Annotated in this window: 103 protein-coding genes, 2 tRNA genes and 1 pseudogene (1 of these 106 only partly in view); 63 read left to right on the top strand and 43 right to left on the bottom strand. The window is 65.7% G+C overall.

The features are described from left to right. Positions 1-430: the beginning of a helicase-related protein gene (locus VGN62_RS02850; protein WP_327450971.1), read on the bottom strand. 2,345 nt of this gene lie to the left of the window's left edge; only the first 430 of its 2,775 coding nucleotides appear in the window; its start codon is at positions 428-430; the stop codon falls past the left edge of the window. 274 nt (positions 431-704) lie between these two features. On the opposite strand from VGN62_RS02850, the gene VGN62_RS02845 reads away from it, so the two are divergent. The 4 genes from VGN62_RS02845 to VGN62_RS02830 all read left to right on the top strand — a co-directional run bounded on the left by VGN62_RS02845 (position 705) and on the right by VGN62_RS02830 (position 6,117). Continuing rightward, positions 705-2,249: a M23 family metallopeptidase gene (locus tag VGN62_RS02845; RefSeq protein WP_414713242.1), complete on the top strand. Its 1,545-nt coding sequence runs from the start codon at positions 705-707 to the stop codon at positions 2,247-2,249. 61 nt (positions 2,250-2,310) lie between these two features. Then, a complete protein-coding gene (gene hemB / locus VGN62_RS02840) occupies positions 2,311-3,309 on the top strand; it encodes a porphobilinogen synthase (RefSeq protein WP_327450967.1) in 999 nt (332 codons plus the stop codon). After that, the gene (locus tag VGN62_RS02835; RefSeq protein WP_327450965.1) at positions 3,275-5,566 is read left to right on the top strand and encodes a fused MFS/spermidine synthase; all 2,292 of its coding nucleotides are present in this window, start codon (positions 3,275-3,277) and stop codon (positions 5,564-5,566) included. Before hemB ends, VGN62_RS02835 begins: the two co-directional genes overlap by 35 nt. After that, positions 5,563-6,117 (top strand): gamma carbonic anhydrase family protein, encoded by a 555-nt coding sequence (locus tag VGN62_RS02830; RefSeq protein ID WP_327450963.1) that lies wholly within the window; start codon positions 5,563-5,565, stop codon positions 6,115-6,117. The genes VGN62_RS02835 and VGN62_RS02830 overlap by 4 nt, the downstream gene beginning before the upstream one ends. Positions 6,118-6,173: 56 nt before the next feature. Here VGN62_RS02830 and VGN62_RS02825 read toward each other — a convergent pair whose 3' ends face one another. The 6 genes from VGN62_RS02825 to VGN62_RS02800 all read right to left on the bottom strand — a co-directional run bounded on the left by VGN62_RS02825 (position 6,174) and on the right by VGN62_RS02800 (position 12,146). After that, positions 6,174-6,746 (bottom strand): urate hydroxylase PuuD, encoded by a 573-nt coding sequence (locus tag VGN62_RS02825; RefSeq protein ID WP_327450961.1) that lies wholly within the window; start codon positions 6,744-6,746, stop codon positions 6,174-6,176. 81 nt (positions 6,747-6,827) lie between these two features. Next, positions 6,828-7,499 carry an inner membrane-spanning protein YciB gene (locus VGN62_RS02820; RefSeq protein ID WP_327450959.1) on the bottom strand — a complete coding sequence of 224 codons (672 nt, stop codon included), beginning with the start codon at positions 7,497-7,499 and terminating at the stop codon, positions 6,828-6,830. Beyond that, positions 7,496-8,422 (bottom strand): signal recognition particle-docking protein FtsY, encoded by a 927-nt coding sequence (gene ftsY / locus VGN62_RS02815; RefSeq protein WP_327450957.1) that lies wholly within the window; start codon positions 8,420-8,422, stop codon positions 7,496-7,498. The genes VGN62_RS02820 and ftsY overlap by 4 nt, the downstream gene beginning before the upstream one ends. Continuing rightward, positions 8,419-9,660, bottom strand: a complete 1,242-nt coding sequence (locus VGN62_RS02810) for a MiaB/RimO family radical SAM methylthiotransferase (protein WP_327450955.1) — start codon at positions 9,658-9,660, stop codon at positions 8,419-8,421. The genes ftsY and VGN62_RS02810 overlap by 4 nt, the downstream gene beginning before the upstream one ends. Further along, entirely contained in the window at positions 9,657-10,463 is an 807-nt protein-coding gene (dapF, locus tag VGN62_RS02805; protein WP_327450953.1) for a diaminopimelate epimerase, read from the bottom strand. Before dapF ends, VGN62_RS02810 begins: the two co-directional genes overlap by 4 nt. A 51-nt stretch (positions 10,464-10,514) precedes the next feature. Beyond that, positions 10,515-12,146: a putative bifunctional diguanylate cyclase/phosphodiesterase gene (locus VGN62_RS02800; RefSeq protein ID WP_327450951.1), complete on the bottom strand. Its 1,632-nt coding sequence runs from the start codon at positions 12,144-12,146 to the stop codon at positions 10,515-10,517. A 277-nt stretch (positions 12,147-12,423) separates the two neighbouring features. Here VGN62_RS02800 and ffh point away from each other — a divergent pair, with 277 nt between their 5' ends. The 4 genes and pseudogenes from ffh to VGN62_RS02780 all read left to right on the top strand — a co-directional run bounded on the left by ffh (position 12,424) and on the right by VGN62_RS02780 (position 16,646). After that, a complete protein-coding gene (gene ffh / locus VGN62_RS02795; protein WP_327450949.1) occupies positions 12,424-13,863 on the top strand; it encodes a signal recognition particle protein in 1,440 nt (479 codons plus the stop codon). Between the two features lie 40 nt (positions 13,864-13,903). Next, positions 13,904-14,380, top strand: a pseudogene (rpsP, locus tag VGN62_RS02790) (30S ribosomal protein S16); the annotation flags it as partial. 147 nt (positions 14,381-14,527) lie between these two features. Further along, complete coding sequence (rimM, locus tag VGN62_RS02785; protein WP_327450947.1) at positions 14,528-15,022, top strand: ribosome maturation factor RimM; 495 nt, start codon at positions 14,528-14,530, stop codon at positions 15,020-15,022. Between the two features lie 175 nt (positions 15,023-15,197). Further along, positions 15,198-16,646 carry a serine hydrolase domain-containing protein gene (locus VGN62_RS02780; RefSeq protein ID WP_327450945.1) on the top strand — a complete coding sequence of 483 codons (1,449 nt, stop codon included), beginning with the start codon at positions 15,198-15,200 and terminating at the stop codon, positions 16,644-16,646. Between the two features lie 73 nt (positions 16,647-16,719). On the opposite strand, the gene VGN62_RS02775 is transcribed toward VGN62_RS02780, so the two are convergent. Then, entirely contained in the window at positions 16,720-16,872 is a 153-nt protein-coding gene (locus VGN62_RS02775; protein ID WP_327450943.1) for a hypothetical protein, read from the bottom strand. Between the two features lie 101 nt (positions 16,873-16,973). On the opposite strand from VGN62_RS02775, the gene VGN62_RS02770 reads away from it, so the two are divergent. The 10 genes from VGN62_RS02770 (at position 16,974) to VGN62_RS02725 (ending at position 23,408) form a co-directional block, all read left to right on the top strand. After that, positions 16,974-17,897, top strand: coding sequence for a LysR substrate-binding domain-containing protein (locus VGN62_RS02770; protein WP_327450942.1), 924 nt, complete (start codon positions 16,974-16,976; stop codon positions 17,895-17,897). 36 nt (positions 17,898-17,933) lie between these two features. Further along, positions 17,934-18,245, top strand: coding sequence for a hypothetical protein (locus VGN62_RS02765; protein ID WP_327450940.1), 312 nt, complete (start codon positions 17,934-17,936; stop codon positions 18,243-18,245). Positions 18,246-18,263: 18 nt separating this feature from the next. Continuing rightward, entirely contained in the window at positions 18,264-19,001 is a 738-nt protein-coding gene (gene trmD / locus VGN62_RS02760; RefSeq protein ID WP_327450938.1) for a tRNA (guanosine(37)-N1)-methyltransferase TrmD, read from the top strand. A gap of 5 nt (positions 19,002-19,006) precedes the next feature. After that, positions 19,007-19,384: a 50S ribosomal protein L19 gene (gene rplS / locus VGN62_RS02755; RefSeq protein ID WP_062185076.1), complete on the top strand. Its 378-nt coding sequence runs from the start codon at positions 19,007-19,009 to the stop codon at positions 19,382-19,384. A 98-nt stretch (positions 19,385-19,482) separates the two neighbouring features. Next, positions 19,483-20,094, top strand: a complete 612-nt coding sequence (locus VGN62_RS02750) for a DUF1287 domain-containing protein (protein ID WP_327450932.1) — start codon at positions 19,483-19,485, stop codon at positions 20,092-20,094. A gap of 47 nt (positions 20,095-20,141) precedes the next feature. Next, positions 20,142-21,167: an aspartate-semialdehyde dehydrogenase gene (locus tag VGN62_RS02745; RefSeq protein WP_327450930.1), complete on the top strand. Its 1,026-nt coding sequence runs from the start codon at positions 20,142-20,144 to the stop codon at positions 21,165-21,167. Between the two features lie 60 nt (positions 21,168-21,227). Beyond that, positions 21,228-22,007, top strand: coding sequence for a dimethylarginine dimethylaminohydrolase family protein (locus VGN62_RS02740; protein ID WP_327450928.1), 780 nt, complete (start codon positions 21,228-21,230; stop codon positions 22,005-22,007). Next, positions 22,004-22,621, top strand: coding sequence for a DUF2238 domain-containing protein (locus VGN62_RS02735; protein ID WP_327450926.1), 618 nt, complete (start codon positions 22,004-22,006; stop codon positions 22,619-22,621). The genes VGN62_RS02740 and VGN62_RS02735 overlap by 4 nt, the downstream gene beginning before the upstream one ends. A gap of 2 nt (positions 22,622-22,623) precedes the next feature. Then, on the top strand, positions 22,624-23,229 hold the full coding sequence (locus VGN62_RS02730; RefSeq protein WP_327450925.1) for a hypothetical protein: 606 nt from the start codon (positions 22,624-22,626) through the stop codon (positions 23,227-23,229). Positions 23,230-23,240: 11 nt separating this feature from the next. Next, complete coding sequence (locus VGN62_RS02725; protein ID WP_327450923.1) at positions 23,241-23,408, top strand: hypothetical protein; 168 nt, start codon at positions 23,241-23,243, stop codon at positions 23,406-23,408. 13 nt (positions 23,409-23,421) lie between these two features. Here the strand turns inward: VGN62_RS02725 and VGN62_RS02720 are convergent, their stop codons facing one another. From VGN62_RS02720 to VGN62_RS02710, 3 genes are read right to left on the bottom strand one after another with little or no spacing between them, the layout of a single operon-like run. Then, entirely contained in the window at positions 23,422-25,014 is a 1,593-nt protein-coding gene (locus VGN62_RS02720; RefSeq protein ID WP_327450921.1) for an MDR family MFS transporter, read from the bottom strand. A 5-nt stretch (positions 25,015-25,019) separates the two neighbouring features. Continuing rightward, on the bottom strand, positions 25,020-26,114 hold the full coding sequence (locus VGN62_RS02715; protein ID WP_327450919.1) for an HlyD family secretion protein: 1,095 nt from the start codon (positions 26,112-26,114) through the stop codon (positions 25,020-25,022). Then, on the bottom strand, positions 26,114-26,560 hold the full coding sequence (locus VGN62_RS02710; protein WP_327450917.1) for a MarR family transcriptional regulator: 447 nt from the start codon (positions 26,558-26,560) through the stop codon (positions 26,114-26,116). The genes VGN62_RS02715 and VGN62_RS02710 overlap by 1 nt, the downstream gene beginning before the upstream one ends. Positions 26,561-26,686: 126 nt before the next feature. Here VGN62_RS02710 and VGN62_RS02705 point away from each other — a divergent pair, with 126 nt between their 5' ends. The 4 genes from VGN62_RS02705 (at position 26,687) to VGN62_RS02690 (ending at position 30,851) form a co-directional block, all read left to right on the top strand. Continuing rightward, the gene (locus VGN62_RS02705; RefSeq protein WP_327450915.1) at positions 26,687-27,334 is read left to right on the top strand and encodes a 2-hydroxychromene-2-carboxylate isomerase; all 648 of its coding nucleotides are present in this window, start codon (positions 26,687-26,689) and stop codon (positions 27,332-27,334) included. A gap of 43 nt (positions 27,335-27,377) precedes the next feature. Then, positions 27,378-28,130, top strand: coding sequence for an alpha/beta fold hydrolase (locus tag VGN62_RS02700; protein WP_414713239.1), 753 nt, complete (start codon positions 27,378-27,380; stop codon positions 28,128-28,130). 73 nt (positions 28,131-28,203) lie between these two features. Continuing rightward, positions 28,204-30,018 carry a M2 family metallopeptidase gene (locus VGN62_RS02695; protein WP_327450911.1) on the top strand — a complete coding sequence of 605 codons (1,815 nt, stop codon included), beginning with the start codon at positions 28,204-28,206 and terminating at the stop codon, positions 30,016-30,018. A gap of 5 nt (positions 30,019-30,023) precedes the next feature. Then, a complete protein-coding gene (locus VGN62_RS02690) occupies positions 30,024-30,851 on the top strand; it encodes a hypothetical protein (protein WP_327450909.1) in 828 nt (275 codons plus the stop codon). 1 nt (position 30,852) lies between these two features. Here the strand turns inward: VGN62_RS02690 and VGN62_RS02685 are convergent, their stop codons facing one another. Continuing rightward, a complete protein-coding gene (locus VGN62_RS02685; protein ID WP_327450907.1) occupies positions 30,853-31,179 on the bottom strand; it encodes an ArsR/SmtB family transcription factor in 327 nt (108 codons plus the stop codon). 50 nt (positions 31,180-31,229) lie between these two features. On the opposite strand from VGN62_RS02685, the gene VGN62_RS02680 reads away from it, so the two are divergent. Beyond that, positions 31,230-31,712, top strand: coding sequence for an SRPBCC family protein (locus VGN62_RS02680; RefSeq protein ID WP_327450905.1), 483 nt, complete (start codon positions 31,230-31,232; stop codon positions 31,710-31,712). Positions 31,713-31,719: 7 nt separating this feature from the next. On the opposite strand, the gene VGN62_RS02675 is transcribed toward VGN62_RS02680, so the two are convergent. Beyond that, a complete protein-coding gene (locus tag VGN62_RS02675; protein WP_327450903.1) occupies positions 31,720-32,157 on the bottom strand; it encodes a helix-turn-helix domain-containing protein in 438 nt (145 codons plus the stop codon). A 72-nt stretch (positions 32,158-32,229) separates the two neighbouring features. On the opposite strand from VGN62_RS02675, the gene VGN62_RS02670 reads away from it, so the two are divergent. Then, a complete protein-coding gene (locus tag VGN62_RS02670) occupies positions 32,230-33,033 on the top strand; it encodes an SDR family NAD(P)-dependent oxidoreductase (protein ID WP_327450901.1) in 804 nt (267 codons plus the stop codon). Positions 33,034-33,057: 24 nt separating this feature from the next. Here VGN62_RS02670 and VGN62_RS02665 read toward each other — a convergent pair whose 3' ends face one another. The 4 genes from VGN62_RS02665 to VGN62_RS02650 all read right to left on the bottom strand — a co-directional run bounded on the left by VGN62_RS02665 (position 33,058) and on the right by VGN62_RS02650 (position 38,912). Next, a complete protein-coding gene (locus tag VGN62_RS02665; RefSeq protein ID WP_327451347.1) occupies positions 33,058-33,822 on the bottom strand; it encodes an SDR family NAD(P)-dependent oxidoreductase in 765 nt (254 codons plus the stop codon). 5 nt (positions 33,823-33,827) lie between these two features. Then, positions 33,828-35,309 carry an AMP nucleosidase gene (locus tag VGN62_RS02660; RefSeq protein ID WP_327450899.1) on the bottom strand — a complete coding sequence of 494 codons (1,482 nt, stop codon included), beginning with the start codon at positions 35,307-35,309 and terminating at the stop codon, positions 33,828-33,830. A 93-nt stretch (positions 35,310-35,402) separates the two neighbouring features. Continuing rightward, complete coding sequence (locus VGN62_RS02655) at positions 35,403-38,255, bottom strand: TonB-dependent receptor domain-containing protein (protein WP_327450897.1); 2,853 nt, start codon at positions 38,253-38,255, stop codon at positions 35,403-35,405. A 174-nt stretch (positions 38,256-38,429) separates the two neighbouring features. Continuing rightward, positions 38,430-38,912 carry a peroxiredoxin gene (locus VGN62_RS02650; protein WP_327450895.1) on the bottom strand — a complete coding sequence of 161 codons (483 nt, stop codon included), beginning with the start codon at positions 38,910-38,912 and terminating at the stop codon, positions 38,430-38,432. A 160-nt stretch (positions 38,913-39,072) separates the two neighbouring features. Here VGN62_RS02650 and VGN62_RS02645 point away from each other — a divergent pair, with 160 nt between their 5' ends. Beyond that, positions 39,073-39,879 carry a hypothetical protein gene (locus tag VGN62_RS02645; RefSeq protein WP_327450893.1) on the top strand — a complete coding sequence of 269 codons (807 nt, stop codon included), beginning with the start codon at positions 39,073-39,075 and terminating at the stop codon, positions 39,877-39,879. Positions 39,880-39,935: 56 nt separating this feature from the next. Next, entirely contained in the window at positions 39,936-40,499 is a 564-nt protein-coding gene (locus VGN62_RS02640; protein WP_327450891.1) for a YqgE/AlgH family protein, read from the top strand. Here the strand turns inward: VGN62_RS02640 and VGN62_RS02635 are convergent. Further along, positions 40,496-40,894, bottom strand: coding sequence for a hypothetical protein (locus VGN62_RS02635; RefSeq protein WP_327450889.1), 399 nt, complete (start codon positions 40,892-40,894; stop codon positions 40,496-40,498). The genes VGN62_RS02640 and VGN62_RS02635 overlap by 4 nt on opposite strands. Positions 40,895-41,288: 394 nt before the next feature. Here VGN62_RS02635 and ahcY point away from each other — a divergent pair, with 394 nt between their 5' ends. Beyond that, a complete protein-coding gene (ahcY, locus tag VGN62_RS02630) occupies positions 41,289-42,704 on the top strand; it encodes an adenosylhomocysteinase (RefSeq protein WP_327450887.1) in 1,416 nt (471 codons plus the stop codon). Between the two features lie 60 nt (positions 42,705-42,764). Here the strand turns inward: ahcY and VGN62_RS02625 are convergent, their stop codons facing one another. Next, positions 42,765-44,465, bottom strand: a complete 1,701-nt coding sequence (locus tag VGN62_RS02625; protein ID WP_327450885.1) for a tetratricopeptide repeat-containing sulfotransferase family protein — start codon at positions 44,463-44,465, stop codon at positions 42,765-42,767. Between the two features lie 89 nt (positions 44,466-44,554). Beyond that, the gene (locus tag VGN62_RS02620) at positions 44,555-47,704 is read right to left on the bottom strand and encodes a TonB-dependent receptor domain-containing protein (protein ID WP_327450883.1); all 3,150 of its coding nucleotides are present in this window, start codon (positions 47,702-47,704) and stop codon (positions 44,555-44,557) included. A 316-nt stretch (positions 47,705-48,020) separates the two neighbouring features. Between VGN62_RS02620 and VGN62_RS02615 the strand changes: the two genes are divergently transcribed. Genes VGN62_RS02615 through VGN62_RS02580 form a run of 8 tightly spaced genes read left to right on the top strand, consistent with a single transcriptional unit; the run spans position 48,021 to position 59,783 of the window. After that, positions 48,021-50,378, top strand: coding sequence for a PAS domain-containing sensor histidine kinase (locus tag VGN62_RS02615; protein ID WP_414713238.1), 2,358 nt, complete (start codon positions 48,021-48,023; stop codon positions 50,376-50,378). An 11-nt stretch (positions 50,379-50,389) separates the two neighbouring features. Then, entirely contained in the window at positions 50,390-50,827 is a 438-nt protein-coding gene (tsaE, locus tag VGN62_RS02610; protein ID WP_414713241.1) for a tRNA (adenosine(37)-N6)-threonylcarbamoyltransferase complex ATPase subunit type 1 TsaE, read from the top strand. After that, the gene (locus VGN62_RS02605; protein ID WP_327451345.1) at positions 50,824-51,795 is read left to right on the top strand and encodes an aminoglycoside phosphotransferase family protein; all 972 of its coding nucleotides are present in this window, start codon (positions 50,824-50,826) and stop codon (positions 51,793-51,795) included. Before tsaE ends, VGN62_RS02605 begins: the two co-directional genes overlap by 4 nt. Continuing rightward, on the top strand, positions 51,792-52,511 hold the full coding sequence (locus VGN62_RS02600) for a nucleotidyltransferase family protein (protein WP_327450876.1): 720 nt from the start codon (positions 51,792-51,794) through the stop codon (positions 52,509-52,511). The genes VGN62_RS02605 and VGN62_RS02600 overlap by 4 nt, the downstream gene beginning before the upstream one ends. Next, positions 52,504-55,476: a double-strand break repair protein AddB gene (addB, locus tag VGN62_RS02595; protein ID WP_327450874.1), complete on the top strand. Its 2,973-nt coding sequence runs from the start codon at positions 52,504-52,506 to the stop codon at positions 55,474-55,476. Before VGN62_RS02600 ends, addB begins: the two co-directional genes overlap by 8 nt. After that, positions 55,473-58,943, top strand: a complete 3,471-nt coding sequence (gene addA, locus VGN62_RS02590; RefSeq protein ID WP_327450872.1) for a double-strand break repair helicase AddA — start codon at positions 55,473-55,475, stop codon at positions 58,941-58,943. The genes addB and addA overlap by 4 nt, the downstream gene beginning before the upstream one ends. A gap of 33 nt (positions 58,944-58,976) precedes the next feature. Further along, on the top strand, positions 58,977-59,297 hold the full coding sequence (gene trxA / locus VGN62_RS02585; protein ID WP_327450870.1) for a thioredoxin TrxA: 321 nt from the start codon (positions 58,977-58,979) through the stop codon (positions 59,295-59,297). Positions 59,298-59,303: 6 nt separating this feature from the next. Then, complete coding sequence (locus VGN62_RS02580) at positions 59,304-59,783, top strand: hypothetical protein (RefSeq protein ID WP_327450868.1); 480 nt, start codon at positions 59,304-59,306, stop codon at positions 59,781-59,783. On the opposite strand, the gene argJ is transcribed toward VGN62_RS02580, so the two are convergent. The 5 genes from argJ to VGN62_RS02555 all read right to left on the bottom strand — a co-directional run bounded on the left by argJ (position 59,780) and on the right by VGN62_RS02555 (position 66,019). After that, positions 59,780-61,006 (bottom strand): bifunctional glutamate N-acetyltransferase/amino-acid acetyltransferase ArgJ, encoded by a 1,227-nt coding sequence (argJ, locus tag VGN62_RS02575; protein WP_327450866.1) that lies wholly within the window; start codon positions 61,004-61,006, stop codon positions 59,780-59,782. The two genes, VGN62_RS02580 and argJ, sit on opposite strands and share 4 nt — an antisense overlap. Positions 61,007-61,057: 51 nt before the next feature. Further along, positions 61,058-62,491 (bottom strand): aldehyde dehydrogenase family protein, encoded by a 1,434-nt coding sequence (locus VGN62_RS02570; RefSeq protein WP_327450864.1) that lies wholly within the window; start codon positions 62,489-62,491, stop codon positions 61,058-61,060. A gap of 95 nt (positions 62,492-62,586) precedes the next feature. Then, complete coding sequence (locus VGN62_RS02565) at positions 62,587-63,897, bottom strand: M20/M25/M40 family metallo-hydrolase (RefSeq protein WP_327450862.1); 1,311 nt, start codon at positions 63,895-63,897, stop codon at positions 62,587-62,589. A 57-nt stretch (positions 63,898-63,954) separates the two neighbouring features. After that, on the bottom strand, positions 63,955-65,406 hold the full coding sequence (locus VGN62_RS02560) for a PQQ-dependent sugar dehydrogenase (RefSeq protein WP_327450860.1): 1,452 nt from the start codon (positions 65,404-65,406) through the stop codon (positions 63,955-63,957). Between the two features lie 94 nt (positions 65,407-65,500). After that, positions 65,501-66,019 (bottom strand): hypothetical protein, encoded by a 519-nt coding sequence (locus tag VGN62_RS02555; protein WP_327450858.1) that lies wholly within the window; start codon positions 66,017-66,019, stop codon positions 65,501-65,503. A 148-nt stretch (positions 66,020-66,167) separates the two neighbouring features. Here VGN62_RS02555 and VGN62_RS02550 point away from each other — a divergent pair, with 148 nt between their 5' ends. Both VGN62_RS02550 and VGN62_RS02545 read left to right on the top strand, forming a co-directional pair. Further along, positions 66,168-66,380: a helix-turn-helix transcriptional regulator gene (locus VGN62_RS02550; protein WP_327450856.1), complete on the top strand. Its 213-nt coding sequence runs from the start codon at positions 66,168-66,170 to the stop codon at positions 66,378-66,380. Positions 66,381-66,385: 5 nt separating this feature from the next. Next, positions 66,386-67,036: a hypothetical protein gene (locus VGN62_RS02545; protein ID WP_327450854.1), complete on the top strand. Its 651-nt coding sequence runs from the start codon at positions 66,386-66,388 to the stop codon at positions 67,034-67,036. A 67-nt stretch (positions 67,037-67,103) separates the two neighbouring features. On the opposite strand, the gene glnA is transcribed toward VGN62_RS02545, so the two are convergent. From glnA to VGN62_RS02510, 7 genes are all read right to left on the bottom strand, one after another. Then, positions 67,104-68,516 carry a type I glutamate--ammonia ligase gene (gene glnA / locus VGN62_RS02540; protein ID WP_062176552.1) on the bottom strand — a complete coding sequence of 471 codons (1,413 nt, stop codon included), beginning with the start codon at positions 68,514-68,516 and terminating at the stop codon, positions 67,104-67,106. Between the two features lie 71 nt (positions 68,517-68,587). Beyond that, the gene (locus VGN62_RS02535; RefSeq protein WP_037518110.1) at positions 68,588-68,926 is read right to left on the bottom strand and encodes a P-II family nitrogen regulator; all 339 of its coding nucleotides are present in this window, start codon (positions 68,924-68,926) and stop codon (positions 68,588-68,590) included. A gap of 227 nt (positions 68,927-69,153) precedes the next feature. Continuing rightward, a complete protein-coding gene (locus tag VGN62_RS02530) occupies positions 69,154-71,340 on the bottom strand; it encodes a PQQ-dependent dehydrogenase, methanol/ethanol family (protein ID WP_327450847.1) in 2,187 nt (728 codons plus the stop codon). A gap of 93 nt (positions 71,341-71,433) precedes the next feature. Beyond that, positions 71,434-72,273: a type I methionyl aminopeptidase gene (gene map / locus VGN62_RS02525; protein ID WP_327450845.1), complete on the bottom strand. Its 840-nt coding sequence runs from the start codon at positions 72,271-72,273 to the stop codon at positions 71,434-71,436. Positions 72,274-72,337: 64 nt separating this feature from the next. Beyond that, positions 72,338-74,674: an ATP-dependent Clp protease ATP-binding subunit ClpA gene (gene clpA / locus VGN62_RS02520; RefSeq protein ID WP_327451343.1), complete on the bottom strand. Its 2,337-nt coding sequence runs from the start codon at positions 74,672-74,674 to the stop codon at positions 72,338-72,340. 160 nt (positions 74,675-74,834) lie between these two features. Next, a complete protein-coding gene (locus tag VGN62_RS02515) occupies positions 74,835-75,347 on the bottom strand; it encodes a hypothetical protein (protein ID WP_327450843.1) in 513 nt (170 codons plus the stop codon). Between the two features lie 95 nt (positions 75,348-75,442). Continuing rightward, positions 75,443-75,703 (bottom strand): hypothetical protein, encoded by a 261-nt coding sequence (locus VGN62_RS02510; protein ID WP_327450841.1) that lies wholly within the window; start codon positions 75,701-75,703, stop codon positions 75,443-75,445. Positions 75,704-75,813: 110 nt separating this feature from the next. Between VGN62_RS02510 and VGN62_RS02505 the strand changes: the two genes are divergently transcribed. Next, positions 75,814-77,286 (top strand): ATP-binding protein, encoded by a 1,473-nt coding sequence (locus VGN62_RS02505; RefSeq protein ID WP_327450839.1) that lies wholly within the window; start codon positions 75,814-75,816, stop codon positions 77,284-77,286. A gap of 186 nt (positions 77,287-77,472) precedes the next feature. Further along, a complete protein-coding gene (locus VGN62_RS02500) occupies positions 77,473-78,957 on the top strand; it encodes a heme peroxidase family protein (RefSeq protein ID WP_327450837.1) in 1,485 nt (494 codons plus the stop codon). Positions 78,958-79,024: 67 nt separating this feature from the next. Here the strand turns inward: VGN62_RS02500 and VGN62_RS02495 are convergent, their stop codons facing one another. Next, entirely contained in the window at positions 79,025-79,222 is a 198-nt protein-coding gene (locus VGN62_RS02495) for a DUF1192 domain-containing protein (protein ID WP_327450835.1), read from the bottom strand. 145 nt (positions 79,223-79,367) lie between these two features. Between VGN62_RS02495 and VGN62_RS02490 the strand changes: the two genes are divergently transcribed. From VGN62_RS02490 to VGN62_RS02465, 6 genes are all read left to right on the top strand, one after another. Further along, complete coding sequence (locus VGN62_RS02490; RefSeq protein ID WP_327451341.1) at positions 79,368-80,348, top strand: NAD(P)H-quinone oxidoreductase; 981 nt, start codon at positions 79,368-79,370, stop codon at positions 80,346-80,348. Between the two features lie 83 nt (positions 80,349-80,431). Continuing rightward, entirely contained in the window at positions 80,432-80,899 is a 468-nt protein-coding gene (locus tag VGN62_RS02485; RefSeq protein ID WP_327450833.1) for a MaoC family dehydratase, read from the top strand. 177 nt (positions 80,900-81,076) lie between these two features. After that, positions 81,077-81,748: a hypothetical protein gene (locus VGN62_RS02480; RefSeq protein WP_327450831.1), complete on the top strand. Its 672-nt coding sequence runs from the start codon at positions 81,077-81,079 to the stop codon at positions 81,746-81,748. A gap of 171 nt (positions 81,749-81,919) precedes the next feature. Further along, the gene (locus VGN62_RS02475) at positions 81,920-82,555 is read left to right on the top strand and encodes a cell cycle transcriptional regulator TrcR (protein WP_184646486.1); all 636 of its coding nucleotides are present in this window, start codon (positions 81,920-81,922) and stop codon (positions 82,553-82,555) included. Position 82,556: 1 nt separating this feature from the next. Next, positions 82,557-83,681: an MBL fold metallo-hydrolase gene (locus tag VGN62_RS02470; RefSeq protein ID WP_327450829.1), complete on the top strand. Its 1,125-nt coding sequence runs from the start codon at positions 82,557-82,559 to the stop codon at positions 83,679-83,681. Further along, on the top strand, positions 83,681-84,616 hold the full coding sequence (locus VGN62_RS02465; RefSeq protein WP_327450827.1) for a TraB/GumN family protein: 936 nt from the start codon (positions 83,681-83,683) through the stop codon (positions 84,614-84,616). The genes VGN62_RS02470 and VGN62_RS02465 overlap by 1 nt, the downstream gene beginning before the upstream one ends. Positions 84,617-84,624: 8 nt before the next feature. Here VGN62_RS02465 and VGN62_RS02460 read toward each other — a convergent pair whose 3' ends face one another. Further along, complete coding sequence (locus tag VGN62_RS02460) at positions 84,625-84,900, bottom strand: hypothetical protein (protein ID WP_327450825.1); 276 nt, start codon at positions 84,898-84,900, stop codon at positions 84,625-84,627. 132 nt (positions 84,901-85,032) lie between these two features. Here VGN62_RS02460 and VGN62_RS02455 point away from each other — a divergent pair, with 132 nt between their 5' ends. After that, a complete protein-coding gene (locus VGN62_RS02455; protein WP_327450823.1) occupies positions 85,033-86,214 on the top strand; it encodes a DUF481 domain-containing protein in 1,182 nt (393 codons plus the stop codon). A 13-nt stretch (positions 86,215-86,227) separates the two neighbouring features. Here VGN62_RS02455 and VGN62_RS02450 read toward each other — a convergent pair whose 3' ends face one another. The 7 genes from VGN62_RS02450 to VGN62_RS02420 form a co-directional block, all read right to left on the bottom strand. Next, positions 86,228-86,689 carry a VOC family protein gene (locus VGN62_RS02450; protein WP_327450821.1) on the bottom strand — a complete coding sequence of 154 codons (462 nt, stop codon included), beginning with the start codon at positions 86,687-86,689 and terminating at the stop codon, positions 86,228-86,230. Positions 86,690-86,699: 10 nt separating this feature from the next. Further along, entirely contained in the window at positions 86,700-88,235 is a 1,536-nt protein-coding gene (locus VGN62_RS02445) for a M20/M25/M40 family metallo-hydrolase (RefSeq protein ID WP_327450819.1), read from the bottom strand. An 81-nt stretch (positions 88,236-88,316) separates the two neighbouring features. After that, a complete protein-coding gene (locus VGN62_RS02440; protein WP_327450817.1) occupies positions 88,317-88,808 on the bottom strand; it encodes a hypothetical protein in 492 nt (163 codons plus the stop codon). A gap of 12 nt (positions 88,809-88,820) precedes the next feature. Then, positions 88,821-90,344, bottom strand: a complete 1,524-nt coding sequence (locus VGN62_RS02435) for a fumarate hydratase (RefSeq protein WP_327450815.1) — start codon at positions 90,342-90,344, stop codon at positions 88,821-88,823. Positions 90,345-90,413: 69 nt separating this feature from the next. Next, positions 90,414-91,250 carry a hypothetical protein gene (locus tag VGN62_RS02430; RefSeq protein ID WP_327450813.1) on the bottom strand — a complete coding sequence of 279 codons (837 nt, stop codon included), beginning with the start codon at positions 91,248-91,250 and terminating at the stop codon, positions 90,414-90,416. A 34-nt stretch (positions 91,251-91,284) separates the two neighbouring features. After that, positions 91,285-91,749: a Fur family transcriptional regulator gene (locus VGN62_RS02425; protein ID WP_327450811.1), complete on the bottom strand. Its 465-nt coding sequence runs from the start codon at positions 91,747-91,749 to the stop codon at positions 91,285-91,287. Positions 91,750-91,849: 100 nt separating this feature from the next. Continuing rightward, complete coding sequence (locus VGN62_RS02420; protein WP_327450809.1) at positions 91,850-92,284, bottom strand: MerC domain-containing protein; 435 nt, start codon at positions 92,282-92,284, stop codon at positions 91,850-91,852. A gap of 141 nt (positions 92,285-92,425) precedes the next feature. Here VGN62_RS02420 and VGN62_RS02415 point away from each other — a divergent pair, with 141 nt between their 5' ends. Continuing rightward, positions 92,426-93,709, top strand: a complete 1,284-nt coding sequence (locus VGN62_RS02415; RefSeq protein ID WP_327450807.1) for an NADH:flavin oxidoreductase/NADH oxidase family protein — start codon at positions 92,426-92,428, stop codon at positions 93,707-93,709. Here VGN62_RS02415 and VGN62_RS02410 read toward each other — a convergent pair. Further along, positions 93,706-95,376, bottom strand: coding sequence for a long-chain fatty acid--CoA ligase (locus VGN62_RS02410; RefSeq protein WP_327450805.1), 1,671 nt, complete (start codon positions 95,374-95,376; stop codon positions 93,706-93,708). The genes VGN62_RS02415 and VGN62_RS02410 overlap by 4 nt on opposite strands. 136 nt (positions 95,377-95,512) lie before the next feature. Between VGN62_RS02410 and VGN62_RS02405 the strand changes: the two genes are divergently transcribed. The 6 genes from VGN62_RS02405 to VGN62_RS02380 all read left to right on the top strand — a co-directional run bounded on the left by VGN62_RS02405 (position 95,513) and on the right by VGN62_RS02380 (position 101,915). Next, positions 95,513-96,049 carry a hypothetical protein gene (locus VGN62_RS02405; protein WP_327450803.1) on the top strand — a complete coding sequence of 179 codons (537 nt, stop codon included), beginning with the start codon at positions 95,513-95,515 and terminating at the stop codon, positions 96,047-96,049. A 35-nt stretch (positions 96,050-96,084) separates the two neighbouring features. Beyond that, a complete protein-coding gene (gene pabB, locus VGN62_RS02400; RefSeq protein ID WP_327450801.1) occupies positions 96,085-97,917 on the top strand; it encodes an aminodeoxychorismate synthase component I in 1,833 nt (610 codons plus the stop codon). A 129-nt stretch (positions 97,918-98,046) separates the two neighbouring features. Beyond that, positions 98,047-99,258, top strand: coding sequence for a pyridoxal phosphate-dependent aminotransferase (locus tag VGN62_RS02395; protein ID WP_327450799.1), 1,212 nt, complete (start codon positions 98,047-98,049; stop codon positions 99,256-99,258). 378 nt (positions 99,259-99,636) lie between these two features. Next, the gene (gene msrA, locus VGN62_RS02390; RefSeq protein WP_414713240.1) at positions 99,637-100,278 is read left to right on the top strand and encodes a peptide-methionine (S)-S-oxide reductase MsrA; all 642 of its coding nucleotides are present in this window, start codon (positions 99,637-99,639) and stop codon (positions 100,276-100,278) included. Positions 100,279-100,448: 170 nt separating this feature from the next. After that, positions 100,449-101,597 (top strand): serine hydrolase, encoded by a 1,149-nt coding sequence (locus VGN62_RS02385; RefSeq protein ID WP_327450797.1) that lies wholly within the window; start codon positions 100,449-100,451, stop codon positions 101,595-101,597. Between the two features lie 6 nt (positions 101,598-101,603). Next, positions 101,604-101,915 carry a hypothetical protein gene (locus tag VGN62_RS02380; RefSeq protein WP_327450795.1) on the top strand — a complete coding sequence of 104 codons (312 nt, stop codon included), beginning with the start codon at positions 101,604-101,606 and terminating at the stop codon, positions 101,913-101,915. Between the two features lie 3 nt (positions 101,916-101,918). Here the strand turns inward: VGN62_RS02380 and VGN62_RS02375 are convergent, their stop codons facing one another. Next, positions 101,919-103,049 carry a M23 family metallopeptidase gene (locus VGN62_RS02375; RefSeq protein WP_327450793.1) on the bottom strand — a complete coding sequence of 377 codons (1,131 nt, stop codon included), beginning with the start codon at positions 103,047-103,049 and terminating at the stop codon, positions 101,919-101,921. Between the two features lie 205 nt (positions 103,050-103,254). Here VGN62_RS02375 and sucC point away from each other — a divergent pair, with 205 nt between their 5' ends. From sucC to VGN62_RS02325, 10 genes are all read left to right on the top strand, one after another. Then, entirely contained in the window at positions 103,255-104,463 is a 1,209-nt protein-coding gene (gene sucC / locus VGN62_RS02370) for an ADP-forming succinate--CoA ligase subunit beta (protein ID WP_327450791.1), read from the top strand. 113 nt (positions 104,464-104,576) lie between these two features. Then, positions 104,577-105,326 carry an electron transfer flavoprotein subunit beta/FixA family protein gene (locus tag VGN62_RS02365; RefSeq protein WP_327450789.1) on the top strand — a complete coding sequence of 250 codons (750 nt, stop codon included), beginning with the start codon at positions 104,577-104,579 and terminating at the stop codon, positions 105,324-105,326. Next, positions 105,323-106,252 (top strand): electron transfer flavoprotein subunit alpha/FixB family protein, encoded by a 930-nt coding sequence (locus tag VGN62_RS02360; protein ID WP_327450788.1) that lies wholly within the window; start codon positions 105,323-105,325, stop codon positions 106,250-106,252. Before VGN62_RS02365 ends, VGN62_RS02360 begins: the two co-directional genes overlap by 4 nt. Before the next feature lie 12 nt (positions 106,253-106,264). Continuing rightward, positions 106,265-107,605, top strand: a complete 1,341-nt coding sequence (locus VGN62_RS02355) for a DUF389 domain-containing protein (protein ID WP_327450786.1) — start codon at positions 106,265-106,267, stop codon at positions 107,603-107,605. A 94-nt stretch (positions 107,606-107,699) separates the two neighbouring features. Then, positions 107,700-108,980: a serine hydrolase domain-containing protein gene (locus VGN62_RS02350; RefSeq protein ID WP_327450784.1), complete on the top strand. Its 1,281-nt coding sequence runs from the start codon at positions 107,700-107,702 to the stop codon at positions 108,978-108,980. A gap of 53 nt (positions 108,981-109,033) precedes the next feature. Further along, the gene (locus tag VGN62_RS02345; RefSeq protein WP_327450782.1) at positions 109,034-110,026 is read left to right on the top strand and encodes a cupin-like domain-containing protein; all 993 of its coding nucleotides are present in this window, start codon (positions 109,034-109,036) and stop codon (positions 110,024-110,026) included. 193 nt (positions 110,027-110,219) lie between these two features. After that, positions 110,220-110,294 (top strand) — tRNA-OTHER (locus tag VGN62_RS02340). Between the two features lie 2 nt (positions 110,295-110,296). Then, a tRNA-Thr gene (locus VGN62_RS02335) sits at positions 110,297-110,361 on the top strand. Between the two features lie 362 nt (positions 110,362-110,723). Beyond that, on the top strand, positions 110,724-111,869 hold the full coding sequence (locus tag VGN62_RS02330; RefSeq protein WP_327450780.1) for a slipin family protein: 1,146 nt from the start codon (positions 110,724-110,726) through the stop codon (positions 111,867-111,869). A gap of 94 nt (positions 111,870-111,963) precedes the next feature. Then, positions 111,964-112,875, top strand: a complete 912-nt coding sequence (locus VGN62_RS02325) for a TonB family protein (protein ID WP_327450778.1) — start codon at positions 111,964-111,966, stop codon at positions 112,873-112,875. The last annotated feature ends 330 nt before the right edge of the window (positions 112,876-113,205 follow it).

The following is a 113,205-nucleotide window of genomic DNA, read 5'->3' as shown; positions in this document are numbered from 1 at the left end:
TCTCGGCATCGGGCACGAGCCCCTTGACCAGACCCTTGATGCTCGCCGAGCCCAGGATCATCGTTTCCTCGCGTCCGCGCGCGCGCAGCAGCCGGTCGGTAAAGACATGGCCGCGTTCGGGATCGGCGCCGAGCTGCGCCTCGTCGATGCCGACAAAGGCGACGTCGCGCTCGACCGGCAGCGCTTCCATCGTGCCGAGCAGGTAGCGCGCGTCGGGCGGGATGATTCGCTCTTCGCCGGTGACGAGGCCGACTTGCGCCGCGCCTTTGATCGCGACGACGCGGTCGTACACTTCGCGCGCGAGGAGGCGCAGCGGAAAGCCGATCATGCCGCTCGAACGGGCGGTCAGGCGCTCGACCGCCAAATGGGTTTTGCCGGTGTTGGTGGGGCCAAGGACAGCCTTGACCGGCTGGGAGGAGGTTGACGTCATTTTCTTGGCTGCCAAGCTGGCATGGGTGCGGGCGCGGCGCAACAGGCGATCGCCCGATGGCAGTATCGAGGCCGATTTTTCATCGAGGCTTGCATATTATCCCAACCCCCACACGCCTTGCCGCAAGGCGCATCGGCAAAAGGGGCATTAAATTGACTTTAACGACCTTTCTTTACAGACAACGCCTCGAAAACATCATTCGGCGGCCGGGTATAGGGAAGGCCTGCCGAGCGGGGGTTGCAATTTGTTCCAGCGTCACGAACCCATCGCGGGGATGTCCGGCAACGCGGCCGCCCTCACGATGTCGCAAGCGATCCCGCTGCGACGCAGCGACTCCGACGCCGAACCGCATCTCGGCTGGCGCGACCGGCTCGCGCAGCTCGACCTCGTCCCCGACCTTGGCGACCATATCGGTTCGGCCGAATGGTGGCGCGGGCTCGCCACATTAACCCTGCTGTGCGGGACCGCGATCGCGACCTTCCCCGGCATCCAGCCGCTCGAGGTCGGCGGCACCCCCGCGCTCGACGCCGCCGATTTCAACGAAGCGCGCGCGCAGATGATCGTGCCGCTCGCGTTCGGCGGCGACACCGGACGGCATATGGCGGCGACCGATGCGGTGCGACCGCTGACCCAGACCCCCGAACGGCCGCAGATCGAACTCACCGCCACACTCGGCAGCGGCGACAGCTTCGCGCGCCTGCTCGAACGTTCGGGCGTCGGCAGCAGCGAGGCACAGGCGCTCGCAAACCAGGTTTCGGGTGCGGTACCGCTCGCCGATATCGCGCCGGGCACGCGCATCGACCTGATCCTCGGCCGCCGTGCGGCGCGCACCATGCCGCGCCCGGTGGAGGCGCTCGCGATGCGCGCGCGCTTCGATCTTCGCATCGAGATGGAGCGGCAGGGCGGCCAGCTTGTCATGCGGCGTATCCCGATTGCGGTCGACGCGACGCCGCTGCGCATCCGCGGACGCGTCGGCGACAGCCTGTACCGCTCGGCGCGCGCCGCCGGTGCGCCGCCGCAGGCGATCCAGTCGTACCTGCGCGTCATCGGCCAGCAGATTTCGGTCGGCAGTGGTATCCGTTCGAACGACGAATTCGACATCATCGTCGATTATCGCCGCGCCGAAACGGGCGAGAGCGAGACGGGCAAATTGCTCTATGCGGGGCTGATCCGCGGCGGCAAGCCAAAGCTGTCGATGCTCGAATGGAATACGGGCGGCCGCGCCCAATGGTATGAGGCGTCGGGCGTCGGCCAGCAGCGCGGCGGCATGGCGCGTCCCACCAACGGGCGCGTCACCTCGACCTTCGGGATGCGCCGCCACCCGATCCTCGGCTACAAAAGGATGCACAGCGGCATGGACTTCGGCGGGGGTTATGGCGCGCCGATCTATGCCGTCACCGATGGCGTCGTGACGATTGCCGGGCGTCACGGCGGTTTCGGCAATTATGTGAAGCTCAACCACGGCAACGGACTTGGCACCGGCTATGGGCATATGAGCCGTATCGCGGTACGCCCCGGCCAAAGGGTCAATCGCGGGCAGGTGATCGGCTATATCGGCTCGACCGGCCTCTCGACCGGCCCGCATCTCCATTATGAGCTCTATCGTAACGGGCGCGCGGTGAACCCGTCCTCGGTGACCTTCGTCACCCGCGCGCTGCTCGAGGGCAAGGATCTCGCCGATTTCCGCGCGCGTATCCGCGCGCTGACGTCGATCGCGCCGGGCGCCGCGCTGGCCCCGGTGGCGGCGAAGCAAATTGAGGGGCCGAAGCTCGGCAGCCTCGCCGACATGGCATCGAAGCGGGCCGGCGACGGCATCTGACCCCGCATAAAAAGCGGCAATATCCATTTGCCCCGCAGCCAAGCGCCGCTATGCACCCCGCATGACCCAAGCCGCTTTCCCCGACCTGCGCCTCCGCCGCACTCGCCGCACCGGCTGGAGCCGCGCGATGGTGCGCGAAACGCACCTGTCGCCCGCCAACCTCATCTGGCCGCTGTTCGTCTGCGACGGATCGGGCACCGAGGAACCCATCGCGAGCCTGCCCGGCGTGTCGCGCTGGTCGGTCGACCTGCTCGTCGAGCGTGCGAAGGACGCGGTCGCCGCGGGCATCCCGTGCCTCGCGCTTTTCCCTTATACGCAAGTCGACCGGCGCAGCGAGGATGGCGGCGAAGCGCTCAATCCCGATAACCTCATGTGCCGCGCGACCGCCGCGATCAAGCAGGCGCTCGGTGACGACATCGGCGTGCTCACCGACGTCGCGCTCGATCCTTACACCAGCCATGGGCAGGACGGGCTGATCGACGGCGCCGGCTATGTCCTCAACGACGAAACGGTCGCGGTGCTGGTCGGGCAGGCGCTCAATCAGGCGCGCGCGGGCGCCGACGTCATCGCGCCCAGCGACATGATGGACGGCCGCATCGGCGCGATCCGCGCGGCGCTTGAGGCCGAAGGCTTCGGCCATGTCCAGATCATGAGCTATGCCGCGAAATACGCGTCGGCTTTCTACGGCCCGTTCCGCGACGCGGTCGGCTCGCGCGGGCTGCTGAAGGGCGACAAGAAGACGTACCAGATGGACCCCGCAAACAGCGAGGAAGCCTTGCGCGAGGTTGCACAGGATCTTGCGGAGGGTGCCGACAGCGTGATGGTGAAGCCTGGGCTGCCCTATCTCGACATCGTGCGCGCGGTGAAGGACAATTTCGCGGTGCCGGTCTACGCGTACCAGGTGTCGGGCGAATATGCGATGATCGAGGCGGCGGCTGCGGCAGGCGCGGGCGACCGCGATGCGCTCGCCCTCGAAACGCTGCTCGCCTTCCGCCGGGCGGGGGCGTCGGGGGTGCTCAGCTATCATGCGCTCCACGCGGCACGGCTGCTCGGCGCCTGATCGCGTGACCGGTTCCGTCTCGCCGCGCCGCTGGCTGTTCGTGCTGACGATCCTCGTCGGCAGTTTCCTGCTGTTCCTCGTCCAGCCGATGGTCGCGCGGATGGTGCTGCCGAAGCTCGGCGGCGCCCCCGCGGTGTGGAACAGCGCGATGCTCGTCTATCAGGCGCTGCTGCTCGGCGGCTATGCCTATGCGCATTGGCTCGGCCGCTTCACCGTGCGGCGTCAGGCGATCATCCACCTCGCGCTGTTCCTTGTCGCGGCACTGTGGCTCCCGATCGGCATCGCCGAGATCGCGCCGCCCGGCCCGGGGCAGGAGGCGCTGTGGGTTCCCTTGCTCCTGCTCGCCTCGATCGGCCCCGTCTTCTTCGTCGTCTCGGCGCAGGCGCCGTTGATGCAGCGCTGGTTCGCCGCCGACGCGCGCGCGGGCGATCCCTATTATCTTTATGCCGCGTCGAACCTCGGCAGCTTCGCCGGCCTCATCAGCTATCCGGCGCTCGTCGAACCGACGATGCCGCTCGCGGCGCAAAGCTGGGGCTGGACCGTGGGCTACGCCGCGCTCGTCCTGCTCGTCGCCGGGGCGGCTGCCGCGCGCTGGCACGGCGCCGCGGAAAGCCATGTCGCCGCCACAGCCGAACCGCGCCCGACGCTACGGCGCCAGCTTCACTGGCTGCTGATCGCGGCAGTGCCGTCGGGGCTGATGCTGTCGACGACGACGCACCTCACCACCGATATCGTCGCGATGCCTTTGCTCTGGGTGCTTCCGCTCGGGCTCTACCTGCTCAGCTTCGTCATCGCCTTTTCGACGATGGAGCGGCCGACACAGGTCATCACGCTGCTCGCGCCGGTCGTGTTGCTCTCGGTGGGCGGACTCGGCCTGCTCAGCTCGGGCGGCGGGTCGATGATGGTCGCGCTCGCCAGCCTTGCGATGCTGTTCATCGTCGCGACCGCGCTGCACGGCTATCTCTATCATCTCCGTCCTGCGCCGCAGCATCTGACGCTCTTCTACCTGATCATGTCGGCGGGCGGGGTGCTCGGCGGCCTGTTCGCGGCGCTGTTCGCACCGCTCCTCTTCGACTGGGTGTACGAGCATCCGTTGCTGATCCTCGTCGCGGCGATGCTGTTGCCGCTGCCCGCGCTCTTCCCGTGGGACAAGTGGCTGGGACTCGAGGTAAAAACGACGCGTGTCGTTGCGGTCCTGCTCGTCGTGATCGCGGCTTTTGCGAGTTGGCATATGGTTGCGAACTGGACGGGCCGGTTCGACGGCACGGTGGCGGGTTGGGGCATCGCGATCTTCGTCGTCGGAATGCTCGTTATCGGCTGGCGCTGGGCCTTTGTGCCTGTGCTCGCGCTGCTGATGATCGGGGTCGGCGGCTGGGACACGATCCAGGAAAGCTTCACCGGCGCGCGCGTTCGCAGCTATTTCGGCGTCTATACGGTCACCGACTATCCTGCATCGAACCAGCGCCGCCTCGCGCACGGGACGACGCTCCACGGTCTCCAGCGCACCGACGCGGCGCATCGGCGCGACCCGACCACCTATTACGGGCATCAGTCGGGGGTCGGGTTGACGCTCGACAAAGCCGAAGCGCTGGCGGGTCCGAACGCGTCGGTCGGGATCGTTGGGCTGGGGGCGGGCACGCTCGCCTGCTACCGCAAGCCGGGGCAGAACTGGACGATCTTCGAAATCGACCCGGTGATGGTCGACATCGCGCGCGACCCTGCGAAATTTACCTTCCTGTCCGATTGCGCCGGCGACACGCCGATCGTTATCGGCGACGCACGGCTCCAGCTCGCGAACCAGCCGGCGGGACGTTTCGACATCATCGTCATCGACGCTTTCTCGTCCGACGCGATCCCGCTGCACCTGCTGACCCGCGAAGCGATCGGCATCTATGCGCGCGCAATGAAGCCCGACGGCATATTGCTCATCCATATCTCGAACCGTTTCTTCGGACTCGAACCCGTCCTGGCGGCAGAGGCGAAGGCGCGCGGCTGGACGAGCGCGATCCGCATGGACCCGGGCCCGATCGGCGACGAATATGGCGACCTGACCGGGTCGAACTGGGTCGCGCTGACCGCGACGCCGCAGCGGATGCAGCAATTGACCGGCGGGATCAGACCGCGCAAGGATTCGCGCGATCTCGATACATGGGTGCCGCTCGAGGCGCGGCCGAATTTCGAACGCTGGACCGACGATTATGCCTCGACGCTGCCGGTCCTGCTCTGGAAGAATATCATCGGAGGGCGCGACGAATGACCCGCAACGACGTCAGCATCATCACCGTCAATGGCAAGACGCCGCAAATCGACCCCAGCGCCTTCATCGCGCCGGGTTGCCGCATCATCGGCGACGTCACGATCGGTCCCGACGTCAGCATCTGGTATAATTGCGTGCTGCGCGCCGATGTCAGCCGCATCGTCGTCGGCGCGCGCTCGAACATCCAGGACGGCAGCATCCTTCATTGCGACGGCCCGATGCCGCACCGCCCCGAAGGTTTCCCGACGATCATCGGCGAAGACGTGCTGATCGGCCATCTCGCGATGGTGCATGGCTGCACGCTCGCCGACCGGGCGTTCGTGGGGCTGAAGGCGACGGTGATGAACGGCTGCCGCATCGGCAGCGATGCGATGCTCGCGGCGGGTGCGCTGCTCACCGAGAATAAGGAAATCCCGAGCCGCGAACTATGGGCGGGATCGCCCGCGCGCCGCGTGCGCGAAATCGACGATGCGCAGGCGGCGGGGATGCAGCTCGGCGTCGCGCATTATGTGATGAACGGGCGGATGCACAAAGCGGCGATCGAGGGCTGAAACGAAAAGGGCGCCCCGGTCTCCCGGAGCGCCCCTTTGCAATCTTGCCAGCCGGCTTAGCTGAAGTTCACCATCGCATAGAGCATCGGGATCGACAGCAGGGTGTTGGTCCGCGAAAAGATCATCGCGGTCTTGGCGGCTTTCGCCTTGGTCGCATCGTCGGCTTCGACGATACCCAGCGCCTTTTTCTGGTTCGGCCAGATCACGAACCAGACGTTGAACGCCATGATCAGGCCCAGCCACATGCCGACGCCGATCAGCTTGTACGGGTCCTGCAGGCCAAGCGCGGGCGCGAGATATTTGGCGTGGCCGGCGATCGCAACGCCCAGCAGCACGGTGATCAGCGCCGCCCAGCGGAACCAGAAGAGCGCGGCGGGCGCGATATGCTTGCCGACGGCAGGCTTCAGTTCGGCCGGAATCTTCGGCATCGTCGGGATCTGGACGAAGTTGAAATAATAGAGCAGGCCGATCCACAGCACGCCGAAGAAGGTGTGCAGCCAGCGCATGATCGCATTGCCCGCAGCGACCCCGTCCTCGAAATTCTGGCCGTTGAGGCACAGCATCAGGATGATCGCGAGCACGAGCCCCGCGCCGAGCACGGCGTGCAGGTTTCCGAAAAATTTGTCCATGGCAGTTCCCCCTTGTTATCGCGGCGCCGCGTGCGACCCGGAGCCGGTGACGCAGCTATGCCAGCGCGGCGGGGAAATGCATCAACTTTTGTCGGCAGCCGCCTCTTCGGGGACGGCGAGCCCGTTCTTCAGCATCACCGGAACCTGGCTGAAGGTGAAGAGGAAGGAGAGGGCGGTGACTCCCCACACCTTGATCGTCAGCCACAGGTCGAAGCTCATCTGCTTTGCCTGGATCATCTCGTACATCACATGATTGGCGATGCCGAGCGCGGCGAAGAACAGCCCCCAGTTGCGCGACAGGAGCAGCCAGCCGCGGTCGGTGAGCCCCTCGAGCGCCGATTGCAGCAGATATTTGAGCATCGGCTTCCTGAACCAGTATCCGCCGAGCAGCAGCGCCGCGAAGGCTCCGTAGATGATCGTCGGCTTCATCACGATGAAGCGCTCGTCGTGGAACCAGATCGTCAGCGCGCCGAAGCCGAGGACGAGGATGCTCGACATCCACAGCATCGGCGAAATCTTGCCGAGCTTCCATTTCGACACGACCATCGCGATGACGATCGCGACCATGAAGGCGACGGTGCCCTTGATCGCCGCCGTGGTCGCGGCGAAGGCGCCTTCACCGCCCGACGAGAATTTATAGGCAAGGAAGAAGACGAGCAAAGGCCCGAAATCGATCACGAAATTCAGCCAGCCATGCTTCGCCGGCGGCGGTGCGGGGACCGCTTCGGGGCCAGTGGGAAGCACGTCGCTCATCGGATGTTTCCTGCAATAATGCCCGCGATCTCGTCGGCATCGAACGGGCGAAGGTCGTCGATGGTTTCGCCGATGCCGATCGCGTGGATGGGAAGCCCGTGGCGCTCGGCGGCGGACACCAGCACGCCGCCGCGTGCGGTTCCATCGAGCTTGGTCATGACGAGCCCGGTCACGCCCGCGACTTCGCGGAACACGTCGATCTGAGACAGCGCATTCTGCCCCGTCGTCGCGTCGAGCACGAGCACGACATCATGCGGCGCCGCGGGATTGAGGCGGCCGAGCACGCGCTTGATCTTGGCGAGCTCGTCCATCAACTCGCGCTTGTTCTGGAGGCGTCCGGCGGTGTCGACGATCAACACATCGATCCCCGTCGCGGTCGCCTGCTTCACCGCGTCGAACACGATGCCCGCGCTGTCGCCGCCTTCGGGCCCCGCCATGATCGGCACGCCGAGCCGTTCGGCCCAGACCTTCAATTGCCCGATCGCGGCGGCGCGGAAGGTGTCGCCGGCGACGAGCATCACGCCATAATCCTGTTCCTGAAACAGGTGCGCAAGCTTGGCGATGGTGGTGGTCTTGCCCGATCCGTTGACCCCAATCACGAGGATGACCTGCGGGCGCGGGAAGGCGTCGATGTCGAGCGGTTCGGCGACGGGGCGCAGCACCGCGGCGATTTCCTCGGCGACGACCTTGCGCAGTTCCTCGGTGCCGTTCGCGGCGATATCGCGCCGTTCGGCGAGGCGGCCGCGGATACGATCGGCCATCGCGGGGCCAAGGTCGGCGGTGATCAGCGCCTCCTCGATCCGGTCGAGATCCTCCTCGTCGAGCCGCGCCTTGCCGGTCAGCCCCGCGAGATTTTCGCCGAGCCGTTCGGACGTGCGGCGGAATCCGCCGAGCAGCCTTTCGCTCCAGCTTTTGCCGGTCATGCGGCGATATCCTTTGCTTGCGTGGGGGTGGCGACCATTCGGTCGCCGTCGCGCGCCGTCAGGCGCACGGGGATGATGGTGCCGGGCGCCGCGGGTGCGGTGAGCGCCACGGCGGCGAAATTTTCGGTATGGCCGGTCATACCGTCGCGCTCGACGAGCATCGATGCGGTGCGGCCGACCTGCTTGTCGAGCCAGTCCTGCCGACGCCGCGCATTGGCTTCGCGCAACACCGCCGCGCGTTCGCGGGCAATGGCGCGGCCGACCTGCGGCATCCGTGCGGCGGGGGTGCCGGCGCGGGGGCTATAGGGAAAGATATGCCCGAATACGATGTCGCAATCGTCGATCAGCGCCAGCGAGTTCGCGAACATCGCGTCGTCCTCGGTCGGGAAACCCGCGATCAGGTCGGCGCCGATCGCGATCTCTTCGCGCGCGGACTTGAGGCGTTCGATCAGGCGCACGGCGTCGGTACGGCGATGGCGGCGCTTCATCCGCGTCAGCACCATGTCGTCGCCCGCCTGCAGCGACAAATGGACGTGCGGCATGACGCGCTTTTCCTGCGTCAGCAGGGCGAAGAGCGCGTCGTCGATCCGGTCGGGGTCGAGCGACGAAAGGCGCAGGCGCTCGACCGGCAGCGCGAGCAACGCTTCGACCAGCGTAGCAAGGCTGGTGCCGCTGTCGTCGCCGTAGCTCGCAAGGTCGACGCCGGTCAGGATGATCTCACGCTGCCCGCGGCCGAGCGCGGTTTGTGCGGACGCGACCACCGCATCGACGTCTGCCGATCGCGCCGTCCCGCGTGCCAGCACCGTCGCGCAAAAGGTGCAGCTATGCGAGCAACCGGTCTGGACGCCAAGGAAGGCGCGCGCATGATCGGCGCCGGAGAGGGCGGGGGCATAGGCTGTCGAACGGGCCGACACCGCGGACAAGGCGTCGTAGCTTTCGGCGTGTCCCTTCGCATCATTGGATATGACTCGTGCACCCATTGCAGCGAAGGCATCGCGCTCCAGCTCCGCCGCGCATCCCGTTACCACGACGTCGGTGCCCGGCCGCTCGCGCAAGGCGCGGCGCACGGCCTGCCGTGCCTGCCGAACCGCCTCGTCGGTTACCGCGCAGCTGTTGAAGATGATCGTATCGCGCAGGCCCGCCGCGCGCGCGGCGGCACGAACCCCTTCGCCCTCGGCGATGTTCAGCCGGCAACCGAAATTGACGACCTCTTGCCGGTCGGCGAGGGACATGCTCATCCGAACTGCGCCCAGTCGGTCTCGCCCTCATACACGCGCGTTGCGGCGCCGCTCATCACAATCGGCTCGCCCGGCGCCCAGCGGATGATCAGGTCGCCGCCGGGCAGCGACACCGTGACCGGCGACTGGACCAGTCCGGCACGGATCGCGGCGACGGCAGTCGCGCACGCGCCGGTGCCGCATGCCTGCGTCAGGCCGACGCCGCGTTCCCAGACGCGCAGCTGGAGCTGGTTCTCGCCGTCGAGGCTTGCGACATTGACGTTGACGCGCTCGGGGAACAGCGGGTCGGTCTCGATCCGCGGCCCCAGTTCGGCGAGCGCGACGGCATCGGCCTCGGGCACGAAGAAGATGATATGCGGATTGCCGACATTCACCGCCGCGCCATGTTCCAGCTCGTCCCACGCAACGGGCATGTCGCGCGTGTCCATCGGCATCGCGAGCGGGATATGCTCCCAGTCGAACACGGGTTCACCCAGCGTCACCTCGGCACCGCCGTCGGCTGGGGTGACGCGCAGCATCCCGCCCAGGGTCTCGATCACCGCGGGCTTGCCGATCAGCGTCGCGACGCAGCGCGTCGCATTGCCGCATGCCTCGACCTCGCCGCCGTCGGCGTTGAAGATACGCATCTTCACGTCGGCGCTCGCCGACGGTTCGAGCAGGATCAGCTGGTCGCACCCGATGCCGTGGCGGCGGTCGGCGATCGCATGCGCGCGCGCCGGCGTCATCTCGACGCTATGCTCGCGCGCGTCGATCACAACAAAGTCGTTGCCGAGGCCGTGCATCTTGGTGAAGCGATCTGCCATAGTCCGCGCATGTAAGGGCGCGCGGGCGCGAAGTCTAGCGATGCGGCGGGATTACGCCGTCTTGCGCAGGGGTTCCTGTTCGCTCGTATCGGGACCGGCGGGTGGCACCGCCGGGGCACGCAGCAGACCGCGGTCGGCGAGCAGGCGTTCGGTATCGGCGGCGGAGGCCGCGCGGCCGAAATACCAGCCCTGGCCCTTGGCGCAGCCGAGCCGCGTCAGTTCGATCGCGGTCGCTTCGTCCTCGACGCCTTCGGCGGTGATCGGCATCGCGAGGCTTTCGCCGAGCCGGACGATCGCGACGACGATCGCCTGCGCATCGGGGCTGCCGCGCATCGCGGCAACAAAGCTGCGGTCGATCTTGATGCGGTCGAACGGCAGCGCGCGCAGGTGCGACAGCGAGCTGTAACCGGTGCCGAAATCATCGAGGCTGAGCGAGACGCCCTGATTTTTGAGGCTGGTGACGATCGAGCGCACGAGCGGCAGATTCTCGAACAGTGAGCTTTCGGTAATCTCGACTTCGAGCTGGCTGGCCGGGAAACCGACCTCGACGAGCAGCTTGGTCAGCTTCTGGCTGAACCATGGGTCCTTGAGCTGCTGCGGCGAGATATTGACCGCGAGCAGGATCGAGGGGTCCCAGCGTTTCGCCATTTCCATCGCGTCGCGGATGACGAGCAACGACAATTCGCCGATCAGGCCGCTTTCTTCGGCGACCGGGATGAAGCGTTCGGGCGGGATCATCCCATATTCGGGCGATTCCCAGCGCATTAGCATCTCGAAACCGATCAGGCGGCCGCTCGCGATGTCGACCTGCGGTTCGAAGTGCGGCACGAACTCGCCGCGCGGCATACCCTCGCGGATCCCGGTTTCGATCTGGTTGCGGACCTGCACCGCCATTTCCATCCCGGGTTCGAACCAGATGTGGCGGTTTCGCCCCTCGTCCTTGCCGTGATACATCGCGATGTCGGCCTGGCGGACCATCGTTTCCATCGTCATGCTCGCGTCGTCGGCCAGCGAGATGCCCAGCGATGCGCCGATGCGGATCTGCTGCGCGTCGTGCGCCACATTATTGTCGAGCGCCATGACGAGTTCGGCCGCCAGCGCGTCGATATCGGCGCGCGCGGCGGGTTCGAAAACGAGCATCGCGACAAATTCGTCGCCGCCGAGCCGCGCTTTGGTCGCATTGGGCGGCAGGACCGCCGAGATGCGCTCGGCCGCGACCTGGAGCACGCGGTCGCCCGCGGCGTGGCCGTGAATGTCATTGACCGTCTTGAAATGGTCGAGGTCGAGCAGGAAGAGCGCCACCTGGCGCTTTTCGGCGATGGCGCCCGCGATTAGTTGCTGCCCCGTCGCGAGCAGCGCGCGGCGGTTGAGGAACCCGGTCAGCGGGTCGGTGTCGGCGAGGTAGCGGGCGCGCTGTTCGGCCTCGGTGCGCTCGCGGATTTCGCGGTTCAGGTCTTCGTAGCGGCGCCAGCCAAAGAGGATCAGCGCGACGTTGAGCACAAGCGCTGCGGCGAGCGCCCGGTCGGGGCCGCCGCCAAGGCCGATCAGTGCGCGCACCGCCGCCTGCATCACATTGCTGCCCGTGCCGACGAACAGCAGGATTGCGGCGACGACGATGCCCCCGGCTATGATGTCGCGTTTGGCGCCCTCGCTGCGGTCGAATTGCTTCGGCGTCGATGTCATATGAATTTTCCCCACCAATGCGTGCTTTATGGCGTCGAAGCGGTGAAATTTGGGTTAAGTGTGCCGGTCCCGGCGTTACGAAGCGTCGGCCTGCTCTCGCGCGCGCTTGCTTTTGACGGTGCTTTTGCATAAAGGCCGCCACGTCCGCGCGCATCTTGCGCACGGGCATATCGATGTCCGCGACGGAAAGTCTGTCCACGGATAGTCGCTGGTTGGCGAGGTTTCGCTCACCGGCGTCTTTTGCGTTGCGGGCCTCGAAACGAAGGATTTGAGGCGCATGTTCGACAGTCTGAGCAATCGGCTTGGCGATGTTTTCGGGAAGCTCCGCGGCCGCGGCGCGCTGACCGAGGCCGACGTGCGCGCGGCGATGCGCGAAGTGCGAATCGCCCTGCTCGAGGCCGACGTGGCACTGCCCGTCGTGCGCAGCTTCGTCGATCAGGTCACCGAACTCGCGATCGGGCAGAATGTCCTGCGCTCGGTCACTCCGGGGCAGCAGGTCGTCAAGATCGTCAGCGACGCGCTGACCGAGATGCTCGGTTCGGAAACCGCCGAGCTCGAACTCGCCGTCACGCCGCCCGCCGTGATCATGATGGTCGGCCTTCAGGGCTCGGGTAAGACGACGACGACCGCGAAGATCGCGAAGCGGCTGAAGGACAAGGAGCGCAAGAAGGTGCTGATGGCGTCGCTCGACGTCAATCGCCCCGCCGCGCAGGAACAGCTTGCCGTGCTCGGCCAGCAGATCGACGTCGCGACCCTGCCGATCGTCGCCGGGCAGCAGCCGGTCGAGATCGCGCAGCGCGCCATGCAGGCCGCGAAGCTGCAGGGCTATGACGTCCTGATGCTCGACACGGCGGGCCGCCTTCACGTCGACCAGCAGCTGATGGACGAGATGCAGGCGGTGTCGCGCACGGCGAACCCGGCCGAAACCCTGCTCGTCGTCGACAGCCTGACGGGTCAGGACGCGGTGCAGGTTGCACAGCGCTTCACCGATCAGGTGCCGCTCACCGGCGTCGTGCTCACCCGCATGGACGGCGACGCGCGCGGCGGTGCCGCGCTGTCGATGCGCGCCGTCACCGGCAAGCCGATCAAGTTCGCCGGTACAGGCGAAAAGCTCGACGGACTCGAGCTCTTCCAGCCGTCGCGCATCGCGGGCCGGATCCTCGGCATGGGCGACGTCGTCAGCCTCGTCGAGCGCGCCGCCGAAACGATCCAGGCCGAAGAGGCCGAGGCGATGGCGGCGAAGATGGCCAAGGGCCAGTTCGACCTCAACGACCTTCGCACCCAATTGAACCAGATGCGCCGCATGGGCGGCCTCGGCGCGCTCGCCGGCATGATTCCGGGGATCAAGAAGGCGCAGGCGCAGATGGCTGCGGGCGGCGCCGACGACAAGATGCTCGTCCATTTCGACGCGATCATGGGATCGATGACCCCCAAGGAGCGCGCGAAGCCCGAAATCCTGACCGCGAAGCGCAAGATCCGCATCGCCAACGGGTCGGGTACGACGGTGCAGCAGGTCAACAAGGTGCTGAAGATGCACCAGGAAATGTCCAGCGCGATGAAAAAGATCCGCAAGATGGGCGGATTGAAGGGCCTCGGCGCGCTGTTCGGCAAGGGCGGCGGCATTCCCGGAATGGGCGGCGGCGGAGGCCTCCCCGGCCTCGGCGGCGGCGGCGCGATCCCGCCCGAACTCGCCAATTTGATGAATAAAAAGAAATAATCGACCCGACTTTAAACGTTAAACTCTGAAGGAAAAGATCATGGCAACCTCCATTCGCCTCGCACGCGGCGGTTCGAAAAAGCGTCCCTACTACAAGATCGTCGTCGCCGACTCGCGCAGCCCGCGCGACGGCCGCTTCATCGAGCGTATCGGCAGCTACAACCCGCTGCTCGCCAAGGATAATCCCGAGCGCATCAAGCTCGACGCCGACCGTGCGAAGCACTGGGTTTCGGTTGGCGCGCAGCCGACCGACCGCGTCGCCCGCTTCCTTGACGCCGCTGGCGTCCTCGAGCGCGCTGCCCGCAACAACCCGAACAAGGGTGTCCCCGGCGAAAAGGCCAAGGAACGCGCCGAAGAAAAGGCGCAGAAGCTGGCTGACGCCGAAGAAGCCGCAGCCGCTGCTGCCGCCGCTCCGGCCCCGGAACCCGAAGCGCCCGCCGCTGAAGAGGCTGCTGCTCCCGAAGCCGCTGAATCGGATGCGACCGGTTCGGTGAAGAGCGAAGAAACCGCCGAAGCGGTTGCCGAAGCCGTCGCCGACGAAGTTCCGGCCGACGCGACCGCCGAAGACGCGACCGCGATCGCCGAAGAAGTCGCCGAAGGCGGCCCGGTTGTCGAAGAAGCGCCCGCTGCCGAAGCCGGCGAAGAAAAGGCCGAAGGCTAAGCCTTGGCCCGCGCCGATCGCCCCGTCACCCTCGCCGCCATCGCCGGCGCGCACGGGGTGCGGGGCGAGGTGCGTCTCAAACTGTTCGGCGAAGGCGCGGAGGCTCTCCGCGCCTTTTCCGTTTTTGACGCGGGCGACCGCAAGCTGACCCTCAAATCGTTGCGCCCTGCCAATCAGGGCGCGGTCGCGACTTTTGCCGAGGTCAATGATCGCAGCGCCGCCGAGGCGCTGCGCGGCACGGTGCTGACCGTCCCGCGTTCGGCGCTGCCGCCCTTGGGCGAGGGCGAATATTATCACCATGACCTGCTCGGCCTGCCGTGCGTGTCGACCGACGGCGCCGCCATCGGCCATGTCGCTGCGGTCGAGAATTTCGGCGCGGGCGACATCCTCGAAATCGAGAAGCCCGGCGGCAAGCGCTTCATGGTGCCGATGACCGCGCAGGCGGTGCCAGCGTGGAACGACGACGGCGTGACGATCGACGCGGCGTTCGTCGAATAATGAGGCGCTGAACCGATAATCCGTTCGCCCTGAGCTTGTCGAAGGGCCGCTCTTCCTTTCTATGTTGCGAAGGAAGAACTGTGCTTCAGCACGAACGGAGGTTTTGATGCACGCAAGATTTGGTCTTCTCCTCGCGACAGCACTAACCGTTGCGTCCCCTGTCACGGCACAGGAAGTGGCGCCCCAAACCCTCGATCAGCTCACCCCCGAAATCGACGCGCTCTTCGCCCGATTCCAGACCGATCAGCATGTCCCCGGAGTGGTCTATGGCGTCGTCAAGGACGGCAAGCTGGCCTATGTGAAGGGCCTTGGTGTCCAGAATATCGCAGACAAGCGTCCTGTCACCCCCGACAGCCTGTTCCGCATCGCTTCCATGACCAAGGCCTTCACCGCGCTGTCGATCCTGAAGCTGCGCGACGACGGCAAGCTCCGCCTTGACGATTTGGCCGAGCAATATGTGCCTGAAATGAAGGGCTGGACCTATCCGACGAAAGACAGCCCGCGCATCCGGGTCCGCGACCTGCTCCAGCATGTCGGCGGTTTCGTCACCGATGATCCGTGGGGCGACCGGCAGCAGGTGCTGCCGCAGGACGCGTTCACGAAGATGATCGCCGCGGGCGTCCCGTTCAGCCGTGTGCCGCAGAGCCAACATGAATATTCGAACTTCGGCTATGCGCTGCTCGGCCGGATCGTCGCCAATGCCTCGGGCATGCCATACACCACCTATGTCCAGCAGACGATCCTGACCCCGCTCGGTATGACGAGCAGCGGTTTCGACGCACCGAAAGCGCCGAAGGCGCGCTACGCGCTCGGCTATCGCTGGGAGAATGAGCGCTGGTCGCCCGAGCCCGAGATGGCCGACGGCGCGTTCAACGCGATGGGGGGCTTGCAGGTCAGCGCGAACGACTATGCGAAATGGGTCGCCTTTCTGCTCTCGGCGTGGCCCGCGCGCGATGATCCCGAAACCGGGCCGGTCAGGCGTGCGACGGTGCGCGAAATGGCGCAGGGCCTGAATTTCACTTCGGTCGTCAATCGCACCGGCGCGAGCGGTGCGGCCGCGTGCAAGCTGTCGAGCGCCTATGGCATGGGCTGGCGCGTCGCGCAGGACTGCGAGCTTGGGCTGACGCTCGCGCATGGCGGCGGCTATCCGGGCTATGGCAGCCATGTGATGCTGATGCCCGATTACGGCGTCGGGGTATTCGCGCTGTCGAACCGCACCTATGCCGGCCCGTCGGCGCCGGCGTGGGATACGGCGGTCGCGATGGACAAGGCGGGGCTGCTCGAAGCGCGCGCCGTACCGGTGTCGCCGGCGGTTTCAGCGACGTTCGAAGCTGCAAGGGCGGCTTATGCGGCAGGGCATCTCGGTCCGCTTCAGGGCCGGCTTGCGATGAATTTCCTGCTCGATCGCTCGGCCGAAAACTGGAAGGCCGAATTTGCGAAGCTCAAGGCAGAGGTGGGCGAATGCCCGGCCGCCGAACCGCTCGCGCCGCTGGGCGCGATGTCGACCGCGTTCCGGCTCAATTGCGAGCGGGGGAAGCTCGACGGGCAATTGCTACTTGCGCCGACGACGCCCGCAACGCTCCAGGCGCTGCGTCTTCGCGTCGTGCCGCCGGAGCAGCCCTGATGCGGACGCGGTGAGGCCTTTGCAAGGGACAGCCCCACCGCGTTTCACCCCGATCTTTCGGGGATGAGGTAAGCTAGCGCGCCCGGCTGCGAGCGTGCATCTCGCGGGCGGACCATTCGCCGAGGCGCCGGACGGCGCCCGCGATCCGTTTGAAGCCGCGGGTGATATCGGCGCTGAAATGATCATGACCGTCATTCCAGGCGCGCATGAACTGCTCGTCTTTCATCGTTCATCTCCTTTCGCTTGATGCAGCGGTAATGCCCTGTCGGGCGCGGCGCCGCCAACAAAAGGCGTAGACCATATCATAAGCAGGACTTATAAGGTCGTATGCCCAAACTGCCGCCTCTCGCTGCCATCCGCACCTTCGAAGCGGCCGGGCGCTTGCAGAATTTCTCGCGCGCCGCCGAGGAGCTGGGACTGACGCAGGCGGCGGTGAGTTATCAAATCCGCCAATTGGAAGACCGGCTCGGCCGCGCGCTCTTCGTGCGTGAAAAGGGGCGCGTGCGGCTTTCCGAAACGGGGCAGCGGTTGCTGCCTGCGATCAGCAACGCCTTTGCGACGATGGGCGACGCCTTTGCCGCACTCGGCAGCGACGAGGCCGACGTGCTGACGATAAATGCCGCGACAAGCTTCGGTGGCGCTTGGCTCAGCGCGCGCATCGGCAGCTTCCAGCTTCAATATCCCGAACTTGCGGTGCGGATGGCGATGAGCAACGATCTGGTCGATTTCGACGCATCGAACGTCGACGTTGCAATCCGCATTGGCAAGGGCGTGTGGCCGGGGCTGCGCGCCGATTTCCTGATGCGGCAGTATCTTGCGCCGATCGCGTCGCCCGCCTTCATAGAGGAGCATGACATCCGCGAGCCCGCCGACCTGCTGCGCGTCCAGCGGCTCGCGCCGAACGACAGCTGGTGGGCCGACTGGTTTGCTCTCGCCGGCGTTGCAACGCCGCCCGTTCCGTCGCGGCGCGGGATCGAACTCGACAGTCAGTTGCAGGAGGCGAACGCGGTGCAGGCGGGTTTTGGCGTCGCCATGATGACCCCTCTTTATTGGCAGGGCGAGCTTGCGAGCGGGCGCATGGTCCAGCCCTTCGACACGCTCTATGTGTCGAAATCGTCGGGTATGTGGCTCGTCCATCGCGACAACCGCGTTGGCGTGCGCAAGATAGAGCGTTTTCGCGGATGGCTGCGCGCCGAGATCGGCAAGGATCGCAACCTGCTCCCCGACGCGCTATGGGAGCCGCCGGTTTGAATGCAATCCTGTGTGGAATGATTTTCCAGGTGCCAAATGACCGTTTATGCGATTCCAGCGATATATGCCGTGGTCGTCGCGCTGCTGGTTCTTTGGGCGTATATGCGTCACTGGGCTTGGTTTGGGCGCATAGCACTCGTGGCGGCTGTCGTAATCGGCCCGCCGTTAGTGGGCGTCGTTCTGTTGCTTGGCCTCGATTGGCATGGGTCGGGATGGGGCGTTGCGATGCTGGTCGTCGCTATTGGTGCCGCCGCCATTGTTGGGCTGGCGGTCGGATCTTTCGCCTATGCCTTGACGATGTGGGACCGCCGGATCGGGCCGGATGACGGATCGCCACCCGTACCTTAAGTCGCTATGGGGGCGACCATGACCTTCACCGCCGTTCCCCTGACCCTCTATCCCGACATGTTCCCCGGCCCGCTGGGGCACAGCATGGCGGGGCGCGCGCTCGAAAGCGGGACGTGGAACTGCACGCCGGTGCAGATCCGCGACTTCGCGACCGACAGGCACCGCACCGTTGACGACACGCCCGCGGGCGGCGGCGCGGGCATGGTGCTCAAGGCCGATGTGCTCGGCGCCGCGATCGACCATGCGGTGGCCGCGCATCCCGGCCTGCCAATCCTCGCGATGACGCCGCGTGGCGCCCCGATAACGCAGGCACGCGTGCGGCAGCTTGCGGCGGGTCCGGGTGCGATCATCCTGTGCGGCCGGTTCGAGGGATTCGACGAACGCATCTTCGACGCGCGGCCGATCGAGCAAGTGTCGATGGGCGACATCATATTGTCGGGCGGCGAGATGGGGGCGCTGTTGCTGCTCGACGCTTGCATTCGGCTGCTTCCCGGCGTAATGGGCGCGGCTTCTAGCGGAGACGACGAATCGTTCGAAAACGGTTTGCTCGAATATCCGCACTATACCCGACCCGTTGAATGGGAAGGGCGCACGATCCCCGAAGTGCTGCGATCGGGGGATCATGCGAAGATCGCAGCCTGGCGGAAACAACAGGCGGAAGATCATACACGGTTACGCAGGCCGGACCTTTGGGAGCGTCATATCGATGCTCGGGCCCGACCTGCCTCTGGCGCGCGGCGAAAAGAAAAGGACTAGAGGACATGAACCTCATCCAGACGATCGAAGCCGAAGAAATTGCCAAGGCTGCAAAGACGATTCCGACCTTCCGTCCCGGCGACACGCTGAAAGTCGGCGTGAAGGTGGTCGAAGGCGAACGCACCCGCGTCCAGAATTTCGAAGGCGTGTGCATCGCGCGCTCGAACAAGGGCATGGGCTCCAACTTCACCGTGCGCAAAATGTCGTTCGGCGAAGGTGTCGAGCGCGTGTTCCCGCTCTATTCGCCCAACATCGATTCGATTACCGTCGTCCGCAAGGGCGCTGTCCGTCGTGCGAAGCTTTACTATCTGCGTGGTCGCACTGGTAAATCGGCACGTATTGCGGAGCGCCGCGAATACCGGTCGGAAGCCGGCGAAGGCTAAGGAGAGCTTCTCCTCTACAAAGCCGAAACAGCTTTCAAAAACGACCGGTTCCGCCAACAGGCAGAGCCGGTCGTTTTCTTTTGGGCAAAGCGAATTTGATGCAAGCGTCCGTATTCCCGTTCCAGCCGACACGGCGCGCCTTCATCGGCGCGGTGCTTGCCTTTGGCGTGTCGGGCGAGGCGATGGCGCTCACCAATGCGCAGCGCATCGTCGCGGCGGCGCGGCGGCAGGTCGGCGTCACGCTGACCTATGACCCCGCTTACACGGTGCTTCGTTTCCCGAACGGCGACGTCGACCGGGCGAAGGGCGTCTGCACCGACGTCGTGATCCGCGCCTTTCGCGATGCGTTGGGCCAAGACCTTCAGGCCCTTGTAAACGCCGATATGAAGGCCAATTTCGGGGCCTACCCGAAGAATTGGGGCCTTGGTCGCCCCGACCGAAATATCGACCATCGCCGCGTGCCCAACCTCGCGACCTATTGGCGGCGGCAGGGTGCGTCCTTGCCCGTCACCGACAATCCTGCCGACTGGCGGCCGGGTGACATCTTCACCCAGATGGTCGGCGGGCGCCTGCCACACACCGGCATCGTTTCCGACCGCAAGGATACGACCGGCGTGCCGCTCGTCCTCCACAATATTGGCGGCGGCACGCGCGAGGAAGATGCCTTGTTCAAGCATAAGCTGACCGGTCATTTTCGCTGGAAAGTCTGAGTTTTAGTTACGTTTTCAACCGAGTTCTTGCCTTGAGGAGTGAGTAAATGGGTTATCGTATCGTAGTCGCCGGAGCCACGGGCAATGTCGGGCGCGAAGTGCTCGCCATTCTCGCCGAGCGCGAATTTCCCTACGACGAACTGGCCGCTGTCGCATCGTCGCGCAGCCAGGGCGACGAGATCGAAATCGGCGATACCGGTAAAACCGTGAAGTGCCAGAATATCGAGAATTTTGATTGGGTCGGCTGGGACATGGCGATTTTCGCGATCGGCAGCGACGCGACCGCGATCCACGCGCCCAAGGCGGCCGCGGCGGGCTGCGTCGTGATCGACAACTCGTCGCTCTATCGCATGGACCCCGACGTGCCGCTAATCGTGCCCGAGGTGAACCCCGACGCGATCGACGGCTATACGAAGAAGAATATCATCGCGAATCCCAACTGCTCGACCGCGCAGATGGTCGTCGCGCTGAAGCCGCTCCACGACGCCGCCAAGATCAAGCGCGTCGTCGTCTCGACCTATCAGTCCGTGTCGGGCGCGGGCAAGGCGGGCATGGACGAGCTGTGGAACCAGACACGCCAGATCTTCGTCGGCGACGAAAAGGACGTGCAGAAGTTTACCAAGCAGATCGCCTTCAACGTCATCCCGCACATCGACAAATTCCTCGACGACGGCTCGACGAAGGAAGAGTGGAAGATGGTCGTCGAGACCAAGAAGATCCTCGATCCGAAGATCAAGGTCACCGCGACCTGCGTCCGCGTCCCCGTCTTCGTCGGCCATTCGGAAGCGATCAACATCGAGATGGAGGATGAGCTGTCGGCCGAGGACGCACAGCGCATCCTGCGCGAGGCGCCGGGCGTAGTGCTCCACGACAAGCGCGAGGACGGCGGCTACATCACCCCCGTCGAATGCGTCGGCGATTTCGCGACCTTCGTGTCGCGCGTTCGCGAAGACCCGACGGTCGAAAACGGCCTCAACCTCTGGTGCGTCAGCGACAACCTTCGCAAGGGCGCGGCGCTGAACGCGGTGCAGATCGCCGAACTGCTCGGCCGCCGCCACCTCAAGAAGGGCTGAGCCCGAACCTCTCTCCGTTCGCATCTCGACTTCGGGATGCGAACGGGTAGGGATGGGGGCATGACGAGCCCCTATGCCTTCACCCATGCCCTCTGCCGCGCTCCCGCCCGTTCGGCGGTCAAGGGCATCCGCGCCGACGACGGACCCGATCCCGATTTCTACGGCCTGCTCGCCGAGCATGAGGCCTATGTCGCGACGCTGCGCGACCTTGGCCTCGCAGTCGAAGTCCTCGAACCGCTCGACGATTTCCCCGACGCGCTGTTCACCGAAGATGTCGCGCTGACCTTTCCCAAGGGCGCGATCCTGCTTCGCCCCGGCGCGCCAAGCCGTGCGGGCGAGGTCGCGCATATCCGCGAGCCTCTCGCTGCCCGACACGCCCGCCTCCTCGAAATGACCGGGCCGGGCTACGCCGACGGCGGCGACGTGCTGCGCCTTGCCGATCGTGTGATCGTTGGCCTCTCGGCGCGCACCGACCGCACCGGCGCCGAGGAACTCGCGCGCTTGCTCGGCCAACTCGGTTACCGCGCCGAGATCGCCGAAACGCCGCCGGGCGTGCTCCATTTCAAGACCGGATGCGGGCTGATTGACGACCGCACGATCTTCGCCGTCCCCGCGCTGGCTGATTGTCCGCAGTTCGCTGGGCTGGAGGTCGTCACGACCCCGCCCGGTGAAGAACCAGCGGCGAATATCCTGCGCATCCGCGATACGGTCCTCGTCGGCGACCGCTGGCCCGCAACGCACGCTTTGCTCGGCGCGCGCGGCGTCGCGATCCGTCCGCTGCCGACCGACCAGATCGCGCATATCGACGCGGGGCTCAGCTGCATGTCGCTGCGCTGGTGAGCGCCGCCACCCCGCCCGCGCAGCGCCGCCTGATCGGCGTGCTCCTTGTGCTGTTGCTCGTCGCACAGATTGATCAGCCCTATCCCGAAGTCGCGCTGCTCCAGCACATCCCGACGATGCTGCTGATCGTCGCTGCGCCATGGCTGCTCCGCCGCTGGCCGCTGTCGACCGCGTCGGTTGCGTGCATCGTCGCCTTCATGGCGCTGCACACGCTTGGCGGGCGCTACGCGTACAGCAATGTCCCCTATGACGACTGGGCGCGCGCGCTGACCGGATCGACCCTCTCGGACGCCTTCGGCTGGACGCGCAACCATTATGACCGCCTCGTCCATTTTGCCTTCGGCGCGCTGTCGGTGATCCCCGTCGTCGAAATCGCGCGGCGGTGGGGCCGGCTCGGCCCGCGCGGCGCGGCGTTGACCGTGCTCGGTTGGGTCTTGGCCATATCCTGCCTCTACGAAATCTTCGAATGGCTGCTCACCATCGTTGCGGCGGGCGAAACCGCCGACCGCTATAATGGGCAGCAAGGCGACATCTGGGATGCGCAAAAGGATATGGCGCTTGCGACCCTGGGTGCGATACTGGTGCTGGCAATCCCGCGCCGCGACAGGAGATAGGCATGCGCAAGTTCACGACCCTCGCGATGGTAGCGCTGCTCGCCGCGTGCAAACCCGCCGCCGACAAGGCGCCTGTTGACGCCGACCCGGTTGCGCCGCCGGTGCCCGAGGCGAAGGCCGACGGGCCGAACGCAGCGACCACGGCGGTCAGTCTCGATGGCGAAGGGCTGCGCTTCGTCGACAAGACCACCGGCAAGACCAGCCTGCTCGCCTTCGGCGTTCCGCGCGCGCAGGCCGAAACTGCGCTCGCGAATGTCGCGGGTAAGGAGGACGACCGCAGCACCAACGAGGAATGCGGCGCGGGTCCGATGGAATTCACCCGCTATGACGCGATGACGCTCAACTTCCAGGATGGTAAGTTCGCCGGCTGGTTCCTTGGCAACGAACCCGGCGCCGCGACCTATTCGACGATGAGCGGGATCGGCATCGGCACGACGCGCGCCAAGGCGGAGGAGTCGGTGTCGATCGTCGACCTCGAGGACAGCACGCTCGGCGAAGAGTTCAGCATCGGCACCGGCGACAATGTCATCGGCGGCATGTTCGCCGCGCCGGGCGACGCGGCGAAGATCGACGCGCTGTTCTCGGGCACCAACTGCTTCTTCCGCTAGGTTCGCCAAAAATGAGCGGCCTCGCTGCGATCCTGTTCCTGCCGATTCTGGCCTATGTTGCCGTGCAAACAGGCAGGGATATCCGTGGCAGGGCTTGGACCATGTCGCTTTGGGGCCTCGCTGCAGCCTTCTTCCTCATCTGGGTGATGTTGCGGCTGATGGACGGTCCGCAACATTGAGCCGGCTGCCGGGTCAATGCCCCATATCCGCCGCTGACGCCTTCGGCCCGCCCGGCTTCGGCGGACGGAGCAGCACCACCAGCGGCACCGACAGCAAAGTCACCCACATCATCAACCAGAAATCGTCGATATAGGCGACCATCGCCGCCTGCCGGTTGATCTCGGCATTGACCATCGCCAGCGCCGCGTCGCCCGCGATGCCGAAGCGGTCGGCGGTCGACGGGTCGAGCAGGCTGACCGAACTGTTCGTGACATGCGCAGCAAGGTCCGCGTGGCTCGTCTGGATGTTCGAGCCGAGCAGGGTGGTGACGACCGAGATGCCGACCGACGCGCCAAGGCTGCGAAGGAGGTTGAGCAGGCTCGACCCGTCGGTGCGGTGCTGCGGCGCAATCGTTGCGAACGCCATCGTGTTGAGCGGGATGAAGATGAGGCCCATGCCGATCCCCTGCACCAGCCCGCTGACGATCACCGGCTGCATTCCCATCGCGAGCGACCAGTGGCTCATTTGCCACAGCGAGTAGGCGGCGGTGAGCAGCCCGGTGCCGACCAGCCAGCGGGCGTCGATCTTGCCGAGCAATTGCCCTGCGACCCACATGCTCATCAAAATGCCGACCCCGCGCACCGCGAGCACCCAGCCCGTGTCGATCACCGGCCAGCCGAACAGATTCTGGAGCATCGGGGGCAGGAGTGCCATCGACGCGAACATCACGACGCCGATCACGACCATGAATCCCATCGCGGTGACGAGGTTGCGGTCGGCGAGCATCTTGCGGTTGAACAGCGTGTCGCCGCGCGCAGTGAACAGATGGACGAAGAACATCCACAGGCACGCGATGGCGACGCCGCATTCGATCCAGATTTCCACGCTGTTGAACCAGTCCTCGTGCGCGCCGCGGTCGAGCATCAACTGGAGCGCGGCGAGGCCCAAAGCGAGCATCGAGAAACCGAAAAGGTCGAAGCGCCGGTCGCGCTTTCGTGTTGCAGGCAGCAGCGCCCACATCATCGCGAGGGTGAGCAGGCCGACGGGCAGGTTGACGTAGAAGACCCAGCGCCAGTTGACGCTTTCGGTCAGCCAGCCGCCGAGCACGGGGCCAAGGATCGGGCCGATCATGATCCCCATGCCCCAGATCGACATGGCGCGCGCATGGCGTTCGGGCGGATTGATGTCGAGCATCACCGACTGCGACAGCGGGCCGATAAAGGCGGCGCTGATCCCTTGCAGGAAACGGAAGGCGACCATCTGTTCGAGCGACTGCGCCGCGCCGCACGCCATCGACGCGATGATGAAACCCGCGACCGCGGCGAGGAACAGTTCGCGGCGCCCGATGCGGTCGGCAAGCCAGCCGGTGATCGGCATCGCGATCGCCGAGGCGAGGATATAGCTTGTGAGCACCCAGGTCACCGTCTCGCTCGTCGCGCCGAGCGCCGACTGCATGTGCGGGATGGCGACATTGGCGATCGTCGTGTCGAGGATCTGCATGATCGACGCGCCCATGACCGCGACGGTCAAAAGGCCGCGATGGCGGACGCGCTCGTGCAGCGGGATCGCGTCGTCGGCCGACGCCGCAGCGGCGGCGGGCCGCCGGGGGAGGGCGTTGCTCGCCACGGGGCTTACTTCGTAAACACCCGCACGTCGGCCGACAGCCCCGCGATCATGTCGCGCGCGGGTTTTTCGTCGAAGGCGATGCGGACGGGTACGCGCTGCGTCACCTTGACCCAGTTGCCGGTCGCATTCTGTGCGGGCAGCACCGAAAATTCGCTGCCCGTGCCCGCGCCGATCGTCAGCACATGGCCGCGCACTTTCACCTCCGGATAGGCGTCGAAGCGGATCTCGGCGCGCTGGCCGACGCGCATGTTAGCGAGGTCGGTTTCCTTGAAATTGGCCTCGACCCACGGATGCGCAGTATCGACGAGGGTGACCGCGGGAAGCCCCGCGACCATCATCTGGCCGATCTGCAAGCGGTCGGATTGCGCAACGCGGCCGGCGCTGGGCGCGCGAACCGTCGTGCGGCCGAGATTCACCTGTGCCTGCGAGCGCTGGACGCGCGCCGCCTCGACCTGCGGGTTGACCCCGCTCGACGGGCCCGCCGCCAGTTTCGTGCGCGCCTCGGCGGCGGCGGCTTCGGCCTGGCGGACGCTCTCGCGCGCCTGTTGGAGCGCGTGGCGCGCCGCGTCATAAGCGGCCTTGGTCGTGAAGCCTCTTTCCATCAACGCCGCCTGCCGGTCGAAGGTCACCTGCGCGAATTTGACGTCCTCGCGCGCCGCGGCGATGTCGACGCTCGACGTGTTCGCGCTCGCCGACAGATTGCCGACCTCGACCTCGGCCGCGTCGATCGCGGCTGTTGCCTGCGCGACGTTCAGTGCATAGGGTTCGCCGTCGATCCGGAACAGCAATTGTCCTGCCGCGACCTGCTGCCCATCGCGCACCGCGACCTCGGTGATGCGGCCGCCGACTTCGGCGGCGACCGACACCTTGTCCATCTGGACATAGGCGTTGTCGGTCGACACCGATCCACCGCTGGTCAGCCACCAGCCAGCGCCGCCCGCGATCAGCAGCGCGGGCAGGCCGAACATCAGCAGGCGCGTGCGCCAACTTGCTTTCGGCGCTGCCTCGGCCGTCGGCGAGGGCAAGGGATCGGGCTTCGGCGCCGCCTTGGGCGCCACGGCTTCTTCGGCCTTCGGGCGGGAGGGGGAGAGCTGGTCCATCAGGCGGTCTCTTTTTCTTTTTGGCATATGCGGCGGGAGAGGTTGGCGCGGACACGCTCGACGAGCTCGACAAGCTGGTCGCGCTCGGCGGCGGTCAGTCCTTCGGTCGCCTCGGCGGTCAGCGCGTCGGCCATGTCGCGCATCCCGCCGAGCAGGTCGCCGGCGCGCGGGGTCAGGTAGAGCTGCCAGGCGCGGCGGTCGGCGGGGTCGGCGCGGCGCTCGACCAGCTCGGCCTCGACCAGCCGGTCGACCATGCGCGACAGCGTGATCGGTTCGACCTCGATCAGCTCGGCGAGCGGCCCCTGACGAATGCCTTCGTGCCTCTTCAGATAGGTGATGAGGCGCCATTGCAGCGCGGTGATGCCGCTGCCCTTCGTGCGCGCGTTGAACGAACGCCGGAACAGGCGCGCGGTATCGTTCAGCAGGAATCCGATCGTTTCGCTCATGGACTAGGATATAATAGCAATTGCTACTATATTCAATGCCAGTGTGGGATTGCCAACCGTCTCGAATATGGTGTAAATTTTCTTTACACTGCTTGCGTGGGGCATGTTTTTGGGCAGGATGTGGGAATGACTTTGACCGCCGACCTTTTCTGGTCCTTCCGTTCGCCGTACAGCTACCTCGCTATCGGCCGTTATCGCGCGCTTGCCGCCAGCCACGATGTGACGATCAACCTGCGTCCCGTTTATCCGCTGGCGATCCGCCAGCCCGATTTCTTCGAACGCAATCACCCCAACTGGCTGAGCTATACGGTGCGTGACATGATCCGCGTCGCGCAGTTCCACGGCATCCCTTTTGGCCCCCCGCGCCCCGATCCGATCGTGCAGGATATCGCGACGCGCGCGATCGCGGCCGAGCAGCCCTATATTTATCGCCTGACGCGGCTGGGGCAGGCGGCGTCGCGGCGCGGCAAAGGCCTCGGTTTTGCCCACGAGGTCGGGCAGCTCATTTGGGGCGGCGCGCAGGACTGGCACCTCGGCGACCATCTGGCGGATGCGGCAAGGCGCGCGGGTCTTGACCTTGCCGAACTCGATGCCGAAGCGGTGAGCGACGCCGAGTTGCTCGACAATGAAATCGCCGCCAACCAGGTCGCGCTCGAGATCGCAGGCCATTGGGGGGTGCCGACTTTGGTGTTCGATGGCGAGCCCTTCTTCGGACAGGACCGCATCGAAATGGCGAAGTGGCGGATGGAGCAGAAGGGGCTGCGTCCGCGCTGATCGGTGCTTGCGAAATCGGGTTCCCGGAGCGCATAGCCGACCTATGATGATCGAACCCCAATTTTTCGAGGCGCGCGATGGCGTGCGGCTGGCGTGGCGTGAAACCGGTGAAGGGCGTCCGCTGCTTTTGCTTCACGGCCTGTTTTCGAGCGGCGAGGTCAACTGGATCAAATTCGGCACCGCGGCGCGCGTCGCCGCCGAAGGTTATCGCGTGATCATGCCCGACCTGCGCGTCCACGGGTCGAGCGAGGCGCCGCACGACGAGGAATTTTATCCGCCCGACGTGCTGGTACACGACCTCGAGGATCTCGTCGCGCACCTTGGCCTGACCGATTTCGACCTCGGCGGCTTTTCGCTCGGCGCGCGGACGAGCGTGCGCGCGGTGGTCGCGGGGATGAAGCCCAGGCGACTGATCCTCGGCGGCATGGGGCTCGCGGGGCTCGCCGGCTGGCAGCGACGCGGGCGCTTCTTCAAGCGCGTCATCGCCGAATATGAGACTGCCAAGCGCGGCGACGACACATGGCTGTCGATCCAGTTCATGAAGACGATGCAGGTCGACCGCATCGCCGCAGGGCATTTGCTCGACAGCTTCACCGATACCTCGCCCGACGCACTCGCGGCGATCACGATGCCGACGCTCGTCGTGTGCGGTGCCGACGACCAGGACAATGGCTCGGCGCCCGAACTTGTCGCGGCACTTGCCGACGCACAGCTGGCGACGATTCCGGGGACGCATATGTCGAGCGTCACCCAGCCCGAACTGGGCGAGGCGATCGCGGCTTTCCTGACTGCTTGACCGGACTCGCGCGAAGCGCCTAGCTGTCGCCATGCGCCGCAGAGCGCGGCAAATATTCCAGAGGACGCACCCCATGAAAGCCATGATTTCGACGCTGTCGCTTGCCCTGTCGCTCGCGGTGGCGACCCCTGCCCTTGCGCAAGCGGCCCCCACCGCCGCCGATGCCGACGCCTTCATCGCGTCGGTCGAAAAGGATCTGTTCGACTATACGGTCGAGGCGAGCCAGGTGAACTGGGTCAACAGCACCTATCTGACCGAAGATACCGATGCGATGGCGTCGCGGATCAACGCGGTTGGTACCGAAAAGTCGGTCAAATATGCCCTCGAAGCCGCCAAATATATGAATGTCGCGGGCCTCAGCGCCGATACGAAGCGCAAGCTCGATATACTGCGCACCGGCATCGTGCTGCCCGCACCGACGACGCCGGGCGCGGCGACCGAACTCAACACGATCGCGACCGACCTGCAGTCGCAGTACGGCAAGGGCCGCGGTACGCTGGACGGCAAGGAAATCTCGGGCTCGGACATCGAGGCTGCGATGGGCGACCTCAAGCACACGCCGGCGCAGTTCGCCGAAATGTGGACGAGCTGGCACGACAAGGTCGGCGCGCCGATGAAGGACGATTATGCCAAGATGGTCGGCATCGCGAACGCCGGCGCGAAGGAACTGGGCTTTGCCGACACCGGCGCGATGTGGCGTTCGGGTTACGACATGCCCCCCGAGGAGTTCGCGAAGGTCACCGAAAAGATCTGGCAGGACATGAAGCCGCTCTATGTCGCGCTCCACACCTATGTGCGCTGGAAGCTCAACGAGAAATATGGCGATGCGGTGCAGCCGAAGACCGGCCCGATCCGCGCCGACCTGCTCGGCAATATGTGGGCGCAGGAATGGGGCAATATCTATCCGCTCGTCGCCCCCGCGGGGACCGGCGACCTTGGCTATGACATCGGCGACCTCCTGACCGAAAAGGGCAAGGGCCCGCTCGACATGGTCAAGGCGGGCGAGAATTTCTACTCGTCGCTCGGCATGGCGCCGCTGCCCGAAACCTTCTGGAAGCGCAGCCAGTTCCTGAAGCCCGCCGACCGCGAGGTCGTCTGCCACGCTTCGGCATGGGATGTCGACAACAAGGACGATATCCGCATCAAGATGTGTATCAAGGTGAACGCCGACGACTTCATCACGATCCACCACGAACTCGGCCATAACTATTACCAGCGCGCCTATAACAAGCAGCCGTTCCTCTACCTCAACGGTGCGAACGACGGCTTCCACGAGGCGATCGGCGATTTCGTCGCGCTGTCGATCACGCCGCAATATCTCGTCGACATCGGCCTGCTCGACAAGGCGAAGGTGCCGAGCGCCGACAAGGATATCGGCCTGCTGCTGCGGCAGGCGATGGACAAGGTCGCCTTCCTGCCCTTCGGCCTGCTCGTCGACCGCTGGCGCTGGGGCGTCTTCGACGGCTCGATCCAGCCCGCCGACTACAACAAGAAATGGACCGAACTGCGCACGCAATATCAGGGTATCGTCCCGCCGGGCGAACGGCCGGCGAACGCGTTCGATGCGGGCGCGAAGTTCCACATCCCGGGTAACACGCCCTACACACGCTATTTCCTCGCGCGCGTGCTGCAGTTCCAATTCTATCAGGCGGCGTGCAAGCAGGCGGGCTGGAAAGGGCCGCTCCACCGCTGTTCCTTCTATGGCAACAAGCAGGTCGGTGCGAAGCTGAACGCGATGCTCGAAATGGGGGCGTCGAAGCCGTGGCCCGATGCGCTGCAGGCCTTCACCGGCAGCCGCGAGATGTCGGGCAAGGCGATGGCCGACTATTTCGCGCCGCTGAAGACTTGGCTCGACCAGCAGAACAAGGGCAAGCCGCAGGGGTGGTGAAACGCTTGACCCTGCTGGTGCTGGCGTGCGGTGCGGCGATCGAGGCGATCGCTGCACCGCCCCCGCCGCCGGTCTATCCCGAGGATTTGCCGCAGACACTCGACGGCTACGCGATGACGATACTCTATTCGCGCTATAGTTTCTGGATCGAGGAACAGAAGGGCGCGGTCATCGACGCGATGATGGCCGAGCCGGCCGAAGTGGTTGGTTATCGGCCGCTGTTCGTCCCGCCGATCAGCTTCAAGCTATATTCCGACTATGGCCATTTTCAGTCGGGCGATATCCGTAGCTATTGTCGCGTGACGGGCGAAGGGCAGGTCGATCGCAGCGACTGCCAGTTCGTTTTGAGGATCGTCGCTATTCCCCGTGCCGCGATCGACCGGACCGGCCCCGTCGGGCTCTTCATGCGAAAGAGTTTCGATCCCGGCGGCGTGGTGGCCGGCCTGAAGGCAAATGCCATCAGGCCCGATGCCGATATGTGGCGGATTGATGGAAATCGGCTTTTCGGGGGACTGCCGTCGGCGACCGGGTTGCTGCGCGACAATGCAAAAGTAATGTTGCTCGATTCGCGTCAATGCCCGGCAATGCAGCGGGAAATCGCGGCGCTGGAGGGGCAGCAGCTGCCGCAACGGATCGACATCTCGCTGCTGGGAGACGACGGGGCGTTGCCGCCGCCGCCTCCACATGCGGTCAGGCGCGAGGACAAGCTGGTCTTTCGCGCCGACGGAGAGTTCATGACGATAACCAGCTGGAGCGGGGGGCTTTATCGCCTGTTGAGTCCCGTCTACGACGCCGCTGACGCCTGTTTGAAAGATCGGGCCGCCGCCAAATAGATCATTCCGCCTCGACCGCTTGCTTGAAGCGGGCGAGCTTCGCAGCTGCCGCGGCGGCGTGCGGGCCGATCCAGCGGTCGTGGATGTCCTGGATCGGTATCGCGTTGAGATGGTTCCAGCGTTCGCGGCCGCGGCGCTCGGCGATCACGAGGCCGGCGTCCTCCAGCACCTTCAGATGTTGCATGACGGTGCAGCGGTCGATTTGCTCGAACATTGCGCACATCGCGCCGGTAGTCATGGGCTGATCCTTGAGCGTGTCGAGCATTTGGCGGCGGATGTGCGACGCCAGTGCCTTGAAAACGCGGTCATATTCTTCATGGATTGACATGTTATAAATTTATAACATAAAGTCCACCCCGACTCAAGCGGAGAGTGGACATGGAACTGAAATTCAGGGTCGCGGCGCGGATCGCGAAGCCGGTGCATGAGGTGTTCGAGGCGGTCGCCGACCCCGCAAAGCTGTCGAACTATTTCACTACGGGCGGCGCCAAGGGGCGGCTGGAGACCGGTGCGACGGTCGAATGGGACTTCCACGATTTTCCGGGCGCCTTCCCGGTCTATGTGATCGAGGTCGTGGCGGACGAGAAGATCGTGCTCGAATGGCAGGCAAGCGAGGGTGAAGCGCACAATATCGAAGGCAGTGAGCCCAAGGACGCGGACTATCGCACGCGTGTAACGATGAATTTCAAGGGCCTCGACGACGGGCGCACATTGGTCGAGATCGCCGAGGAGGGCTGGCGCGAGAACCAGGCCGCGCTCGGGGCGTCCTACGGCAATTGCCAGGGCTGGTCGCAGATGCTCTGCGCGCTCAAGGCGTGGATCGAGCACGGGATCAACCTGCGCGAGGGCATGTACAAATAGGGTTGCTTCAATCCGGAATTTCGAAGCGCAGCGGGCGCGAGCCGATCGGGGCGCCCGTGTTGGCGTCGACCACCAGCGGGCGGACAGCTTCGCCCGTTTCGGCGTCGAGGTGGCGGCTGAGCGCGCCGCCGCCATTATGTTTCCGCCCCCACGCGCCGATCGCCATCAGGATCGGCAGGAAGTCGCGGCCCGCGTCGGTCAGCAGATATTCGTCGCGTGGCGGGCGCTCGCTGTAGCGCCGTTTCTCGATCAATCCCGCGTCGGAGAGCGCCGACAGGCGCCGCGCCAATATGTTCGGCGCGATGCCGAGGCTGGTGCGAAGCTGCTCATAGCGGGTCAAGCCGCGCTCGATATCGCGCAGGACCAGCATGCTCCAGCGATCGCCGACGCGCATCAGCCCGCGGTCGACGGGACAGGTGCCCAAATTATTTTCGTTGCCGGTCATTGAACCTATATGAGGCAGTCACTATCATTTTGCAAGCGACTCGCTCCGGGCCGCCTCACAAGGAGCAATGATATGACTATCCAGAGTGGAACGGCCCTTATCACGGGCGCCTCGACCGGCCTTGGCGCGGTCTATGCCGACCGCCTCGCCCGGCGCGGGCATGATCTGATCCTCGTCGCGCGCAATGGTGCGCAGATGGAAGAGCTCGCCGCGAAGCTGCGAGCCGAGACCGGCGTCGCCGTCGATGTGGTCGCCGCCGACTTGACCAAGAGCGATGATGTAACGCGGATCGAGCAGCGGCTGATCGACGATGCGGCGATCACCCTGTTCGTCAACAACGCCGGCATGTCGCTGAACGGCGGCACGCTGGAGAATAGCGCCACCGAAATCCAGACGATCATCGCGCTCAACATCACCGCCGCAGCGCGGCTCGCAATCGCTGCGGGTAAGGCGTTCGGCGCGCGCGGGAAGGGCGCGATCGTCAATATCGCCTCGGTCCTCGCGCTCGCGCCCGAAACCTTCGAAGGCGTCTACAGCGGATCGAAGGCGTTCCTGCTCAACCTCAGCCTGTCGCTTGCCAACAGCCTCCGCGAACGGCGCGTGCATGTTCAGGCGGTGCTACCCGGCGCCACACGCACCGAAATCTGGGAGCGGTCGGGCAAGGATGTCGATGCCTTTCCGGCGGAGATGGTGATGGATGCCGGCGACCTCGTCGATGCCGCGCTGTTCGGTTTCGACCGCGGCGAGGAGGTCACGATCCCGCCGCTCGCCGACGAGGGCCAGTGGGATGCCTATCATGCGGCGCGGCTCGCGATGGGGCCGGGGCTGTCGCGGCGCGATGTGGGCGAACGCTATCGGGCGGCCGCAGCGGTTTGAAGGCTGTCGCCCCGGCGCGGGCCGCTACGCGTTGCGCGCCATCAGCCCGCCATCGACCGGGATGATCGCGCCGGTGATATAGCTCGCGGCGGGGAGAACGAGGCTGAGCGTGATATGCGCGACTTCCTCGGGCTCTCCGTAGCGGCGTAGCGCGGTGCGGCGCCGCGCGAACACCGCCTTGTCTTCTTCTGCGACCTTGTCGGTCATGCCGGTGCGGATCGGGCCGGGGCAGATGCAGTTGACCGTGATGCCCTCCTTGCCGAGATCGACCGCAAGGCCGCGCGTCAGGCCGGTGACCCCGGTCTTTGCGGCCACATAGGGCGTATCGCCGGGGGTTGCGCCCAGGCCTTCGGTCGAGGCGATGTTGACGATGCGCGCGGCGTCGCTCTGGCGGAGGAACGGCAGTGCGGCACGCACCATCCGCTGGTGCGCAGTGAGCATCACCGCGAGCGCGCGGTGCCAGATCGCCTCATATTCATCCTCCGCGTCGAGCGGGGCGAAACTGGAGACGCCGGCATTGTTGATCAGTATGTCGATGCCGCCGAAATATGCGGCGATGTCGGCGACGGTGCGTTTGATCGCCTCGCCATCGGCGACATCGAGCGCGAAGGCCCTGGCGTTCGAGCCGGCTTCGGCGGCAACGGCTTCGCACGCGGCGAGGTCGAGATCGGTGACCGCGACCTTCGCGCCTTCGCTCGCGAGCAGCAGCGCGGTGGCGCGGCCCATGCCGTTCGCCGCGCCGGTGACGATCGCGACACGCCCCGCGACCGAACGCGACAGCGATGGCATCCCGCTCAACGGAACGGCGGCTCGTTGAACGCGCGCAGTTTGCGGCTGTGGAGCTTGGCACCCTCGTCGCGCATCGTCTCGCACGCGCGGATGCCGATCTGGAGGTGCGCGGCGATCGCTTCCTCGTAGAAACGGTTCGCCTGTCCGGGCAGCTTGAGTTCGCCGTGGAGCGGCTTGTCGCTGACGCAGAGCAGGGTGCCGTAGGGCACGCGGAAGCGATAGCCCTGCGCCGCGATCGTCGCCGATTCCATGTCGATGCCGATCGCGCGCGACTGCGAGAAGCGCAGCGCGCTGTCGGTATAGCGCAGCTCCCAGTTGCGGTCGTCGGTGGTGACGACGGTGCCGGTGCGCATGCGCTTTTTCAGGTCGGCACCGCTGGTACCCGACACCGATTCCGCTGCCGTCGCGAGTGCGACCTGCACCTCGGCGATCGGCGGGATCGGGATTTCGGGCGGCAGGACGCTGTCGAGGATATGATCGTCGCGGAGGTAGGCGTGGGCGAGCACATAGTCGCCGATGCGCTGGCTGGGGCGCAGCCCGCCGCAGTGGCCGATCATCAGCCATGCCTCCGGGCGGAGCACCGCGAGATGGTCGCAGATCGTCTTCGCGTTCGACGGGCCGACGCCGATGTTGACGAGGGTGATGCCGCCGCCATCGGGGGCGATGAGGTGGTAGGCGGGCATCTGGTGCCGCCGCCACGCGCTGTCGGCGACGAGCGCGCTGGCGTTGACGCCCGGCTGGTCGACATAGAGGCCCGCCGCGCCCGCGAGCGCGGTGTAGCGACCCTGGCCGACCTGCGACCCCGCCCAGGCGACGAATTCGTCGACATAGCGGTGATAGTTGGTGAACAGGATGTAGCGTTGGAAATGCTCGGGTGCGGTGCCGGTGTAGTGGCGAAGGCGCGCGAGGCTGAAGTCGGTGCGCAGTGCGTCGAACAGCGCAAGCGGCTGGTCGGCGGCGGGATCCTGTCCGAACAGGCCGTCGGCAAGTTCGTCGCCGATGTCGGCGAGCTCGGTCGTCGGGAAATGGCGCGCGAGTTCGAGCGGGGTGACGCCGCCCATGTCCGAGCCGTCGCTGGCGTCGAGCACATAGGGGAAGGGGATCTGCTGACCGGTGCGCGTCACTTCGAGTGTGACGTCGTAGTGGCGCGCGAGCAGGGTGAGCTGGTCGCGCAGATAATCGGCGAACAGGTCGGGGCGCGTCACCGTGGTGACGAAGGTGCCTGCGCGCTCGAACTGGCCGAAGGCGAGGTTGTGCGCGGTCTGGCCCTCGCGCTGCTCGCCCGTCGTGGTCAGGCGGATCGCCGGATAGTCGAACAGGCCGGTCGCGGCGGCGTCGGCCGGCGGCAGCGTGCGGTCGCGAACATAGGCGGCAATGGCCGATTTGAGGTTGGAGACCGACGTGCGGAACCGGGTCTGAAGTTCGGCGATGATGTCGTCGACGAGCGCGGTGGGGTCGGTGGTTTCTTGCGATGAGCTGGATATCATCGCGGTGGTGTTGCACGAAAATATGACAAAAGGGAAGGGGCCGGGGAATAGAAGGCGGCGCGGCCTTTCGAGCCGCGCCGCCGCCCCCTTTTGTTACATCTTGAAGCTGGCGCGGACGTAATAATAGCGTCCGGGCAGGTCGTAGGCGGTCGGGTCGAAATTGTTGAGATCGCAACTGATACAGCCCGGCGCGTTGACGTTGAACAGATTGTTCACGCCGAGCGCGAAACCGAAGGCGTCGCGATCCTCCGCCGGGAACCAGCGCAGCTGGAAGTCGGTGTAGAAACGCGCCTTCAACTTGTTGTCGTTGGCCAGCGGTTCGCGGATCGCCGAAACATAACGGCCGGTCAGCGTCGCGCCGATCGACGTGCCGTCCCAGTCGAGGATGCCGACCGACTTCCATTTGGGAAAGGCCTGGCTGGGGCTGCCCTGTTCGGTTCCTTCGCGGCTGACGACGAGCTGGCCGTCGGCGGTCGGTACGATCACGTCATATTTGGTCAGGATCGTGTTGTTCCAGGTGAAGGCGAAACGGCCGGCGGCGGTTTCCTGCGTCCGGTAGGTCAGGTTGGCGTCGATCCCCTTGGTGCGGATGCCGGCGATATTCTGGAGCAGGCCTTCGACAAAGGTCAGCTGGCCGCCCGACGCGCGGGTGACGAGCGCGCAGGCATCGGCGTCATTTTGCCCGACGCATTGCGCCAGCGTGATTTCGGCATTCACCGACTGGATCGCGCCCTTGATCTTGATGTCGTAATAATTGGCCTCGAGCGACAGGCCGGGGACGAATCCCGGACTATAGACGCCGCCGAAGATCCAGCTGCGCGAGCTTTCGGGTGCGAGAGCCTGGTTGCCGCCGACGAGGACCGAGATTTGCGGGTTGGCCTGCGCATAGCCCGCCGCCGGCACGCCCTGCGCGATGCAGTTGGCGCGGACGGTCGTGTTGTTGTTCCAGTTCTGCCCCGCGGTGGTCGAGGTCGAGCAGGGATCGTTGATCGACTGGTCGAAGCGCGACTGGGTGCCGAACAGTTCGCCGATCGAAGGAGCGCGGAAACCCTCGGCATAAGAGGCGCGCAGGCGCAGGTCCTGCACCGGCTTCCAGTTGACCCCGCCCTTCAATGTCGTCGTCGAGCCCGAGGTCGAATAGTCCGACCAGCGCACCGCGCCGGTGAATTCGAGCAGGTCGAAGAAGGGCGTGTCGGACAGGATCGGGGCGCTGAGTTCGGCATAGGCTTCCTTGACGTCATAGCTGCCGCGCGTCGGCAGCGCCGGAATGTCCGAACTGAAACCTGCCGCGACGATCGGGTCGGGATCGAAGCTGCCCTTGAGCTTGCGATATTCGGCCCCGATGGCGATGCCGAGCGGCCCGCCAGGCAGGTCGAACAGGCTGCCGGTGATGTTGGCCGAGGCGCTGAAGGTCGACTGGCGGCTGCGGTCGCGCTGGGTGAACATCACATAGTCGAGCATCGGCTGGGTGATCGACCCGACGCCCCCGAAGATGTTGAACGGCACGCAGTCGCCGGTGCAGGCGGCGACGGGGCCGAGCGCGCGTCGCAGGCGATCCGAATTGATGTTGCCGAACATCGTCTGCTTTGCCTTGTTACGGCCATAGGCGGCGTTGATGTCCCAATACCATTTACGCCCGCCGCCGATGTCGAAGCTGCCGTCGAGCGTCGCGACGCCATAGAGGGTCGTCACCGTCTGGTTGAAGCGGCGTGGGCCGCCCTCGACAAAGCGGCGATAGACGAGATCGGTGTTGCTTGCGTCGAGCGTGACCCCGAACGGGTTGAACGGGTTGGTGGCATCGACGGTGATCGCGTCGAGCACCGGCGTCAGCCCCGCGGCGGGGCCGAATCCGAAGGGCAGCGGCGCAGCCTGGTTCTTCGATTTGCGCTGGTTCCAGATCCCGCGAACCGAGAAATTGATGCTGTCCGAAATTTCCTGCCGGGCGTTGATAAAGGCGCCATAACGTTCGACCGGAATCTGCAGATAGTTGAACGGGCCGAAATTGAAGCGATCGGCGTCGGTGAAGGCCTTGAAATCGCTCGCCGGATCGGTCGGATTGCCCGCATTATATACGGGGTTGCGGCCGATCACCGGGCCGCGCAGCGTCAGGTCGTTGCCGAACACGATAAAGCGCCCGAGCGGCACGAAACCCGAGCAGCCGCCGTCGAGGCAGGTGTTCGAATAGGGCGCGGGAAAACGCGAAATCGCGCGGCTGCCCGCGAGGACGCCGTCCTGGTGGACATAGTTGGCGCCGACGACAATCTGCGTCGGGCCGCGGCCGTTGCCCCAGCTTAGCTGCGCGCTCTTGGTAAAGCCGTCGCCCTGCCCATAGCCGCCGACCTGCGCGCTGGCGCGCAGCCCCTCCTGGCTTTTCTTGGTGATGATGTTGACGACGCCAGCGATCGCGTCGGACCCGTAAATCGCCGAGGCGCCGTCCTGCAGCACCTCGATCCGCTCGATCGCGCTTTCGGGGATCGAATTGAGGTCGGTCGAGCCGGGTACGCCGCTCGCCGACGCGCCATTCACATAGCGGATGCCGTCGACGAGCACGAGCACGCGGCGCGAGCCGAGGTAGCGCAGGTCGATTTCGGCGGCGCCGGCGCCCACGCCCCCGCCATCGGGCGGATTACCGAGGTTTCCGCTGTTGTTGAACTTGCTGTTGAGACCGCCGCCCGAACTCGGCAGGCGCTGGAGCACGTCGTTGACCGAATTGAGGCCGGTCTTCGCGATATCTTCCTGTCCGACGTAGACGATCGGCGCATCCTGATCGAGCGGGTCGCGGCGGATGCGCGAGCCGGTGACGACGATGGTGTCGCCCGACGTTTCGGCCGTGCTGTCCTGCGGTGGCGCCGCCTGCTGGGCGTGACCCGGTGCGGCGTTGGCGAGCGCGGCCGCGACGGCGATATGCGCCGCCCCGGAACGGGCGAAATGCTGAAATCCTTTCATAATCCTCTCCTCCTGTCGTTTTCAGACCGTTGCTGAACCGGCTGCCATTTTTTGCAGCCGGTTCAGCAACGCCCGGAAAGCGGACAAGGATGAGAGGAAATGCCCGCCGGACGAGATTAGTCCGGCACTGTGGCACGAGGGCAACAGGCCCCGGCCGGCGGGCGAAGCAGCGACCTAGAGCTGTTCGAGCATATGGTCGGCGCTCGACACCTTGAATTCGCCGGGCGCTTCGACGTTGAGCTGTTCGACGACGCCGTCGTTGACGATCATCGAGAAGCGCTGGCCGCGCTTGCCCATGCCGAAGGCCTTGCCGTCCATGGTCAGGCCGACCGCTTCGGCAAAATCGCCATTGCCGTCGGCGAGCATCGTCACCGCGCTACCGGCATTCGCATTCTTGCCCCATGCGCCCATGACGAAGGCGTCGTTGACCGCGGTGCAGACGATTTCGTCGACGCCCTTGGCCTTCAGTTCCTCAGCCTTGTCGACGAAGCCCGGCAGGTGCTTCGCCGAGCAGGTCGGGGTGAAGGCGCCGGGAACCGAGAAGAGCGCGACCTTGCGGCCCTTGAAATAATCGGCGGTGCTGACCTGTTCGGGGCCGTTTTCGGTGACCTTCACAAAGGTCGTGTCGGGGAGCTTGTCTCCGGTCTGGATCGTCATCGTCGGCATCCTTTTCGTTGAGGGGATTATGGTGGCGGTGACATTGGGTGGGCCGACGCGGGAGTCAAGCGCCGGCGGTGCTTTGCGTCGCGCGTATCGCTTGACTGGACCCTGGCGCCGTGATTCCTGCGGCACCATGTCCAGAGGGATGGGGGATGGAATGCGATTGATGCCCATGGGCCGCCTTGCGGCCGCAATACTCGCGGCAACGGGGGCGATGGCCGGTCCGGCCGCGGCGGCGCCGAAAAACGGGCGGATCACGCTTCCGGTCATCGTCGATCCGGCGACGCCCGACGACGGCGAACCGGTCGAGGTTGCTGCCCAGCAATTGTTCGGGAAGCAGGCGGCGCATGTCGCCTCGCTCGCGCGCCTTGCCGCCCCGGTCCAGCTGATGATCAAAAAGACGCCGGTCACGCTGGCGCCCGCCGACGCGCTCGCCGAATATCGGGGTTATTTGGGGAAAGAAACGTTCGCGCTCTTTTGTACCGCCCGTGCGGCCAAGCCGGTCGCGGCCCTGCTGTGCCTCGCCGACCGCGACGGCGACGGGCGCTTCGATCAGTTCTGGACGGGCACCGCCGCGAATCCCGCGCTCGCCGTCCCCTTCCCGAACATCCGGTTCCAGTCGGATATCGAACCGGCCGCCTATCAGCCGATACAACCGTCTGAAGCGGACGCCATGGCGATCGGCTTCGTCGGATCGGGCGGCAATGTCTGGACCGGAAAGCGCGAATTCTTCGTACGCGTCGAGCGGCCCGGGGCCAGCGTATTGCTGTTCGAGAGCCGCGCGACGGGCACGGCGAAAAACGGGCCGGTCGACATCGCCCTGTACGACGCGATCATTCATCTGGTCGGGGACAGCCGCGATGCCTTTCGGCTGAAGGTCGCAAAGCCGCTCGGTGGCGGGACCTATCAACTGTCGGTCGGCTATCCGACGCAGACGATCTGGATCGCCGTGCCCGGCGGATAGGTCCCGGTCGCATCGCGCTGCTGGACGGCGCGGTCCGCCTCCGGCATGATAGCGCGATGAACACGGACCCCACCTGGTTCACCGGCCAGCTCTTGCTCGCGCTGCCCGGAATCGGCGACCCCCGCTTCGAGCATTCGGTGATCGCGATGATCAGCCATGACGAAGAGGGCGCGATGGGGATCGGCGTCGGCGATCCGATCGACGGGATGACCGTCGGCGCGGTGCTCGACCAGCTCGAAATCGAACATGATGTGCCGCTCGACCAGCCGGTATTCCTCGGCGGGCCGGTCGAGCCGTCGCGCGGCTTCGTTCTCCACAGCCTCGACTGGGGCGGGCACGAGGCGGTGCAGGTCGGCGATCGCTGGATGGTGTCGAGCTCGCACGACATATTGCGTGCGATCGGTGAAGGGCGGGGGCCCTCGCGCTGGCTCGTCGCGCTCGGCTATGCGGGCTGGTCGCCGGGGCAGCTCGAAGGCGAAATGGTGCGTCACGGCTGGCACGTCACCCCCGGCAGCGACGGCCTGTTGTTCGAAACGCCGCCCGCCGAACGATGGCAGGCGGCGTTTGCCGAAGCGGGAGTGGACGCCCGCTTGCTGACAACCGAAGGCGGCGAAGCCTAGCGCGCGAGCGCGAGCAGCGGCTTGCCGGTGTTGAGATTGGCCAGTGCGGTGCGCGCGGCCCAGCGCGAGTCGACATAGTTGCCGTTCGCGAGTTCGACGTCGTAGCGGATCGGGCTGCCGATCGCCGAATCGTAGGCGGCGGCGGCTTCGGCGGTGCGACCCAGCCGAGCGTAAGCGGTGCCGAGATTGATGAGGCGCGAGGGGTCGCGCCGGTCGAGCATCGTATCCCCGGTGAGCTTGTCGAGCGCGGCCTGATTTTCGCCGGCCTTGAGCTCGGCATAGGCGACCGGAAGCACCGAATCATCGACTTGCGGCGCGGTGACAACGACGATCGATTGCGCCGCAGCGGGACTCGCGAAGGCGAGGGCAACGAGCGGCAGCAGATATTTTTTCATTGCGGTATCTCCCCGAAAACTTTCGTCGATTTTCTCGCGCATACGGAAAATTGTCAATATTTCCGGGCATTTGTAACATGGTTGTCACAATAGCTAATTAAGCTAATCGCAAGGCGTATTATAAGTCAGATTTTTCAGAATCTTGGCTTTGGCGACCCTGTGTCACAATCGGATGCTCCCGATTGTCACAATCGAAGCGCGTGAAAATTATTTTCGCGGGCGGTGCATTTTTGCGCCGTCGATTCGGCTGTCTGTGGGTGCCGATGGATGGTGCTTCGCAAGCGATATAAAGAAAAGTTTATATTTGATCGCGGGGCCGCTTTCGGATAGGGCGCCGGGCATGTTTTTCGTGGCCGCTCGCCTGCGGTCGAACTCGCCTGACTGGAGAATACCCGTGGCCACTCTCGCCGCCGACACCCGTGATTATGTGATTGCCGACATCGGTCTCGCCGATTTCGGACGCAAGGAAATCAACATCGCCGAAACCGAAATGCCGGGCCTGATGGCACTGCGTGCCGAATATGGCGCCGCGCAGCCGCTGAAGGGCGCGCGCATCACGGGTTCGCTCCACATGACGATCCAGACCGCGGTGCTGATCGAGACGCTGACCGCGCTCGGCGCCGAAGTGCGCTGGGCGACGTGCAACATTTTCTCGACGCAGGACCATGCCGCCGCCGCGATCGCCGCGTCGGGCGTGCCGGTGTTCGCGGTGAAGGGGGAAAGCCTTGCCGACTATTGGGACTATGTCGGCCGGATCTTCGACTGGGGCGTCGAGGATGGCACGACCTGCAACCTGATCCTCGACGATGGCGGCGACGCCACGATGTTCGCGCTGTGGGGCGCGAAGCTCGAAGCCGGGCAGGAGATGCCCGCGCCCGAGAATGAGGAAGAGGTCGAGATGCAGCGCGCGCTGAAGGCGTTCGTTGCCGCCAACCCCGGTTACCTCACCAAGACGGTCAAGGCGATCAAGGGCGTGTCGGAAGAAACGACGACCGGCGTCCACCGCCTGTACCACATCGCCAAGAAGGGCGAGCTGCCCTTCCCCGCGATCAACGTCAACGACAGCGTCACCAAGTCGAAGTTCGACAACCTCTATGGCTGCAAGGAGTCGCTGGTCGACGCGATCCGCCGCGGCACCGACGTGATGCTCGCGGGCAAGGTCGCGACCGTTGCCGGCTTCGGCGATGTCGGCAAGGGCTCGGCCCAGTCGCTCCGCAACGGCGGCGCGCGCGTCCTCGTCACCGAAATCGACCCGATCTGCGCGCTGCAGGCGGCGATGGAAGGCTTCGAGGTCGTGACGATGGACGAAGCCGTCAAGCGCTCGGACATCTTCGTCACCGCGACGGGCAACGCCGACGTGATCACCGCCGAGCATATGGCGGCGATGAAGAATATGGCGATCGTCTGCAACATCGGCCACTTCGACAGCGAGATCCAGATTGCGGCGCTCGCCAATTACAAGTGGACCGAAGTGAAGCCGCAGGTCGATCTTGTCGAATTCCCCGACGGCAAGCAGATCATCATCCTGTCGAAGGGCCGTCTCGTGAACCTCGGCAACGCGACCGGCCACCCGTCGTTCGTGATGTCGGCGAGCTTCACCAACCAGACGCTCGCGCAGATCGAACTGTGGACGCGCAGCGAGCAGTACAAGAATGACGTCTATGTCCTGCCGAAGCATCTCGACGAAAAGGTCGCGGCGCTGCACCTCGAAAAGCTGGGCGTGCAGCTGAGCCAGCTTACCAAGAAGCAGGCCGACTATATCGGCGTGCCGGTCGAAGGGCCGTTCAAGCCCGACCATTATCGTTATTGATCGGTAAGCAGCCGGGCCGGCGTATTCGCCGGCCCGGCTTCGCCCGCCATCGGGCGGGTCTCAGGCTTCGGCGAGATCGCCGAGGGCATCCCTCAAAGGCTGTAGCCACGGCGCATAGTTGCGCCACAAATCGACCGCGTCGCGGTTGATCGGGCGCCGGACCTGTTCGGCGCTAGGCGTGCGCACCGGCCGCGCATTTTCGTGAAAATTCAGGCAGGCCTCTTCGAAGGGCAGGCCGAGATAGGCGAGCAGCGCGCGAATTTCGCGTTCGGGATCGTCGATCAGCCGCTCGTGGACCAGCCGGTGCATCGCGCCGGGCAATATCCCGTCGAGATGGTCCATGAAACGCACATAGTCGCGGTAATAATGCCCCATGTCGGCGAGCGAATAGGAAAAGCCCTGACCGCGCGCGAAATGCTGTTTGAAGTTGGCGAAGCAGCACGCCATCGCGGCTCGCCGCGCGTCGATAATCTTCGCGTTCGGAAACAGCGTCCTGATCAGTCCGACATTGAGCCAGTTGTTCGGCAATTTGTCGATTATCCACGGCTTGTCCGACTGACGGTGCTGCGCCGCCGATCGTAAATAATAGGCCGCGAGCCGGTCGATCTCCGCCGCGGGCAGCGACGCGAGGATTTGCGGATATTTCGCGATCCGGTCGGCCCAGTGGTCGGCCACCGCCTTTTGCGTGATCAGCGAGATATAGGGGAGTTCCGATGTCCCCTCGATCTGGCTGTGCGATGCCAATATCTGTTCGACGAGTGTAGAGCCGGCGCGCGGCATACCGACGATGAAGATGATCCGGGCGTCCGGGTCGCCGCCTCCTTGTTTCGCCGCGAAATATTCGGCGTCGAAGAAAGCGATCGAATCCGAGACCTCGTCGCTCATCGCTTGCGCGTCGTATCGCAGTTCGGCGCGGCGGATGCGATTGGCGGCGGCATAATGATCGAAGGATTTCGCGAAGTCGCGTTCGTCCTCGAACGCCTTGCCGAGCGAGAAATGAAGCTGCACCCGCCCGGGGTCCTGTTCGGGCAGCGCGGCGGCGAGGTCGAGCATCGACTGGCGGTCGGCGCCATCGAACGCGACGCGCTTCAGGTTGGCCAGGCCCCACCACGCCTCGGTGCGCCGCGGGTCGAGCGCGAGCGCCTTGCGAAAAGCGGCAACGCTTTGTTCGTACAGGCCGAGCGTCTTGCAGACATTGCCATAACCGACCCACAGCCATGGCTGGTCGGCCTGCAGGGCGAGCGCGTCCTCATAGGATTTCAGTGACCGGTCGTAGGCGCCAATCTGGCCGAGCGTCGTCAGCTTGGCGCTCAGCGCGGCGCGGTTCTGCGGGTCGAATGCGAGCACTTCGTCGAGCAGTGCGAGTCCCTCGCCGAAGTCACTGGTCCGGAACAGCGACCGCGCGAGGCTGATCCGCGCGTCGGCGAAGCCCGGCGACAGGTCGATCGCTTCGCGGAACAGGCGCTGCGCTTCGGCATAGATGCCGAGCCGGCTCGCGATTTCGCCGAGGATGCAGCGCGCCGCAACATGGCTGGGGGCTTGTTGCAATATCTGCCGTGCCGCTGCCTCGGCTTGCGGCAACTGCCCGGCGAGCAGCATGCGGCTTGCTTGCAGCGCCGCAGGCTCGCGAGCCTCGCGTTCGACGGCTTCGACTTCGATCACGGCGGCGCCCCTGGCGTCGCCTTGGGTCCGCAAGGCCGCTGCGGCGCCGCGCATCGCCGCGATTTCGTCCATGACGCCGCCGCCCGGCGGGGACATCATGCGGGGGCTCCGCTATTCGCCATGGTCTCGGCTAAGTCACAAAAAAATGGCCGGGGCAAGCCCCGGCCAGATGTCCGAACCGGCACCGATCAATATTTGGCGGTGATCCCGGCGTAGAAGAAACGCCCGCGGTTGCTGTAGATGCCGCTGCCGGCCCCTGCGCCCGTCAGGCCGAAGGGCGGGTTCTTGTTGAACGCATTGTCGACGCCGCCATAGAAAGTGAACTTGTCGGCGACATCGAGGCCGACCCGGAAGTCGTGATACCAGACCGCCGGATAATATTTGAACCCGTCGGCAAAGGCGTCGTCATTCTGCGGCGGGCGGCCCTGCACGCTGTTGTAATTCTCCCACGCGCCGTTCGACATCTTGCCGAGGTAGCGGGCGCGATAGCCGAAGGTGACCGCACCCGATGTCAGCGATGCGTTCACGTTGAACGCATGTTGCGGATCGCCGAGTTCGCCCAGCACGCGGTCGGCGCGGCCCGGATCAGTCGGCGACAGATAGCTGTTGTTCGTCAGCGCATAGGTATAGATCGCGCCGATCGAGAATTTCCCGACCTTGTCGATCTGGCGTTCGTAGCGCGCCTCGAAATCGATGCCGCTGACCTTCAGCTTTGCATAGTTGAGCGGGATCACGTCGAGGCTGTTTTCCAGGATGCGACCCGGAATTTCGCCGCGCGGCCCGTTGCCCGGGCCCGCGTTGCGTTCGAACAGGGCGCAGAACTGGTTGTTGAGATCGGCCGCATCATAGCAGGCGTTCAAAATGCCCTGCGCCGACGGGGCGGTGATCACATCGTTGACCGTGATATTGTAATAGTCGGCCGAGAAGCTGAACCCCGGCAGGAACTCGGGCTGGAAGACGCCGCCGATCGTGTAGGAATCGGACGTTTCTTCGCCCAAATTGGGATTACCGCCCGACAGGAAGCCGATCGAGGCCGTGTAGACATAGTCGTAACCGGCAGGCACGCCGTCGGCGGTACAGTTCGCCGCGCGGGTCGACGAGCCGGTGCCGACGTTGCGCGCCGAACAGGGGTCGACGACGGTCGCGAAATTCTGTCCGAGCGGCGTGTAGAGGTCGGCAAGGTTCGGGGCGCGGACCGCGCGCGAATAGTTGCCGCGGAAGCGCAGCGAACGGATCGGCGCCCATTCGAGACCGGCGTTATAGGCGAACACCGTCCCGGTGGACCCGCGATAGTCGGCGACGCGTGCTGCGGCGGAAACCGTCAGTTCCTGGAAGAAGGGGGTGTCCTTCAGGATCGGCAGGCGAATTTCGGCATAGGCCTCTTTCACCTCGAACGCCGGCGGGTCGAATTGCGGGATGGCGTTATAGAAGGTCATCCCGGCGGCGGTCGCGACGTCCTGGACATAGTCCGCGGTTTCGCGGCGATATTCGGCGCCGATCGCAAAACCGATCGGGCCGCCCGGCAGCTCGAACCATTTGCTGCTGTCGCCCGACATGAAGGCGCTCACGACGAATTGTGAAATCTTGCCCTTGGCCAGCGAATCCTGGAGCAGGTAGTTGCGCGCCGCCTGCGTCACATTGCCCGACCCGAAGAGGTTTACGGGAACGCACGCCGCGACGTCGGCGGCGAGCTGCGACGCGGCATAGGCCGGGTCGGCCGCCACTTCGAGCGGGACACGCGCCGAGGGGTCGATCGACGCGCGGCAGACGATGTTGCCGTTCGCGACGCCATTCTGGACGAGGCCTTGGTCGACGGCGTCGATCGCGAGCAGGTAGCGCTGCAAATTGACGTTGCCGAGGATCGCGGTCCTTTCGCGGAACTCGCCATAGTTGACCGAGAATTCATAGTTCCAGTCGTCGTTGAACTCGCCGCGAACGCCGATCACCGCGCGATAGGTTTCGCGCCGCGCCCGTTCCTCGCGGTTCGTCAGGTCGACGGCGTTCTTGAGGAAGGTGAAACCCGTCTGGTCGGCATCGGGAATACCGTCGGGGGTGTCGTTGCCGGCCGCATCGTAATAATCGCCATAATAATCGCGAATGATCGGCTTGGCCTGTTCGCTCAGATAGGGATTCTGGGTGAAGAAGCGCTCGCGCGGCGACCCCGTCGAGCCGGTGAAGAAGGGACCAGATGCGTTGCCGAGCGAGTCGGTGCGCACATATTTGGCCTCGATGAACGGCACGAAACCGGGGCTGATTTCGAAGTGGCCGATCAGGTTGGCGCTGTAGCGATCGAGCTTGGGCGCAAGACCGAACTGCGTGCCGTCGCGGAAATTGTCGCCATTGCCACCCAGATAGGCGGGAACGGGCGGAAGGCCGGTCTGTATACCCGTCTGCTGGACGAGCGTCCCGTTGGGCTGGAAGATGAACGGTGTATAGCTGCTGCCCCCCAGATAGGAGAGGAAGGTGCCGCCGTTGCTGTACGTCCCGCTGCGGATGTCGCGATAGAAAAGCGCGTCGGGCGTTCCGTCACTGCCGTTGACGGCGCCCGACGGGTCGGTGTCGACCGTGATGAAGCCGTCATTCTGCCGCAGGTTCGGGCGTCCCGAGGTGTAGAAATCTTCCTGCCGCGCGAATTCGAGGTTGATCGCGATATTGCCGCGGCCGTCGGCGAAATTCTTGCCCGCGAGCAGGCTGGCGTAATAGGAGCCCGCGTCGCCATAGGTGCTGAGGCCGCCCTGGCCGCGAAGCTGGATCCCCTCATAGCTGTCCTTGAGGATGAAGTTCACGACGCCGGCGAGCGCGTCCGACCCGTAGATCGCCGAATTGCCGCCCGTCACCACATCGACGCGTTCGATCAGGTCGGTCGGGAAGGTGTTGGTGTCGGGCGACACCGCGTTCGACAAGACGTCCGAACCGACGTGGCGCCGGCCGTTGACGAGCACGAGCGTGCGCTGCGTCCCCAGCCCGCGAAGGTCGAGGAGGTTGAGGCCCGACGTGCCAAGGAAGCGCGTCGAGTTCGACTGGCTGAACGTGCTGCGGAGCGCGGGCAGTTCGTTGAGCGTGTCGCCGACCGACGTATTGCCGCGCTCGAAAAACTCGTTGCCGGTCACCGAAACGACGGGAACCTGCGATTCCAGATTGGGCCTGCGGATGCGCGAACCGGTGACGACGATGGCATCGCCGGGACCGGCGCTGTCGACGGCTTCGTCGGCGGCCGTCGCCGAACTGTCTTCACTTTGTGCATAAGCCGGCGTTGCCAGCATGATCGCCACGGCCGAAACCCCGGCCAGACCCAGATTCCGCCGTGACCGCGATGCGGTCCAATCATCATTGTGCATGTCAGTTCCCCGGTTTGTACTCAAATCGTAACCTGCCCGTCGGACATTTACAAAAGGTCAAGCCGAACTGCTCTTTACCACCCTTGCAGTGCGACCTGTCGCGGGCATTTCGCGAAGCTTTCAAACTGCCTTCGCCAAGTCAAGCGAATTGCGACAGAATCTCGGGTGCGCGACGGCGCGCTTTCCCCCGTCGTGGCGCCGCGATGCGGCGCTTCGACGCCCGGCGATTGAATCGGCGCGAGACAGTCGATAGTGGCAGCAGGATGTTGTCAGGCGATTGCCCCAATCTTCTTCACGCTCCCCGCGCGCAATGGCCATGATGCAATCGTCGGGGGCATTATTCGCGTTGGGCCTGTTCGCCGCGCTTTGGCTGCTCGCCGGATTGTGGGCGGTCGGGCACGGCGTTGCGATGCAGCGGCGCTCGGCGTTCGTGGCGGGGCAGACCGAACGGCTCGCGAGCCTCGTCGAGGCCTCACCGCAACTTCCCGTCATCGTCCGCGCCGACTGGCGGATCGAGGCGAGCGAGCGGCTCGGACGCTGGCTGGGGCTCGAACGCGGACCGCGCAACTTCGACGAACTGCGCGGGCTGGGCAGCGGACTCGACGCGCAGGGGCATGACGCGCTGCGGCAGGCGATCCTCGGCGCGCAGCGCGGCGCGAAGCCTTTCGTGCTGAGCCTGAAGCCCGAGGCGAGTAACCGCACCATCATCGTCCATGGCGCCGCGGCGCCGCAGGCGGTCGGGGGCGCGGGCAGCGTGCTGCTCTGGCTGAGCGATGCGACCGACGGGCAGCAGGCGCTCGCGCTCGCGCGCAGCGAACGCGACGAGGCGATGGCGGCGTTCGAGGCGCTGTCGGGGCTGATCGAGGCGGCGCCGTTTCCGATGTGGTTCCGCGACACCGACCTGAACCTCGCGCTCGTCAACAGCGCCTATGTCCGCGCGGTCGAAGCGAAGAGCGCGGCCGCGGTGATCGATGGCGGGATCGAATTGTGCGAAACGGTTGCGGGCGTCAGCGCCGCCGAGGCGGCCGACGAGGCGCGCATCGCCGGATCGGCGCAGGTGCGCACGATCCCGGTGACGATCGAGGGCGAGCGGCGGATCATGCGTGTCGTCGACGTGCCGCTGGCCCCCGAAGGCGGGCGGGTGATCGGGATCGCGGGCTATGCGATCGACATCCAGGAACTCGAAAGCGAGCGCGGCGCGCATCGCCGCTTCGTCGATACCCAGCGCGAACTGCTCGACCGGCTGTCGGCGGCGGTCGCGCAATTCGGTCCGGACCAGGGGCTGGCGTTCGCCAACCTGCCGTTCCGCCGCCTGTTCGCGCTCGAGGCCGAGGATGTCACCGAGGCGCGGCCGTTCGCGCGGTTGCTCGACGCGTGGCGCGAAGGCGGGCGCACGCCCGAGGTGCGCAACTATCCCGAATGGCGGCAGGCGCATGTCGATTGGTTTGCACAGGCCGAGGCGAGCGAAGAGGACTGGCTGCTGCGCGACGGCACCCACCTGCACGTCGTCGCGCAGCCGACCCCCGACGGCGGGCTGTTGCTGATCGCCGAGGACAAGACCGAGCAGGTGCAGCTTGCGGGCGCGCGCGACACGCTGCTGCGCGTGCGCACAGCGACATTCGACAATCTGTTCGAGGCGGTCGCGGTGTTCGCCCCCGACGGACGGCTGCATCTGTGGAACCAGCGCTTCCGCCGCCTGTGGGGGATCGACGAGCCGACGCTCGCGGCGCATCCGCGCGTCGACGCGCTGATGGGCGGGCTTGCCGACCGGCTGGTCAAGCCGAGCCAGATCAGCGTCGTGCAGGAAGTCATCCGCGCCGCGACACTGGAACGGCAGCAGCGCGGCGGTGAAATCGGCTTCGCCGACGGCCGCTATTTCGACTTTGCGTCGATTCCGCTGCCCGACGGCAATGCGCTACTGATCATGCTCGACATCACCCCGAGCCGGAAGATGGAAGGCGCGCTGCGCGAACGCAATGAGGCGCTCGAGGCGGCCGACAAGGCCAAGACCGCCTTCCTGTCGCGGATGAGCTATGAATTGCGCACACCGCTCACGTCGATCGGCGGGTTCGGCGAGATGCTGCAGGCGGGCTATGCCGGCAAGCTCGCCGACCAGCAGCGCGCCTATATCGATGCGATCATGGACTCGGTCGCGGTGCTCTCGCGCCAGATCGATAATGTGCTCGATCTGGCGCAGGGCGAGGCGGGTACGCTCGCGATCGAGCGCGCGCCGGTCGACATCGGCGCGCTGCTTGAAGACGCACTCGCCGATGCGAAGGGCTTCGCGAAAAGCGAAAAGGTCGAACTTGTCGGCAATATCTCGGCGAACCTCGGCACGATCGAAGGCGATGCGCCGCGGCTGTCGCGGCTCGTCGCGGGATTGCTCGACAATGCGGTGCGCTTCACCCTGCCGTCGCGCAAGTCGGGCGCGCGGGTGCTGCTCCACGCCGACGGCGACGCGCGCGGCATCGACATCATCGTGTCCGACAATGGCCCCGGGATGCCCGAAGCGGCGGCCGCGGTCGCCAGGGGGCAGCAGTCGGGCACCGATACGGGCGGGATCGGCCTCGCGCTCGCGCGCCAACTCGTCGCGGCGCATCGCGGGACGATGGAAGTGATGAGCGAGCAGGGGCAGGGCACGCTCGTGCGGATCAGCCTGCCGCGCGGCGCATGACCGATTTCTCTATGCAATATGAACTCCGCGACGCCGGGCGGATCGGGGCGGCGATCGGGGCGGCGCTCGCGGCGGGCGATGTCGTGCTGCTATCGGGCGACCTCGGCGCGGGCAAGACGACGCTGGCGCGCGCGATGCTGAAGGCGCGGGGGCTCGCGGGCGAGGCGCCGAGCCCGACCTTCGCGATCGTCCAGCCCTATGCGCCGCCCGAGGTCGACCTGCCGATAGCGCATGTCGACCTTTACCGGATCGAAGACGAGGACGAACTGATCGAACTCGGCCTCGACGATTATCTTTACGATGGCGCGCTGCTGATCGAATGGCCCGAACGGCTGGGCGGCGAAAGCTGGCCGGGCGCGCTGCTGCTCAGGATTTCGGGTGAGGGCGACGCGCGCGCCTTGACAGCGTCGGTGCCGCCCGCTTGGGGAGCAAGATGGCCGCTCCGATGATTCCGCCCGCCCACGCCCCGGCTTTCCTTGCCGCGCATGGCTGGGGCGATGCCCAGATTTTGCCGCTCGCCGGCGATGCGTCGTTCCGGCGCTATTTCCGCGTCGTCGACGGCGACCGGCAGGCGGTGCTGATGGACGCGCCGCCGCCGCACGAGGATCCGCGACCGTTCATCGCGGTCGCCGAATATCTTTGCGACCAGGGGCTCAACGCGCCGACGATCATCGCGCGCGATCTCGACCGCGGGCTCCTCCTGATCGAGGATTTCGGCGACGTGCGGCTGCGCGAGACGGTCGACGAAAAGCTGCATAGCGAGGCGGACTATTACACCGGGCTGACCGACCTGCTCGTCCACCTCCATGCGCGGCCGGCGATGGGCGGGCTGCCCGTGCACGGCCTCGATCAATGGCTCGACGAAGTGATGCTGTTCAGCGACTGGTATTGCCCGGCGCTGGAGATCGATGTCGATCGCGATGCCTTCCGCGCGGCGTGGGAAAAGGTGCTCGCGCCCGTCGAGGCCGACGGCCTTCCGCGCGTCACTGTGCTGCGCGATTTTCATGCCGAGAATATCATGCTGGTAGAGGGGCAGGACGGCATCGCGCATTACGGTCTGCTCGATTTCCAGGACGCGCTCGTCGGGCATCCGGCCTATGACTTGGCGTCGGTGCTCGAGGATGCCCGGCGCGATGTTTCGCCGACGGTCGAAGCGGCGATGCTCGCGCGCTATCAGTCGGTGACGGGGCGGAATATCGAAGCCGCCTATTGGGCGCTCGCCGCGCAGCGCAACACGCGTATCCTCGGCGTTTTCGTCCGCTTGTGGAAACGCGACAACAAGCCGCACTACAGGAGCTTCCAGCCGCGCATGTGGGGCCTGCTCGAACGCGACCTCGCGCATCCTGCGCTTGTCCCCGTCCGGCAATGGTTCGACGCCAATGTCCCCGCTTCCAAACGGGCGGAGGCGTGGAAATGAGCGTGAAGATCGAAAGCGCGATGGTGATGGCGGCGGGGATCGGCAAACGGATGCGGCCGTTGACCGCGACGCGGCCGAAGCCGCTGGTGCGCGTTGCGGGCAAGGCGCTGATCGACCACAGCCTCGACCGGATCGAGGCGGCGGGGGTCGGGCATGTCGTCGTCAACGTCCATTACCTCGCCGACGCGCTCGAAGCACATCTCGCGGCGCAGAAGCGCAATTTCACGATTTCGATTTCGGACGAGCGCGACCTGTTGCTCGAAACCGGGGGCGGGATGGTCAAGGCGCTACCGCAGCTCAAGGGCGACCCGATCCTGATCGTCAACAGCGACAATATCTGGACCGACGGACCCGAGGACAGCATCCGGCACCTAGCGCGCCACTGGGACGGCGAGCGGATGGATGCGCTGCTGCTGCTGATCCGGCAGGCGAGCGCGACGGGGCATGGCGGGCGCGGCGATTTCCATATGGACCCCGCGGGGCGATTGTCGCGGCGCAAGCCCGGACGGATCGCGCCCTTCGTCTACACCGGCATCCAGCTCATTTCGCCGCGCCTGCTCGACGATGCGCCCGAGGGGGCTTTTTCGACGAACATATTGTGGGACCGCGCGATCGCGGCGGGGCGGCTCTATGGCTTGTCGCACATGGGGCAATGGTTCGACGTCGGCACCCCGGCGAGCATCGCGCCGACCGAAGCCGCGCTGACGGATGGCTGACGCGAAGCCGCGCGTCTTTTCGATCCCGGTCCACCGGGCCTTCGCCGATGCGCTTGCCGCCGGGCTGATCGAACGCTTTGCGGATGGCGCGCTGGGGTTGGCAGAGGGGCTGATCCTGCTGCCGAGCAATCGGGCGCGCAGCGCGGTGCAGGCAGCCTTTGTGCGTGCGGGAGGGCGGGGCCTGCTGATGCCGCGGCTGGCGGTGATCGGCGACGCCGATCTCGATGAGAGCGTTGCACTCGCGCTGGACCCGATCGACGATGCTCCGGTTCCGCCAGCGATCGATCCGCTACGCCGCCGCCTACTGCTCGCCGAACTGATCGAGCGGCACACGCCCGCAGGCGAACCGCCGATTGCCGGTGCGGCGGCGTTCCAGCTTGCCGACGGACTCGCGCGGGTGATCGACCAGCTGCATTATGAGGAAGCGCGGGTCGCCGACCTCGTCGATCTCGACCTCGGCGCCTTTGCCGGGCATTGGCAGGCGTCGCTGGGGCGGCTGCGGCTGCTCGTCGATCACTGGCCCGCCGTCCTCGCGAAGGCCGGCGGTATCGACCGCGCCGAGCGGCGCAACCGGCTGCTCGACCGCGTGACGGCGGGCTGGCGTGCCGTGCCGCCCGCGCGCTTTGTCGTTGCGGCGGGGATCACGACCGCAGCGCCCGCGATCGCACGGCTGCTGCGGACCGTTGCGAACATGGAGCGCGGGATGGTCGTGCTGCCCGGCGTCGATCAGGTCATGACGGCGGAGGAGTGGCAGGCGCTGGGTCCGACGCGGGCCGACCCCGAAGACCCGGCGCGGCCGCTGGAGACGCATCCGCAATATCATCTGAAGCTGCTGCTCGATCGCATGGGCGTGGCGCGCGACGAGGTCGTCGAATGGGACGCGGCGTCGGCGTTCGACGGCCCCGCGGCGCGCACGCCCTTCGTCTCGCTGCTCTTCGCACCCGCCGATTATACCGTGCAGTGGCAGGCCGCGGGCGACCTGTCGGCCGCAACCGCAGGGATATCGGGCGCGGTATTCGCCGACGACGGGCAGGAGGCGCAGGGGATCGCGCTGCTGATGCGGCATGCCATCGAAACGCCGGGTCGCACCGCGGCGCTGGTGACCCCCGATCGGGGGCTTGCCGAGCGCGTCGCGGCGGCGCTCGCGCGCTGGGGGATTTCGGTCGACGACAGCGCGGGCCAGCCCCTGTCGCGCACCCCGCCGGGGGCGCTGCTGTTGCTGCTCGCAAAGCTGGCGGCAGACTTCGACCCGGTCGCGCTGGTGTCGCTGCTTGGGCACCCGCTGGTGCGAAAGGGCGAAGGGCGGACGCCGTGGCTCGACCAGTTGCGGCGCTTCGACTTGCTGCTCCGCGAGCCGGGGCTGACGCCGGGATGGGACGGGGTGAGTGCGCGCATCGCCGCGCGAGTTGCCGATCCGAAGGCGCGGGGTCATGGCCGTGCGGCGGAATTGCAGCCGTGGTGGGACGAAGTGTCAGGCGCGCTCGGAGCGGCGCTCGCGCCTTTCGCATCGGCATCCGCGCCGCCCGCGATCTTGCTGGCGGCGTTGCAGAAGGGTGTCGAGTGGCTGACGGGCGATGCGGTCTGGGCGGGGCCGGCGGGCCGAATGCTCGCCGAGCTGTTCGACCAGTGGGCGCTCGCGCGCGGCGATGGTCCGGCGCTGGTCGATCCCGCCGATTTTCCCGACATGCTGGGCCAATTGCTCGGGCAGGCGAGCGTGCGGCCGCCCTATGGCGGGCATCCGCGGCTTTTCATCTGGGGCCTTCTCGAGGCGCGGTTGCAGCGCGCCGACTTGATGATCCTCGGGGGCCTCGACGAAGGGCGCTGGCCCGCGGCGACGCAGCCCGACCCTTGGCTCGCGCCGGGCATCCGGCGGTTGCTCGGCCTGCCCGCGCCCGAGCGCCAGCAGGGGATGGCGGCGCATGATTTTGCCAGCGCGCTCGCCGCGCGCGAGATCGTCGTGACGCGCGCCGAGCGGAGCGGCGGCGATCCGGCGGTCGCGTCGCGCTTCTGGTTGCGGCTCGCGGCGCTCGCGGGCGATCTGCCCGACCCGGCGCCGGACGGGATCCCTTTGACGCGGCTCGCGGCCGAGCTCGACGTGCCCGTGGGCGGCGCGCAGCCGATCGGCAAACCCGCGCCGAAACCGCCCGCCGCAGATCGCCCGCGCCGGATCAGCGTCACCGCGGTCGATCGGCTCGCGCGCGATCCCTTTGCCTTTTACGCCAACCAGATGCTCGGGCTGTCGGCGCTCGATCCGCTGAGCGCCGCGCCAGATCCGCGCTGGCGCGGGACGCGGGTGCATAAAATGTTCGAGGATTGGGTTCGCGGCGGCGCGACGCGCGAGGGGTTCGAGGCCGAACTGTGCGCGCTGGCGGGCGACCCGGCGCTCGACGCCATCGCGCGCGCCTTCTGGCTGCCGCGCATCGAACCTGCGCTGCGCTGGGCGGCCGCGCGCGTGTGGGACGCGGGCGAACGCAAGCCGCTTGCCGTCGAGGCGCAGGGCGAGATCGGGGTCGACGGGGTGACGCTGCATGGCAAGGCCGACCGGATCGACCGCGACGAAGAGGGCAGGCTCGCGATCGTCGATTATAAATCGGGTGGGGCGCCGAGCGCGAAGGCGGCGTTCGACAAGCTCGACAACCAGCTCGGTCTGCTCGGGCTGATCGCGCGCGAAGGCGGCATAAAGGGCGTCGAGGCGGCACCGGTCGGCGCGCTCGAGTATTGGAGCCTGCGGCCCGACCGCCGCGCGGGCGGTGCGGGCAAGGTGTCGAACACCTATGGATCGCGCAGCGACCTCAAGAGCGCCGAAGCGGCGATCGACCATGCCGCCGGCGCGCTGGCAGCACTCGCGGCACTCTATCTGTTCAGCGACGCGCCCTTCGTGCCGGGCGAGGGCGCGAGCTATGGCGATTACGACCAGCTGATGCGCCGCGACGAATGGTTCGGGCGGGGCGAGGAAGGGGCATGACCAAGGCGTCGCGCCTCGCAGAACTCGACGCGCGGCAGGGCGCCGCCGCCGACCCCGAAAGCCATGTGTGGCTCGGCGCTTCGGCGGGGACGGGAAAGACGCAGGTGCTGTCGGCGCGTGTGTTGCGGCTGATGCTCGACGGGGTATCGCCCGAAGCGATCCTTTGCATCACCTTCACCAAAGCCGGCGCCGCCGAGATGGCGCACCGCATCCACGAGCGGCTCGCGGCGTGGGTGCGGATGGACGACGGCGACCTCAGGCTCGACCTGCGCGCGCTGGGGCTGGCATGGGACCGGCCGGGGTTGATGGTGCGCGCGCGGTCGCTGTTCGCGACGGTGATCGACAGTCCGGGCGGCGCGATCCGGGTGCAGACGATCCACAGCTTCTGCCAGACGTTGCTCGCGAGCTTTCCGCTCGAGGCGAAGCTGCTCCCGGGCTTTCGCGCGATCGAGGAGGATGAGGCAGCGGCGCTACAGCGGCAGGTGCTGGGCGAGCTGCTCGAAGAGGGTGACGAGGGTGCGGTGCTGCGCCAGGCGGCGGCGATGCTGTCGCGGCGGCTGGGACAGGATGCGGCGCTGTCCTTCCTGTCGAGCTGCGCCGCCGCGTTCGGCGGGCCGCGCGCGGCGCTGCCGCCTTCGGCGCATGATTTGCGCGCGGCGTTCGACCTGCCCGGCGGCGATCCCGATGCGTGGGTCGCGGAGGAAATAGCCGCGGGAGCGATCGCCGAGGCCGATATCCGCGCGGTCGCGACGAGCGGTGCCGACTGGGGGACGAAGACCGGGCTTGCCTGCTCGGACGTCATGGTTGGCTGGCTGATCGCCAATGCAGCCGCGCGCGCGGCGATGCTTGGCGAGCTCGTTGGTTGCTTCCTGACGGGCAAGGGCGAGCTGCGCGCCGATTTCGCGGGCGACAAGGGCAAGATGACCGGCTGCCTCGACAGCGCCGTTCGTATCGTCGATGCCGCGCGGCACCTGCTCGCGACCGCGGCGGCGATGCGCGTCGCCGACGAACTCGCGGCGGCGTGGAAGCTCGGCGGCCGCTTTGCCGAGGGCTATGCGCTGGCGAAACGCGAACGGGGCCTTGCCGATTTCGACGACCTGATCACGCTCGCGGGCTCGCTGCTGCGCGTCAGCAGCTTTGGCGAATGGGTGCGCTTCAAGCTCGACCAGCGCACCGACCATATCCTCGTCGACGAGGCGCAGGACACGAACATGCGCCAGTGGGGTATCGTCCTGTCGATGGCCGAGGAGTTTTTCGCCGGGGCCGGCGCGAAGGAGGAGCGCATCCGCACGCTCTTCACCGTCGGCGACCGCAAGCAGGCGATCTTCGGTTTCCAGGGGACCGAACCCAAGGCGTTCGCGACCGCGCGTGACATGTTCCATGCGATGGGCGAGATCGGCGGACAGCCGTTCCGGCAGGTCGATCTGGTTTCCAACTATCGTTCGACCCCCGCGGTGCTGGCGGTGGTCGACGCCTGGCTTGCCGCCGGGGGCGCCGGGGCGATGGGACTCGACGGCGAGGAACCGCCGCACCGACCGTATCGCGAGGCACACGCGGGGCAGGTCGAACTGTGGCAGCCGCTGCCAGTGGGCAAGGCGCTCGACGCCGAGGCGGAGGAAGGCGGCGACGAGGACGGGGGCGACGCGAGCGCCCCCGCGTCGGACCCCGCCTCGATGCGGCTTGCGCGTGCGATCGCGGGCGAGGTGCAGGACTGGATCGCGCATGGCAAGGACGGCCGGCCGGTGGCGCCGGGCGATATCATGATCCTCGTGCGCCGCCGCCGCGACCTTGCGGCACGGATCGTCGCGCGGTTGCAGGCGCTTCATGTCCCGGTCGCAGGTGTCGATCGCTTCGCGCTGACGCAGCCGCTGGCGGTGCAGGACCTGATCGCGGCGATGCGCTTTGCAGTGCAGCCGCTCGACGACCTCAACCTCGCGTCTTTGCTCGTCTCGCCGCTGATCGGCTGGACACAGGACGAGCTGTATGTTCGGTCCCACAAGCGCGGCCGCGCCGCATTGTGGGAGCATCTGCGCGCGGTCGAGGGCGATATTCCCGCGGCGACGATGGCGTCGCTTCGTCATCTGCTCGGCATGGCAGACTTTACGACGCCGTTCCGATTTCTCGAAACGATCCTGTCGGGGCCGATTGACGGGCGGCGCAAGCTCACCGCGCGGTTGGGGCGCGAGGCGCGCGATCCGATCGACGAACTGCTCAATCAGGCGCTCGCCTTTGAACAGCGCGAGACGGTGTCGCTGCTCGGTTTCCTGACCGCGGTCGAAAGCAGCGGTGCCGACATCAAGCGCCAGACCGAGGCGCGCAGTGACGTCGTGCGCGTGATGACGGTGCACGGGTCGAAGGGCTTGCAGGCGCCGATCGTGATCCTCGCCGACGCGACCGACGATGCCGGGATCGGGCACCGCCCATTCAGCGTCGACGTCGCGGGGTGGGAGAAATTGCCCGTCTTCGCGGTGCCCGCCGACGAACGGCACGGCAAGCTTGCGGAGGCGCATGGCGCGGCGGCACTGGCGGCCGCACAGGAGCATTGGCGGCTCTTCTACGTCGCGATGACACGCGCCGAGGAAATCCTCGTCGTTGCCGGCGTGACGAAGAAGGCCGACCGGACGATCCCCGAAGCGAGCTGGCACGCGGCGGTCGACGATGTGCTGTCGGGCATGGGCAGCGAATGGGAGGACGCAGGGCCGATGTGGGGCCAGCGCCGCATCCACCGTGCCAATATCGGGAAATGGGCGAAGAAGGAAAAAGCGGTGAAAGTCGCGGCGCCCGCTTTGGTGCTGCCTGCATGGGCGACGCGGCCTGCGCCCGAGGAAGCGCGTCCGCCGCGTCCGCTCGCACCCTCGGCGCTCGGCGAGGATGATGTCGCGGTACCGCCGCAGGGGACTGCACGCGTCGCTGCGGTCGAGCGCGGGCTGCTCCTCCATGCATTGTTCGAGCGATTGCCGCCCGTTGCGGCGGGGCGGCGGCGCGCCGCGGCGCTACACTGGCTCGCGGCGCAGGCGCCCGTGCTCGACGAGGCGGCGCGCGAAGCGATGGTCGGCGAGGTGCTCGCGGTGCTCGACGATCCGGCGCACGCCGCTCTTTTTGGCCCCGGCAGCCTCGCGGAAGTGCCATTGTCGGCGGTGGTCGACGGGATGGTCGTCGCGGGGATCGTCGACCGGTTGCTCGTCACCGACGATGCGGTGACGGTGGTCGATTACAAGACCGGGCGCCATGTGCCCGAAAATGCCGCCGCGGTGGCACCCGCCTATCTGCGGCAGATGGCGGCCTATCGCGATGCGCTACGTGTCATTTTTCCCGGCCGCCGGGTCGAGGCGGCGTTGCTCTATAGTGCCGGACCGCGGTTGATTGTGCTCGGGGATGCTCTACTCGACGTGCACAAGCCCGGCTTGGCGGCAACCAAGGCGAATTTGCCGGGTTCAGCTCTTGAGCCGGACGCGCCGACGCCTTAGCTTGGCATCAACAGAGTTTCAGGAGTTCAGACTATGGGTACCAAGGCCATTACCGACGCCAGCTTCCAGGCTGACGTGCTCGACAGCGACACCCCGGTGCTCGTCGATTTCTGGGCCGAATGGTGCGGTCCGTGCAAGATGATCGGCCCGTCGCTCGAAGAAATCTCGGACGAACTCGCGGGCAAGGTCGTCATCGCCAAGCTCAACATCGACGATCATCCCGACGCGCCGAGCAAATATGGCGTGCGCGGTATTCCGACGATGATCCTGTTCAAGAATGGCGAGATCGCCGACACCAAGGTCGGTGCGGCGCCGAAGAGCGCGCTCAAGGGCTGGCTCGAAGGCGCGCTGTAAGGCGTCGTGATTGCGCTGACTTTCGCGCTTGGGTTGCCGCTTGCTTTCGCCGCGGCAAGCGATGGCACGGACAGATGTTTCGACCGTTCGATATCCAACGGTCACCCCGTAATGATCTATCGCGGTGACCGGAAATGCCATGATTTCAGTGCCTCGACGACCGTGTCCGGTCTATGGGTCGACGAATTCGAAGGGCAGCGCCTGATCCCTCAAGGGCGGACTTTGGAGGATGCGGAGCGTGTGCGGCGCGATGTGCGTTCACGTCGTATCTGGTTTTCGACGGACGATGAAACGCGATGGGACGCCCCTGCACCCAAGCGCGGCGAGGGCGGAAGCCAGATCTACCGGATACGCGTGACGGGGCGCTATGCGCTCAAAGCCGATCCGGCGGCACCCGGCGGCTTCGGACATTTTGGTGCTAGCGACGGGCTGTTCCTTGCCGACCGTGTCGTATCGGTCGAGCGTCTCGGGGCTGCTGGCCGCTAGCTCCGGTAATCGGCGTTGATGCTGATGTAGCCGTGGGTGAGGTCGCAGGTCCAGACGGTCGCGCGGCCTTCGCCGAGGCCGAGGTCGGCGCCGACGCGGATGTCCTGCCCAATGAGGTGCGCCGCGACGGGCGCCTCGTCATAACCGTCGACGGGCAGGCCGTCCTTCGCCACCCAATGGTCGCCGAAGCGGATCGCGAGGCGGTCGCGGTCGGCGGGTTCGCCTGCCTTGCCCACCGCCATCACGACGCGGCCCCAGTTGGCATCCTCGCCCGCTATCGCGGTTTTCACGAGCGGCGAGTTGGCGATCGCGAGCGCGACGCGCTTCGCGCTGGCGTCGCTGGTCGCGCCGGTGACCTGGATTTCGATGAATTTCGACGCGCCTTCGCCGTCGCGGACGACCTGCTGCGCGAGGTCGAGGGCGACTTCTCGGATCGCCGCATAAAGCGCATCGGCGCCCGGATCGTCGCGGGTGGTGAGCGTGGCGTGGCCCGCCTGTCCGGTCGCGAAAAGCAATACGGTGTCGCTGGTCGAGGTGTCGCTGTCGACGGTGATGCTGTTGAACGTTCCACCGGTCGCCTCGCTCAGCATGTCCTGCAACAGCGCGGGCGCGACTGCGGCGTCGGTGAAGATATAGCCGAGCATCGTTGCCATGTCGGGGGCGATCATCCCCGATCCCTTGACGATGCCCGCGACATGGACGGTGGTGCCGCCGACCACCGCGCTGGCGGCGGAACCCTTGGCGAAGGTGTCGGTGGTGCCGATCGTTTCGGCGGCCGCCTCCCACGAGCAGGGTTCGGCGGTGAGCGCGGCCGCGACCCCGGCGCGCGCCTTGTCCTTGGGCAGCGGCACACCGATGACGCCGGTCGAGCTGACGAAGACTTCGCCTTGTTCGCAGCCGAGGTGGCCGGCGACCTGCGCCATGATCTGCTCGACCGCCTCGCGCCCGCGGTAGCCGGTGAAGGCGTTGCTGTTGCCCGCGTTGACGATCAGCGCGCGGCCCTTGCCGCCCTTTACCTGTTCGCGGCCGAGTTCGACTTCGGACGAGCAGCAGACATTGCGCGTGAAGACGCCGGCGACGGTCGTGCCGGGCGCGAGTTCGACATAGGTGAGGTCGCAGCGGTCCCAGGTCTTGTACTGCGCGCGCGCGACGCGGCGCGTCACCCCGGCGATGTCGGGGAGGGCCGGAAATGAGTCGGGGGCGAGCGGTGAGCGGGTGGTCATGCCGCCCGCTTAACCGCTACGCCCCCGACGTCAATCAGGCTTTGGATGCGATCAGGCGGGAATGCCGCTGATCGACTTCACTTCCATGAAATCCTTGAGCCCGAACACGCCGCCTTCGCGGCCGTTGCCCGACGCCTTGTAGCCGCCGAACGCCGCGCCGGGGCCGGGGCCCCATGCGTTGACCGCGACCATGCCGGCGCGCAGCTTCGGTGCGATTTCGGCTGCCTTGGCGGGGTCGCCCGAAACGACCGCCGACAGGCCATATTCGGTGTCGTTCGCGATATCGACGGCTTCGTCGAGGTCGCCATAGGCCATGATCGTTGCGACGGGGCCGAAGATTTCCTCGTTCGCGATGCGCATGTCGCGCGTAACGCCCGAGAAGACCGTCGGTTTGATGTAATAGCCGCGGTTGACGTTCGAGGGCAGGCCGGTGCCACCGGTCTCAAGCGTCGCGCCCTCGTCGATCGCCGACTGGATCAGGCCTTGGATCTTGTCGAACTGCGCCTTGTTGACGACGGGGCCGATATGGCCGCCCTCGGCCTGCGGGTCGCCGACCGACGTGCCGTCGAACATCGCCTTGATGACGCCGACCGCCTCGGCCTCGCGGTCCTTCTGGACGAGGATGCGCGTCGGCGCGATGCAGCTCTGCCCGGTGTTGACGAGCACGCCCTGCACCGTCGGGGGCAGCACCGCGGCGAAATCGGCGTCGGGCAGCACGATGTTCGGCGACTTGCCGCCGAGTTCCTGATGGACGCGCTTCACGGTGTCGGCTGCCGCCTTGGCGACGAGGATGCCGGCGCGGGTCGAGCCGGTGAAGCTCACCATTTCGATGCCGGGATGCGCGCTGATCGCGTTGCCGACGGTCGGGCCGTCGCCCTGCACGAGGTTGAACACGCCGGCGGGCACGCCCGCGGCCTCGAGGATTTCGGCGAAGATCACGGCGTTGCCGGGGCATTCTTCGGAGGGCTTCAACACCATCGTGTTGCCCGCGGCGAGCGCGGGGGCGACCTTGAGTGCGATCTGGTTGAGCGGCCAGTTCCACGGCGTGATCATGCCGACGACGCCGATCGGTTCATAGGCGATCAGGCCCGCGGCATATTTTTCGGTGAAGCTGAAATCCTTGAGCGCGGCGATGGTGCCGAGGAAGCCGCCGATCCCGGCGCCGACCTGCGCGGTGCCCGCGAAGCTGACGGGGGCGCCCATTTCGCTCGCCATCGACTTGGCGAGGTCGGGCGCGCGCTTCTTATATTCCTCGACGATGCGATTGAGCAGGTCGAGGCGTTCTTCGCGCGTGGTTTGCGAGAAGGTCTTGAAGGCTTCCTTCGCCGCCGCGACGGCATCGTCGACGTCGGCTGCGGTGCCGAGCACGACGGTCGATGCGGCTTCTTCGGTCGCGGGGTTGATCACGTCGTGGAGCTTGCCGCCCTTGCTGTCGACCCAGCGGCCGCCGATGTAATTCTGCTTGAGGTGCGTTTCGGTGCTCATCATTCTTCTCCCATCGGCGGTCAATTCCGTCTCGGATTGCTACCTAATCACTGTGCCTGATGAATCAAGCGCGGCCAACTGTGAAAACTGGCGGGTCAGCGCTTTTCAGCAGCCAGGCGTGACATCAATATGGCGGCGCGCGTCGCCTGACGCGAAATGCTCGGGATGTCGACGGCTTCGCCCGGTGCGTGGTCGCCGGTGCTGTACGGCCCGAGTCCCGCGAGTCCGTCGACGTCGGCGGCGACGAAGCTGATGTCGCCGGCGCCGCGCTTCAGCGGATCGAGCGGTGCCATTTCGGCGAGCCCGAGGTCGCGGTTCACGCCGTTGAGCTTCGCGAGCAGCGCGCGGTTGCCGTCGGTCGGCGCCATCGACGGATAGCCGCCGGGGTCGAAGGCGATCTTCGCGTCGGTTCCGGGGGCGTGCGCGGCGACGATCGCCGCCATCTTCGCCTTCACCCGCTCGATCTGTTCGGGCGACAGCGCGCGGAGGTCGCCGCGCGCGATCGCGATCGGGGCGATGATGTTGGTCTTGCCGTTTACCGTGGCGCGGATGCCGCCGGCGTCGAGCTCGGCCTGTTGCCCGCCCGCGATCAGCCCGACGTTGAAGGTCAGGTTGGGTTCGGGCAGTTCGGTGCGGAAGCGGTGGATGATGCGCGTCAGTTCATAGATCGCGCCGTCGCCCGCCGCGGCGCTGAAAATGCCCGAGCTGTGTGCGCTCTTGCCCGTCGCGGTCACGGTCCAGCTGTCCGACGAGCGCCGCGCGACCGAACCCATGTCGGCGCCGTTATCGCGAACCAGCCCCTCGAAATCGAGCGCGACGTCGCTGCGCTTGCCCGCGGCGATCAGGTCGGCGCGCGCTTTCTCGATCGGCGTGCCCGAATCTTCCTCGTCGCCGGTCATGTGGATTTCGATATTGGCGTCTTTCAGCGTGCCCGCCGCCTTCATAGCGCGCAGCGCCGCGACGATGACAACCATGCCGCCCTTGTCGTCCCCCGCGCCGGGGCCTTCGCCCATATCGCCCTTCCGGACGAATGTCTGGAACGGGGAGTCGGGTTCGAACACCGTGTCGAGATGCGCGATGAGGAGCAGGCGCTTGCCATCGGGCTTGCCCGTGTGCGTTGCGATCAGGTGGCCAGCGCGGCCGGTGTCGCGCATATCTTTCCATTCGACCTTGAAGCCAAGCGGTTCGAGTTCGGCGCGCATCATCGCCCCGACCTTTTCGACGCCTTCCAGATTCTGCGATCCGCTGTTCTGGTTGACGAGCTTTTCGAGCAGCGCGAGGCTGCGCGCCTGTTCGGCCGTGACCGTCTTCGCCATGCCGCTTTCGGCTTTGGACAGCTTGGCCGCCGCGGCGGGCGCGAGCGCGAGATGAAGGGCGACGAGGGCGACAAAAGGCAGTGATTTCATGGGGAGACTCCTCTGGACATCGCCCTTGTGGCGTCTCGTTTGTCGCGCTGCAAGCAGTCAGCCGGGGCGCACCATGAAGATGTCGCCGGCGAGGCTGACGAGGAAGAGGTTGCCCACGCTGTCCTCGCCGAACGAGGCGATCGAACGGAGCGTCCCGGCATCGGGCGTGAAATCCTCGTTCCGAAGCGCGAAGCGCGAGGAATCGAGCGTCTTGCCGTCGGCGAGGCTGGCGAAAGGCACCGACCAGATGTTGTTCGATATGAAGTCGGCGAAGACATAATGACCCCGCAAAGCCGTCACCGGGCCGCGATAGACATAACCGCCGGTGATTGAATTGCCCTGCCGCGGGCCGCTGCCATGCCGATATTCGGCAACGGGATTGAAGCTTTCTTCGACCGGTCCGCTCGACCGGTAAAGCTGCGTTCCCTCCTGGTCGGGCCAGCCGAAATATTTGCCGGGCCGCGTCGTCGTGATCATGTCGATTTCCTCGACTGCATCCTGGCCGACGTCGCCGATGAGCAAGGTGTTCTCGTGGAAAGAGGCACGGAAGGGATTGCGAAGGCCGAACGCATAAACATAAGGGTCAAAGAATCTGAAGGAGTTGCCGCCGGCCGGGGTGTAGACGCTGCCGCTCGCATCCACCGAGAAGCGCAATATCTTGCCGCTTCGAGACAGTGTTTGCCGCGCGTCGGTCGGGTCGCCGCCGTCGCCGGTGGTGACATAAACCATGCCATCGGGACCGAAGCCGATCCAGCCGCCACAATGAATGCTGGTCGGACGGCTGATGGTCATGACCGTGTCATAGACCGTCGACGAATCGGGCCGGCCGAGCGTGTAGCGGCGCACCTGCGTCCTGCCATCAGACCCCGACGCGAGCACGAACAGCCGCTGCGACGTGGCATGATCGGGGTACGCCGCCAGCCCGAGCAAGCCGCTTTCGCCGACGGTCGAAATGTCGGTGATGTTGAGCACGAGCGTCCGGCTGCCGCTCGCGGGGTCGAAGCGGTACACCTTGCCGCCCTTTTCGACGACATAGACGCGGCTGTCGCCAGGAATCGGTGCGACGTAGAGCGGCTGGTCGAAACCGGTGCCGACGCGCACGACCGATATGCCGTCGCGGGTGTCGGTGACGGTGATGTTGACCGCCTGCGTTGCGACGGCCTTTCCGTCGGTCACCCGCAACTGGACGGCATAGACATTGTCGCCATTCGCATCGCCGGGCGCGTCATAGTCGGGCGCGGTGTTGAAGCGCAGCGCACCCGTCGTCGTGATCGAAAACAACGCCGCATCGGCGCCGCCGTCGATGGCAAAGGTCAGCGGGTCGCCGTCGGGATCGGTGGCCGTCGCCTGATAGGCGGCGGCCGTATTTTCAGCGATGCTCGCGGTCTGGAGTGAGGTGAAGACCGGAGGGGTGTTGGCCGCGGGCGGCGTGCCCCCGCCGCCGTTGCCATCGCCGCCGCCGCATCCGCTCAGCAGCAGGGAGCCGATGAGAAAGGCGCGCATCCGCATGATCGAAAACCCCTTTTTTGCGCTTGTCGTTCGCGCGAAGGTGCCACTTGCGGATAAAGGAGGCAAGTAAGTACCCCCGCGACGACGGCATCTCTCAGCGGGGTTCTTTCACCTCTTCGAAATCGTCGAGCTTGTCGAGCGCGTCGCGGGCGACTTTCTGGAGCGCGAAGCGGTTGACCGCGAGCCCCTTCGCGTCGTCGCCGGAGAGCTCGTCGATGGTGAAGGCGACGCGGGTGCGATCGGGCGCCAGTTCCTCGAAGGTGAATTTCAGCCCGGTGGCGAGCGCGCCGTCGTCGACGCTGTAGATCAGATGCGCCTCACGCGGGATTTCCATCGCAACGGCCACCTTGACCTTATAGGCATCGGGCCGTTCCTTGGGAACCAGCTGCGCAAATCCGGGTTCGCCCTTTTCTGCCACGAGTTCGTAGAGCCGCGTCGAGCCGCCGTTGGTGACGAGCGGCAGGCCGGCAAAGGCGCTGCCGTCGCCGAACATCTTTGCGAACACCTGCTCGCGCGGCGCAGCGACGGTCCGCGTCTGATTGGCCAGTTCGGCAACCTTCCCGCAGCCGGTGACAAGCAGGAACGCCATGACCGGAAACACCATACGCAACATCGAAAATCCCCCCGGAAAGAGGGGTTTCTCATAGCGCACGCGTCTTACCAAAGCGTAATCGCGGATGTCCCGACCCGGCATGTGTAAAGAGTGTTTGACACTTCAGCATTGCTTCTGTAAAGAGTTCTTTACAGGCAGGGAGCGGGCGTTGGAAAATCGGGTTCGCGAATATCGGGAAGGGGCGGGCTGGAGCCAGGGCGAACTGGCCCGGCGCCTCGGTGTATCGCGCCAGACGATCAACGCGGTCGAAACCGACAAATATGACCCGAGCCTGCCGCTTGCGCTGCGCATGGCCCGCCTGTTCGGGCTCGAAGTGCGCGAATTGTTCGTCGACCATTGGACGCCGGAGATCGAAGAATGAACAGCATGACCGAGGATAAGCCAGCGAAGTGGAAGCGCACGGGAATGCAGATGCTCGTCGGCGCGCTTGTCGGCGGCGGCGTGATGGCGGCGGTGCTCGCGGTCGCGGGATCGGACCTGCTTGACGCAATGGGCCCCTCGCGCGTCGCGCTGGGTGCCGTCGGCCTCGTCTATGCGATGATGGCGGCGCTCGTCGGCTTCGGCCTGGCGGCGCCGCGGGCAGGGGCGAAGCTGCTCAACGTCGCCGATGCCGAAGAATTGCGCGAGGAGCGGCGCGGTATGATGCGATCGACCGTCACGATGGCGGCGCTCGGCGTGGCGCTCGTCCTGCTGGCCTTGGCGCGCGGTCCGGGTTTCGCCGCGGGCGTTGTCCCGGCGGGTGTCGCCATGGGCGTCTTGCTGATTGTCTTCGTCGCCGGCGTGGTCGCGTCGTGGCGCTGGCGGAACGACTTCGACGAACTCAACCACCAGCTGGGTCTCGAAGGATGCTTCTGGGCCTTTTGCCTCAGCTGGGTGTTGCTCACCCTGTGGGGCGCCGCCGATTTCCTCGGCTGGGGCGCGGTGCTGACCCCGATCGACGTCGTCACGACATTGTCGGCGATGATGCTGCTCGGCGCGTTTGTCGCGATCGGGCGGCGCGGGATGATGACGCGCTGATGTGAAAAAGGGCGCCCGGTTCCCCCGAACCGGACGCCCTTTCCCTTGGCAACGCCGATCCTGCGGATCAGGCGCTGTAGTACATGTCGAATTCGACCGGGCTCGGGGTCTGCTCGAAGCGATAGACCTCGTCCCACTTCAGCTCGACATAGGCTTCGATCTGGTCCTTCGAGAAGACGTCGCCCTTCAGGAGGAAGTCGTGGTCGGCGAGCAGGCTGTCGAGCGCTTCGCGCAAGCTGCCGCACACGGTCGGGACTTCGCTCAGTTCCTCGGGCGGCAGGTCGTACAGATTCTTGTCCATCGCGTCGCCGGGGTGGATCTTGTTCTGGATGCCGTCGAGGCCCGCCATCAGCAGCGCCGAATAGCAGAGATAGGGGTTGGCCATCGCGTCGGGGAAACGGAACTCGACGCGCTTCGACTTGGCGCCAGCACCGTACGGGATGCGGCACGAGGCCGAACGGTTGCGCGACGAGTAGGCGAGCAGCACCGGCGCCTCGAAGCCCGGGACGAGGCGCTTGTAGCTGTTCGTCGTCGGGTTGGTGAAGGCGTTGAGTGCCTTGGCATGCTTCACGACACCGCCGATGAAATAGAGGCACATGTCGGAAAGGCCGGCATAGCCGTTGCCTGCGAAGAGCGGCTTGCCCTTTTCCCAGATCGAGATGTGGGTGTGCATGCCGCTGCCGTTGTCGTCCTTGATCGGCTTCGGCATGAAGGTCGCGGTCTTGCCATAGGCATGCGCGACCTGGTGCACGACGTACTTGTAGATCTGCATGCGGTCGGCGGTTTCGGTGAGCGTGCCGAAGGTCAGGCCAAGCTCGTGCTGCGCGGCGGCGACTTCATGGTGATGCTTGTCGCAGGGCAGGCCCATTTCGAGCATCGTCGAGACCATCTCGGCGCGGATATCGACGGCGCTGTCGACCGGTGCGACAGGGAAATAACCGCCCTTGGCGCGCGGACGGTGCGCGAGGTTGCCGCCTTCATAGCTGCGGCCGGTGTTCGTCGGCAGCTCGATATCGTCGATCTCGAAGCCCGACTTGTTGTAGCCGGTTTCGAAGCGGACGTCGTCGAACATGAAAAATTCGGCTTCGGGGCCGACATAGACGGTGTCGCCGATGCCGGTCGAGGCGACATAGGCTTCGGCGCGCTTCGCGGTGGTGCGCGGGTCGCGGGCATAGCCTTCGCCGGTCGACGGCTCGACGATGTCGCAGAAGATCACGAGCATCGGGGTCGCCGAGAAGGGATCGTCATAGACCGCGTCGAGGTCGGGCTTGAGGATCATGTCGCTCTCGTTGATCGCCTTCCAGCCTTCGATCGACGAACCGTCGAACATCAGGCCGTCTTCGAGTTCGTCCTCGCCGAGGATCGAGGCGACCATGGTCAGGTGCTGCCACTTGCCCTTGGGGTCGGTGAAGCGCAGGTCGACCCACTCGATGTCGTTTTCCTTGATCCGCGCGATGATATCCTTGGGCTTCGTAGCCATCGTCTATGCTTCCTTCTTGCGAAATGGTCCGGCGTGCCGGGGTGTGTTGGGGTTCCAAAAAGTGCGAGAGATTAAAGCGCGTCCTCGTTGCGTTCGCCGGTGCGAATGCGGAGCGCGGTTTCGACCGGAATGACAAAGATCTTGCCGTCGCCGATGCGGCCGGTCTGCGCGGCGGCGGCGATCGCCTCCACGACGCGTTCGGCCATCGAATCCTCGACGATGACTTCGAGCTTCACCTTGGGCAGGAAGTCGACGACATATTCGGCGCCGCGATAGAGTTCGGTATGACCCTTCTGGCGGCCGAAACCCTTGGCTTCGGTGACGGTGATCCCGCTGACACCCACTTCGTGCAGCGCTTCCTTCACTTCGTCGAGCTTGAACGGCTTGATGATCGCCTCAATCTTCTTCACGCTTCTTGTCCCCCTTTGGGCTGGCCGCCGCCCCTTGCGCATCGAGCCGGATCAGCTGGGCTGGCCCGGTTCGCCGTCGAGTCGGTGCGGTGTCCCGCCATCTTGCACCAATCAAAAGCCGTGCCAATTGGCGAATCGCGGGGTTTTGGTAAGAAATTTGAAACGAAATGAAGCCGCTGCCCAAGGGGTGGGCAACGGCTTCATTTGGATGCCTAAATTATAGGCAGTCAGCGTCCCATCGGCGCCGAAGCATCGGGAAGGTTCGCCTTCGTCCAGTTCGACCGCTCGATGACATAGGCACGAATCGCCTCGACATCGGCGGGTGTCAGCACCCTCGCGAAGCTCACCATGCCGCGGTCCTTCAGCGCCCCGTCGATGATCACCGACTTCCACGCATCGGCATTGGCGAGCGTGCCCGAGACGCGAAGATCGGGGGTGAAGCCGTTGCCGATCGCGCTGTCGCCGTGACAGACGATGCAATAGCGCCCGAAATGCGCCTTGCCCGCGGCGACCTGCGCCGGGGTGCCGATCATTGCGGGCGGGTTCCACGCGAGTGCGGTCGATGCGGGCGGCGCGGGAAGCTTCACCGTGCCGCCGACCTTCATCACGACGAGACGCGGGATATTGGGCACCTTGCGCGTCACGCCGCCGGCGACCCCGGCGACGAGCGGGAAGGCGCCGCCCTTGCTCGTCTGGAAAGCGACATATTGCACCCCGCCGACGCGGAAGGTCGACGGCGCGCTGACGATCCCCGACTGCATGTCGAGGTCGAGCAACTGCTTGCCAGTGTCGGCGGCATAGGCGCGGAAGCGGCCCGTGCTCGTCCCCTGGAAGACAAGATTGCCCGCCGTCGTCATCGTGCCGCCGTTCCACGCGGCGGGATGGTCGACGCTCCATGCGACCTTGCCGGTGCGCGGATCGAAGGCGACGAGGCGGCCCGTCGTGGCGGCAACCGCCGCCTTGAACGCGGCCTTGTCGTCGGGGAGCAGCGTCTTGTTGAGCGAGGTGCCGACGTTGAACCCCAGCACCTTCCTTTTGTCGAGTTCGTCCATGTCGGCGAGATAGCCCTGCGGGATCTGCTGCGCGGGGATATAGACGAGGCCGGTTGCGGGGTTATAGCTCATCGGGTGCCAGTTGTGCGCGCCGAGCGCGCCGGGGATCGCGATGAAGGGCTTGCCCGTCTTGTAGAAGCGCGCCTCGGGATTTTCGATCGGGCGGCCGGTGGCGAGGTCGTAGCCGCTCGCCCAGTTGATCCCGTCGACGAAAGGTTTTGCATCGATCAGCTTGCCGTTGGCGCGATCGATCGTGAAAAAGAAGCCGTTCTTCGGCGCATGGTACAGCACCTTGGTCGGCTTGCCGTTCACCGCCTGCTCGGCGAGGATGATCGGCTGGGTTGCGGTGTAATCCCACGTCTCGGCCGGGGTTTCCTGATAGTGCCATTTATATTTGCCGGTTGTGGCATCCAGAGCCACGACCGACGAGAGGAACCAGTTATCGCCCTCGCCGTTCGAGCGCGTGCCATGGTTCCACGGGTTGCCGTTTCCGACACCGAGATAGATCTGGTCGAGATCCTTGTCGTAGACGATCGCGTCCCACACGGTGCCGCCGCCGCCCGAGGTCTGCCATTCGCCCTTGTCGGACCAGGTCGCATTGGCCTTCGACGCGAAGATGTCGTCGCTGGCCGCGCCGTCCTTTTCCTTCTTCGGGTTGGGGGCGGTGTAGAAGCGCCAGCGTTCCTTGCCGGTGTCGGCGTCATAGGCGGTGACATAACCGCGCACCCCGAATTCGGCGCCGCCGTTGCCGATCAGCACCATATCCTTCACGACGCGCGGCGCGCCGGTGATCGTATAAGGCTTCGACGTGTCGAAGGTCTGCGTCGACCAAAGCTCCTTGCCCGTCTTCTTGTCGAGCGCGATCAGGCGGCCGTCGAGCGCGCCGACGAAGACCTTGTCGCCCCAGACGGCGACGCCGCGGTTGACGACGTCGCAGCAGGCGCTGACGGCACGTTCGCCGGGAACCTTGGGATCGAATTTCCATAGCGGCTTGCCGGTCGCGGCGTCCCATGCGCTGACCTTCGACCAGGCGTGCGTTACATACATCACGCCGTCGACGACGACCGGCGTCGCTTCCTGCCCGCGCGCATCGTCGAGGTCGGCGGTCCACGCGATGCCGAGGGTGCCCACATTCTTGTCGTTGATGTCGGTGAGCGGGCTGAACCGCTGTTCGTCATAGCTGTAGCCGATGGCGCCCCAATTATCGCCATTGCCGCCGGTCTTGAGCAGGGTCTCGCTGGCCTTCTCTGCATCGTCGAGCGACCCGCCGCCCGAGATGCTGTCATTCTTCGATGCGTTGCATGAAGCCATTGCCAGTGCCGCGCAGCCCAGCAGCGCAGCCGTAAAGACCCGTTTCGCCATCCCTTGCTCTCCCGTTCGACGCCTATCGTTGACGTTAACGTCAAGACTGCGCCCGAAGGCGCAAGGGTGCAAGCGGGAAAATGGGGGGCTGGCTTACAGCCAGGGCGGCGCGTTCAGGCCCTTGGGGCTGGCGGTGAAAATCTCGCAGCCGGTTTCGGTGATCCCGATGCTGTGCTCGAACTGCGCCGAGAGCGAGCGGTCGCGGGTGACCGCAGTCCAGCCGTCGGCGAGCATCTTCACCGCATATTTGCCGGTGTTGATCATCGGCTCGATCGTGAAGAACATGCCGGGGCGAAGTTCGGGACCGGTGCCGGGGCGGCCGGCGTGGACGACTTCGGGTGCGTCGTGGAACATCTGTCCGAGGCCGTGGCCGCAGAAATCGCGGACGACCGAATAACGATGGCGCTCGGCGTGCGTCTGGATCGCGTGCGCGACGTCGCCCATGCGGTTGCCGGGCTTCGCCTGCTCGATGCCGAGCATCAGGCTTTCATAGGTCACTTCGACGAGGCGCTTCGCCTTGATCGGCACGTCGCCGACCAGATACATGCGGCTGGTGTCGCCGTGCCAGCCGTCGACGATGCTGGTGACGTCGATATTGACGATATCGCCCTCGCGCACCGGCTTGTCGTCGGGAATCCCATGACAAACGACATGGTTGATGCTGGTGCAGCAGCTGTGCGTGAAACCGCGATAGCCCAATGTCGCCGGGATGCCGCCGCCGTCGAGCATCATCGTGCGGACGAGGTCGTCGATCTGCGCGGTCGTCACGCCCGGCTGGACGAAGGGAACGAGCGCGTCGAGGATCTCGGCCGACAGCCGACCCGCCTTGCGCATCCCGGCAAAGCCCGCCTCGTCGTGCAGCTTGATCGTGCCGTCGCGCACGGGAGTGGGGCTCGCCGCATCGCCGGCGGTTACGGAGACATAGTCGTACATGAGGGTGATATAGTCGCTGGGGCCTCAAAAAGCGAGGGGCGGCACCATGGCCGCCCCTTCGCCTTTATTCCGCGGCCTTGTCCAGCTTCGGCTTCGCCTTGCCCTTGCCCGCCTTTGGCGCGGCGGGGGTGATTTCGAAGGTGAGCGGGTTGCCAACCTTGGCATCCTCGCCGGTCTTCATCTTCACCTTGACCTCGCCGCCATGGACCAGCTTGCCGAAGAGCAACTCCTCGGCGAGCGGCTGCTTGATCTTTTCCTGGATCAGGCGGCCCATCGGACGCGCGCCATAGAGCTTGTCATAACCCTTGCCGGTCAGCCATTCGCGTGCCGCATCGTCGAGCTGGATGTGGACGTTGCGGTCCGCCAGCTGAAGCTCGAGCTGCAGGATGAACTTGTCGACGACGCGTGCGACGACTTCGGGCGGCAGGTAGCCGAACGGCACGATCGCATCGAGGCGGTTGCGGAATTCGGGGGTGAAGAGATTCTTCACCGCTTCCTCCTGCACATCCTCGCGCGTGAACGCACCGAAGCCGATGCCCTCGCGCGCCATGTCGCTGGCGCCCGCATTGGTCGTCATGATCAGGATGACGTTGCGGAAGTCGACCGTCTTGCCGTGATGATCGGTCAGGCGGCCATGATCCATCACCTGCAACAAGATGTTGAACAGGTCGGGATGCGCCTTTTCGATCTCGTCGAGCAGCAGCACGCAGTGCGGGTTCTGGTCGATCGCATCGGTGAGCAGGCCGCCCTGATCGTAGCCGACATAGCCCGGGGGCGCACCGATCAGCCGGCTGACCGAATGGCGTTCCATATATTCGGACATGTCGAAGCGCTGGAGCGGGATGCCCATGATCGACGCAAGCTGCTTCGCGACCTCGGTCTTGCCGACGCCGGTGGGGCCCGAGAAGAGATAGTTGCCGATCGGCTTTTCGGGATCGCGCAGCCCCGCACGGCTCAGCTTGATCGCCGACGACAGCACCTCGATCGCGGTGTTCTGGCCGAAGACGACGCGCTTCAGGTCGGTTTCGAGGCTGGCGAGCGTCGCCTTGTCGTCGGTCGACACCGACTTGGGCGGAATGCGCGCCATCGTCGCGATCACGGCTTCGATCTCCTTGGCGGTGATCGTCTTCTTGCGCTTCGACGGGGCGACGAGCATCTGCATCGCGCCGACCTCGTCGATCACGTCGATCGCCTTGTCGGGCAATTTGCGGTCGTTGATGTAGCGCGCCGAGAGGTCGACCGCGGCGTTGATCGCGTCCTGCGTATAGCGCACCTGATGATGCGCCTCGAACGCGCTGCGCAGGCCCGCGAGAATCTTCTTGGTATCCTCGAGGCTCGGCTCGATCACGTCGATCTTCTGGAACCGGCGGAGCAGCGCGCGGTCCTTTTCGAAGTGATTGCGGAACTCCTTGTACGTCGTCGAACCGATGCAGCGGATCGCACCGCCCGACAGCGCCGGTTTCAGGAGGTTCGACGCATCCATCGCGCCGCCCGAGGTGGCGCCCGCGCCGATGACGGTGTGGATCTCGTCGATGAACAGGATCGCGTGCGGCAGCCCTTCGAGCTCGGTCACGACCTGTTTCAGCCGCTCCTCGAAATCGCCGCGATACCGCGTGCCCGCGAGCAGTGCGCCCATGTCGAGCGAATAGATCACCGCGGGCAGCAGCACCTCGGGCACGTCGCCCTCGATGATCTTGCGCGCGAGACCCTCGGCGATCGCGGTCTTGCCGACGCCCGGGTCGCCCACATACAGCGGGTTGTTCTTGCTGCGGCGGCAGAGGATCTGGATCGTGCGGTCGACCTCGGCGCTGCGGCCGATCAGCGGGTCGACCTTGCCGCCCTTCGCCTTTTCGTTGAGGTTGACGGTGAACTGGTCGAGCGCGGTTTCCTTCTTGTTCTTGCCGTCGGCCTTTTCCTTGGTCTCTTCCTTTTCCTCGGGCTCGGCCTGCGGCGAGGGCTTGCCGCCCTTGCCGACGCCGTGGCTCAAATAGGAGACCGCATCGAGGCGCGTCAGATCCTGCTGCTGCAGGAAATAGACGGCATAGCTTTCGCGTTCGGAGAAGAGCGCGACGAGGACGTTGGCGCCCGTCACCTCATCCTTGCCCGACGACTGGACGTGCAGGATCGCGCGCTGGACGACGCGCTGGAAGCCCGACGTCGGCGACGGATCGCTGTGCCCCTCGACCTTCAGGCTGTCGAGTTCGGTATCGAGATAATGGACAACCGCAGATTGCAGGTCGTCGAGCGCGACGCCGCAGGCGCGCATCACTTCGGCGGCATGATCGTCGTCGATCAGCGCGTAAAGCAGATGCTCGAGCGTCGCATATTCGTGGTGGCGCTCCGAAGCGGCCTTCAGAGCGTTATGGAGGGTCTTTTCGAGGCTTTCCGAAAAAGACGGCATGGTCATTCATCTCCTTGCGGGGACCAGGCCGGGGAGATGGCGGCCCCCTTAGAAATGCAACGTGGCGATGCCGCCGCCCCACCGCAAGGGAAAAGCGGTCGGCTTTGTGAAATTACGATGACGGAGTTGTATTATGGTTAATTGGGCGTTGATTCCTGCGCTACCTCTCGGAGTAGCTGATCGCCGCAGAGCCGTTGGTGTAATTTTCGATGATGATGAACCGGGCGATTTTTGCTCGCCCGCGAGCCGCGCCTTCAAATACATCACCCTTGGCGCCGTCTCTATCGCCGCCGGTAATCCTGACGAAACGGTTCTGCTTGACCATATCGCGGGCAATGCCGGCAATTTGTTCGTACCCGGCGCCAACATAATCCAGCGTACAGCGTTTTTCGGCCGGGTCGTATGAAACAGTCAGATTTCCTTTGCCGCCATCGCCTTTGAACCATAGGCCACGGCCTGGAACGAGTGGAGCGGTGGCTTCAAAGCCTAACTTCGAAAGCTCTTCGGCCGGTGGCGCCGCTTCGGTTCCGATCAGGCGGGGGCACAAATAGAAAGCGCCATTTACAGTTGTGTGAACCGGGGATTCCGGAGCTACCTGCGCATGTGCGGATGCAGGCAATAGAAACAACATCGGCACGTAGGCGAATAGCCGCCCGATCTGTGGAAATTCCATCTACCCCTCCCCGGAAAGACCTCGTTTCCTTGGGGCAATCTGAAAATGAATGATAGTTCAATAAAATCGTTCAAATGCGGCCGGCTGTTCCGACGTCAATTCTCGCCCGCCCGATCAACCATATCCATGAAATCGCGCGCCAGATCGCGCTCCCCTTCGTCCTCGAACGCGACATCGAGATCGGGCGCGACGCCGAGCATATACATCAGCGTCCAGAGCGCGAAGCGGCGGCCGGGGTTGGTTTCGAGGCCGAAGTCGACGCGCATGCGTTCGGTACCCGCGGCGTGCGCCTCTGGATGGATCGCCGCGATGTCGGCGGTGCCGAAATAGCGGCGGAGCTGGTCGTCGAAATCCATGCCGCCCTTTTGGCGCGTTCGCGCCGCTTGGCAAGATCGCGTGGCGAAATCGGGCGATCCGAAACCTCGCCCGGTTGTCTTTGGCCAAGCGCCCCGATAGGGCGGCCATCGTGAAGACCAGCATCGACATCGGGACCGACACCGCGGGGCAGGGTGTACGCATCGACGTGCAGGAACTGCTCGCGACGCGCCTGCTCGTGCAGGGCAATTCGGGGTCGGGCAAGTCGCACCTTCTGCGCCGCATTCTCGAAGAGAGTGCCGAACTGGTGCAGCAGATCGTGATCGATCCCGAGGGCGATTTCGTCACGCTCGCCGATGCCTATAGTCATGTCGTGATCAACGGCGGCGATTATAACGAGCGCGAGATCGCGGCGATGGGCGCGCGCATTCGCGAGCATCGCGCGTCGATCATCCTCAGCCTCGAATCGCTCGATATCGAGGCACAGATGACCTGTGCTGCGGCGTTCCTCAACGCGCTGTTCGATGCGCCGCGCGAGCATTGGTTTCCCGCGCTGGTCGTGGTCGACGAGGCGCAGATGTTCGCGCCGAGCGTCGCGGGCGACGTCGCCGACAATGTCCGCCGCGCGAGCCTTGGCGCGATGACCAACCTGATGTGCCGCGGGCGCAAGCGTGGTCTCGCCGGCGCGATCGCGACGCAGCGGCTCGCGAAGCTCGCGAAGAATGTCGCCGCCGAGGCGAGCAATTTCCTGATGGGGCGCACCTTCCTCGATATCGACATGGCGCGCGCCGCCGACCTGCTCGGCATGGAGCGGCGGCAGGCCGAGACGATCCGCGATTTGGAGCGCGGGCATTTCCTCGGGCTCGGCCCCGCAATCTCGCGGCGGCCGATCGCGGTGCGCATCGGGTCGACGCAGACCTCGACGCGGCTGGGCACGCACGGGCTGATGCCGCTGCCGTCGGCGGGGGGCGAGGATATGCGTTCGATGCTCTTCACCGAATTGGAAGCGCCGGCCCAACCCCGCTTCTTTGCGCCCGAACCCGAACCGGTCGCGGCGAGCGAAGTGCTGGAGCGGATCGCCGCGAGCGAGCCGCTGCATGAGGATGCCGATGCGCCGCCGGTGCTCGATATCCTCGAAGCGGTCGAGGAAGCCGAACAGAGCGACGCGGTGGTGATCGAGACGCTGCAGGAAATGCTTTCCGACCCCGACTGCGCCTTCCAGCCCGAATCCTTCCTCTATCAGGATTTTTCGGTGCGCTGCCGGATGCAGAAATTGAAGAAGGTGCCGCTCGACCTCGCCGCCTTCCGCCGCCGTTTCGCGCTCGCCAAGGGCGGCGTGTTCGATCCCTCCGAACCGCGCTGGCGCGAGATGCTCGCCGTCGCCGACCGGCTGCCGCATGACATGTTCGCGCCCTTTCTGCAGATCGCGCGCGCCGCGATGGACGGCGAACCCTGCCCCGACGATGAAATCCTCGGCCGCGCCTATGGCAGCCGCTCGCCGGGCCGCATCCGTCGCCTCGTCGAATATATGGAAAAGCAGGGCGTGATCGTCGTGCGCGCCGATTTCGGCGGTCGCCGCTCGATCGGCATTCCCGAACTCGGGCTCAGCACCGAGGCCGAATAGGGGCGCCCCGTCGCGATTTAGAGGCGGCCGGGCAAGTTAATCGCGAATTAGGCACCTAAAATCTTGGGACCGTGCGCGGATCGGCGCAATCCTGCCCACAGGTTCGCACCTAAAACAGCGGATGCCAGCTCTCCTTGGTGGGTGGATCGTCCCAACCCCAGACCATAATAGACAGGAGAGACTGCCATGCCTCGTCACGGCGTATATCCGCGCGACATCGTTCCGCCGCGCTCCAAATATTCCGACGCCGGCCGCTTTGGCCGCATGTTCGGCGAATTGCCGCCCTTTGCCGCCGACACCCCCGATGTCCGCGCCGCGCTGATGGAGATCGGCAAGGCCGGGGGCATCATGGATGCCAAGGACAATCTGACCAAGACCCCCGCCGAGCTGATCACCAATCCGGCGCTGTCGGCGAAGAACAGCGACAATCCGACATTGACCGCGGGATTCACCTTTCTCGGCCAGTTCCTCGACCATGACATGACCTTCGACCCGACCTCGAGCCTCGAACGGCAGGTCGATCCTGAGCAGATCGCCAATTTCCGCACCCCCAGCCTCGGCCTCGACAATGTCTATGGCGCGGGCCCCGGAGGCAGTCCGCATCTCTATGACACCGGAGGCGGCAAGGGCGGCAAGTTCCTGCTCGAGGCGACCGGCACCGCGAACAAGTTCGACGTGCCGCGCAACAGCCAGAAAGTTGCGCTGATCGGCGACCCGCGCGATGACGAGAACCTCATCATCAGCCAGCTTCAGGTCGCTTTCCTGAAGTTCCACAATGAGGTCGTCGAATATGTGAAGACGAAGATCAAGCTGACCGGATCGGACGAGATTTTCGCCGAGGCGCAGCGTATCGTGCGCTGGCATTACCAGTGGATCATCGTCCACGAATTCCTGCGCAAGACGTGCGGCGACGCGGTGGTCGACGATGTGCTGACGAACGGCCGCAAATATTACAGCTGGCACAACGAACCCTATATCCCGGTCGAATTTTCGGTCGCCGCCTATCGTTTCGGGCACAGCCAGGTGCGGCCGTCATACCGCGCCAATTTCACCGGAAACGGCGGCAATCCCTTCTTCGCGATGATCTTTACCCCGACGCCGTCGGACCCGAACGATCCCGACGATTTGTCGGGCGGCTGCCGCGCGCCGCGGCGCTTCATCGACTGGCCGACCTTCTTCGATTTCAGCGACGGCAATGTGAAGCCGAACAAGAAGATCGACACGACCTTGTCGACCTCGCTGTTCCGCCTGCCGGGGTCGGTCGTGCCGAACCCCGATCCCAAGTCGAACCCCGCGTCGCTGGCGCAGCGCAACCTGCTCCGCCACCTGACCTTTTCGCTGCCGTCGGGGCAGCGCGTCGCGCGCGCGATGAAGTTGCCCGAATTGTCGAAAGGCGACCTTTCCGACCTCAAGCCGCACGGCTTCGACGACCGCACGCCGCTGTGGTTCTATATCCTGCGCGAGGCGCAGGTGACGCAGAATGGCGAGCGGCTGGGACCCGTCGGGGCGCGGATCGTGACCGAGGTGTTCCTCGGCCTGCTGCAGGGCGACAAGGGGTCGTACCTCGCGCAGGATCCCGAGTGGCAGCCTTTCCTGCCGACGGTCGATGCGTCGAAGAAGGGCGATGACTTCCGGATGATCGACCTGCTCCGTTACGCCGAGGTCGCCTAGGAGCAAAAAAGGGGGGCGAAGGCGCCGGCGCTTCCTCATGGGGGCGTCGGCGACCTTGGCGCGCAATTCATCCCTTCCTGAACAGCGCCTCGGCTGCGGCCTTCTGGCTCGTTGCGGCGCTGCGGTGCGCCTTGATGCGCGCAATCTCGCCTTCCAGCGCCGCGATGCGCTCGTCGAGTTCGTCGACCGACAGCGGATCGAGCGGCTGTCTGGTCAGCGCGGCGAGCGTGTCGTCGCGGCGGCGGGGAAGGTCGTCATCGTCCATGGCGCATCCTCTCTCTCGCTGGTCCCTCGGCCGAAAAGGCGCGCGACTGTTGACCCGCGCCGCCCGACTGTCAATAATGCGCCCCGAGGGATGTGGGACCTTTTGAAAAGTGGGGGAATTTAGCGTGACCAGCTTGCCGTCGAGCATGACCGCCGTCGCCATCAATGCGCCGGGCGGTCCCGAGGTGCTGCAACCCGTCGAGCGACCGGTGCCGCAGCCCGGCCCGGACGAGGTGCTGATCCGCGTCGCCGCCGCGGGGGTGAACCGTCCCGACGTGCTGCAACGCATGGGCTACTACCCGCCGCCGCCGGGCGCTTCGGACCTGCCGGGGCTGGAGATTGCGGGGACGATCGTCGCGGTCGGTCCGGGGGGCGATCCCGAACATCTGGGGCAGGCGGTGTGCGCGCTCGTCGCGGGCGGCGGCTATGCCGAATATTGCGTCGCGCCGGCCGGAAGCTGCCTGCCGGTGCCGAAGGGCTTTTCGATGGAAGAGGCGGCGGCGCTGCCCGAAACCGTCTTCACCGTGTGGCATAACCTCTTCGAGCGCGGCTATGTGCGCGACGGCGAGACCGTGCTGGTCCATGGCGGCACCAGCGGCATCGGCACGACAGCGATCGGCCTTTGCAAGCTGTTCGACATCAAGATCATCGTTACGTGCGGCAGCGCCGATAAATGCGCCGCCGCGACTGCGCTCGGCGCCGACCTCGCGGTCGATTATTCGTCGGCGGATTATGTCGAGGCGGTCAAGGCCTTCACAGGCGGCAAGGGCGTCGACGTCGTGCTCGACATGGTCGGCGGCGATTATCTGCCGCGAAACCTTGCCTGTCTTGCCGAGGACGGGCGCCACGTCACCATCGCTTTCCAACGCGGCGCGAAGACCGAGATCGACATCGCCGACGTGATGCGCCGCCGCCTCACGCTGACCGGCTCGACCCTCCGCGCGCGCAGCGCGGAGTTCAAGGCGCTGCTCGCCGACGAGATTCACCGCACGCTGTGGCCGCGGCTGGGCGAGGGCGGGTGGAAGCCCGCGATGGACCAGAGCTTTCCCCTCGCCGACGCGAGCGCGGCGCACGCGCGGATGCAGGCGGGCGAGCATGTCGGGAAGATCGTGCTGACGGTGGGATGAGGTCGCCCGGCGGTTGACAAAGGCGGCGGCGGCCAGCACCGGCGACGGCGAACGCAGCGGCGTTCGTTTCCGGAAAGGTGGTTATGGCTGGTCGTTCGCTTTTTCTCGAAGACCTCGAAATCGGGCAGGTCTGGACCGGCGGTCCGATCGAGATGACCGAGGCGGACATCGTCCGCTTCGCGCGCGAATATGACCCGCAGCCGATGCACGTCGATGCCGAAGCGGCAGCGAAGGGGCGCTTCGGCGGCCTGATCGCGAGCGGCTGGCATGTCGCGTCGGTCGTGATGCGCGAATTCGTCGATGCGGCACCGTTCGGCGACACGCCGCTGCTCGGTCTCAAGGTCGACGATCTTCAGTGGCGGAGCGCGGTGCGCCCCGGCGACCGGCTGTCTATCCGGCGCGAAATCATCGATATCCGCCGGTCCGACAGCAAACCCGATCGCGGGGTGCTGACGATGCGGATGACCGTCACCAACCAGCGGGGCGAGGTTGCGATGTCCTTCGTCAACCTGATCCAGATACCGGCGAGGCCCGGCGACTGCGCGGGCTGAAACGGGAGGGGCCCATGACCGACCGGCCGATCCTTCACGAATATGCGGCCAGCGGCAATTGCTACAAGATCCGGCTGATCGCGGGGCTGCTCGATTGGTCGATCGAGCCGCGCACCGAGGTCGCACGTTGGCAGCGGCGCAAAAAGGCGGTAAAAGCTGCGTTGAGAGGGCAGCGCCATGTCGGACTCATCCAATTCGACGACCATTGCCATCACCGTTGCCGTCATCGGCCTTATCGGCACGCTCGGCGCCGCGCTGATCGGAAACTGGGGTGGCGAGGATAGCGGGGAGGGGGCTGGCCCACCTCCGCCGCCCGTGACGGTGCCGCATGCCCCGGCGATCGAGGTCAATTCGGCGACCGAAATGTGGGGTGAGGACACGAAGCTCCTCGACCTCGCTCCCGGTGCACGGCTGAGTCTGGACGCGCGGAACCTCTATTCGGCTTCGACCACCTTTCCTCCGGGCAGCTGTCTGGGGCCCGAATATGTGGCCTACACGTGGCAGGTACGCGACCCCTATCCGCAAGGCGGCGATCTTGAGATATTGCGGGCAATCCCACGCGCCGGTGGCCGGACCGAGCAGATTGCGATGGGCGCCAAGGGGCGCGGTACGATGCTGCCCTGCGACGAACATATCTTCAAGAACAATGGTTTGCAGTCGATGCGTGTCGAGGTGCGATACGCCAGCGCCATCGAACAATTGCCCGGCATTGCCGATACGGCGCCGGAAGCAACAACGATGCAGGAAGGGCAGGGGGAAGCCGCCGACGCGGCGCCCGAGCCGCTCGCCGGCGAGGTCGTCGACGAAGCGACTGCCGTTGCTGCTGACAAGGCGGCCCTTACGAACTGAGCCGCGATCGCCCGCGTCGCAGATCGTCCCCCGTTTGCCGGGAGTAACGCTTGCCCCTGCCGTAAATCCGGAATATAGCGGCTCCCAATGTCCGGCCGCCCCGCGAGGGGCGGCCCTTATTATTTCTGCCTGGAGACTTTCGTCATGGCCACTGCCGACGCCACCCCGTTGATGCCGCACGCGACCGCCGCCTGGCTGGTCGACAACACCGGCCTGACCTTTGCCCAGATCGCCGAATATTGCGGCATCCACATCCTCGAAGTGCAGGCGATCGCCGACGAGACCGCCGCGACCAAATATACCGGCCGCGACCCCGTCCGCGCGCACGAACTGTCGATGGAAGAGATCGAAAAGGGCCAGAAGGACCCGAACTACAAGCTCAAGATGAGCGTGCAGGCGCAGGACACGATTCGCCGCACCCGCGGCCCGCGCTACACCCCGGTCAGCAAGCGCCAGGACAAGCCCGACGGCATCGCGTGGATCCTCAAGAACCACCCCGAAGTGTCGGACGGCGCGATCGGCAAGCTGATCGGCACGACGCGCAACACGATCGGTGCGATCCGCGACCGCAGCCACTGGAACAGCGCGAACATCGTGCCCAAGGATCCGGTGACGCTCGGCCTGTGCTCGCAGCGCGAACTCGACGCGCTCGTCGCCAAGGCGGCGAAGAAGGCTGGTATCAAGGCGCCCGAGGACAGCCGCTTCGAAGGCGACCGCGAGGCGTTGCTCGAAGAGCTGCGCGCCGAGCGCACCGCGGCTGCTGAAGCGCGCGCCGCCGAAGAGGCCGAAGCCGACGGCGAAGCCTGACGTGTCGGGGGCGGACGAGGACAATATTCCGGCGGCCAGCGGCTCGCCGGACGCCTCGTTGACGCAGGACGACAGCTTTACCGCGACGAGCCATGCGGGGCTGACCTATCCGTGGGGCGAGGCGGCGCCGGGACCGGGCGAGACGATCCGCATCGCGAACGGCATCAGCTGGGCGCGCATCCCGATGCCAGGGTCGCTCGGCCATATCAACAGCTGGCTTCTGGACGACGGTGACGGCGTGGCGGTCGTCGATACCGGTATCTGTCTCACCATGTGTTCCGACGCGTGGAAGGCGCTCTATGCCGGCGCGCTGAAGGACCGGCGCATCACGCGCGTGATCGGCACCCACCTTCACCCTGACCATATCGGCCTCGCGGGCTGGATCGCGAAGAAGCAGGACGTGAAGCTGTGGATGACGCGCGGCGAGATGCTGACCGCGCGCGCGATTGTCGCCGATTCCGCCGATAGCGCGCCCGACGAGGTGCTCGTCCAATCGCGTGCCGCGGGCTGGGATGAGGCGGCGATCGAGGCCCAGCGCTCGCGCGGCTGGAACATGTTCCAGCGCATGATCTTCACGCTGCCGCGCTCCTATGTGCGGATCGAGGATGGCGAGACGCTCGACATGGGACCGCACCGGTGGCGCGTCGTTACCGGGTCGGGACACAGTCCCGAACATGCGTGCCTGTGGAACGAAAAAGAGGGCGTGCTGGTGTCGGGCGACCAGGTGCTCCCGCGGATCAGTTCGAACGTCTCGGTCAACATCACCGAACCCGATGCCGACCCGCTGGGCGAATGGCTCGCGTCGATCGACAAGCTGCTCGCCACCGTGCCCGCCGACGTCGTCACCTGTCCCGCGCATGGCGAGCCGTTCAAGGGGCTGCATGTGCGCCTGATGGCGCTGCGCGACGAGCACCGGATGCGGCTCTACAATCTCGCCGAGGCCGCCGCGAAGGCGCCGATGCGCGCGGTCGACAGCTTCCCGTTGCTCTTCAACCGCCCGATCGGCGAACATAATCAGGGGCTCGCGACGGGCGAGGCGCTCGCGCATCTGAAGCGGCTCGAAGTCGAAGGCCGGGTGCAGCGCGAGGATCGCGACGGGGTGTGGTGGTATCACGGCGTCGCCTGATGCGCGCGTTCGGTTTCCTGTTGGGCGTCGCAGTTCTGGCGGCGACGGTCCCGGCTTCGGCGAGCGAACCGGCGGCCACCGATCAGGCAAATGACGAAATCGTCGTCACCGCGCGCCGCTCGGGCGCGCCGATGTGGACGATCGAGACGCGCTCCGGCGTCGTCATCCTCGTCGGCGAGATCGCCGGCGTACCGAAGGCGACGCCGTGGCGCCCGGAGCGGCTCGAAGGTGCGACCGACCGCGCGCAGCGCGTCATCCTCGGCACCAAGGCGAAGGTGTCGCCGGGCGACATATTGCGGCTGATCTTCAAGGGCGGCGGGCTCACCAGATTGCCGAAGGGGCGCGTCGCCGGCGACTATCTGGACGCGGCGCAGATGAAGCGGCTCCACGCGCTCGAAACGCGTTTCGGGCAGGATTATGCGCGCGGGAATTTCCTGATGACCGCGTTCGACCTGCTCTCGAAACGGCTGTCGTTCAACAAGGACACGACCGACGACGCCTCCGACGTCGTGCGCAAGGCGGCGCGGCAGTCGAAAATCCCGACCCAGCCTGTCGGCGAAGTGCGCGGCGAGGATATGCTCGACAATCTGTTCGCCGCCGCGCCCGAAACGCATATCCCGTGCCTCGAAGCCGCGATGGCGGCGACGGAGGCGGAGGGCGATGTGGTGATCGAGCGCGGCCGCGCGTGGACCGAATTCGATGTGCCCGCGGTAATGGCGAGCCCGCTCGAAGAAGCGCTCGGACGCTGTTGGCCGTGGACGAACGACAGTTTCGGTCCCGAGCTGCGGCAGACGTGGGTCGGCGCGATCCGCGATGCGACGGCGCAGCCCGGCGTGACGCTGGCGGTGGTTCCCTTGCGCATTCTTGCCGAAAAGGACGGCGTGCTCGACCAGCTCAAGGCGCAGGGCCTGCCGATCGCCGGTCCCGCCTGGTAGGCCGCGGCTTATCGCGGTCTTTGCATGATCCAGCTGAACGCCATCGCGTTGAAGATGGTGTAGAGGCCATAGAGCATCAGCGCCGTGAACCAGTTCCGCGTCGCGATGGCCATCGTGCCGACGAGCAGCAGGAATTCGAAGACGTACGTGATGTTCGGCCCGACCTTGTCCGCGAGCGGCCTTACCATCTGCTGGATCAGCGGGTCGTCGCTTTCCATGAAGGCACGGTGCATTGCGAAATTGCCGACCCCGGCGCAGAAAATGGCGATGAGCGCGATTACCATAGGTTTGCAAATGGGGGACGCGGGGTGGAAATGCCAGCAACATTCGGGTTATAGGGGCGCACCGTTCGCGCACCGGCCCCGCGCGATCGATCGAACGAACCCGGCTTCTGCCCCCAGAGAAGGACGTCTTCGGTGACAGCTCTCCCCCGCCTGGCCGCGCTTTGCCTGCCGTTTGCGCTCGCCGTACCGACGGCGCATGCGATGCAGGATCCGGCAGACTCGCTCCAGCCGAACCCTTTGCTCGTCGATCCGGTGCTGGCGAACCCGATCCCGACGGTGCTTGTGCCGCTCGATCCCGAACTGCCCGTCGCGGTGCGCGCGATGATCGACGCCGCCTTCGCGACCGGCGACAATGACGATGTCGAAGCCGTCGCGAAATTCGCCCGGCGGACCAATCCCGGCAATATCGGCGAGATCGATGCGCTGCTCGCTTATTATCGCAGCGGGCATCCGCCGGAAACGCCGCCCGACCCGGTGGGCAACATGCTCGCGGCCGCGATCGCGAGCGCGAGGGATGCCGATGTCGAGGCGGTCGGCAAGCTCGCAAAGGAAACCAATCCCGAGAATGCAGCGGAGATCGAGGAAAGGCTGATCGCCTATCGCGCCGAGCGCAAGCGGCTGCGCGACGAGGCGGCGGCGGCCGAGCGCGCGAAGCTGGCGGCGGCGAAATTCTGGCAGAACTGGAAGGGCGAGGGGCAGATCGGCGCGTCGCAGAGCAGCGGCAACACCAATTCAGTGGGGCTGAGCGCCGGCGTCGCGCTCGCGCGCAAGGGGATCGACTGGACGTACAGGTTTCGCGCGCAGGCCGATTACCAGCGGACCAACGGCAAGACGTCGGTCGAACGCTATCTGACCGAGCTGGAGCCGCAATACAGGATCGACGACCGCACCTTCGCTTATGGCCTCACGCGCTGGGAACATGACCGGATCCTCGGATATGACACGCGCTGGAACCTGTCGGGTGGGCTTGGGTACAAGGTCGTCGACAGCAAGAAGATGACGCTCAGCCTGAAGGGCGGGCCGGCGTTCCGCCAGACCGATTTCGTCAATGGCGGGGACGATACCGAATTGACCGCGCTTGCAGGGCTGGATTTCGGCTGGCAATTGTCGCCGACGCTGCGGCTGACGCAGGTCGCCTCGACGATCATCGGCGAGGCCAACAGCTCGACCAGTTCGCAGACTGCGCTCAACGCCAAGCTGACCGGCGCGCTGTCCGCGCGCATCGCCTATTCGGCGCAGATCGACACGAGCCCGCCGCCGGGGATCGAAAAGGTCGATACGCAGACGCGCTTCACTTTGGTGTACGGGTTTTAGTCCTCGCGCGAAATCAGCTTCCGTCGAACGCGTCGGCGCTCCCGATTTCCTGTCCGTCGGCGAGCAGGCCGATGCCGGGGACATGGTTGAATTCGATGCGGATACCGTCGGGATCCTCGAACAGGATCGAATAATAGCCGGGTGCCCACGGCTCTTCCTGCGGCGCATGGACGATATGGATGTCGCCGCGTGCTGCGAGGAAGGCGCCGACGGCGTCGACCGCGGCACGGTCGCGCATCCGGAAACAGGCATGATGCAGCCCGGGCGCACCCTGGTCGAAGCGTTTTCCGGCATTTTCCGGGCTGCCCGTGCGGATGCCGATCGCGGTGCGGCCGCCGACGCCATAGAGCATATATTCGCTGTCGAGCACGATTTTGAGATCGAGATAGCCGATCATGTCGCGCCAGAAGGCCGTCGAGCGCGCAAAGTCGCCCGCGGTCAGGATGACGTGCGCGACGCCGTTGAGGTCGCTCATCTGCCGCTCCCTATTTGATCGCCGCCAGCACGTAGAGGAATTCGGCAAAGCCCATCGTCGCGTCGACCAGCCCCGCGACCTTTGGATTGGTCGAATCGATGAGGAAATATTCGTCGGGAGCGTGCGCCCCCGATCCGTGGCCGATGCCGAAATGCGCCGCGGGGATCGACACCGGCGGCGCGGTAAAGGTCGAGCCCGGCCAGCTTCCCGCCATGCGCGGGTTGAGGCTCGTCGTGACGCCGAGCTTCTTGTAGGTTGCGAGTTCGCTGCGAACGAGGCGGCTGTCTTCGGCGACCTCGGTTGGGTCGTAACCGCCCGACACATTGACCTCGACGTCGGTGAAACCATGCTTGTCGAGATGCGCGCGCAGTTTCTTCTCGGCCTCGGCGCGCGTCTGGTTGGGGACGAGGCGCAGGTCGAGCTTGGCGACCGCCTTGCCGGGCAGGATCGTCTTGCCGCCGGGGCCGGTGTAGCCCGCGACGAGTCCTTCGATATTGACCGTCGGCTCCTGCGCGAGGCGGATCAGCGCGTCGTCGTACGAGAGGTTGTCGATCCAGTGGGTGACACCGAGCGCCGCCTTCTGCTGCGCCTCGTCGCCCGCCTTCGCCGCTTCGCGGATCAGCGTCTTTTCGCGTGTCGTGAGCGGGCGGACATTTTCGAACCAGCCCTCGATCGCGGGCTTGTTGCCGCCCTCGGTGACAAGCGTCTGGAGCGCCTGCACCAGCCGCCATGCGGGCGAATCGACCATCGCTTTCAGGCTTGAATGGACGTCGCCCTTCGGCCCGCGGCCCCATTTCTCGCCGCTCGCGATCAGTTCGAGTTCGATGATGCCCTTCGACCCCAGATTGACCGTGACGTTGCCCGTCTTGCCTTGCGATGCGAAGGGGATGAAAATGCCTTCGCACTTCTTCAAGGCGGCGAGGATGTTCGGCTTGGTCGCGATCTGGCGGAAGTGCGGCGAACCGATCTCCTCTTCGCCTTCGCACACGAGCACGATGTTGACGGGCAGCTTGCGCCCTGCGGCGCGGATCGCGTGGAGCGCGGCAAGGAAAGCGGCTTCGGGGCCCTTCTGGTTCACGGCGCCGCGGCCCATGATCGCCTGCCCGAAACCGGGGCGCTCGACCATCTTGCCCTCGAGCGGCGGCGACGACCATTCGGCGGGGTCGAACTGTTTGACGTCGTACATGAAATAGATGCCGAGCGTGCGCGGGGCGCCGACGTCGATCGTGCCGAACACGCCCGGATGGCCATCGGTGGGCACGATCTCGACATTGGTGAAGCCGGCGTCCTTCGCGAGCTCGGCCATATAGGCCGCGCCCTCGGTCATGCTGCGGTTTTCGGCGGCGATCGAGGGGAGGGCGATCCAGTCGCGAATGCGCTTGATCGAAGCCTGCTTGCCAGCTTCGGCCGCCTTGCGGATATCCGTCATCGTCCCCGACTGCGCCCAGAGCGGGAGGGGCTGCATGAACGCCGCGCCTGCCCCCAGCATCGCGGTACCGCGCAGCATGTCGCGGCGGTTCAGTCGGTCAAGCTCACGGAAATCCATCATGCGTCCCCTGTCTGCTTCGTATGCGAAGCAATGTGCCGGAACGGCGGGGAAACGCAAGGCCGTGGCGGGGACTTACCGTTACGTGACGGGGCGGGCGCCGATTTCGCGGTCGAGGAAGGCCAGGATTTCGGCCAGGTCCTCGCTGGCGGGCCGTTGCGAGCGAAAGGCGAGGAGCGCGGCGATCATCATCAGCAACGGAATGCCGGCGAAGATGATCCCGAACAGTTCGGCGCCGGGAAGGAAGAGAAAGGCCGCGCCGCCGCCGATCACGAACAGCGACAGGAACCCGACAAAGGCGCAGGGAAAATAGCGCGCTGCGGGCGGCGCGCCGAAGCTGCCCGTGATCCGCGTCCCGCCGCCGTGCGCTTCCATCATCGCATCGAGCGCGGGCTCGATATTCGTGCGGACGTTGCGGCGCAGGTAGCGCAGCGTCATCTCGCGCTCGCTGCCCTTGCCGAACACGCGCGCCTTCGCGTCCGGCATCGGGTCGTCCATGATCGTCTTGAGCTTGCGCGCGATATCTTCGGGCGAGAGGGGCGAGAAGAGGTCGATTGCCTGTTTGTCCGCCATCGCCCCGGTCCCTTACGCCTTTTCGAGCAGTCCCTCGTCCTTGATCCGCTTCTGCCATAGCATCGGCGCGTTGACGTGGACATTCTGGCCTTCGCTGTCGACCGCGACGGTGACAGGGAAGTCGCTGACCTCGAACTCGTAGATCGCCTCCATGCCGAGGTCGGCGAAGCCGACGACCTTGCTGCCCTTGATAGCGCGCGCGACAAGGTAAGCCGCGCCGCCGACCGCCATCAGATAGGCGCTCTTGTGCTTCGCGATCGCCTGTGTCGCGGCGGGGCCGCGTTCGGCCTTGCCGACGCAGGCGAGCAGGCCCTGATCGAGCATCATGTCCATGAACTTGTCCATGCGGGTCGCGGTCGTCGGGCCGGCGGGACCCACGATTTCTTCGCCGACCGGATCGACCGGGCCGACATAATAGATGACGCGGCCCTTGAACTCGACGGGCAGTTCCTCGCCCTTGGCGAGCATGTCGGCGATGCGTTTGTGCGCGGCGTCGCGGCCGGTGAGCATCTTGCCGTTGAGAAGCAGGCGGTCGCCCTGCTTCCAGCTTGCAACGACCTCGGGGGTCAGATTGTCGAGGTCGACACGGATCGCCGCCTTGTCGGGCGCCCAGTCGATCTGCGGATAGTCGGCGAGTACCGGCGGTTCGAGGAAGGCCGGTCCGCTGCCGTCGAGCGTGACATGCGCGTGGCGGGTCGCGGCGCAGTTCGGGATCATCGCGACGGGTTTCGACGCGGCGTGTGTCGGCCAGTCATTGATCTTGACGTCGAGCACGGTGGCGAGCCCGCCGAGACCCTGCGCGCCGATGCCGAGCGCGTTGACCTTTTCATAAAGCTCGATGCGCAGTTCCTCGGTCGGGTTCGACGGCCCGCGCGCGAGCAGCTCGGTCATGTCGATCGGGTCCATCAGCGACTGTTTGGCGAGCAGCATCGCCTTTTCGGCCGTGCCGCCGATGCCGATGCCGAGCATGCCCGGCGGGCACCAGCCGGCGCCCATCTGCGGCACCATTTCGAGCACCCAGTCGACGATCGAATCCGACGGGTTCATCATCTTGAACTTCGATTTATTCTCGCTGCCGCCGCCCTTCGCGGCGACGTCGATATGGACCTTCGCGCCGGGGACCATTTCGACGTTGAGCACCGAGGGCGTGTTGTCTTTCGTGTTGACGCGGCTGAACGCCGGGTCGGCGAGGATCGAGGCGCGGAGCTTGTTCTCGGGGTGGAGATAGGCCTTGCGCACGCCCTCGTCGACGACCTGTTGCAGGCTGCGGGGTGAGTCGAGGCGGCAGTCCATGCCCCATTTGATGAACACGGTGACGATACCCGTATCCTGGCAGATCGGGCGATGCCCCTCGGCACACATGCGGCTGTTCGAGAGGATCTGCGCCATCGCGTCCTTCGCGGCGGGCGAGACTTCGCGTTCATAGGCGGCGCCCAATGCGCGGATATAGTCCATCGGATGGAAATAGCTGATGTACTGGAGCGCGTCGGCGATCGTTTCGATGAGGTCGTCTTCGCGGATGATCACGGTGTTCATGTGCAGCCTTTCGCCCTTTTTCGGGATTCGCGGCCTCCCTAGACCTCGACGGCCGGGGTGGACAAGGGGTCAGGTGCGGCGGCGGCCGAACACCGGGCGCGCCGGGGCGGCGGTTGGGGCTTCGCCCGGTTCGACGGCGGAGTTCTCCCGATCGACGAGTGGCCGGTTGCGGGCGAATGCTTGCCAGCTTCCGGCGGCCGCAAGCGCGAGCAGCAGGAACCAGCCGCCTGCGGCCGACGGGATCAGCGCCCAGGCGAATGCGGCAGGCGTGATGATCGCCATCACCGTCGGGATCGCGGCGAGGATCGCGATCGTCCCGAACAAGGCCCACCAGCGGCCGAGCCGCATTGCGGCTGCGCCGATCGCGACGTTGGTCGCCGCCAGCAACAGGAATTTCGCCGCGACGGGATAGGGCAGGCTCGCCATCGCTGGCGAATAATCGCCCGCGGTAAAGGCGGCCTGGATATCGAAGAGCAGCCAGTTTTCATACGCGTCGCACAGCGCTGCGGCGACCGGCAGCAGCGCCGCAGCGAGGATCGGGCGGAGGCGAAGCTCGCGCCACAGCGCGATGCAGCCGCTGGCGAGGAAGCCCGCGTAGAGCAGCATATAGAGATAGTCGTGCTCGTTCCCCGTGCGCATCGCGGCGAGGCGCGTCACCTGCTGCGGGTCGGTGAAAAAGCCGAAGATCGCTTCGAGATCGGCCTGGCCGCCGGCGAATTCGAACGCAAGGACGGGCGGGCCATATCCCGGCGCGATGTCATGCCCCGACTGCGGGAAGACCTGCGTCAGGTGAAGGCCGAAGAGGAGGGTCGCGATGCCGAACGCCAGCGTCCCATACCACCAGCGCGTGGGCGCGGGCGGACGCGTCCGCTGCGCCTCGATCCAATGCTGAAGCCCCCCGATCACGCCCTAGCGGTCCGGCGGAGCGCGGCGGCTCACCTTATTGGCACTCGGCGCATTTGCCGCGCACCTCGATCACCGGGCGTTCGGCGGCGAAGCCGGTCTTTTCGGCGGCGGCGCGCACGCCGGTCGACAATTTGTCGTCGTCGACATGCACCGCGGTGCCGCAGGTGTCGCAGATCAGGAAGATGCAGTCGTGGAGGCAGCCCGGATGGCTGTTCGCGACAAAGGCGTTGGCGCTCTCGACGCGGCGGACGAGGTTGTTCGCGACGAACAGGTCGAGGATGCGATAGACGCTGTTCGGCGCGACGCGCTTGCCGCGCTTCTGCGAGACGATGTCGGCGATTTCATAGGCGCTCGCGGGCTTGCCGATTTCGGCAACCGCGTCGAAAATCTGTGCGCGCATGTCGGTCCACGCTTCGCCCGCGCCCTCGAGCGCGGTCTGCGCCGCCTTGGCGAGCGAGGCGCCGCTGGCCTCGACGTGCGGATGGTCATGCTTGCCCATTGGCGTTTCCTCAGGCGTGGGAAATCCCGCGCTAACTAAGACATAATGTAGGCTGTTTATGGGGCGCCCGCAAGTTGCGGACATCTCCGATGCGGTGGGATCAGTGCCGCGCGCGGCGGTTGAGGTCGTGCCCCAGTGCGACGACGGCAACACCGATCATCGTCGCGAGCACTTCGCTGCCGTCGTGCGGCCGCGACAGCGCGCCCGCCATCATGCCGAGTCCGAAGCTGCCGACCGCGAAGGGCATCATATAGCCGTGGCTCAATACGCCCGAAACGAGCGTGATGAGCGCAAAGCCGATCGCGATGATCAACCCGATCTCGTGGAACAGGTGATTGTCGAGAAACACCCCGCCGACTGATGCGATCGAGGCGAAAAACACCGTCGTCGCGAGGCAATGGACGAGGCACAGCCCCGACAGGCCCATGGCGAGCTGGTCGCCGCTCAAGGATGTCAGCGGCCGCGAATCGCGCGCAGCCCGGACCACCGCGCCGAGGCGCGTCAGGACAGGGACATGGCTGGCGACGTGCGTCACCCGATTCTCCGTTCAACGATTGCGACGCCTGATATGGCATAACATGACCAAGGTTACAATATTACATACGCGAATCTTTTTGACTCGGCCCCGCGCACGGAGGCAGTCGGTTTCGCAACAAAACTGGTGGGGAGGGTGCGCATGAGCCTTTTGTCGGAACCGCTGACGCTGCCGTGCGGCGCGACCTTGCCCAACCGGATCGCCAAGGCGGCGATGACCGAAGGGATGGCGACCCCCGACGGCCGCCCGACCCCCGAACTCGACCGGCTTTACGGCCTGTGGTCGGACGGCGGCGCGGGGCTGCTGATTGGCGGCAATCTGGTGATCGACCGCGACCATCTCGAACGGCCGGGCAATGTCGTGATCGATGCGGTGCCCGACGCCGACACGAGGATGCGGCTGGCCCGCTGGGCTGCAGCCGCAACGCGAAGCGGCAATCATTTCTGGGCGCAGATCAGCCACAGCGGACGGCAGACGCCGGCGGTCGTCAATCGCCATCCCAAATCGGCGTCGGACGTCCGGCTGGGGCTTCCCGGCGGACAGTTCGGCGAGCCCGAGCCGCTGACGCGCGCGGAAATCGGCGAACTCGTCGAACGCTGGGCGATCGCGGCGAAGGCATGCCAGGATGCGGGCTTTACCGGGGTGCAGGTGCACGCCGCGCATGGTTATCTGGTGTCGCAGTTCCTGAGCCCGCTCGCGAACCGGCGCACCGACGAATATGGTGGTAGCCTTGAAAATCGCGCGCGCCTGCTGCTCGACGTGATCGCGGCGATCCGCGCGGCGACGGGGCCGGCGTTCCCGATTTCGGTCAAGCTCAACAGCGCCGATTTCCAGAAGGGCGGTTTTGCCTTCGAGGACAGCCTGACGGTCGCGGGGTGGCTGGAGGCCGCAAGCGTCGACCTGATCGAGATTTCGGGCGGCACCTATGAACAGCCGAAGCTGCTCGGGATTGAGGGCATGGAGGAAAGCGCGCCGCAGAATGTCGCGCCGTCGACCCTCGCGCGCGAGGCCTATTTCGTCGATTTCGCGCTTGCGATGCAGGCGCGGGTGTCGGTGCCGCTGATGGTCACCGGCGGGTTCCGTTCGCGCGCCGCGATGGAGCAGGCGCTCGCCGGTGGTGCCGCGGACGTCATCGGGCTGGGCCGGCCGATGTGCCTGATGACCGACGCGCCGAAGCGGCTGCTGGCGGGCGAAGCGACGTTGCCGCGCTATGAGGACGGCCTTGGGCTGGTGCCCGGCTGGCTCGGCTTCCTGAAACGCCTCCAGATGGTCAAGGCGATCGACGGTTTTGCGGGCATCTACTGGTTCTACCAGCAGCTCTGGCTACTCGGTCACAAGGGGCGCCCCGACGAAAGGCTGAGCGTCTTTTCGGCGTTCCGCACGCTCGAGGCGCGCAACAAGGCTATCATGAAGGCGCGGGGCTAGACGGCGCCTTCCTCTGCCCTGAGCGCCTTCCGGTCGAGCTTGCCGATCATCGTCTTGGGCAGGTTCAGCCGCACCTCGACCGCGATTACCCGCTCATGCTTGCCGAGCTGCGGATTGAGCCATGCGGCGAGCGCTTCGCCGCTCACCTGAAAGCCATCCTCCAGTGTCACGAAAGCCTTCGGCGCCTCGCCGCGATAGGCGTCGGGAACGCCGAGCACGATCGCTTCCTTGACCGCGGGGTGTTCGTAGAGATGCGCCTCGATCACGCTCGGATAGACCTTGAACCCGCCGACCGCGATCATGTCCTTCAACCGGTCGACGATGCGGATATAGCCGTCCGCCTCGACCACGGCGACGTCGCCGGTGCGCAGCCAGCCGTCCTCGGTGAAGCTGTCCTTGTCGGCGTCGGGGCGGTTCCAATAGCCCTGCATGATCTGCGGTCCCTTGACCGCGAGCTCGCCGGGCTCGCCGTCGGGCGCATCCTTCGTCGGGTCCTCCTTGTCGAGCAGCCGGATATGCGTCGCGGGGAGCGGCTGGCCGATCGTGCCGGGCATGACCGGGCCCTCATAGGGGTTGGTCGCGACGACCCCCGAGCTTTCGGTGAGGCCATAACCCTCGACGAGCGATGCTCCCGTCGCGGCGATAAATTTCTCGCGCAGCTCGGCGGGCATCGGCGCACCCCCAGAAATACACACGCGCAGCGAAGAAAAGTCGGTCTTCGCGAGGTCGGGATGGTCGAGCAGCGCCTGATACATCGTCGGCACGCCGGGGAGCGCGGTCGTTTTCGTCCGGGTGATCGCTTCGAGCGCCTGTTTGGCATCGAAGCGCGGCAGCATCGTGATCGTCCCGCCGTTGAGCACGGTGCGGTTGAGCACGCAGGTGTTCGCAAAGACATGGAAGAAGGGCAGTACGCCGAGGATGCGGTCGTCGGCATCATGGTCGGGGTCGATCGCGTTCACCTGCCGCGCGTTCGCGGTAAGGTTCTGGTGCGTCAGTTCCGCGCCCTTGGGTGTCCCGGTCGTGCCGCCGGTGTACTGGATCAGCGCAATATCCTTTTCGGCGTCGATCTCTACGGGGTCGGGGCGCCCGTCGTTGTCGGTGAGCGCCGAGAAGCGGACGACGCGCGGGTCGGCGGGCAGCGCCGCGACTTCGCTGCGTTTGAACAGGCGGTAGAGCACCGACTTCGCCGCGGGGAGGCCGCCCGCGACCGAGCCGACGACGAGTGTCTTGAGGCTCGATCCGTCGAGCACCTTGAGCGCAGTGGGGAGCAGGGCCGCTGCGCTGACCGTGAACAACAGCTCGGTGCCCGAATCCTCGACCTGCGCCTTGAGTTCGGCGACGGTGTAGAGTGGCGAGAAATTGACCACCGTCGCCCCGGCGATGAGCGCGCCATAATAGGCGGCGACATAATGGGGGACGTTGGGGAGGAACAGGCCGACGCGGCTGCCTTTGCCGATCCCGCGCTGTTGCAGCCCGCGTGCTACGCGCGCCGCGCCGCGCGCGACCTCGGCATAACCGAACCGGCGGCCGAGGAAATCGAGCATCGGCGCATCGCCGCGCTTCGCGACGCTGGCAGCGAGCATGTCGGGCAGCGACAGCGGTGCGAACTCCTGGTCCCACGCGGTGGGATGGTGATAATCGGTCGACCAGGAAAAGCGGCTGTCCATCGCGGGTTGATATCCTATTGGAAGATGCGGGGTTCCTTACACTAGGGTCAGTAAGCAGTGATTTGCAACCGGGCTCGCTTGCGGCGCGCTGTTGCTACGGCTAGGCAGCGCATATTGTTCTCGCAGGGGTTTTGCCATGTTGCAGCTGTCATCGCGCTTCGCCGCGCCGCTCGTCATTCTTGCCTGCACCCTCTCCATTCCCGCAGCCGCGAGGGACAAATTGCCGTCCGCGCGTCCCGCGCAGATCCAGGAACTCTATGCCTGCCGCGATATCGCCGACGCATCGGCGCGGCTTGCCTGTTTCGACCGCGAGGTCGGCGAGCTGGCGACGGCCGACCAGGCGCGCGAAATCACCTTCACCGACCGCGAGACCGCGAAGAAGGCGCGGCGCGGGCTGTTCGGCTTTTCTTTCCCCAAGCTCGGCGGGATTTTCGGCGGCGACGAGGATGAGGTCAAGGAAATCGAAACGACGATCCGGTCGGTGAGCATGGACCGGTCGGGCAAATATACCCTCGCGATGGAAGACGAGGCGGTGTGGGTGCAGATCGACACGACCAGGTTGCCGCGCCAGCCCAAGCCGGGACAGAAGGTCAAGATCAAGGTCGCGACGATGGGCAGCTATTTCGCGACGATCGACGGCGGCCGCACGATCCGCGTGAAACGCGACCGCTGACCGCCGCCGGCGCGCGAGCGGCATATGTGACATAGATGGCAGACGCCGACGCGATCCCCGTTCCCGGGCCAGACTGCCCGCCCTTCGTGCTGCTCGACGACGCGCGCGCCGAAGGCGCGGCGGCGGCACGGCTGTTCGTGCGCCCGGTCGAAATCCTCGTCGCTCGTTCGGCGGCTGAAGTTCCTGCCTTGTTGTCGGCGTTGGAGGCGGCGCAGGCGCGGGGGTTCTACGCCGCCGGCTATCTCGCCTATGAAGCCGGACAAGGCCTCGCGCCAGCGTGGCGCGGGGCGGTCGAGGCCCGGGCGGGGGATGCGCCAGTCGGCTGGTTCGGGCTGTTCGAGACGGTCGAACGGATCGCCGCCGACCGCGTCGCGGATCTGCTGCCCGATCCCGCATCGGCGTGGGTCGGCAAGGTCGCCCCGCGCATTGCGCGCGCCGACTATCTGATCGCGGTCGAGGCGGTGCTGGGGTTTATTCGCGCGGGCGACATTTATCAGGCCAACCTGACCTTTCGCGCCGACGTGCCGGTGCTCGGTAACCCGCTCGCGGTCCATGCGCGGCTGCGGCGGACGGCGCGTGCGGGCTATGGCGGGGTGATCTGGACCGGGGAGCGGGCGATCGTGTCGCACTCGCCCGAGCTGTTTTTTGCGCTGCGCCGGGGTGAGGTGATGGCGCGGCCGATGAAGGGGACCGCGGCGCGGCTCGCCGACGCCGGAGCCGATGCCGCGGCGGCGCGCGCGCTGGCCGAAGACCTGAAGCAGCGCGCCGAAAACCTGATGATCGTCGACCTGATCCGCAACGACCTGTCGCGCGTCGCGGCGCCGGGGTCGGTGGCGGTTCCCGACCTCTACCGCGTCGAGAGTTTTCCGACGATCCACCAGCTCGTTTCCGACGTCAGCGCGCGCCTGCCCGAAGGGGTCGGCGCGGTCGACGTGCTGCGCGCGGCCTTCCCCTGCGGATCGATCACCGGCGCGCCAAAGGTCCGCGCGATGGAAATCATCGACGCGCTGGAAGGCGATGCGCGAGGTCTTTATACCGGATCGATCGGCTTCATCGAGCCGGGAGGCGATGCGGCGTTCAACGTCGCGATCCGGACTTTGGTGTTACCGCAAAGCGACTTGCACGATCATGTGCCTTGCGCCACGCTGGGATTGGGTTCCGGTATCGTCGCCGACAGCGTTCCGGCCGAAGAGTGGCGCGAATGTCTGGCCAAGGGGGAATTTGTGGGCGCAGCGGGGGAAAGCTTCGACCTTATCGAGACGATGTTCTTCGACCCCGTCGAGGGCGTGCAGCGGCTCGAGGGGCATCTGGCGCGGATGAAGGCGAGCGCCGAGGCATTGGGGTTCACCTTTGACCGGCACGGCGCGCGCAATAGCCTGCAATCGGCGACCTTCCGCGTGCGCAGCGCGGCGCGGGTGCGGATGCGGCTCGCGCCATCGGGCGCGCTCGCGGTCGAGGTGTCGCCGCTGCCGCGGCTCGCCGAGCTGCCGGTGCCCGTTGCGGTGCGTCCCGCCCCGATGGCGGCTGGCGATTTCCGCCTCGCGCACAAGACGAGCCAGCGCGCCGCCTATGATGCCGCGCGCCACGAAAGCGGCGCGCCCGAGGTCGTCTTCGTCGACGAACCGGGTTTCGTTACCGAGGGGAGCTGGAGCAATGTCTTCGTCGAGCGCGAGGGCCAGTTGCTCACCCCGCCGCTCGCGCTCGGGTTGCTCCCCGGCGTGCTCCGCGCCGAGCTGATCGAGAAGGGACGCGCGGTCGAATCGCACCTGCGGCTCGCGGATCTCGACGACGGATTTTTCATCGGCAACTCGCTGCGCGGGCTGATCCCGGCACGGCTCGCGGACGCTGTGGCATCCCCGATAGGCTGACCTGCCTGCTGCATAGGTAAATTATCAAGCTGCGCGCTTGCGAATATGCGTTAGAGGCTTTAGGCGCGGCCGCGCGCAATTTCCTGTCCTTTTGCAGCCCGAACCGCGCAAGCCACGGAAGATATCGTCATGTCGCTGAAGCCCCATGTCTCCGCCGCCCTCAACCGCATCCAGCCCTCGGCGACGCTCGCGATGACCGCGCGCGTCTCGGCGCTGAAGGCCGGGGGTGTCGACGTGATTGGCCTCAGCGCCGGCGAGCCCGATTTCGATACCCCCGACTTCGTCAAGGAAGCGGCGATCGAGGCGATCCGCAACGGGCAGACCAAATATACGCTCGTCGACGGGACCGTCGCGCTGAAGGATGCGATCCGCGGCAAGTTCCGCCGCGACAACGGCCTCGAATTCGGGCTCGACCAGATTTCGGTCAATGTCGGCGGCAAGCACACTTTGTTCAACGCGCTCGTCGCGACCGTCGACAAGGGCGACGAGGTGATCATCCCCGCACCCTATTGGGTCAGCTATCCCGACATCGTTGCCTTCTGCGGCGGCAAGCCGGTGATCGTCGAGGGCAGCGCGGCGCAGAACTACAAGATCACCCCGGCGCAGCTCGACGCCGCGATCACCGACAAGACACGCTGGGTGATGCTCAACTCGCCGTCGAACCCGTCGGGCGCCGCCTATTCGGGCGAGGAACTCGACGCGCTCGGCGAAGTGATCCGCCGCCATCCGCACGTCATGGTGATGACCGACGATATGTACGAGCATGTCTGGTACGCCGATTTCGCGTTCACCACCTTTGCCCAGCGCTGCCCTGACCTGATCGACCGCATCCTGACGGTGAACGGCTGCTCGAAAGCCTATGCGATGACCGGCTGGCGCATCGGTTATGCCGGCGGTCCCGCGTGGATCATCAAGGCGATGGGCAAGCTCCAGTCGCAGTCGACGTCGAACCCCTGCTCGATCGCACAGGCCGCCGCGGCCGCCGCGCTTGGCGGGCCGCAGCAGTTCCTCGACGATCGCAACGCCGCGTTCCGCAAGCGCCGCGACATGGTTGTCGCAATGCTCAACGACGCGCCGGGCCTCAACTGCCCCGTCCCCGACGGCGCCTTCTATGTCTATCCCGACGCGTCGGGCTGCATCGGCAAGAAGACCCCCGACGGCAAGCTGATCGACAGCGACGAAGCGCTGATCGACTATTTCCTCGATTCGGCAAAGGTCGCGGCGGTGCATGGCGGGGCGTTTGGCCTGTCACCCGCGTTCCGCGTCTCTTATGCGACGTCGGAAGCGGTGCTGAAGGAAGCTTGCGTGCGCATCCAGCAGGCGTGCGCCGCGCTCAGCTAAGCGGTATTTCAAGCGCGCAAGATTGTTTTGTACCGATCGGTCTTGTAATCGTGGCGGCGGCGACTATTTGAACCTGAACGGCGGTTAACCGCCCGGTTCACCGGATGGTAAGTCATTCTCGTTAGGGTGACTGCCATCACTGCACGGCTGGTCGGGGCGCTCCATATCGTCGGTGTAACCAAAGCGGTCAAAGCCGCGAATCGACAAGATATGAAAAGAGGCCCATATGCTCTCCATGCTTCGCTCCGACTGGTTCCTGACCATGCTCGCCGGCTTCGCGATTGGCGCGACCTATATCGTGCTCAATCAGCCGGCGCTGCCGATCCCGGCGTGACGCCACTGCGGCGTGCGCTCGCCCTTCGCGCCGCCGCGGCGCTGATGGCCGGCGCGATCGTCGCACAATGCGCGCCTGCGCAAGCCGAAAGCGTCGTCAAGTTGCCCGCGGCGCTGGTCGACCCGGCGGTGAATGCGAAGCGCGCGACCGCGGTGCTTGCCGGCGGCTGTTTCTGGGGCGTCGAAGGCGTCTTTTCCAACGTCAAGGGCGTGATCTCGGTTGAATCGGGCTATCATGGCGGCAGTGCCGCGACCGCCAAATATGAGCTGACACACGATGGCACATCGGGCCACGCCGAGGCGGTCCGCATCGTTTATGACCCGTCGCAGGTCAGCTATGGCACCTTGCTGCGCATCCTGTTTTCCGTAGTCGCCGATCCGACGCTCAAGAATCGCCAAGGGCCCGACACGGGGCCGCAATATCGCGCCGCGATCGTCCCCCTCGACGCGAGTCAGCGGCAGGTCGCGACCGCCTATCTGGCGCAGATCGGCGGCGGCAAATATTTCGCCAAGCCGATCGTCGTTCCGGTCGAAGCGTATAAGCGCTTTTATCCCGCCGAGGCGAACCACCAGGATTTCATGCGCCGCAATCCGAAGAACGGCTATATATTGCGCTGGGACGCGCCCAAGCTCGCGGCGCTGAAGCGGCTGTATCCCGACATGGTGCGGGCGAAGCCGGCACCCTGACGACGGCGTGCGCGCCAACCCCGCGCTCCGGAAATCGGCCGGGTTCCGCCATTGGTCGCGGCAGAAGAATCATTCACCGCAAAACGCTGGTCCGCTGCACGTGCCTGCGGGACGGATGGCGTACCCGAATGGGGTCGGGATACTATATAAGTCGCAAGTGCGGGGTTCGAATGAAGTTCAGGTTATCCGGCAAGCCGCTCCTCGCTGTGTCGATGAGCGCCGCGGTGCTGGCGGGCTGCGTCAGTAGCGCCGCGATCGTGCCGCAGCCGCGCGCGCAGCAGCAGCCAGCGGCGGTACGTGGTCCGGCCGGTGCGGTCACCGTGCCGATCGGGCAGCCCGTACGCTCGCAGATGCCGCGCCCTGCCGGTCCGCTCGACCCCGGTTTCCGCCGGGCGCCTGCCGGTCTTCAGGACCGCATCTATGAACTGTGGCGCGCCTTCCCCGGCAAGACCGGCATCGCGGTCCAGCGCATCGACGGCGAATGGGCGCTGTCGCAGCGTGGCGGCGAACTTTTTCCGCAGCAGAGCGTGTCGAAGCTTTGGGTCGCGCTGACCGTGCTCGATGCGGTCGATCAGGGCCGGTTGACGATGGATCAGCGTGTCCGCATCGGCCCCGAGGATCTGGTGGTCTTTCATCAGCCGCTCGCGGCGCGCGTGCGCGCCGAGGGTTCGGTTACGATGAGTGTTCGCGATCTGATCGAGACCGCGATCACCCACAGCGACAATCTTGCTAACGACAGCCTGCTGCGCACCGTCGGCGGTCCCAACGCCGTGCGCGCCTTCATCTCGAAAAAGGATCTGGGTTCGATCCGCTTCGGGCCGGGCGAACGGTTGTTGCAAAGCGGAACCGCAGGGCTGACCTGGCAGCAAAGCTATTCGGTCGGCCGCAATTTCGAAAGTGCGCGCGCCTTGTTGCCCGCTGCGGCGCGCCAGACCGCGATGAACAATTATCTCGCCAATCCGGTCGACGGTGCGGCTCCCGCCGCCATTGCGAGCGCATTGACGCGACTCGCGCGCGGTACCCTGCTGTCGCCCGAATCGACCGAATATCTGCAAGGCGTGATGAGCCGCACGAAGAGCGGGCCGCGCCGCCTCAAGGCCGGGCTGCCGCCGGGCTGGCAATTCATGCACAAGACCGGGACCGGCCAGAATCTGGGCGGAATGACCGCGGGTTACAACGACATCGGTATCGCGACGGCGCCCGACGGCACCCGCTATGCGATCGTCGTGATGATGGGCAGCACGACATCGGGCATCCCCGCGCGTATGGCGCTGATGCAGTCGGTCTCGTCGGCTGTCGCCGAATATCACGGAAGGTAATCCCCGATGAAGCTTGCTGCCCTGCCGCTGCTTGCGCTGTCGCTCGCGCTCGCCGGATGCGCGACGCCCGAAACGCGGCTGCGCACCGGACTCAACAATGCCGGCCTGTCGAAAGCGATGTCGGCGTGCATGGCCGAACGCATGGTCGACCGGCTCTCGCTGCTCCAGCTCCGCCGCCTGTCGGCGCTCGGCAGCCTCAAGGACAAGCGTGTCACCGACCTCTCGCTCGACCAGTTCTTCCACAAGGTCCGCGCGCTCAAGGACCCCGAAATCCTGACCGTCTCGACCAGCTCGGCGGCGCTCTGCGCGCTGCGCTAGGCGTCAGTCGCCCGGAAAGCGGATGACGAGATTCGGCGGCGGATAGCTGTCGCGCACCGTTTCGGAGCGGTCGGTGGGTGGCCATGTATCGCCGCGGAAGAAATCGCCGATCGCTCCATATTGCCCCAGCCGCGTGAGCGAAGCGAAGACATAGGGCTGGCCTTCCGCGCCGAGGATCGATGCCCGGTCGGCGAGGTGAAAGTGGAGGTGCGGCGCGCTCGCCTGTCCGGTGAAGCCAAGGAAACCGACGACGTGTCCCGCCTTGACGCGATCCCCGACCTTGACCGGGGCGCCCTGCTTCAGATGCTCATAGGTCGCGATGCGCCCGCGGCCGATATCGAGCATGAGATAATTGCCGCTCGCGTCGGCGATCGTGGGGTTCGCCCGTCCCTTGATTGCCGCCGGGTCGGGCACGTCGTCGCGCACCGCGACGACGGTGCCGTCGGCGACCGCGAGCACCTCGGCACCGAAGCCATAATGGTTCGCAGGGATGTTGGCGTCGCCCGCCGCCAGCTTGCCGCCCGTGTCGACCTTCATGAAATCGATGGCGAAGCGACCGGGCAGGGTTGCCGATCCTTCAGTGGCATAGAAGACCCGCCGGTGACCGCGTTCCATGCCGGGGTCGTACACCGCGACCCAAGGCCCGCCGCGCAATGGCGGCGCAAGGCGCGGGAGGGGCGCGGCGGCTGGCAGTGCTGCGCCTCCCGAAATCGTGAAGCTGGCGCCATCGGCGCCAACCTTGCTGAGTTTCAGTTCGTGCGAAATTGCGCCGCGCGCCACGCCGGCCGCGATGGGAGCATTGATGTAGAGGACCGCGCGGCGGCCCGATGGAATTGTCCGCGTGTCGGCCTCGGCCGGCCCGACGAGCCCGATGGCCTTGGCCAGTTCGTCGCCCTCATAGGTCTTGAGCGGCGTTGCCTCGTCACCGGCTCGCACGACAAGCTGGTCCAGCCGCAGGGCAAGGCTCGAAAAATTGGTCAGATGCAGTTCGTAGACGAGCTGATCGGCCGCGCCTATGCGTACGATATCGGGCGCTTTGCCGACCCGGATGTCGAGTGCCTGGTTGGTCTGCGCCGCTACCGCGCCGGGGCCAGCGAACGCCAGAAACGCCAAAACAACAAGCTTTATCCGCATCTTCGGCTCCCTTATCCCGATCCCCCGCGCTGCCCGGTTACCAGCTCGAGGCGGGGGCGTCATCCCGAAGACGGACCGGCGCGCCGACAGCCTTTGCGGTGCGCAAGAATATCTGGGGACCCCGGGGGTAGCCTTGCGCGCGAACTTGTGCTTATGCGGCGCCAAACTTCTCCCCGCTCCAGAGTCGAAAGGCCCGGCAGACCTCATGAACATCCACGAATATCAGGCGAAAGAACTGCTCGCGAAATTTGGCGTCGCTGTCCCCAAGGGCATTGCAGCGATGAGTGTCGAAGAGGCTGTCGCCGCGGCGAAGCAGCTCCCCGGGCCGCTCTATGTCGTGAAGTCGCAGATCCACGCCGGCGGCCGCGGCAAGGGCAAGTTCAAGGAACTCGGCCCCGACGCAAAGGGCGGCGTCCGCCTTGCCAAGAGCGTCGAGGAAGTCGAGGCGCACGCCAAGGACATGCTCGGCAACACGCTTGTGACGATCCAGACCGGCGAAGCCGGTAAGCAGGTCAACCGCCTCTACATCACCGACGGCGCCGACATTAAGCAGGAATTCTACCTCGCTTTGCTCGTCGACCGCGCCACCAGCCGCATCGCGGTGGTCGCCTCGACCGAAGGCGGCATGGACATCGAAACCGTCGCGCATGACACGCCGGAAAAGATCCACACGATCGTCATCGACCCCGCCACCGGGCTCCAGCCGCACCACGGCCGCAGCGTCGCCGCGGCGCTCGGCCTGTCGGGCGACCTCGCCAAGCAGGCCGCCAAGACCCTCGCCGGGCTGTATGATGCGTTCCTCGGCACCGATGCCGAACAGATCGAAATCAACCCGCTCGCCGTGTGCGAAGGCGCCAACGGCGACGAACTGCTCGTGCTCGACGCCAAGGTGGCGTTCGACGGCAATGCGATGTTCCGCCACAAGGATCTCGCCGACCTCCGCGACCTGACCGAGGAAGATCCGGCCGAAGTCGAAGCGTCGGAATATGACCTCGCCTACATCAAGCTCGACGGCAACATCGGCTGCATGGTCAACGGCGCCGGCCTCGCGATGGCGACGATGGACATCATCAAGCTCAATGGCGAATTCCCCGCGAACTTCCTCGACGTCGGCGGCGGCGCTTCGAAGGAAAAGGTGACCGCGGCGTTCAAGATCATCCTCAAGGACCCTGCCGTGAAGGGCATCCTCGTCAACATCTTCGGCGGCATTATGAAGTGCGACATCATCGCCGACGGCATCGTCGCTGCGGCGAAGGAAGTGAACCTGTCGGTCCCGCTCGTCGTCCGCCTCGAAGGCACGAACGTCCAGCAGGGCAAGGACATCCTCGCCAATTCGGGCCTGCCGATCGTGGCGGCAAACGATCTGGGCGATGCGGCCAAGAAGATTGTCGCCGAGGTGAACAAGGCGGCGTGATAATCCAACCCTCCCTCGCATCCGCGGGGGAGGAGTAGGGACTGCTGGTTGACGTTTACGTAAACGCCAATTATGGCGCAGTGCACAATTCTTCGAGAGGAGCTGTTGAAGCTATGAAAATCCTCGTCCCCGTAAAGCGGGTGCTCGATTACAACGTCAAGCCGCGGGTCAAGGCCGACGGCACGGGCGTTGACCTTGCGAATGTCAAAATGTCGATGAACCCGTTCGACGAGATCGGCGTCGAAGAGGCGATCCGCCTCAAGGAAAAGGGCGTCGCGACCGAAGTCGTCGCCGTTTCCGTCGGCCCCGCGAAGGCGCAGGAAACGCTCCGCACCGCGCTCGCCATGGGCGCCGACCGCGCGATCCTCGTCCAGACCGACGATGCCGTCGAGCCGCTCGCACTCGCGAAGATCTTCAAGGCAATTGCCGACGCCGAAGCGCCGGGTCTCGTGATCCTCGGCAAGCAGGCGATCGACGACGACAACAACCAGACCGGCCAGATGCTTGCTGCGCTGACGGGCTGGGCGCAGGGCACCTTCGCCAGCGCCGTGAACGTCGAGGGCGACAGCGTGAGCGTCACCCGCGAAGTCGACGGCGGCCTTGAAACGGTGAAGCTCAAGCTTCCCGCGATCGTCACTACCGACCTTCGCCTCAACGAGCCGCGCTATGCCTCGCTGCCGAACATCATGAAGGCGAAGTCGAAGCCGCTCGATACCAAGTCGCCCGCCGACTACGGCGTCGACACGGCGCCGCGCGTCAAGACGGTCAAGGTTTCGGAACCGCCCGTCCGCTCGGCCGGCGTCAAGGTCGCCGATGTCGATGAACTGGTTGCCAAGCTCAAAGCGCTGGGAGTGCATTCATGAAAACGCTCGTTTGGGTCGAACATGACGGCAGCGCCGTCAAGGACGCGACGCTCGCCGCGGTGACCGCCGCTTCGAAGCTCGGCGAAGTCCATCTCCTCGTCGCCGGTAGCGGCGTCGATGGCGTCGCCAAGGAAGCCGCGCAGATCGCCGGCGTGGGCAAAGTCCACGTCGCCGACAACGCCGCTTTCGGTCATAACCTGCCCGAAAATGTCGCGCCGCTCGTCGCCGACCTCATGGCAAGCCACGACGCGTTTGTCGCGCCCGCGACGACCACCGGCAAGAATATCGCGCCGCGCGTCGCCGCGCTGCTCGACGTGATGCAGATTTCGGAAATCCTGTCGGTCGAGGGTCCGAAGACCTTCACCCGCCCGATCTATGCCGGCAACGCGATCGCGACCGTCGAATCGTCGGACGCGAAGCTGGTCCTGACCGTCCGTGGCACCGCCTTCGACAAGGCCGCCACCTCCGGTGGTTCGGGCACGGTCGAAGCCGTCTCGGCTGGCGGCGACGCCGGCATTTCGAGCTTCGTCGGCGCCGAAATCGCCAAGTCGGAGCGTCCCGAACTGACCTCGGCCAAGGTCATCGTGTCGGGCGGCCGTGCGCTCGGTTCGAGCGAGAAATACGAAGAAGTCATTGTGCCGCTCGCCGACAAGCTCGGCGCTGCGCTCGGTGCTTCGCGCGCCGCGGTCGATGCGGGCTATGTCCCCAACGACTATCAGGTCGGCCAGACCGGCAAGATCGTCGCGCCGCAGGTCTATTTCGCGATCGGCATCTCGGGCGCGATCCAGCATCTCGCCGGGATGAAGGATTCGAAGACGATCGTTGCGATCAACAAGGACGAGGACGCCCCGATCTTCCAGGTCGCCGATTTCGGTCTCGTCGCCGATCTCTTCAACGCCGTTCCCGAACTGACCGGCAAGATCTGACCGGCAGGCGAAGTGGCCGGTAACCATCCCGGAGTGCCCGGACTGGGCGACGCGCCGTTCAATGCCGGCGGTCGCCGGGCGGCGCGAAACGATGATCATCACGATGCGGTCGAGGGCGACGACGCCCTCGACCGCTCGTTGATTCTGGCGAGCGTTGCGCGCGATGCGCGGCTCGACAAGAAATTCCTGCTGCTCATCATCCTCGCGGCGATGATCGCAACGCTCGGCCTGCTGCAAAGCTCGACCGCGGTTGTGATCGGCGCGATGCTCGTATCGCCGCTGATGGGGCCGATCATGGGGATAGGCTTCGGCCTTGCGACGCTGGAAAGCAATCTGATCCGCCGTTCGCTGGTCACGCTCGCCGCGGGCACCGCGGTCGCGATCCTCGTCGCGATGCTGATTATCTGGCTGTCGCCGATCAAGGACGTCACCCCCGAACTGCGCGCACGGACCCAGCCGACCCTGCTCGACCTCGGGGTCGCGGTCGTCGGCGGGATTGCCGGCGTCTATGCGATCATGCGCAAGCTGTCGGGCGTGATGGTCGGCGTCGCAATCGCCACCGCGCTCGTGCCTCCGCTGTCGACCGTCGGCTTCGGCCTCGCCACGGGCCGCTTCGACTTTGCGCTCGGCGCGTCCTTGCTGTTCCTCACCAATACGCTCGCGATTGCCTTTGCTGCGACGATCGTCGCGCGGCTCAATCATTTCGGCCCGTCGCTGACCCCGCAGCACACCGCGATGCAGGTGGTCGGGATTGTGGCGACCCTCGGCATTCTTTCGATCCCGCTCGCGCTGACGCTCAACAGCCTCGCCGGCGAAGTGCGCGCGCGGTCGGTGGTCCAGACCGAACTCCGCGCGCTGCTCGGCGAAAGCGACCGCGTCGACAGCCTCAATGTGCGGATGGAACGTGATGCGGTTGCCGTCGACGGCGTGGTTCTGGTCGATCGCTATGCGGGCCGTCTCGATACGCAGCTCGCGGCGAAGATCGCCGCCGAACTCGACCGCGAGGTGCGCGTCAGTATCGTCCAGCTCCGGCAACAGACCAACGCTGCGGTGCAGGTCGAGGAACAGCTCAATCGCCGTCTCTCGGCGCTCGAACAGCGCCAAGAGGATAGCCGCGCGATCCTTACCGGGCTGACGGTCGGCGCCTTGCTGCCGCGCGACCGGGTGCTGGTCGACGCGCAGGCGCGCCGCGTCGTCGTCCAGCGCGACCGCGAGGCCGAGGGCGTCGAGGTCGCCGCGGCGATCGACCGCATCATGGCGTCGGTGCAGGCGGGCTATCCGCAATGGCTGGTCCAGAACGGCAGCCTGACCGCGGCAAAAGGTCGCGCCGAAGAAACGGCTGCGACCGAATAGCCCCTTGCTGCAGACCTATTCGGGTTGACCTGTCGCGCCCGATCCCATGTGATGGCGCGGAACCCGGCGGATGTCCGGGACGGGGAGTGGCGATATGCGCGGCAAGCGAATGGCACTGGTAATGATGTTGGCGGGCATCGGTTTCGCGGCGGCGGCCGAACCGGTGCGGGCGCAGACCGCGCCGGCCGCGACGCTCAGTATCGACAAGGCGCGGATCGATGCGGCGCTGGGGGCGATGATCGCCGACGGCCGCGCCGCAGGCGTTTCGGCACTGATTTGGCAGGACGGGCGCGAGGTCTATTTCGGCACCGCGGGGATGGCCGACCGCGAAGCGAAGCGCCCGATGCGCCGCGACACGATCGCGCAAATCTATTCGATGACCAAGCCCGTCACCGGCGTCGCGCTGATGCAGCTGTGGGAGGCGGGCAAGTTCCGGCTCGACGACCCGCTCGCCCGATATCTTCCCGAATATGCCGATATGCGCGTCTATGTGGGCAAGGATGCGGCGGGCCAGCCGCGCACTGTGCCTGCCGAACGGTCGATCACGGTACGCGACATAATGCGTCACACCGCTGGCTTCGCTTATGGCGCGGGGCCGACGCCCGCACACGACGCTTATGTTGCTGCCGAGCCGCTTTCGCTCACGATCCCGCTTGCCGAGGCGAGCAAGCGCCTCGCGCGCGTGCCGTTGCTCTACCAGCCGGGAACGCAGTGGGAATATAGTGTCGCGGTCGATGTGCAGGCGGCGCTCGTCGAGAAATTGTCGGGTCAGCGCTTCGCCGATTATGTGCGCACGCATATCTTCGAACCGCTGCAAATGTCCGATACCGCGTGGCGCCAGCCCGATGCACGGCTGCCGCGCTTCGCTGCAATGAACGTGAAGGCCGACGGCAAGCTCACCCAGCAGGACGCGGCGACCGCCCGCAAGCTCAACTTCGAGGATCATGCGCTGACTCCCGGCGGCTTCGGCCTCGCCTCGACGCTCGACGATTATCAGCGCTTCGCGCGGATGTTGCTGAACACGGGCGAGCTCGATGGCGCGCGCATCCTCAAACCCTCGACCGTCAAGCTGATGGCGACCGATCAGCTCGATCCCGCGATCAAGGAGCGCGCGTGGCTCCCCGGCAAGGGCGCGGTCGGGTTCGGCTTCGACTTCGCGGTGCGCAAGGCGCCGCCGCAGACGCCACAGGAAAATCGCGGCGCGGTCGGCGAGTTTTTCTGGGACGGGATGGCCTCGACGCTGTTCTGGGTCGATCCGGCGAACCGTCTGACCGCGGTCTTCTTCGTCCAGACGATCCCCTATGACGGCACGCTCCATCGCGATTTCCGCGGCGCGGTCTATGGCGCCGATTACAAAGGGCCGGCGGGCGACTGATTGTCATCGGAGTGTCATCGACATAGCCTTGGGCGGAGCGAGGAGAATCTGCGATGGCCCAACCCGACAAACGCATCCTGCTTGCCGAAGGTCTCGCGGCGGGCGAGGACGATGCCGTGCTCCACGCGCGCCTCGTCGCTGCGGGTGTCTCGGCGGCGGCGGCGAAATATGAAGTCGACCGGCTGGCGAAGGACCCGATGGCGGCGATGCTGCGGCGGCAGGCCGCGCGGATGGCGAAGCAAGGCTGGCTGCTCACCAATCAGGAGCGGCTGGCGCGCGAGGCCGAGGGAGGCTTTGCGCTCGACACGCTCGACAACCCCGGTCCCGGCGCTTTCTATCGCCATCATTATGAAGCGAACCGGCCCGCGAAGCTGACCGGCCTCATCGATCACTGGCCCGCGCTGTCGCGCTGGTCGCTCGACCATTTCGCGAAGGTTGCGGGCGACGCCGTCGTCGAGGCGCAGGTCGAGCGCGAGCGCGATCCCGATTACGAACTCGCGAAGGACGATCACCGCCGGCTTGTGCGTTTCGGCGAACTGATCGAATGGCTGCGGGGTGACACGCCGAGCAACGACATCTACCTCACCGCCTATAACAGCGGCACCAACGCTGCGGCGCTGGCGCCGCTGTGGGACGATATGGCGCCGATTGCGCTGCTCGACGGGACGCGTCCGCGCGACGGTTTTTTCTGGCTCGGGCCGCGCGGCACGCTGACGCCCTGGCACCACGACCTCACCAACAATCTGCTCGTGCAGGTAATGGGCCGGAAACGCGTACGGATGGCACCGCCATGGGCCTTTGCGCGGATGCGCAACAGCCGCCATTGCTTCTCCGACTGGGGCAATGAAGCGCTGCCCGCGGGTCATGGCGATTCGGCTGTACCGCCCGTCCTCGAAACAGTCATCGGCCCGGGCGAGGCGATTTTTTTGCCGGTCGGCTGGTGGCATCAGATCGAAGCACTGGACCTGTCCGCCAGCATGAGTTTTACGAGCTTCCGCCGGCCCAACGCCCATGTCGAAGACTATGTGTCGTGGGGCGACTTATAGACAATAATCCATATAAAATGTTCTTTATATGCTATTTTTTACTTGCACGATATTTTGACCGGGCCTAACGGCGCCGTCCCCCGGCCAGTCGGCGGGGCGGACATCGACGGATCGGGGTTTCGCGAAGCCCGCCCGCATCGACCGGCCCTGCCGGTTCGCTGTACGGATGCCGCCACGTTGGTCAGGGACCATGACGTCTATAGCTCAGTGGCAAGAGCGCCGGCCCGAAAGCCGGAGGTCGCGGGTTCGATTCCCGTTAGGTGTCCCACTGGATAGCTCAGCGGGTAGAGCACTAGACTTGTAATCTAGGTGTCGGGGGTTCGATTCCCCCTCCACAACGGTCCTGAAAAGACCGCCAGATTTAGGTTCTGGTTCCTTAACATGGGGCTCGGGGATCGGCTTGCGAAAGGGCAATGTCGTCGCCTGCACGCCGCCTTTGGGTGGTGGGCGGGACCGGCTTTTCCCGGACGTCATGCTGAAAGATCCGACAGGCGGTGATGGCCGCGCTGCACCGGAGTCGGGACGCGCTGTTTTCGAACAGCGCATCCCCGCCCTGGCGCCGCAACGCCCGCTCGCGCTCTGTCCATCTTTCGCCATGCCGCCGATCCCCGGACCCTTTGGGCTGCGGGCAATATGTGAAGTGCAAACAAGAAAGGAAATCGGCGTGACGTAGCGCAGATTGAGAATGGTGAATGAAATGATGAAGCAATTGATCGATAGCCTGATGGGCCGCAAGCGCGTGCTCATCGACGAAAATGAACGGGCGATCTGGCTCTACAAGGGCGAGGTCCGTGGCATCCTGGGTGCCGGCGAACATGTGCTCACGAACCGCGACGGTTCGCTGCGCATCGAACGCCAGGCGCTGACCCAGATGCTGTTCAAGTCGGCCTATGAGCAAGCGGTGCTCGACAAGCTGCCGGTCGATGCGGCGACGCATCTGATGGTGGTCCGTACGGCCGAGAATGAGATTGCTGTCATCGAACGCGATGGAATCATCAACACCATTCTCGGTCCCGACGACAAGCTGATCCTGTGGACCGACGCGGGTCCGTGGAAGGCGACGACTGTCGACATCGCGGCGGGTCCGCGGGTCGAGGCGAAGTTCCTTCAGCGGCTGCAGAAGGCCGGCAAGACGCAGCTCGTCACGCGCGTCGAGGTCGACGAGGGCAAGACCGCGCTCGTCAGCATCGACGGGCGGATGACCGAACGGCTCGAGCCGGGCGCCTATGGCTATTGGAACCCGGGCCGGAAGGTTGCCGCGAAGCTGGTCGATCTGACCCGTCAGGCGCTCGACGTCACGGGGCAGGAAGTGTTGACCCGTGACCGGGTGACGCTGCGGATCAACATCAGCGCGGAGTATCGCGTTGTCGATCCGCTGCTTGCGATGTCGAGCGTGAAGGACTTCGCCGATGCGCTCTATCGAGCGCTGCAGCTGGCCTTCCGCAAGACGCTCGGCGCGCTGACGCTCGACCAGATCCTCGAACAGAAGGGGATGGTCGATGCCGACGCGGCGGATAAGGTCCGTGCCGACATGGCGGCGATCGGGGTCGAGGTTTCGGACATTTCGCTCAAGGATGTGATCCTGCCGGGCGAGATGCGCGAGATCCTGAATCAGGTCGTCGCGGTGCAGAAGGAGGCGGAGGCGAATGTCATCCGCCGGCGCGAGGAAACGAACGCCACGCGCTCGCTGCTCAACACGGCGAAGGTCATGGCCGAAAACCCGGTCATGCTTCGTTTGAAGGAGCTCGAAGCGCTGGAAAGCATCGCGGGCAAGGTCGAGCGACTGACGGTGACGAACGGCACCGAAGGCCTGCTCAACGACCTGGTGCACCTGCGCGGCTAAGCCTCGTGCGACGAATGGGAAAGGGGTCGGTGAAAGCCGGCCCCTTTCTTTTGAAGTACTTGCCTTATGTACGCATGTCGGCAAGAAGGCGTGCATGGGGAGAACAGGGCGCGATCGGGCGATCTTCGTTTTGCTGGCGGCGCTGGCGCTGCCCGGCGTGGGCACGGCAAAAGAGCCCTTGCGGCTGAAACCCAGTTCCAAATGGAATGTCCATTATGCCGATGACAGCTGCCGCATGGGGCGCAGCTTCGGCGAGGGCGACCAGAAGGTCGTACTGATGATCGACCGTTACCAGCCCGGCGATGCGCTGCGGCTGAGCTTTATCGGCAAGCCGGCCTATACGCGGATGAACGAGGGTCTTGTACGGCTTCGTTTCGGACCCGCCGAAACCGAGCAGGAGGTGCAATTCTACCCCGGCACGCTTTCCGACAGGACGCCGACCTTGATCATTCGCGGTCCGGTGCGGGTGGTACCGCGCTCGCCCGAAGAAATTGCCGCCTATGAAGCATCGGTCAAGGCCGAGCGATTCGACTTCGAATGGAGCGAGATCACGCCCGAGGAAGAGGCGGCCGTCACCTTTATCGAGGTCAAGCGCGCGGTCCGACACCCTTTCGTCCTCGAAACCGGGTCGCTCGGTCCACCGCTCGCGGCGCTCGAAAAATGCACCGACGAATTGCTCAGCCACTGGGGCATCGACGTCGCGAAACACGCCGCGCTGTCGCGCAAGGTGAAGCCGAAGGGCAATCCGGGAAACTGGGTGACGTCGCGCGATTATCCGACCGATATGTGGATGATGGGGAAGCGCGCGATCGTCCAGTTCCGGCTGAACGTCGGTGCCGACGGCAAGCCGACGGCGTGCCATATCCAGCAATCGACGCGGCCCAAGGCGTTCGACGATGCTGTGTGCAAGGCGATCATGCGCAACGCCAAATTCGAACCCGCGCTCGATGCCGGGGGCAGCCCGATCGCCTCCTATTGGCTGAACTCGGTGACGTTCCACATGTAAGCGGCGGGCTGTCCGCCGACCTTGTCACAGCTTGCCGCGCTTTTGGCATTTTCTTGATCGCCTGCCCTGCTGGCGCGTTTGCCGGGTTGCGCTCGCGCCGGATCGCCCGCACGATCCGCGCATGACGTCATTTTCTGATTTATTGAGTGCCTTGATGTCGCGAGTAGCGGGTTCCGGGGAGCTGTCGGGGCTGTGTCGCTTGTCCGGGGGCGCGAACATGGAGAGTTTTGCGTTCGCGTGGGGTGGGGAGGCTTATGTGCTGCGGCGTGCGCCGTCGGCGGCGTATATGGCGGACCGCCCGTTCGGGCATGTCGACGAGGCGGCGCTGGT

Origin of the sequence: Sphingopyxis sp., from assembly GCF_035998905.1 — a bacterium.
Taxonomy (GTDB): domain Bacteria; phylum Pseudomonadota; class Alphaproteobacteria; order Sphingomonadales; family Sphingomonadaceae; genus Sphingopyxis.
Note: the sequence above shows the minus strand (reverse complement) of the source record. Positions and strands in the feature narration are given on the sequence as shown.

What these genes read in the sequence shown, in the direction of transcription:
- VGN62_RS02710 (WP_327450917.1), bottom strand. Translation starts at nt 26,560, where the DNA reads ATGAGCGAAACGATCGGATTCCTGCTGAACGATACCGCGCGCCTGTTC.
- VGN62_RS02490 (WP_327451341.1), top strand. Translation starts at nt 79,368, where the DNA reads ATGACCGCCGTCGCCATCAATGCGCCGGGCGGTCCCGAGGTGCTGCAA.
- VGN62_RS02495 (WP_327450835.1), bottom strand. Translation starts at nt 79,222, where the DNA reads ATGGACGATGACGACCTTCCCCGCCGCCGCGACGACACGCTCGCCGCG.
- VGN62_RS02770 (WP_327450942.1), top strand. Translation starts at nt 16,974, where the DNA reads ATGCCCAAACTGCCGCCTCTCGCTGCCATCCGCACCTTCGAAGCGGCC.
- VGN62_RS02515 (WP_327450843.1), bottom strand. Translation starts at nt 75,347, where the DNA reads ATGGAATTTCCACAGATCGGGCGGCTATTCGCCTACGTGCCGATGTTG.
- VGN62_RS02765 (WP_327450940.1), top strand. Translation starts at nt 17,934, where the DNA reads ATGACCGTTTATGCGATTCCAGCGATATATGCCGTGGTCGTCGCGCTG.
- VGN62_RS02660 (WP_327450899.1), bottom strand. Translation starts at nt 35,309, where the DNA reads ATGATATCCAGCTCATCGCAAGAAACCACCGACCCCACCGCGCTCGTC.
- addB (WP_327450874.1), top strand. Translation starts at nt 52,504, where the DNA reads ATGGCTGACGCGAAGCCGCGCGTCTTTTCGATCCCGGTCCACCGGGCC.
- VGN62_RS02845 (WP_414713242.1), top strand. Translation starts at nt 705, where the DNA reads ATGTCCGGCAACGCGGCCGCCCTCACGATGTCGCAAGCGATCCCGCTG.
- VGN62_RS02820 (WP_327450959.1), bottom strand. Translation starts at nt 7,499, where the DNA reads ATGAGCGACGTGCTTCCCACTGGCCCCGAAGCGGTCCCCGCACCGCCG.
- VGN62_RS02695 (WP_327450911.1), top strand. Translation starts at nt 28,204, where the DNA reads ATGAAAGCCATGATTTCGACGCTGTCGCTTGCCCTGTCGCTCGCGGTG.
- VGN62_RS02530 (WP_327450847.1), bottom strand. Translation starts at nt 71,340, where the DNA reads ATGGCGAAACGGGTCTTTACGGCTGCGCTGCTGGGCTGCGCGGCACTG.
- VGN62_RS02350 (WP_327450784.1), top strand. Translation starts at nt 107,700, where the DNA reads ATGCGCGGCAAGCGAATGGCACTGGTAATGATGTTGGCGGGCATCGGT.
- dapF (WP_327450953.1), bottom strand. Translation starts at nt 10,463, where the DNA reads ATGGCAGATCGCTTCACCAAGATGCACGGCCTCGGCAACGACTTTGTT.
- VGN62_RS02730 (WP_327450925.1), top strand. Translation starts at nt 22,624, where the DNA reads ATGCGCAAGTTCACGACCCTCGCGATGGTAGCGCTGCTCGCCGCGTGC.
- VGN62_RS02830 (WP_327450963.1), top strand. Translation starts at nt 5,563, where the DNA reads ATGACCCGCAACGACGTCAGCATCATCACCGTCAATGGCAAGACGCCG.
- VGN62_RS02625 (WP_327450885.1), bottom strand. Translation starts at nt 44,465, where the DNA reads ATGATGTCCCCGCCGGGCGGCGGCGTCATGGACGAAATCGCGGCGATG.
- trmD (WP_327450938.1), top strand. Translation starts at nt 18,264, where the DNA reads ATGACCTTCACCGCCGTTCCCCTGACCCTCTATCCCGACATGTTCCCC.
- VGN62_RS02640 (WP_327450891.1), top strand. Translation starts at nt 39,936, where the DNA reads ATGAACACGGACCCCACCTGGTTCACCGGCCAGCTCTTGCTCGCGCTG.
- VGN62_RS02480 (WP_327450831.1), top strand. Translation starts at nt 81,077, where the DNA reads ATGTCGGACTCATCCAATTCGACGACCATTGCCATCACCGTTGCCGTC.
- VGN62_RS02835 (WP_327450965.1), top strand. Translation starts at nt 3,275, where the DNA reads ATGCGCTCCACGCGGCACGGCTGCTCGGCGCCTGATCGCGTGACCGGT.
- pabB (WP_327450801.1), top strand. Translation starts at nt 96,085, where the DNA reads ATGGCAGACGCCGACGCGATCCCCGTTCCCGGGCCAGACTGCCCGCCC.
- hemB (WP_327450967.1), top strand. Translation starts at nt 2,311, where the DNA reads ATGACCCAAGCCGCTTTCCCCGACCTGCGCCTCCGCCGCACTCGCCGC.
- VGN62_RS02330 (WP_327450780.1), top strand. Translation starts at nt 110,724, where the DNA reads ATGATGAAGCAATTGATCGATAGCCTGATGGGCCGCAAGCGCGTGCTC.
- VGN62_RS02655 (WP_327450897.1), bottom strand. Translation starts at nt 38,255, where the DNA reads ATGAAAGGATTTCAGCATTTCGCCCGTTCCGGGGCGGCGCATATCGCC.
- VGN62_RS02680 (WP_327450905.1), top strand. Translation starts at nt 31,230, where the DNA reads ATGGAACTGAAATTCAGGGTCGCGGCGCGGATCGCGAAGCCGGTGCAT.
- VGN62_RS02810 (WP_327450955.1), bottom strand. Translation starts at nt 9,660, where the DNA reads ATGAGCATGTCCCTCGCCGACCGGCAAGAGGTCGTCAATTTCGGTTGC.
- VGN62_RS02410 (WP_327450805.1), bottom strand. Translation starts at nt 95,376, where the DNA reads ATGGACAGCCGCTTTTCCTGGTCGACCGATTATCACCATCCCACCGCG.
- VGN62_RS02450 (WP_327450821.1), bottom strand. Translation starts at nt 86,689, where the DNA reads ATGAGCGACCTCAACGGCGTCGCGCACGTCATCCTGACCGCGGGCGAC.
- VGN62_RS02440 (WP_327450817.1), bottom strand. Translation starts at nt 88,808, where the DNA reads ATGGCGGACAAACAGGCAATCGACCTCTTCTCGCCCCTCTCGCCCGAA.
- VGN62_RS02775 (WP_327450943.1), bottom strand. Translation starts at nt 16,872, where the DNA reads ATGAAAGACGAGCAGTTCATGCGCGCCTGGAATGACGGTCATGATCAT.
- VGN62_RS02670 (WP_327450901.1), top strand. Translation starts at nt 32,230, where the DNA reads ATGACTATCCAGAGTGGAACGGCCCTTATCACGGGCGCCTCGACCGGC.
- glnA (WP_062176552.1), bottom strand. Translation starts at nt 68,516, where the DNA reads ATGGCTACGAAGCCCAAGGATATCATCGCGCGGATCAAGGAAAACGAC.
- VGN62_RS02740 (WP_327450928.1), top strand. Translation starts at nt 21,228, where the DNA reads ATGACGAGCCCCTATGCCTTCACCCATGCCCTCTGCCGCGCTCCCGCC.
- VGN62_RS02685 (WP_327450907.1), bottom strand. Translation starts at nt 31,179, where the DNA reads ATGTCAATCCATGAAGAATATGACCGCGTTTTCAAGGCACTGGCGTCG.
- clpA (WP_327451343.1), bottom strand. Translation starts at nt 74,674, where the DNA reads ATGCCGTCTTTTTCGGAAAGCCTCGAAAAGACCCTCCATAACGCTCTG.
- VGN62_RS02375 (WP_327450793.1), bottom strand. Translation starts at nt 103,049, where the DNA reads ATGCGGATAAAGCTTGTTGTTTTGGCGTTTCTGGCGTTCGCTGGCCCC.
- VGN62_RS02620 (WP_327450883.1), bottom strand. Translation starts at nt 47,704, where the DNA reads ATGCACAATGATGATTGGACCGCATCGCGGTCACGGCGGAATCTGGGT.
- VGN62_RS02750 (WP_327450932.1), top strand. Translation starts at nt 19,483, where the DNA reads ATGCAAGCGTCCGTATTCCCGTTCCAGCCGACACGGCGCGCCTTCATC.
- VGN62_RS02545 (WP_327450854.1), top strand. Translation starts at nt 66,386, where the DNA reads ATGACCGAGGATAAGCCAGCGAAGTGGAAGCGCACGGGAATGCAGATG.
- map (WP_327450845.1), bottom strand. Translation starts at nt 72,273, where the DNA reads ATGTACGACTATGTCTCCGTAACCGCCGGCGATGCGGCGAGCCCCACT.
- VGN62_RS02650 (WP_327450895.1), bottom strand. Translation starts at nt 38,912, where the DNA reads ATGACGATCCAGACCGGAGACAAGCTCCCCGACACGACCTTTGTGAAG.
- VGN62_RS02385 (WP_327450797.1), top strand. Translation starts at nt 100,449, where the DNA reads ATGAAGTTCAGGTTATCCGGCAAGCCGCTCCTCGCTGTGTCGATGAGC.
- VGN62_RS02745 (WP_327450930.1), top strand. Translation starts at nt 20,142, where the DNA reads ATGGGTTATCGTATCGTAGTCGCCGGAGCCACGGGCAATGTCGGGCGC.
- VGN62_RS02615 (WP_414713238.1), top strand. Translation starts at nt 48,021, where the DNA reads ATGATGCAATCGTCGGGGGCATTATTCGCGTTGGGCCTGTTCGCCGCG.
- VGN62_RS02500 (WP_327450837.1), top strand. Translation starts at nt 77,473, where the DNA reads ATGCCTCGTCACGGCGTATATCCGCGCGACATCGTTCCGCCGCGCTCC.
- VGN62_RS02565 (WP_327450862.1), bottom strand. Translation starts at nt 63,897, where the DNA reads ATGAAATCACTGCCTTTTGTCGCCCTCGTCGCCCTTCATCTCGCGCTC.
- VGN62_RS02415 (WP_327450807.1), top strand. Translation starts at nt 92,426, where the DNA reads ATGAGCCTTTTGTCGGAACCGCTGACGCTGCCGTGCGGCGCGACCTTG.
- VGN62_RS02510 (WP_327450841.1), bottom strand. Translation starts at nt 75,703, where the DNA reads ATGGATTTCGACGACCAGCTCCGCCGCTATTTCGGCACCGCCGACATC.
- VGN62_RS02475 (WP_184646486.1), top strand. Translation starts at nt 81,920, where the DNA reads ATGCCGCACGCGACCGCCGCCTGGCTGGTCGACAACACCGGCCTGACC.
- VGN62_RS02460 (WP_327450825.1), bottom strand. Translation starts at nt 84,900, where the DNA reads ATGGTAATCGCGCTCATCGCCATTTTCTGCGCCGGGGTCGGCAATTTC.
- VGN62_RS02425 (WP_327450811.1), bottom strand. Translation starts at nt 91,749, where the DNA reads ATGGGCAAGCATGACCATCCGCACGTCGAGGCCAGCGGCGCCTCGCTC.
- tsaE (WP_414713241.1), top strand. Translation starts at nt 50,390, where the DNA reads ATGCAATATGAACTCCGCGACGCCGGGCGGATCGGGGCGGCGATCGGG.
- VGN62_RS02600 (WP_327450876.1), top strand. Translation starts at nt 51,792, where the DNA reads ATGAGCGTGAAGATCGAAAGCGCGATGGTGATGGCGGCGGGGATCGGC.
- VGN62_RS02800 (WP_327450951.1), bottom strand. Translation starts at nt 12,146, where the DNA reads ATGACATCGACGCCGAAGCAATTCGACCGCAGCGAGGGCGCCAAACGC.
- rplS (WP_062185076.1), top strand. Translation starts at nt 19,007, where the DNA reads ATGAACCTCATCCAGACGATCGAAGCCGAAGAAATTGCCAAGGCTGCA.
- ffh (WP_327450949.1), top strand. Translation starts at nt 12,424, where the DNA reads ATGTTCGACAGTCTGAGCAATCGGCTTGGCGATGTTTTCGGGAAGCTC.
- VGN62_RS02345 (WP_327450782.1), top strand. Translation starts at nt 109,034, where the DNA reads ATGGCCCAACCCGACAAACGCATCCTGCTTGCCGAAGGTCTCGCGGCG.
- VGN62_RS02665 (WP_327451347.1), bottom strand. Translation starts at nt 33,822, where the DNA reads ATGCCATCGCTGTCGCGTTCGGTCGCGGGGCGTGTCGCGATCGTCACC.
- VGN62_RS02605 (WP_327451345.1), top strand. Translation starts at nt 50,824, where the DNA reads ATGATTCCGCCCGCCCACGCCCCGGCTTTCCTTGCCGCGCATGGCTGG.
- VGN62_RS02395 (WP_327450799.1), top strand. Translation starts at nt 98,047, where the DNA reads ATGTCGCTGAAGCCCCATGTCTCCGCCGCCCTCAACCGCATCCAGCCC.
- sucC (WP_327450791.1), top strand. Translation starts at nt 103,255, where the DNA reads ATGAACATCCACGAATATCAGGCGAAAGAACTGCTCGCGAAATTTGGC.
- VGN62_RS02360 (WP_327450788.1), top strand. Translation starts at nt 105,323, where the DNA reads ATGAAAACGCTCGTTTGGGTCGAACATGACGGCAGCGCCGTCAAGGAC.
- VGN62_RS02380 (WP_327450795.1), top strand. Translation starts at nt 101,604, where the DNA reads ATGAAGCTTGCTGCCCTGCCGCTGCTTGCGCTGTCGCTCGCGCTCGCC.
- msrA (WP_414713240.1), top strand. Translation starts at nt 99,637, where the DNA reads ATGGCCGGCGCGATCGTCGCACAATGCGCGCCTGCGCAAGCCGAAAGC.
- VGN62_RS02405 (WP_327450803.1), top strand. Translation starts at nt 95,513, where the DNA reads ATGTTGCAGCTGTCATCGCGCTTCGCCGCGCCGCTCGTCATTCTTGCC.
- VGN62_RS02725 (WP_327450923.1), top strand. Translation starts at nt 23,241, where the DNA reads ATGAGCGGCCTCGCTGCGATCCTGTTCCTGCCGATTCTGGCCTATGTT.
- VGN62_RS02675 (WP_327450903.1), bottom strand. Translation starts at nt 32,157, where the DNA reads ATGACCGGCAACGAAAATAATTTGGGCACCTGTCCCGTCGACCGCGGG.
- VGN62_RS02705 (WP_327450915.1), top strand. Translation starts at nt 26,687, where the DNA reads ATGACTTTGACCGCCGACCTTTTCTGGTCCTTCCGTTCGCCGTACAGC.
- VGN62_RS02365 (WP_327450789.1), top strand. Translation starts at nt 104,577, where the DNA reads ATGAAAATCCTCGTCCCCGTAAAGCGGGTGCTCGATTACAACGTCAAG.
- trxA (WP_327450870.1), top strand. Translation starts at nt 58,977, where the DNA reads ATGGGTACCAAGGCCATTACCGACGCCAGCTTCCAGGCTGACGTGCTC.
- argJ (WP_327450866.1), bottom strand. Translation starts at nt 61,006, where the DNA reads ATGACCACCCGCTCACCGCTCGCCCCCGACTCATTTCCGGCCCTCCCC.
- VGN62_RS02465 (WP_327450827.1), top strand. Translation starts at nt 83,681, where the DNA reads ATGCGCGCGTTCGGTTTCCTGTTGGGCGTCGCAGTTCTGGCGGCGACG.
- VGN62_RS02445 (WP_327450819.1), bottom strand. Translation starts at nt 88,235, where the DNA reads ATGGATTTCCGTGAGCTTGACCGACTGAACCGCCGCGACATGCTGCGC.
- VGN62_RS02825 (WP_327450961.1), bottom strand. Translation starts at nt 6,746, where the DNA reads ATGGACAAATTTTTCGGAAACCTGCACGCCGTGCTCGGCGCGGGGCTC.
- VGN62_RS02435 (WP_327450815.1), bottom strand. Translation starts at nt 90,344, where the DNA reads ATGAACACCGTGATCATCCGCGAAGACGACCTCATCGAAACGATCGCC.
- VGN62_RS02635 (WP_327450889.1), bottom strand. Translation starts at nt 40,894, where the DNA reads ATGAAAAAATATCTGCTGCCGCTCGTTGCCCTCGCCTTCGCGAGTCCC.
- VGN62_RS02700 (WP_414713239.1), top strand. Translation starts at nt 27,378, where the DNA reads ATGATGATCGAACCCCAATTTTTCGAGGCGCGCGATGGCGTGCGGCTG.
- VGN62_RS02570 (WP_327450864.1), bottom strand. Translation starts at nt 62,491, where the DNA reads ATGAGCACCGAAACGCACCTCAAGCAGAATTACATCGGCGGCCGCTGG.
- VGN62_RS02715 (WP_327450919.1), bottom strand. Translation starts at nt 26,114, where the DNA reads ATGGACCAGCTCTCCCCCTCCCGCCCGAAGGCCGAAGAAGCCGTGGCG.
- VGN62_RS02485 (WP_327450833.1), top strand. Translation starts at nt 80,432, where the DNA reads ATGGCTGGTCGTTCGCTTTTTCTCGAAGACCTCGAAATCGGGCAGGTC.
- VGN62_RS02645 (WP_327450893.1), top strand. Translation starts at nt 39,073, where the DNA reads ATGCGATTGATGCCCATGGGCCGCCTTGCGGCCGCAATACTCGCGGCA.
- VGN62_RS02325 (WP_327450778.1), top strand. Translation starts at nt 111,964, where the DNA reads ATGGGGAGAACAGGGCGCGATCGGGCGATCTTCGTTTTGCTGGCGGCG.
- VGN62_RS02560 (WP_327450860.1), bottom strand. Translation starts at nt 65,406, where the DNA reads ATGCGGATGCGCGCCTTTCTCATCGGCTCCCTGCTGCTGAGCGGATGC.
- addA (WP_327450872.1), top strand. Translation starts at nt 55,473, where the DNA reads ATGACCAAGGCGTCGCGCCTCGCAGAACTCGACGCGCGGCAGGGCGCC.
- ftsY (WP_327450957.1), bottom strand. Translation starts at nt 8,422, where the DNA reads ATGACCGGCAAAAGCTGGAGCGAAAGGCTGCTCGGCGGATTCCGCCGC.
- VGN62_RS02555 (WP_327450858.1), bottom strand. Translation starts at nt 66,019, where the DNA reads ATGTTGCGTATGGTGTTTCCGGTCATGGCGTTCCTGCTTGTCACCGGC.